Below are 114,877 nucleotides of genomic sequence, written 5' to 3'. Positions count from 1 at the left end.
TGAACGCCACGTCCGGCAGATGCTCGCTCCAGATATCCGCGAGCGGCATCAGATCGCGCGCATTGCTGCCGACGCCGTGCATCAGCACGACGAGGCCTTTGGCAGGCGCGTTGATCGACGCGCGCCGCCAGCCGTGTTCGAATTGCTCCCAGCCCATATGCGTTTCCTTTTTTGTATTGGTTGATCCGTGGTTCGTGTCGAGTGTGCCGCCTTACGCATTCTTCGCGAATGGCAATCGCATCGGCAGCCCCAGCCGCGAGCATACGCCGGGCGGCCTGTTCGCGCCGCCGGATCCACCGAGGCCGCCGAGGCCGTCGGAGGCCACACAGCCCCCCGCGCATGCCCGCGCGCGCATCCCACGGCGACGCCAAAATTCGAATACAGGTATGCTTTTGCGAGCATTCGACGGACCCGCCGTCCGGCGCCGCGCACCCGCCGGAGAATGGTCCACCAGGCCCATTCGTCCACATCATTCGCAGCACCCGATCCGGAGAGCCCATTGAGCCAGCCCACCGCCGCGCCCGCTTCCGCGCCGCCCGCTCCACCGCCGCCGCTCGAAGGCGGCAAACTGGTTCTCGCGACGGTCGCCGTCGCGCTCGCGACCTTCATGAACGTGCTCGACACGTCGATTGCGAACGTCGCGATTCCGACCATCTCGGGCAACCTCGGCGTGTCGGTCGATGAAGGCACGTGGGTCATCACCGTGTTCGCCGCGGCCAACGCCGTGTCGATTCCGCTGACCGGCTGGCTCACGCAGCGCATCGGCCAGGTGAAGCTGTTCGTCGGCGCGATCCTCGCGTTCGTGCTGGCCTCGTGGCTGTGCGGCATCGCGCCGACGCTGCCGATCCTGCTGATCGCGCGTGTTTTCCAGGGCGCGGTGGCCGGCCCGCTGATTCCGCTGTCGCAGGCGATTCTCCTCGGCTCGTATCCGAAGGAGAAATCGTCGACCGCGCTCGCGCTATGGGCGATGACCGCGACCGTCGGCCCGATCGCGGGTCCCGCGCTCGGCGGCTGGATCACGGATAGCTACAGCTGGTCGTGGATCTTCTACATCAACATTCCGGTCGGGCTGTTCGCGGCGGGCGTCACGTGGATGATCTATCGCACGCGCGAGTCGCCGACCCGCAAACCGCCGATCGACGTGGTCGGGCTCGGCCTGCTGATCACCTGGGTCGCATCGCTGCAGATCATGCTCGACAAGGGCAAGGACCTCGACTGGTTCTCGTCGCCGGTGATCGTGATCCTCGGCGTCACCGCGCTGATCAGCTTTGCATTCTTCCTCGTGTGGGAGCTGACCGAAGAGAATCCGATCGTCGATTTGCGGCTCTTCCAGCAGCGCAATTTTCTCGGCGGCACGATTGCGATTTCAGTCGCGTACGGCGTGTTCTTCGGCAACCTCGTGCTGTTGCCGCAATGGATGCAGGAGTATCTGAACTACCGTTCCGTCGATGCCGGTCTCGTGACCGCGCCGCTCGGCATCTTCGCGGTGATCCTCGCGCCTGTGATGGGCCGCGTGCTGCCGCGCTCGGACGCGCGCGTGATCTCGACGCTGGCGTTCGTCGGCTTCGCGATCGTGTTCTACATGCGCTCGAAGTACGTGATCGAGATCGACACGTGGCACCTGGTGCTGCCCACGCTGCTGCAAGGGATTCCGATGGCGTTGTTCTTCGTGCCGCTGACCTCGATCATCCTGTCCGGTCAGCCCCCGAACAAGATTCCGGCCGCCGCGGGCCTGTCGAATTTCGCGCGGGTGTTTTGTGGCGCGGTGGGCACGTCGATCGCGGGCTCGGCGTGGAATAACCGCACCGTGCTGCATCACGCGCGGCTTACCGAACAGGCCAGCATCAACAATCCGGCATTCATGCAGCAGATCGACTCGACCCAATCGCTGCTGCATCTGAATACGCAATCGGCGCACGCGCTGTTCGACTTCAGCGTGAACACGCAAGCGGCGATGATGGGTCTGAACGATATTTTCTTCATCTCGGCGGTCATCTTCATCCTGATCATTCCGTTGATCTGGATTACGCGGCCGGCCAAGGGCGGCGGCGGACCGGGTGCGGCGGGCGCGCATTGAGGGGAATGCAGAGGTCGCATCGCGTCAACGAAAATAGCGCGCGGGCGTGTCGCCGAACGCATCGCGAAACACCGCGATAAACGACGACACATCGTTGTAGCCCACTTCGAGCGCCACCTGCGTGACGCTCGCGCCGGCGCCGAGATGTTCGAGCGCGACCAGCAGGCGCAGTTGCTGACGCCATTGACCGAAGGTCTGCCCGGTTTCCTTCACGAAGAGACGCGCAGCCGTGCGCGCCGTGACGCCGGCGGCCGTGGCGAGATCTTCGAGCACCGCGGGCTGCGCGGGGTCGGCGCTGAGCGCGTCGGCGATGCGCTGGATGCGCGGGTCGCCCGGCCAGTTCAGACCCAGCGGCGCGGCGGGCAAACCCGGCAGGCGATCCAGCAGGACTTGCACGAGCCGGCTGGCGGGTTCGTCGAAGGGTTGGTCGTAGGGCAGAGCCGCCGCCGCGATCAGCAACGCCTGCACCAGCGCGTCGGGCACGAGCGCGCCGCTTTGCGCGGGCAAGGGCGCGGCGTCGGCGGCGGCATACAGCGAATAGCGTTGCACGGGACGCGGCGCGCTCAGCCTGTGCAGCACGTTCGGCACGATCCAGACCGCGTGGCCAGGCGGCACGACCCAGCGGCCGGTTTCGGTGCGCACAGTCAGCACGCCGTCGCTCACGTGAATCAGCCGCGCGTGAGGACAGGCTCGCCACGGTTCATCCAGCGTCTCATCGCGCTCGCCGACCACGAAGACCGCCTGGTCGACGTGGTTCGGATCGAAGGCTTCCATCATGGTGTCCGGGTTGCCGCGTTGCTTCCACGAAGGCAGCAAGATTAGCACGGCTCGCAGGCCTGCTATTCGCGGCGGCGTGACTGGGGAAGCGCGGATTCGAAGGGCCATGAACGATGAATCACGCGTTCGGCGTCGGACAGGTTGAGCGTGATTCGCAAGCGCCGCTATTTCTTCGTCACGACGATCTCGGTACTCACCTGCGCCACCTGGCCGGTCGTATCGGTCACCTTCAAACTGACCGGATAGACCCCCGCTTTGCTGAACACATGGGTCCGGGTCGCGTTACCTGTGCCGGCGCTTTCCGTTACGGTCGCGGCCTGTGCAAGGCTGCCGTCGCCCCACGACCACGTTGCCGAATGCGAGTCGCTGGCGTCGACATCGGTGAACGCGGCCTTGAAATCGACCGCCGCGCCGACCGTCGCGCGGACACTCGCCACGATAGGTCCGACCACGGGCGCGCTGGAGTTGCCGCCAATGAGCATCAGCCCGGCGTTGGACGTCGCGACCATTTCGCCACGGTCGGAGATGGCCAGCGCGCCGGTCAGGACCAGTCCGGCAGGCGCGCTTTGCATGCGGTTGTTCAGGTCGACCATGCCCGTGCCCTGAGTCCACACGAACGCGTGGCGCTCTCCGTTTGCGGTGTCGGCGGTGCCTACTATCTGCCCCGAGCCACTGATCGCATTGGCCGAAGAGGTCTTCCCGCCGAGCGTACCGAGATTGGTCAGGGCGCCGCCGGCCCAGAAGAACGCTCGCGCATTCCCGTTTGAGTCGGTGGACGATCCGACCACCTGGCCGGCCTGGTTGATGTCGTTCGCGATGGTCAGCTTGCCGCCCAGCGTGCCGATGTTCACCATACCGTTGGCAGCGGTCCAGAAAAACGCCGACACACGGCCATTCGCGACGGTTGCTCCGCCGATCACCTGGCCATGGTCGTTGATTCGCGTCGCGTAAGAAAACTGCGCGCCGGGGAGAAGACCCAGGTCGGTCATCGACGATCCTGTACGTACGAAGGCGTGCGGCCACCCGGCCGGGACCGTCGCGTAACCGACGATCTGACCGGCACTGTTGATGTCCGATGCGTATGACAGCGGTCCGCCGAAGCTGCCGAGGTCGGTCATGCCGCCGCCCTGGGTCCATGCGAAGCCGTGGTATTTGAGCAGCGTGAGGCTCGCGACACCGACCACCGTTCCCGAGGCGTTCACCGCATTCGCATACGCAATGCCGCCGCCGAGCGAACCGAGATCGACCATGCCTGAACCTGCCGTCCACGAGAACGCGTGCATGGCGCCATTGGCAATTCCGGCGTTGCCGACTACGCGTCCCGCGGAATTGATTGCCGCCGCAGCGGCGTACTTGCCACCCAGCGTGCCGATGTCCTGAATCGATGTGCCGTTATAGAAGAACGCGCGCGGATCGCCATTCAGATTCGCTGAGACGCCCGCCACCTGGCCCTGGGCATTGGTGCCCTGTGGTTGCACGGTTCCCGCGGAGAGACCCAGGCCGAGGTTCTTCAGCGCGTATTGCGAGGAACCGGTGAACGTGACGTCATCGACGAAGAAGCTCGCGCCGCCGTCATGGATATCGACTCGCGCGATGGCGTTGCCGGTGGAAGTGAAAGACAGCACCACGTTAGTGCCATTCGATGCCATGACCGATGAACCCAGCAGGGTATTCGCACTGTCATAGGCAAATAGTCCAACGTTCGTCGGACCGGTGATATAGGCGCTGACTTTCTTGACCTGTCCCAGTGAACTGCCGAGTTGGAAACTCATCAACCCGGTTCCCGCATACACGACGTTCTGCCCGGAATGGGCGGGTACGCCGGCGCTGGCGGCTGCAAACGCAGTCGCTCCCGAAACGGTCACGCCCTGCGCAGCGTATTGGCTCGTAACGAACACGCCGTCAGCTAAACCGTCGAAGTTCAACGTGACGCTCGGTTGCGCGATTCCGTCGGCCGACGCGGCACACGAAAGGACGAGCAACAACGCTCGAATAACCGTGGAGCAATAGAAGATGTTCGCCTTGTGCGCACGAGAAAGGATGTTCATGTCATGTCTCCTTGCTTTTGTTTTTGCTCGGCCCATCGACGCAAACCGGCGACTCGTGGTTGCCGGTCCGTGGCCTCGATCGGCTCGTGGACTAGCCCCACCGCCTTCCGACGTTCGCGTCAGTCGGCTTTGACAGCGGCGGCCGCCGCCGAAGCCGCCGACTCGGCGGCGGCTGGTGTCGTTGCCTGACTCCAGCCGGTGCCGAATGCGGAGCGCGAGCCCGCTGCCCGCGCAACCGCGGGTTCTGTTCGAGCATTCGTCACGGGCATCGGCACCCCGCTCCTGGCGGAAGTCATTGCAACGGACGATGAATCGTCCCCGCCGCAAGCCGCCAGCGCGGTGGCTAAAAAAATCACCAGGAGAGCACTGGCAGGAGTCCTTCCTGAAATCGATAAGCCGTCCATGAGCGCCCCCTGTCAAATGGCCGCGTTCGCTAAAGAATCCATACTCATTGAGGACCCGACAGAGGCGCGCTGTTAGCGGTTTCCAGAATCCATCTCTGCGAGAGACAAACGGCCTTTAACGCCGGAGGCAAGACGCGTTCGCGCGCGTCCGGAGATTCGCCGCGAAGATGCATCGAACTCACGTTGCCCGTCTCGCCCGTTTCGTTGAGGCAAGCGTACGTGAGTCCGCGATAGCCCGCATACCGCGAATTGTGTATGCGAGCCTCTTGGGAGATAGATGTTCTGGCTTGGCGATGCGCCCGCTTCAAACCATCAGCGCAAGCTTCACCAGCTCCGACTGTCGATGGCACTCCATCTTGCGCATCAACGATGAAACCTGCTTGCGCACGGTTTGTTCGGAAGAACGCCTGAGCGCCGCGATTTCCGTCACGCTATGTCCCGCTGCGAGTCCCGCGAGCACCCTGGCCTCCGCCGGCGTGATGGAAAAAACCGCTTGCAACTCGTCCGCGTCGGGGCTCGCAAACGCGCTGCGTCGACGCAGCCGCACAAAAAACACCGCATTCGGTACGAGACCGAAAAATTTCGTGGCGACGCCAATGTCCGCGATGGTCGTCCTGCCCCACCCTGCCGGTATCACGACCCGTCGCGATCGTCCATCTTCCGAGCATCCGCGTAGCGCACTCGCAAAACGCGCATTGATGGCCGGGTCTCGATGCGAGAGAACGCCTCGCCGGATTAGAAACCCGACGTCATCGCTAAAGAACGGTTGAGTGTGCGCCGATGTTCGAACGACCGTCGCGTCGACCATCACGAGACATATGGCTTCATCGAGAGCGGAGAAAGCAGTCTCGACAGCGAGGAGTCCGCCGAGTAATTGCTGATGACGCAGAGCCAGCAGCTCGCGAAGTTTTCGAAAGTATCGGTCGGCATCACCGTTGGTCAGGCGAGCGACCGCGTTCGGGTCGACGGAGGATCGCTGAAACCCGATGGCCGCACGCAGCAACGGGCTCGACTCGACGACCAGCACAAAGATTTGCGCCATCCTGTGCTTCCGCATAAAGTCCGCGTGAAACTCCGTGCGCTGCAATTGACGATTGCTATACATTTGCCCGGTATCCAGCCAGGTCCCGGCCGGTGCCGAGCGGGAGTCGCGTTCGAGGACGTCGTGGCTATAGAAGTAGCCGTTGTAATCGCGGGAACAGCTCTCGGTGAAGCCGACGGCGGTGAGGTTAAGCAAGCGGCGCTGATTGTCGAAGACGATGAGTGTTCCGCTATCCGCGCCGACCAGATCTCGCGCGGTACTTAAAACGTCGTCCCAGGGGGGAACCGGATCGAGGAGATGATGGGCGGCGTCGATTGCCCTGCCGAGAACGACTTTACGTTCAGCCATTTCCCCTCCTTAACGATCCCTGGAAATGAGATTTTCCGAATGCGTTAAAGCCACTTTCAATGGTTGCCCGACGAACGCGTGCCGCTAGCCCGCTCGTGCCGAATCCTACTCTGAACCACTGATTTTGCCGCAAGCCGAACGAGTCGAACGAGGGATGGACCTCATTCGCTCTTCATTGCAATTCCGACTTTGCGAAGTGTCGGAAGCAGGTTGGACAAATGCTCTGATTGCTAATAGGAATGACCGCTACGGCTAAGGCGTTTTGCTTCCATTCTCGAGCGACCGCACAGCCGGTTGCAGAGTCAACGGTCTCAACTCTTCCACCAATGTGCCGCTAGCATGGGACTTTCAACGAACGCAGGGCGACGCATGCTCCTACGCGTACGATCGAAGACCGAACATGCGATATTGCTCCAGTCAGGTCGACGGCTATTGACTGCCTGGCCGCTTACAGACGGGTGCCCCGACTTTCCGATGGATTGCAAATCGCGGCAATAATAAGTACAGGGAGATGCTATACGTGCACGCAATCGGCTGCGATTTTAGAAACTTGAGCCCCTTCTGCAATCCTTCGCGTAATTATCGTACGGCGAATTTTTTACCGGATTCGGGGCGCGTCTCGCGCGTCAATGATTGGTTTTGAATGTGAACACGCGACACGCTCTTGAACCGTCGAAACGGATCGTCTTGGCGGAATACACTTTTATTCGGGCGAACAGGCCGGACGATCATCCGCCCGGCCCGTCGCTCACCCCACGCGCCCCACCAACTCTGCCAGCACGGTCTGAAAAGACGTCGTGCCGATCACGCGCTCGTGCGCCCCGTCCTCGAAATCGATCCACCCCGAGTTGAAGCCGTCGATCATCTCGATACGCGGCGTGGGCCACGATGTTCCCTGCGCCTGGAACAACGCCTCCCACTGATCGCGCGGCACCGCGCGCGCGTCCACCCGACGCCCCAACGCGCCGCCGAACAGCGCGGCAATCTCATGCTGTGAGTAACGTTGCGGACCTTCGATCTCGATCACACGCCGCCCTTGCCACGATTGCGTGAGCGTCTCCGCAATCACGCGGCCGATGTCCGCCGTCGCAACCATCGGATACGCGCGCTCGAGCGGTTGCAGAAAGCTCGGCATCACGCCGGTTTCGCGAGCCGGCGCAATGTCCCACACCGAGTTCTCCATGAACCACGCAGGTCGCATGATCGCCGTCGGCATGGGAATCGGCAGAGCGGCAAGCGCTTCTTCGAGAATATGCACCTGGGTGATGAGGCCGAGCCCCGACTCGCGCTGCCCGCCGACCGACGACAGCGCCGTTACGCGCTCCGGCCGCGCCTTTGTCAACGCCTCCTTCAACACGGCGGCCGCCGCGTGCGCATTCGGATAGCCGGGTTGTGGCGCGAAATTCGGCGCGATCATCACGAACACGCCCGCCGTTCCACGAAACGCCGCGGTCAGCGCGTCGGCATCTTCGAACGATGCGATCGCGACCTCGGCGCCGCGCTGCGTCCACTGCGCCGCCTTGCTCTCGTCGCGCAACACCGCCCGCACAGGATGTCCCGCATCCAGTAACGCGCGTGCCGCCGCACCGCCCACTTGTCCTGTCACACCAGTAATTGCAAACATGATCTTCGCTCCTCGATGACGGCGACTGCCGCGTTGGAAGACATTCTCGGCGTTTGACAGAGATTTCTCGAGAGCATGTATGTCATTTGTTTAATGACAATCTAGCATCAAAGGTCATTCGACTGCGGAGGCTGGATCGCGCGCGTTTTAACTTAATTTCTCACCCCTTTCAAAGCTGATCCGCGGCCCCAAAACGAAAATACTAGAGTATTAGTATTATTAATATTAAAAGCGAATAGCGAGTTTATTGTCAGACGATACAGTTTGTTACGACGGAATACTCGTTCAAAACGTTTCATCCGCGTAACATCGCCGCTTCATTGCCTGAGCAGGGAACGAGCGTTCTCATCAAGGCGAGGCGCACGTATAGTGAGTCTTCTCTGGTTATACCGGGCGCATAGGCCGTTCCGCCTCACTTTCAAAGGTATCCAGTCGCTATCGGCTCCCTCGAAGCGACTTGGGCGAACGTTCACTCCGTTCAGGACTGTCAGAAAAAAACTCAGTCGTAGCTCAAATGAAATTTCAAACCTTACGTAGTTATTCAATCTATTTAGTAGTCCCAATTCTTGCGGCGTGTGGCGGTGGGGGTGATGGCAAAAGTGACCCAACAGCCGTCGCCGCCAACGCGGTCGATCCGGTCGCTGTAGTCGATGTCGCCAAGCATCCGCCGTCGGTAAGCGGCACCGCCATTCCACCTGCCACCTCGATCAATGATGAATGGGGTGCCGTCTGGTCGGTAAAGAACGGCGTGGTCTATCGGGCGGGTCGGACAGCAGGGTCTACGTCGGGCGTTAAGCTGCTGCTCTGGTATGCCGGCAAAGTCTATTCACAAAACAGCGATAACAACTGGTGGGTATGGCAAAACAGCAGTTGGGTGGTGTCTGCCGATCCGCGTCCTGCGGCCAGCACGCCGGCGACTACGCCGACCACCGCACCCACGACTACGACTACGCCTACGACTACACCCACGTCGGCAGCCGCAATCCCCACTACTGCGTCGGCTATCCCGTTCTTCGGCATCAACGAGCATTACAACTACGGCGGCATGTACGCGTCGGTCCCACTCGCTACTCAGGCCGCAACGCTGTCCGATCTTGGCCTGACGGGGAACCGGCAGGATATTCACAGCTACGATCAGATTGACGCTGTGGCCAACACAGTTATTCCAGGCATGGGCTCGAAGATCACGATCATGCCGATGATCGATGCCTATCCATGGGATGATCCGTCGCTCAACGGCCAGACGCCGACAGAGGAGAGCGCTTACGCATACGCCTACTCGATGGCGGCCTATGCTGCGACCAAGCTCAAAGGCGTACCGGTGGTGGAATTCGGCAACGAGTACGACCTCGACGGCGATCAACCGGTGGCCAACGACGGCGCCAATGTCTCCGACTACGACAACAACACGTGGCCAATCTGGCGCGGCGCGCTGCGCGGCTCGTACGACGGCTGGCGTTCGGTCGACACTGCAGGCGCGACGAAGATTATCGCCACCGCGTCATCGGGCTTCCTCCATCTGGGCTGGTACAAAGGCATGCTGACCGGCACCCAACCGGATGGCACGACCGGCCACCCGGTGGTGAAGACGGACATCATTCAGCTCCATTGGTACTCTGACGGTGGTGATCCTGAGAATACGTGGGGCGTGACGGGTACGAACTACAACGTTCTGAAGTCCTTGCACGATGCATACAACCTCCCGATCATGTTCACGGAGATTGGCGTCAACACCGACTTCACTACCGCTCAGGCACAGGAGTACATCGCCAAGACGATTCCTGAACTCGTCGCGGCCAAAGCGACGTACAACGTGATCGGCTTCAACTGGTACGAACTGTACGATGACCCAACCGGTGATTACGGCATTCTGACGAGCAACGCCGCGCAGAAGCCAATTTATTCCGCCATCAAACAGGCCGTTGCAGCGGCGCAATAAGCAGGGCCATGATCCGGTTGTGCGCAGAGGCACAACCGGATTGAACGATGGCAGTTCAAGCGGCCGCGGTTTCTCGAGTACTCGTTTGCCCGACGCGTTTCTGCGCCCCCCCGGTCTGCCTCGTCGGTCACGGTCACGACGATACTATTCGAATGCAGGTCCATTCCGCTCTATTCCATCACAGCCTCATTCCGGTTAAAGCAGTTGGCAAACTCGCTTTAACCCCGCCGTCTCCATGACGGCGGCAGGAGGTCCGCTAGATGATTTTTCAAACTAGGTAGGACCGGGGTGCGCCAACCTGAATCATTTCTAAAGCTTCACGCTCGTTTGAGCAATGAGGCGCGGACCAGCGGATTTCATAGAGCGTCGCGGTCTATCTGGCTCAACAAACCCGGCATCGAGCAGCAACCCATCCTGTCCGTCACAGCACACGAAAAGCTAGCGCAAAAGGGACGCGTTCATATAGAAACGACAGCCGACGTGGGATCGCTGTCGATCATTGGAGCGTGCATCGCTGGCGCTCAAGCTGTTGCCGATCATGGAGAAAGCGTTTCGCCGTCACAAGCCGCCAGTTGGAAAGAACTGGCGCATGGATGAGACCTACGGCATGTTGCTTTGCACGGAACCGGGAGCCACTAAAAGCGGTAATTTGCGTCGAATATTGACCTAGGTCGAACGCTATCCTGCCGAGGAAACACTTAGGATAACGGAGTGATCGACGTGGCTATATCGGGCTCCTGCTGTGCCCGCACCGATGACGAGCGCTAGCATCACGCGTACTAGCCGCTGACGAAAACGCCGGGCAGTCCGCGCATCGGCGGCACAGGATGGTCCTGTCGCATCTGTTCGATCGTGCCGTATTTCACCGCGACTCCCGCGCGAAGTAAGTCGCGAATTTTTAATAGATCGCGTTCCCTCTTTTTACCTCAGCCAGTTCCCGCTCCCCCATCCGAGCTCAGCTTCGATCTCCATCAACGGCTTTTGATGCCGACCCACACGCTCTGACTTGCCGGCCTTTGTAGCGCGCACCGGTCTGCCGCGGTCTTCATTGATATCGACAGTTGACGTGCAACCTCTGATACGCCAACGCCCGTGGTCATTGCAAGCTTCACTGCACTGCGCTGCACATCAAACTCCCTCGTTGACGCAGGCTTTGTCGTACCCGGACGGCGTGCCCATACGGTCTCGCAGATTTGCTTGTAGGCCGGCGGTCGCAAAAAAGTAGTTTGACAAACTATCTTAAGATATATATCTTAAGACACATCTTAAGACATTCACGGGAGTGCCCAGAATGCGACACCAGCACCGTTTTTCCCGTCCGCGCGGCGCGGACGATAGTTTCCACCTAGGTTCGGATCGCGCCGCGCTGCACGCGCTCTGGCATGCGTTCGCCCGGCTTCAGGCCGCTCGAAGGGAGCGCGGCGGCGTCGAGTTCGAACGCCGTCACGGTGAACGCGGCGACCGGCATGCATTTCGCGGCAATAAGCATGGCCGCGGCGAGCGCGGCGAGCACCGCGAATTCTCCGGCGAGCAGTCAGGCGGACGCGGCGAACCCAACGGTCACCCGCGCCACCACAATCACCACGGCCACCACCGCTTCTCAATACACGCGCTGTGGCACGCAATCGGCCGCCACCACGACCCGCGCGGCGGCGGCCCCGGCCGTGGCGGACGCTTCGGCGGCGGGCCTGGCGGCTTCGGCGGCGATGGCGACGGTTTTCCGCGCGGCCGCAAATTCAGCTCGGACGACCTGCAACTGCTGTTGCTGTCAATGATCGACGCCCAGCCGAGCCACGGCTACGAGCTGATCAAGGCGCTCGAAACGCGCTCGAACGGCTTCTACAGTCCGAGCCCCGGCATGGTCTATCCGGCGCTCACGTATCTGGAAGAACTCGGCTACGTGACCGTCCAACTCGAAGGCAACCGCAAGCGCTACGAACTGGCGGACGCGGGCCGCGACTATCTGGCCGCGAATCGCGATCGCGTCGAGTTGATGCTGGCGAGGCTCACGCATATCGCCCGCAAGATGGATTCGGTGCGGCGCGCCTTTGCTGGCGAAGAGCCGGCTGACATCAGCGAAGGCGGTTGGCTGCCCGAACTGAACGAAGCGCGCCGCACGCTGAAGAACGCGATGCTGCGCCGTGACAACGCACCGGCCGACGAACAGCGCCGCATCGCCGCGATCCTGATGCGCGCGGCGCGCGAGATCGAAGGCCAAAGCGAAGGCAACGCGAGCGGCACCGGCGCCGAACCCGCCGCCTGAATCGCCAGAACCGCTGAACTCACACCGCCCGCCTCACGCGCGCGCCGGCACATTGACACACACGCGGCGCATAGCGTGCGCCATGCGTCCCGGCGCGCCATCCGAACCCAACAGGAGCCACATCCTCATGCCGACTCACGACCATGACAATCGACCCGACCTCGCCGTGCAGCGCGTACGGCATCCGCTGAAGTTCCGTCTGCTGCAGGTCAAGCAGGTGCGCGCGCTGACCCCGCATCTGATTCGCGTGACCTTCACCGGCGACGATCTGCACGACTTCGTCTCCGCTTCGTTCGACGATCACATCAAGGTGTTTTTCCCCGAGCGCGGCGCGGACAAACCGACGCTGCCGGAAGCCGGTCCCGACGGTCCAGTGTTCCCCGCTGGCCAGCGTCCGACTGCGCGCGATTTCACGCCGCGTCGCTTCGATCGCGATGCGCGCGAACTCGACATCGAATTCGCGATGCACGAGGCCGGTCCCGCTGCGAGCTGGGCGGCGCAGGCCAAGGTCGGGCAGTATCTCGGCATCGGCGGCCCGCGCGGCTCGTTCGTCGTACCCACCGCTTTCGACTGGCATCTGCTGGTCGGCGACGAAACCGCGCTGCCCGCCATCGCGCGCCGCCTCGAAGAACTGCCGGCCGGCGCGCGCGTCGCGGCGGTGATCGAAGTGGCCGACGCGTCCGCGCAGATCGACTTCGCCACGCGAACCGAGCTGCATCTGGTCTGGTGTCATCGCAACGGCAACGGCGAGCGCGGCGCCGCGCTGTTGCAGGCGGTGCGCGACATCTATCTGCCGGAACAGGGCGAAGGCTACGTGTGGGCCGCCGGCGAATCCGCAACGATGCGCGCGGTGCGTCAGCATCTATGCTCCGAACGCGGCGTCGACAAGTCGCGCATCCGCGCGGCCAGCTACTGGAAACAGGGCGCGCAGGCAGTCCACGAATCGCTGGACGATTGAATAGCTCGCGCTCGCCGCGAAGCGGGCGGCATGCGCCGCGCGGACGCTCTGCCTCGAACAACAACAATAAGGAATCGACCGATGTACTCAATCAGTACCCGGCATGAGCGCCGCCTGCTCTGGCTGCTCGCGCTGACGCAATTCACCATCATCATGGACTTCATGGTGATGATGCCGCTCGGCCCGCAGATCATGCGCGCGTTCCATATCGCACCGGCCGCGTTCGCGACGGCCGTGTCCGCGTATTCGTGGTGTTCGGGGCTGTCGGGGCTGTTCGCGGCGACCTATATCGACCGCTTCGACCGGCGGCGTCTGCTGCTGTGCGTGTACGCGTTGTTCGCGCTGTCGAACCTCGGCTGCGCACTCGCGGACAGTTTTCCGTTGCTGCTCGTCGCGCGCGCGTTTGCCGGCATCACCGGCGGCGTGCTCGGCTCGGTGATCATGGCGATCGTCGGCGACGTGATTCCGGTTCAACGGCGCGGCGCCGCGACCGGCACGATCATGACCGCGTTCTCGCTTGCCGCAATCGCGGGCGTGCCGGCCGGCGTGATGCTCGGCGCGCGCTTCAACTGGGCCGCGCCGTTCTTTCTGCTGGTGGTGTTGTCGGTGCTGATCTGGCTGGCCGGCTCGCGACTGGTGCCGTCGCTTGCCGAGCATCTGGACCGGCGTCAGCCGACGCTCAGCGAAGTGCTGCCGGACCTGTGGCGGCTACTGAGCAACCCGCGCCATTTGAATGCGTTTGCGCTGACCTTCATGATGATGGTCGCGCACATGCTGGTGATCCCGTTCATTTCGCCCGTGCTGGTCGCCAATCACGGCGTCGCGCCGCAACAGTTGTCGTGGCTGTATATGGCCGGCGGCGCGGCGACGTTCTTCACGGCGCGGCTGGTCGGCAGACTGGCCGACCGGTTCGGCACGCAGCGCGTGTTCCGGATTGCGGCCGTGCTGTCTTTCCTGCCGGTGCTGTTCGTCACACATCTGCCGGACCTGCCGTTCTACGCGCTCGTGATGTTCTTTCCGTGCTTCATGGTGCTGATGTCCGGACGGATGGTGCCGATGCAGGCATTGCTGACCACCGTCCCCGAGCCTTCACGACGCGGCGCGTTTCTCAGCGCGAACAGCGCGTTGCAGGCGTTGGGCACGGGCAGCGGCGCGTGGCTCGGCGGCTTGATGCTCGGTACTTCGCCGAGCGGGCAGATCGTCGGATATGGGACCGTCGGCTGGGTGGCGGTCGCCATCGCATTGGCGAGCGTTATGTGGGCGTCGCGCGTGCGAGGCCTGCAACGCGATGCGCCGGCGGCGGAGATGCTGCGTGGTGAGGCGGTCGGCGAAAGCTGAAGTGCATTCGCTTTGGTGCAATTGGTGCAACGCGCGGCGCGCTCTGCCGGGGCGCCACGCGTTGACGGTTTTGCTGGCGGCGTGTTCAGGGTCAAGCGTCGAGGGTCAAGCGTTAAACCTTGAACGCCGCGTGAGCGCCTGGCATTACGCGTTGCCTATCAGTCGGTCTTCCCCGTCAACGCGCGTCGCGCGGTTTCGCCTTCGGCGTGCGAGGCCGCATAAAAAACTCGCGCGCGGCCGATGATGATCTTCAACATCGCGATCACCGGCACCGCGAGAAAAATACCCGCGACGCCGCCAAGCTGATCCCCCGCCAGCAATCCGACGATGACGAGAAACGGACTGACCTCCACCCCTTCGCTCATCAGGTACGGATTGAGCACATAGTCTTGAAACAGCCGGTACAGGCCGATAAAAATCACCAGCCACAGCAGATGCGGATAGCCGCTGAACACTGCGACCCCCAGGGTGATCGCAACCGCGCCGAGCGGCCCGGCGAACGGCACGAACTCCAGCAGGCCCGCGCTCACCGCGAGCAGGAACGCGTACGGCACACCGAGCAATGAGAATGCGATGCCATAACAGATCAGCGTGGCCAGCGATAAAAACAGCAACGCGCGCACGTACTTCGACAACAGCACGTTCAGATCGGTGACGATCTCCGCCCACAACGTGCGATGCCGCGCCGTCAGCAGTTCGAGAAACGCCTCGCGCATCTGAGGACCTTCCTTGATCAGCAGGAAGCTCAGAATCGGAATCAGCACGAGGTAGATCAGGTTGCTGGCCGCGTGCACGACGCCGAGCCCCACGCTGCGCGCCACCGGCACGGCCTTGTCGGAGCCGGTCTCGATCTGGCTGCGTACGAAATCCACGATACGCTCGCGCAAGGGTTCGAGAAAATGCGGCAACGGAAAACGGCTCGGCACATCGGACTTCAACAACGCGGGCAATTGCGCGAAGAGGTGTGTCGCCTGATCCTGCAACTGCACGCCGAAGATCGAACCGACCACCGCGATGACCGCGACCACCACCACGAACACGAGCGCAATCGACGCCACGCGTGGCATGCGACGCGGCCTGATGCGCTCGACGAGGTCGACCATCGGGTAGATGAGATAGCTGAAGAACACCGCGAACACGACCACCAGCACCGTCGTCGACGCGATATAGATGACAAAGAACAGCAGCGCGATCAAAAACGCGGTCCAGACTTTCCTGGCCGTGCACACATCGAATCCCAGCATGAACCTTCCTCGAATAGACGATGAGATCCGGCGCATCGAGCGCGCCGGGAACATCGGACAATATAAGGCACTTGCGGGCTGAGCACGCATGCCGTGCCCTTCGCTGCCGATCATCGCCGCGCGGTGACGCGACGCGATGGCACGCGCCGATTTACAGCAGCCTGCCCAGCAGAAAGCCGACGCCGGCCGCGATCAGCAATGCGCCCAGCGGATTGTTGCGCGTCACGTCGGCGATCTGCTCGACGCTTTCGCCGTATTTCGCTTGCGCCTTCCCGGATAGCTGGCGGACCTTGCCTTCGGCCTGCAAGTCGAGATCGCCCGTCAAGCCGCCAACGGCGTCCTGCACCTTGCCTGCTGCATCCTTGAGCGTTCCGTCGAGTTGGTTTTCGTTCATCGTGAGTGCCTTTGTCTTTGAGAGGAGAGTAACGGCGCGCCGGCTAAAGCGCACGGTGTCGCCTACGGTGAGTGGTGCGTGATGCGGTGGCTCGCGCGGAGCCGAACGCCAGGGATCGTTAGGCTTTCACGCGCTCGCGCGCCTCGTCGACTGCTTCCCCGAGCTTCATCTGCATCCGGCCGGCCAGTTTTTCGGCTGCGCCCGCGGCTTGCGTCGCGGGATTGCCGGTGACTTTGCCGATCGCTTCCCTCACCGAGCCCTTGAGCTGTTTCGCTTCACCTTCGACACGATTCTTGTCCATACGCTTTCCTGAACGGTTGAGTTTGCAGACAAATGAGGCTGGGCCTGTGGGGGACGTCACGCTGTTTTGGCACCGTGCTCACCGATATCGTGCGTGCGTGTGACCGCGTGGCGCATCGCGTGCATCGCGCATGGGGCGTGCTTTGGCACGGAACGACAGGCGTTATGCGCGCAACGCATGCTGCGCCGTTTCGCGGATCGCTTTGCTTCGCTTTACGCGATCCACTTAGGAACAGCTACTGTGATGCCTCAGCACGCTTCGTGCCCGAGCGTGGCCGGGAGGGAACGGGGTTAAAAACACCGCGGGATGCGGTTTATTGACGGTTTGCGGGACGCCGCGCCGTCGCGCGCGACGCGGGAAATGATGAAGGTTTATTTGAAGATTGGCGTGCCTGTCACGAGATTACAGGAAATGCGCCTGCAACCGGGCCCTCCGCTATCCGCACGCGCGCGAACGAATCGGACGCTTATCCTCGCGCGACGCCGGGCCCCCTCATCTCTACTCCGCCCCCAATCCCGCGAGAGGATGCGCGTCGCTCTTCCACGGCGACGCGAGAAAATGCCGGACCCGTTCGGGCCGCACTTCCGCGAGCGTCGCGGGCGCCCAGCGCGCGCGGCGATCCTTGTCGATCAACTGCGCCCGCACGCCTTCGCAGAAGTCGCCTTCCTCGATCACCCGTTTGACGATGCCCAGCTCCATCCGGAAGCATTCGGCGAGCGTTATCTGCCGGCCGCGCAGCAACGCTTCGCGTGTGACGCAGAGCATCGTCGGCGAGTGGCCGGTCATTGCGTCGTACGTGGACTGCAACCATTGCTTCACCTCACGCGGCGATTCGCGCTCCAGATCGTGGCGCAGCGTCGCGGTGATCCGCTCGACGCTCGAGCGCCGGTCGAAGTGCCGCAGGATCAATTGCGTGAACGGCCCCAACGCCGCATGCGGGACGATGTTGCACGGCGGCTCGAACACACCGCGTAACGCGGTCATCAAATCGACGTCATGTGACATGCGCTGCAAACGTTCTTCGAAACTCGCGAGCCAGTCGGCCGGCACGCACAGGTCCGCGAGTTGCAGACGCAGCGCATCGGCGCCGGACAACGTCGCGCCGGTCAACCCGACATACAGTTCGACCTCCGCCGGCATCACGCTCAGAAAACGCGTTGCGCCGACGTCCGGCAAAAAGCCGATACGCGTCTCCGGCATCGCGATCCTGCTGCGCTCGGTGACGATGCGCAGCCGCGCACCCTGACCGAGCCCCATGCCGCCGCCCATCGCGATACCGTCGAGCAACGCGACCACCGGTTTCGGAAACGTGTACAGCGCGTAATCGAGCCGGTATTCGTCGACGAAAAACGCGAGCCAACGTGGATCGCCATGCGTTGCCAGCCGATGCACTTCGCGCACGTCGCCGCCAGCGCAAAAACCTTTCGCGCCCGCGCCCTTCAACACGAGCGCGACGATGCCGCTGTCCTGGCGGCAATGTTCGACGAGCACCGCGAGTTCACGCACCATCGCGTGCGAAAGCGCATTGAGCGCGGCGGGCCGGTTCAGCGTGATGATCGCCACACGATTGACGACGCGAAACAGAATCTCGCGTTCCGCGTCCGTATCCGCATCGAGCGCGACGCCTTGCACGGCGCTCATTAGCGGCTCTCCATCTGTGCCGCAACCGCATGAGCGGCCTGTTCCACCGGCTGAGTTTGATCGGCCTGCCAGCGCGGCTTGCGCTTCTCGAGGAACGCGTTGACGCCTTCACGTTGATCGGCGCCGTCGAACAGATCGACAAAGCGCTCGCGTTCCAGCGCGAGCGCCGCCGAGCGCGGCACGCCGTCGCGCGCCTGGTGAATCAGCGTCTTGCTGAAGCCGACCGCCTGCGGGCTCAAACCGGCGACGCGCGCCGCCATCGTCAGCGCGGCGTCGAGCGCTGCGCCCTTCTCCACGACTTCTTCGACGAGCCCGATGCGCAATGCGGTCTCCGCATCGACGCGCTCGCCGGTCAGAATCATCCGCTTGGCCCAGCCTTCGCCGACCAGCCACGGCAGCGTCTGCGTGCCGCAACCGCAAGGCAACAGACCGACCGCCGTTTCGGGCAACGCCAGCAGCGCGTGCTGTTCGGCGATGCGGATATCGCACGCAAGCGCGCATTCGAGCCCGCCGCCCATCGCGTAACCGTTGATCGCCGCGATCACGACCGGCCGCGCATTCTGCAAGGTCTCGAACGCCGCGCCGAAGCGCGCCGCCGCCGTGCGCGCGACTTCGCGGTCGCCGTCCGCGAAGCTGTTCAGATCGGCGCCCGCGCTGAAGAACTTCGGCCCATCGCCGGTGATGACGATGGCGCGCACGCGCGCCTCGTCGTTCAACCGTTCCACGGTGCGCTGCAATTGCAGCAAGCCTTCAGGGGTGAACGCGTTCGCGGGCGGCCGCTTGAGCGTGAGCAGCGCGACGGCGCCGTCGAGTCGATAGTCGAGTTCGATCATCACGCGCCTCGTTTTGCCGCGTCGTCGGCATCGTGACGGTAAAGCTTGATGACCGCCGAAAAGTCGAGACGTCCGGCGCCTTTCGTGCTCATCGTTTGATAAAGCTGCTGCGCGAGCGCGCCGAGATAAACCGGTTGACGCGCGCTGCGCGCCGCGTCGGTGGCAAGACCCAGGTCCTTGAGCATCAGGTCGGTGCCGAAGCCGCCAGTGTAGCCGCGCGTCGACGGCGCGCTGTCGATCACGCCGGGCATCGGGTTATACGTGTCCGAACTCCAGCAACGCCCGGTCGAGGTGTTGATGATGCCGCCGAGCACCTTGGCGTCGATGCCGAGCGCCTCGCCGAGCGACATCGCTTCGGCCACGCCCGCCATCGTGATGCCAAGCACGAGGTTGTTGCAGATCTTCGCAACCTGGCCGGTGCCGGTGTCGCCGCAATGCACGATGTTCTTGCCCATCGCCAGTAACACGGGCTTTACCTGTTCGTACGCGCTCGCGCTGCCGCCGACCATGAAGGTCAGCGTGCCTGCCGCCGCGCCGCCGGTGCCGCCCGACACCGGCGCATCGACGAACGTGTTGCCGCGCTGCGCCGCGAGTTCGGCGAAGGCCTTCACGCTGGCCGGATCGATCGTGCTCGAATCGATGATCGGCACGCCCTTCGCGATGCCCGCGAACACGCCGTCGTCCGCGCTCAGCACGTGGCGCACATGCGCGGCGGCGGGCAACATCGTCAACACGCACTCCACGTCGGTCACGGCCGCTTTTGGCGAGCCGGCCGCCTTCGCGCCCGCATCGACGAGCGCCTGCACGGCCTGCGCGTTCAGGTCGAACACGTTGAGCGAGTGACCCGCTTTCAGCAGGTTGTGCGCCATCGGCGAGCCCATGTTGCCGAGTCCGATAAAGCCTATTTTCATGATGCCGTCTCCGTTTTTTCGCGCGCTGAGGGACGCCAATGAGCGTCGCTCAGCGCAGGCTGATGGTCGTGTTCACGCCGTCGTTGACCGTGTCGTCGTCGAACCAGCGCGCGGTGACGGTCTTGGTCTGCGTGTAGAACTGCACGACCTGTTTGCCGTACGGGCCGAGGTCGCCCAGCTTCGAGCCGCGCGAGCCGGTAAAGCTGAAGAACGGCACCGGCACCGGAATCGGAATGTTGATCCCCACCTGGCCGATATCGATCTCACTCTGGAATTTGCGCGCCGCCGCGCCGCTCTGCGTGAAGAGGCCGACGCCGTTGCCGAACGGATTGCGATTGACGAGCGCGATCGCGTCGTCGAGTGTGGCGACGTTCAGCACCTGAAGCACCGGGCCGAAAATTTCGGTGCGGTAGATTTCCATTTCCGTGCTGACGTCGGTGAAGATCGTCGGGCCGATGAAGTTGCCTTGCTCGTAGCCGGGCACCTTCACGTCGCGGCCGTCGAGCGCGAGCGTCGCGCCTTCCTTCACGCCCGCGTCGATCAAACCGAGTATGCGTTGCTTCGCCGCGCGCGACACCACCGGGCCGATGTCGGTGTTCGGCTCGCTGCCCGCATTGACCTTGAGCGTCTTCGCCTTCGCGACGAGGTCAGGCAGCCACTGCTGCGCGGCGCCCACCAGCACCACCACCGAGGTCGCCATGCAGCGCTGTCCGGCCGCGCCGAATCCCGCGCCGGCCAATGCGTTCAAGGTCTGCTCGCGGTTCGCGTCGGGCAGTACCACCGCGTGATTCTTCGCGCCCATCATTGATTGCACGCGCTTGCCGTGTTCACTGCCGAGGCGATACACGTGCGTGCCGACCGCCGTCGAACCGACGAATGAAATCGCCTTCACCAGGTCGTGCGTGCAGAGCGCGTCGACGATTTCCTTCCCGCCGTGCACGACGTTCAGCACGCCTTTCGGCACGCCGGCTTCGAGCGCGAGTTCGACGAGTTGCATCGTCGACAGCGGGTCCTGCTCCGACGGCTTGAGCACGAACGTATTGCCGCAGACGATCGCCATCGGGAACATCCACAGCGGGATCATCGCGGGGAAGTTGAACGGCGTAATGCCGGCGCACACGCCGAGCGGCTGGCGCAGCGTGTAGGTGTCCACGCCGCCCGCGACGTTCTCCGCGAATTCGCCCTGCTGCAACGTGCCGATCGAACACGCGTGCTCGACCACTTCGAGGCCGCGGAAGATGTCGCCTTCGGCATCGGGAATCGTCTTGCCCTGCTCGGCGCTCAGCGTCTTCGCGATACGCGGCATATGCTCGCGAATCAACGCCTGGTACTTCAGCATGATGCGCATGCGCGCGCCGATCGGCGTGTCCTTCCATGTCCTGAACGCGGCGTGCGCGCTGCGGATCGCTTCGTTGACTTCGTCGACGGTCGCGAACGGCACGCGCGCCAGCACTTCCTGTGTGGCCGGATTGACGATGTCGCGCCACTCGCCCGTCTTCGATTCGACGAATTCGCCGTTGATCAGCAGCTTGACGGTGGCGACGGCGGCATCGGCCTTGCGCCCGGCCTGATTCGAAGCAATTGCGCTCATGCTGGAACTCCTGTGCGTGGGCCGCGCGGCGGCCGGAGAATAAGGGTGATGACGGATACGGAGAAACGAAAACAATCAACGCAGCTCGGGAAAATCCTCTTCCCAGTACTCGTCGGGCAGACGCGCGGGTTCGGCGGCGCGTTCCATTTCACGACGGCGCAATTCGACGCGGCGGATCTTGCCGGAGATGGTCTTCGGCAGCTCGCTGAATTGCAGGCGGCGAATCCGCTTGTACGGTGCGAGTTTTTCGCGCGAAAACGCGAACACGGCGCGCGCGAGTTCGGGGCCGGCTTCGTAGCCGTGGCGTACGGTGACGAACGCCTTCGGCACCGACAGACGCACCGCATCGGCGCTCGGCACGACGGCCGCTTCGCCGATCGCCTCGTGCTCGATCAGCACGCTTTCGAGTTCGAACGGGCTCAGCCGATAGTCGGACGATTTGAAAACATCGTCGGCGCGGCCGACGTAGACGTAGTAGCCATCATCGCGGCGCAGCGCGACGTCGGAGGTGCGATAGAAGCCATTGCGCATGGCCTGCGCGGTGGCGTTCGCGTTGTTCGCGTAACCGGTCATCAAGCCGAGCGGACGTTCGTTCAACGGCAACGAGATTTCGCCTTCGGTCGCCGGACGATCGTCGGCGTCGAGCAGTTCGATCCGGTAGCCCGGCAGCGGCCGCCCCATCGAACCGGCGACCACCGGTTGTCCTGGCGGGTTGCCGATCTGGCAGGTGGTCTCGGTCTGGCCGAAGCCGTCGCGAATCGTGATGCCCCACGCGTGCTTCACGCGCTCGATGATCTCCGGATTCAACGGCTCGCCCGCGCCGACGATCTCGCGCAGCTTGACCGGATAATCCGCGAGGGGCTCCTGCACGAGCATGCGCCAGACGGTCGGCGGCGCGCACAGCGTCGTGACGTTGAAACGCACCAGCGCGTCCAGCGTGTCTTTCGGCACGAAGCGCGCGAAGTTGTACACGAACACGCAGGCCTGCGCGTTCCACGGCGCGAAGAAGCAACTCCACGCGTGCTTGGCCCAGCCGGGCGAGCTGATGTTCCAGTGGATGTCGTTCGGTTGCAGCCCGATCCAGTACATGGTCGATAGATGGCCGACAGGGTAGCTCGCATGCGTGTGCTCGACGAGCTTGGGCTTCGATGTGGTGCCCGAGGTGAAGTACAGCAGCAACGTGTCGGTGGCGAGCGTGACGCCGTCAGGTGTGAATTGCGGCGGCATGTCGTAGGCGGCGGCCAGGTCGATCCAGCCGTCGCGCGGCGCGCCGACCGAGAAACGCGTGAGCGGCACGTCGAGCGTATCGAACTTGGCCAGTTCCGCGCTATCGACCACGACGAACTTCGCGCCGCCGATCTGCACGCGGTCGCGCACGTCGTCGGCGGACAGCTGGGTGGTGGCGGGCAGCACGATCGCGCCGAGCTTCATCGCCGCGAGCATCACGTCCCACAGTTCGACGCGGTTGGGCAGCATCAGCAGCACGCGGTCGCCGCGGCCGACGCCCGCATCGCGCAGGAAGTTCGCCATGCGCGCCGAGCGCTCCGACATCTGCGCATATGACAGGCGCTGGCCGTCGCTGGCCGGGTCGTCGACGATCCATAGCGCGGGGTTGTGATTGTCGCGGGCGATCACGTCGAAGTAGTCGAGCGCCCAGTTGAACTCGCCTGGCTGCGGCCATGCGAATTCGCGGTAGGCGCGCTCGTAGTCGGTTCGGTGGCGCAGTAACAGATCGCGCGCGTCGAAGAAGGCTTTCGCTGCTGTCATCGTTGTCTCCTGTCGGATGGAAGGCGCTCTATGCGCTCTGCTCTTGTTCCGTTGATGCTTCGCCTTGCCCTGCTGCTTCCCTGACGCCCGTGTTCCTGCTCATGCTCCTCACGCGCTCGCCGGGCAAGCTATTTTGCGCTCAAACGCAGCCCAGAACTTCGCGTTCAAACATGCCGCGCGATCACCATCCGCTGCACCTCGCTCGTTCCCTCGTAAATCTGCGTGATGCGCGCGTCGCGGTAATGCCGCTCCACCGCATAGTCCTCCAGATAACCATAGCCGCCGTGAATCTGGATCGCGTTCGAACAGATCTGCTCGGCCAGTTCCGACGCGAACAGCTTCGCCTGCGATGCCTCCGACAAACACGGCCGGCCCGCCGAGCGCAGCCGCGCCGCGTGATGCACGAGCAGGCGCGCGGCGTTCAGGCGCGTGGCCATGTCGGCGAGCATGTTGCCGATGGTCTGATGGTCCTTTAGCGGCTTGCCGAACTGCACGCGTTCGCTCGCATAGCGGCGCGCGGCATCGAACGCGGCCCGCGCAATGCCCACCGCCTGCGCCGCGATGCCGATGCGCCCGCCTTCGAGATTCGACAGCGCAATGCGTAAGCCCTCGCCCGGTTCGCCGAGCAGATTGGCTTCGGGCACCGCGCAGTCGTCGAGCGAAATCGGGCAGGTGTCGGACGCGCGAATGCCGAGCTTGTGCTCCGGCTTGCCGACGTTGAAGCCCGGCGTACCCGTCGGCACGATGAACGCGGACAAGCCGCGCTTGCCGCGCTCGGGATCGGTCACCGCGAATACGATTGCAATGTCGGCGCGCGCGCCGTTGGTCACGAACTGCTTGCTGCCGTTGAGAATCCACTGGCCGTCACGCAGCACCGCGCGCGAGCGCAGGTTGTTCGCCTCGGAGCCGGCCTGCGGCTCGGTCAGACAGAACGCGCCGATCTTGCGGCCGGTCGCGAGGTCCTGCAGATAGCGGTCTTTTTGCGCGGCGCTGCCGAAGTTGAGAATCGGCCCGCAGCCGACCGAGTTGTGCACGCTCATCAACGTCGCGCACGCGGCGCAGCCGGCCGCGATCTCTTCGAGCGCGAGCGCGTAGGCCACATAGTCGGTGTACGAGCCGCCCCATTCCGGCGGCACGATCATGCCGAGAAAGCCGAGTTCGCCCATCTGCGCGACGACGTCGTCGGGCAGTTGCGCGTCGCGATCCCATTGCGCCGCGTGCGGCGCGAGACGCTCGGTCGCGAAGTCGCGCGCGGCGTCGCGGATCATCCGTTGTTCGTCGGTGTAGAAGCTGTCCATGAGCCCTGTCCTCTGTCGCTGCTGCGCTGTGCTGCGTTTTGCTCTGCCGGGCTGGGCGAGCCGTCGCGACGCCCGGTTGACGCAAAGTGTAGGCAAGCCGCCGCACGGCTTCGATGCTCAGCCCGATCATTCTGCGTGAGCGCATCGGCCATACTGCTACCATGCAAGTTGGCTTCACCCCGCTATTTCAGGGGTGAAGCCAACCACCACAAGGAAAATGTTGAGCGCTTTTGCCAGCCGGACCCCACGCCGATGAAAAACGACAAAGGCACGATTTCCGTCAGTCTCGTCGAGGAAACCCTCGCCCTTGCTCGCGCGCGCGGCCTCGATGCGCTGCCGCTCGCCGAAGCCGCCGGCATCGCCGCGCCAATGCTGGCCTCGCCGAAGAGCCGGGTGTCGTCGGCGCAATACGGCGCGCTGTGGGCCGGCATTGCGCGCGCGCTCGACGACGAGTTCTTCGGCCAGGATTCGCATCGCATGAAAAGCGGCAGCTTCATCGCAATGACGCAGACCGCGCTGACCGCCCGCAATGGCGCGCAGGCGCTCGCGCGCGCGGTCGGCTTCATGCGCCTCGTGCTCGACGACCTCGGCGCGCAGATCGACACCGACGCCGGGCGCGTACGGCTCAGATTCGTCGAGCGCGAAGGCGCGCCGGCGCCGGCCATGTTCGCCTACGCGACCTGGTTCATCCTCGTCTACGGGCTGGTGTGCTGGCTGGTCGGACGGCGCATTCCGTTGCTCGAAGCGCGCTTTCGCTGCGCCGCGCCGCCCGCCGCGCACGAGTACCGGCTGATGTTCTGCGATCACATGACGTTCGATCAGCCTGAGTCGTACGTGGATCTCGCGCCGGCCTTTCTCGATCTGCCGGTGATCCAGACCGCGCAATCGGTCAAGCCGTTCCTGCGCGATGCGCCGGGCAGCTTCATCGTCAAGTATCGCAATGCCGGCTCGCTCGCCGCGCGCGTGCGCAAGACGCTCCGCGCGCTGCCGATGGCCGGCTGGCCCGCCGCCGATCAGATGGCCGCGCGCCTGCACGTCGCCGAGGCCACGATGCGGCGGCGGCTGAAGCAGGAAGGCCATACGTATCAGTCGATCAAGGACGATTTGCGGCGCGATATCGCGATCGGCGAATTGCAGCGCGGCGCCCGCACGATCGCCGACATCGCGGCCGCCGTGGGCTTTGCGGAACCGAGCGCGTTTCATCGCGCGTTTCGCAAGTGGACCGGCATGCGGCCGGGCGACTATCGGCCGGGGCCGTCGCGGGCCGATTTCACGCGGCGCGCGGAATCGGACTAAGCTGTAAGCGGCAGGCCAGCCTTCTTCTGGGGTATCGGCCCGCGCTGGCCGATACCTGTCGACCCGGCGCGGCAGCCGTCAGCGATGAGCACGTATCCGCGTCTCCCGTTCCGGCAGTCTGGTCCGCGTCGGCCGCTTATCCGTGGCGGCATCGTGGGCCGGTTGATGCGCGGCATGACCGCGCTTGGCGTGCTGTTGGCGTTTGCATTCGCGTCGTGCGAATCGAGCGCGCCGCCGCTCTATGCCGCGCTGATCCGGAACAGCGTCGTGGTGATCCCGGTGAACGGCGCGATCGGGCCGGCCAGCGCGGACTTCATCGTGCGCAGCCTGCGCCGCGCCGCCGACGAGCACGCACAACTGGCGGTGCTGCAACTCGATACGCCCGGCGGGCTCGATACGTCGATGCGGCAGATCATCAAGGCAATACTCGGCTCGCCGGTGCCGGTCGCCACGTTCATCGCGCCGAGCGGCGCGCGGGCCGCGAGCGCCGGCACCTACATCGTGTACGCGAGCCATATCGCGGCGATGGCGCCGGGCACCAATCTCGGCGCGGCGACGCCGGTGCAGATGGGGATTGGCGGCGGCGAGCCGCCCGCAGGCGGCGGGACGCCGGGGTTGCCGGGCGGACCGGCGGGCGCGCGTGGTGTGCCGAGCTTGCCAGGTGCAGGTGCCGGCGCTGGCGAAGGCACTGGCGCATCAACCCCATCGACGCTCTCGCCCACCGCTTCTGCAAGCGAAGCCGCCGCCCTCCCGCTCGACACTCAATCGACTGAACTGCGCAAGCAGGTTCACGACGCCGCCGCCTACATCCGCGGCCTCGCGCAGATGCGCGGGCGCAACGCCGCGTGGGCCGAGCGCGCGGTCCGCGAAGCCGTGAGCCTGTCGGCCGAGGACGCGCTCGCGCAGCACGTCGTCGATCTGGTCGCGCGCGACGTGCCCGATCTGCTGCGCCAGCTGGACCGCCGCACGGTCACGACGAGCCGCGGCAACGTCACGCTCGACACCGCGCACGCGCCGCTCGTCACACTCGAAGCCGACTGGCGCAGCCATTTCCTGGCGGTCATCACCGATCCCAGCGTCGCGCTGGTGCTGCTGATGATCGGCATGTATGGCCTCTTCTTCGAATTCGCCAACCCGGGCTTCGTGCTGCCGGGCGTGGTCGGCGCGATCAGCCTGCTAATCGGTCTGTTCGCGATGCAGATGCTGCCCGTCAACTACGTCGGGCTCGGCCTGGTGTTTCTCGGCATCGCGTTCCTGATCGGCGAGGCGTTCCTGCCGACCTTCGGCTCGCTCGGCTTCGGCGGTGTGGTCGCGTTCGTGATCGGCGCGCTGATGCTGATGGACACCGACGTGCCCGGCTACGGCATCCCGCTGCCGGTGATCGCCGCCGTCGTCGTGTTCAGCGTGCTGTTCGTGCTCGGCGTGTCGCGGCTCGCGTTGCGCGCGCGGCGCCGGCCCGTGGTGACCGGCTCGGAAGGGTTGATCGGCAGCGTCGGCGTGGTGCTCGACGGCGGTCTGCAACTCGAGGACGCCACGCCAGGCGGCGCGCCGGCCGGCTGGGCGCGCGTGCAGGGCGAGCGCTGGCGGGTGTCCAGCGCGGCGCCGGTCGCGGCGGGCCAGACAGTGCGCGTCACCGCGCGACGCGGACTGACGCTGACCGTCGTGCCTGCTGCGCCTGTCGTCCCCGGCGCGCCCGCTGCGTCCAGTTCATCGGGCACGTCCGACACGGCTGGCGGGGCCATACAAGGAGAACGCTCATGATCGGTTTCACATTCGGCTTCAGCAGCATTCTGATTCTGCTGGTGGCCGCGTTGATTGCGTCGTCGGTGCGGATTTTTCGCGAGTACGAGCGGGGCGTCGTGTTCATGCTCGGGCGCTTCTGGAAGGTCAAGGGGCCAGGGCTCGTGCTGATCATCCCGGTCGTGCAGCAGGCCGTGCGCATGGACTTGCGCACCGTCGTGTTCGACGTGCCGCCGCAGGACGTCATCACGCGCGACAACGTGTCGGTGAAGGTCAACGCGGTGGTCTATTTCCGCGTGGTCGATCCGGAGAAAGCGGTGATCCAGGTGGCGCGTTACTTCGAAGCCACCAGCCAGCTTTCGCAGACGACACTGCGCGCGGTGCTCGGCAAGCACGAACTCGACGAGCTGCTGGCCGAGCGCGAGCAGCTGAACGCCGACATCCAGAAAGTGCTCGACGCGCAGACCGACGCGTGGGGCATCAAGGTGTCGATCGTCGAGATCAAGCATGTGGATATCAACGAAACGATGATCCGCGCGATTGCGCGCCAGGCCGAAGCCGAGCGCGAACGGCGCGCGAAGGTGATTCACGCGGAGGGCGAATTGCAGGCTTCGCAGCATCTGCTGGAAGCGGCGCAGACGCTGTCGAAGCAGCCGCAGGCGATGCAGTTGCGCTACCTGCAGACGCTCACGACGATCGCCGCCGACAAGAATTCGACGATCGTGTTTCCGTTGCCGATCGATCTGCTGAGCGCGGTGCTGGATCGCTTTGGCAAGCCGTCGGCGCCGTGAGGCGCGGTGAATTCGCATGGGTGCCTCGGCGGACCGGCGCGGCTTCAGCGCAGTGCAGTCCGGCTCCGACACGCTGCCAGCGTCCTTTAGTCCGCTGGACGAAACGATGCATTGCTTTCCATCGCCTTACTCGAAACGCCGCCGGAAACTAGAATGCCGGGCTTGTTGTTAACCGCTCCATGGGAGCTCATCATGAAGAACGTTTCTCGAATTGGACTCGGCGCGCTGTTGGCCGCCGTCAGCATCAGCAGCGCGTTCGCGCAGCCCCAGGCGCAGCCTAACGACCCGTCGGCGCCGAAAACGCGCGCGCAGGTCAAGGCCGATCTCGTCGAATGGCGCGCCGCCGGCTACGATCCGCTCGACTGGATCGACTATCCGGCCAATGCGCAGCGCGCGGGGCGCATCGTCGCGGCGCGACGGGCGCAGCAAGCGGGTGGGACGGTCACGCAGTAACGCGGGTGCGGTGCGGTTGCGGCCGGGGAGCGGGTCGGCCCGGGCTGCAATGGCGGCGAGCGGGGGGCGTGTTCGTGACTGCGGCTGCCATGGCCACGATGGCTGCGATGGCTGCGTGCGGCTGCAATAGTCTTGGGCAGTCGTTTTAGCCTTTGTGGCTATAGCTGTCCCCGAGGTCTCGGGCTGTGCGGTCTCGGGCCGTGCGGTCTCGGGCTGTGCGAGCACTTGATCCGTGACGTCGCCTCCTCCATAACCTATGCCCCCACGCGCCCCGCCCGCGCTCCTCCCCCACTCAAGGTATCATCTCGCCCCTTCGATACCCCGCAGCCGGACTCCAAACCATGTCAATCTGGGTTGATGCCGACGCCTGTCCGGTCGTGATCAAGGACATGCTGTTTCGCGCCGCGCGCCGCACCGGCATGCCGCTGACGACCTGATCCCCCTCGCACACCACCTGACATGCCGGTCCGCACTAGGCGGTTGGAACGGTTAAGATCCCCACGCAAGTTCCGTCACGCAAAGCCCGGCCTCGCTTGTTAGCGATCCGCCGCCATTGATTGGCTCGCTGCCGCCGGGCCCTTCCGGGCTTCGCCCAGTCCGGTTGGTTTGACGAGTTTTCCCACTCGTGAACATCTGAGACATCACGAGACCGAGAGCCGTAGGGCTACTCCTTCCATTCCGTCGGCCCCTGAAGCGCCACCGCCCTGATATGCCCTCTGCCAGATTTGACAGCCCGGCCCTCGATGGTTAGGGACTTCGCCATCGCTTGCGTGCCCGTCCGCCCGAGTAGGCCTCATATCCGGGTTCTGTTCGTCAGGTCATGGCTTTGGTCCTCGCTTCGTTCAGCCCCCTCGCGACGACGCCACGACGCCCTTGCGCTTCACTGATCCTTCGCCACCATCAAGATCGATAGGGGACTTTCATCCCCGAACTACCCCTTCCGCTGAACTTGCAACCCGATAATGAACAAGAAGCGCCTGATGCGTTTCCACTGTCTTTCGTACAAATCTCACTACACGTGTCAGGGTCGGTCAGCCGTTCCTGACTGCAATAAAATGACGCCCGCTAGAGCGGGCGTATGGAGAAAGCGACACAGTAAAAATGCGCCAATCAGGCAGTTACTGTCCTGACGGCCTATTGACCCGGGGGCGGCGTAAGCGTCATGTACTGCTTGATGTCAGGCTGACCCAGCGCGATCATATTTAACATCGTCGCTCCAAGCCCGTGCGCGAATTCATCGTCAATCTTGAAATCCTGTGTTTCCAACGGGATCGGTACTGCGAATTTTCCGGCCATGACTGGCTCTAGCATGGCGCGATCAATAGTCTGCAATGCAAACTCTTGGCGATCCTCCAAGTAGGTCAGAACAACACAATACGGCGGATGATTAGCCATCAATAACCTCTACATGATTGGTAATTCTGAAATGCCTTTTGCTTACATAAGGCAGCCAACCTCTCTCCCCCCCGGGCGAAAGCAACCGCGTTGCACATATCCAGATCGACCTGATAGTCTGAGAAGCATTGATCCTCATGATCTTCTCTTGCACTGCACTTCACCATTCCACCGCCCTCGTTCCCTGCTCCGAAGACAGAACTGTAAAGCATTGACCTCTTTGCGGAGTCCATCACATCCGGTACGAGGGTCGGATAAGGAATCTGCAATTGATCACTCAGCATCAGCTCCGTTGTCTCGCCCCACTGCGGAAGGATATTGGTCAGCTCACTACCGAATAGCTTCACCGCAAACTTGGCTTTCCACGCCATGTAGCACTCAACGCAGAGGCTTGGAACGAAGCGATCGGCGTCAGACTTGAGTCCTGTGAGGTTAGCGGACGGCGAAACCGGATCATTACCCAACTCCCAGTTGGTAAGCCATACGTCCAGTTCGGCATCGCTGATCGCTTGCCACCATGCGTCATTCGTTGACACCTGCCCAGTGCGCGTCGATACCGCGCCGTCCGGACCATACTTATAGTCGACCTGCAACTTGCGGGCGAGACCGCCATTGATAATTCCTGCCGGTTCATTATAGGTAAATCTTGATACGCGCCCGCGCGCATCATAAGCAATGCCGGCCTGACCACTATTACCTGCAATAGTTTGCGCACGACCTTCGTTGCTGCGATCCACTGTCCGCATCTGCCAACCCGACACGGCATCCCGGGTTGATGCAATGTCGCCCCGTGGGTCATATGTGTACGTCCAGTCTTCAAGCGTCTTGCCATCCTGCGTCACGGTGGCCGACAAAAGGCGGCCTGCTCCATCGTAGCGCGCGCCAACGGCCAACTGGCTGCCTGTCCCGACCGCCTGCATTCCTTGTTCGCCTGTCAGGTCAGTCGTTTGCCGCTCTGCATAACCCGTGACGTTACCGCTTGAGTCATAGACGAACGCGCGGACTTTTCCCGGTGTGGCGACCAGATGAGGACGCAGGGAACTGCCGTCCGCATATTCGATAGTCGTGACCGCTTTCGTTCCAGCGACCGTGGCAAATGCTTTGGTTGGCCGGTTGGCACTGTCCCAAGTGTACTGAGTGTTTCCGCCAGGCGTGGTCCTCTGCTCCAGATTGCCTGCGGCATCCCACGTGCGCGATACCGTGCCTGCCGGCGTCACAATCGAACGGGGGCGGAACGTGTCTGCGGCATCAAAGCTATACGTACTGGTGCCGGACATCCCACTGACTGTCGTCGCGCCGGAGTTGTAGCTCAGCGACGTATTGCGAGTGGTGTCAGGATGCGTGACCGTGGTTACGCGACCGCTGGCATCGTAACCCCACGTTGCAATCCGAGATCCAGATTCGTCCTTTACGCCTGTCAGTGCACTGGGGAAGCGCACATCCTCATACAGATATTGACGAACACTCGCGAACGGTTTGGTTACCGAAGCAAGATTCCCTTTCGCGTCGTACGCATAATGTACGGCATTCCCAGTAGGCGGTACCACGGAAATGATGCGACCGCTACTGTCGTAAGTCGGACTGAGCACCACCCTGTTCTGTGCTGTGCTTGCTGTGCTATCAACTGGCCGCTGGACAATCTCCGCTAACCGCTGCCCGTCGTAACGAACCTCGCGAAGCATACCAGTGCGTGTTCTCTCGGTATAGAACATACCCGTGGTGTCCGAATAGCCTTCCGTCGTACCACGTTGCTCATCTTTCAGATAGTAGAATCCATCACCGGCTTTTGTCAGGGTGAGACCATGATTTCCTGGCACCACCCACGCTCCGCCACTCAACTTAAACGTCACAGGTTGCCAAAAGCCTCTATAAGCGACGACATGCGGCACACTTGCATTGACGCCAGTCAAATCGATCCGTCGCTGCCAGTTATTGACCCAATTGCTTCCCATCAACGTCTGAGTGGTGTCGTACGGCTTCGAAAGATATACCCGCGTGAAGACGATTGGCGATGCCCCGCCGCTTTGGAAGTCGACTTCCGAAAGTGCGACAATCCCTTTTGCTGGCAACACAGGGTCCGCCACCGGGCAGGAGTCATCAGGCGCAGAGTCGTCAGGCTGTGTTGGGGGGGTGTTGCACCATTGATCTATCTGGGCAAGGTCATTAATGCAGGCGTAATTGGCGAGACCACCTGGCGTATTGCTGGTCACAGTAAGCTTGCAACTCGGCGTACCTGGCGTCGCGCCGGACTTTGCGTAAAGTGAAAAGCAGTCGGTCGCATTTGCTACGGTCACCGTCATGAGCAGCATCAATGCGGCCAGCAGGCGTGTTGCAATGCGCGACTTCGCATCGAGGGTCATTCCGTTTATTTGCATAGTTATCCCTATTGGTTTCACCTGGTTGTTCCCCAAGCACCCTATAGGACGGCCGCCACCCCATCAATCCGACAACTCTTAGAATTACGATTTCCCTGTGGTCCCATCAACGCCCTGACGCGACGCGAATGAAAAACGCGGTTACGCCTGTCAGAAATTTCCGAGACGTGAATATAAAAAAATGATTGGAAACTTGGATATGAGGACTGCAAAGTACTATTCCGATAAAAAATGCACTCCGCATCATCAAGTCACTTTCGCACTACCTCCTCGTTCTGCTCCGAAGCCAGGGATCTACGCCGCACGGAATTTCCATTGCACGCCGATTCAGACTAATGCGCAACGACACCAACCTGGGCGCCTGCTTCTGTTCGCGCCCCTCCTTTCATGCGTACCTGCTTACGCTGCGCAATATCAGTGGATTCTACGTTTGACACAGTGGCTGCCTTCTTCCGCACCGCATCCGCGAGAAGATCCGCAGCCTGACGGGAGGTAAGGCGGCTCGAGGCACGCCGTTCGCGTCAAGCAAGAATCTGGAACACTTCCGGGTCATGTTCGCCATCCTGCTGACACCCATCTTCGATATCAACCAGCACCTCCAGCAATGTCATCTGATGGTGCCACTCGTCCTGTGTTATGTCAGGATTTCCACATACTGAAGACGCCAGTGTGACGAGCTTTCAAGGTGCTTTACCCGCTGCTCACAGAGACCGGAAACGGCCACCGAGTTTTTAATACTGGATGGCATCGACAACGGGCGCGAAGCGGATTGAATATACGGTGCCGACGCCGCGAAACGCGGTGCATTCGCGCGACGTCCCACAAGAAACGGCGCGGGTTCAACGCGCGTTCAACGTAGTTCAACGCGCTTCGGCACGGTTCAATGCGCTGCCAGCGCCCTTTAGCCCGCTGGACGAAACGATGCATTGCTTTCCATCGCCTTACTCGAAACGCCGCCGGAAACTAGAATGCCGGGCTCGTGTTAACCGCTCCATGGGAGCTCATCATGAAGAACGTTTCTCGAATTGGACTCGGCGCGCTGTTGGCCGCCGTCAGCATCAGCAGCGCATTCGCGCAGCTCCAGGCGCAGCCTAACGACCCGTCGGCGCCGAAAACGCGTGCACAGGTCAAGGCCGATCTCGTCGAATGGCGCGCCGCCGGCTACGATCCGCTCGACTGGATCGACTATCCGGCCAATGCGCAGCGCGCGGGGCGCATCGTCGCGGCGCGACGGGCGCAGCAGGCGGGTGAGACGGTCACGCAGTAACGCGGGTGCTGTGCGGTTGCGGCGGGGAGCGGGTCGGCCCGGGCTGCAATGGCGGCGAGCGGGGGGGCGTGTTCGTGACCGCGGCTGCCATGGCCACGATGGCTGCGTGCGGCTGCAATAGTCTTGGGCGGTCGTTTTAGCCTTTGTGGCTATAGCTGTCCCCGAGGTCTCGGGCTGTGCGGTCGGGCTGTGCGGGGACTTGATCCGTGACGTCGCCTCCTCCATAACCGATGCCCCCATGCGCCCCGCCCGCACTCCTCCCCCACTCAAGGTATCATCTCGCCCCTTCGATACCCCGCAGCCGGACTCCAAATCATGTCAATCTGGGTTGATGCCGACGCCTGTCCGGTCGTGATCAAGGACATGCTGTTTCGCGCCGCGCGCCGCACCGGCATGCCGCTAACGCTGGTCGCCAACACGTTCCTGCGCATACCGCCGTCGCCGCTGATCCGCGCGATTCAGGTGCCCGCCGGTTTCGACGCCGCCGACGACCTGATCGCCGAGCGCGTCACGCAAGGCGACCTCGTGATCACCGCCGACATCCCGCTCGCCGCCGCCGTCCTCGCGAAGCACGCGCAGGCGCTCGACCCGCGCGGCAACTGGTACACACCCGGCACGATCGAAGAACGGCTGCGCATGCGCTCGATGCTCGACCAGTTGCGCAGCAGCGGCGTCGACACCGGCGGGCCGGCCGCCTTCAGCGCGCGCGACAGCAAGAGCTTCGCGGGCGAACTCGACCGCTGGCTCGCCCGGCAACCGCCGCGCTCTGATGCGTCGACGCCACACTCGGACGGCGAACCGCCCGCCTGACAGGCCTTTACCCCCCGATTCGACCACGCGCGCCGCGTGCGGCCGCCATTCGTGATTACAATTCCGCCCGTAGCCCCGGCGCCGCGCAGGCCCGCATGTGAATCCACAGCCGGCCGGCCCGCTACGCCTGCCGCCTCCACCACAAAAAACGCTTTCTGAACGACGAGAGACCCGCCTCATGGACTCGATAAAACGCTACTTCGGCTTCGACGCCGCCGGCACCAACCTACGCACCGAAGTGCTCGCGGGCGTCACTACCTTCCTGACGATGGCCTACATCATCTTCGTCAACCCGGCGATTCTCGGCGACGCCGGCATGCCGAAGGACGCGGTGTTCGTCGCGACCTGCCTCGTGGCCGCGCTGGCCTCGCTGATCATGGGCCTGTACGCGAACTACCCGATCGCGCTCGCGCCCGGCATGGGCCTGAACGCGTACTTCGCGTACACCGTCGTCAAGGGCATGGGCTTCACGTGGCAGGCCGCGCTCGGCGCGGTGTTCATCTCCGGCTGCCTGTTCCTAATTGTCACGCTGTTCCGCGTGCGCGAGGTGATCGTCAAAGGCATCCCGCATTCGATACGTATCGCAATCACCGGCGGTATCGGCCTGTTCCTCGCGATCATTTCGCTGAAGGAAGCGGGCGTCGTGGTCGGCAGTCCGGCCACCCTCGTGACGCTCGGCAACCTGCACGAGCCGCACGTGATCCTCGCGATAATCGGCTTCTTCGCGATCGTCACGCTCGATTATCTGCGCGTGCGCGGCGCGATCCTGATCGGCATCGTCGGCGTGACGGTGCTGAGCTTTTTCTTCGGCGGCAACCAGTTCCACGGCATCGTGTCCGCGCCGCCGTCGATCTCGCCGACGCTGTTCCAGCTCGACATCCGCGGCGCGCTCTCGACCGGCGTGCTGAACGTGATCCTCGTGTTCTTCCTCGTCGAACTATTCGATGCGACCGGCACGCTGATGGGCGTGGCCAATCGCGCGGGGCTGCTGGTCGAAGGCAAGATGCACCGCCTGAACCGCGCGCTGCTCGCCGACAGCACCGCGATTCTAGCCGGCTCGATGCTCGGCACGTCGTCGACCACCGCGTACATCGAAAGCGCGTCGGGCGTGCAGGCAGGCGGGCGCACCGGCGTCACCGCGATCACCGTGGCCGTGCTGTTCCTCGCGGCGCTCTTTTTCGCGCCGCTCGCGGCCGTGGTGCCCGCCTACGCGACCGCGCCCGCGCTGCTGTACGTGTCGTGCCTGATGCTGCGCGAAATGCTCGACCTGCCGTGGGACGACGCCACCGAAGTCGTGCCGGCCGCGCTGACCGCGCTGCTGATGCCGTTCACCTACTCTATCGCCAACGGCGTCGCGTTCGGCTTCATCTCGTATGCGGGGCTGAAGCTGCTGACCGGCCAGGCGCGCCAGGTGAAGCTGGTGGTGTGGGTCATCGCGGCGATTTTCCTGTTCCGCTATTTCTATCTCGGCAGCGAATAAACGCGGGCGCGGCCCACCTGGGCCTGGATCAACGATGCGCGATTGATCTGGCCCGGCGTAGGCGGCCACCGTTTATCATCCGGGGATTCGAAAAAGATCGACCCGGTCGCAGGAGTCCCCGCATGTCCTATCGCAATCCCACCGACCGTTACACGTCGCCCGCGATTTTCTTCCACTGGGCGATTTTTCTGCTGGTCGCGCTCGCGTATCTGGCCATCGAAATACGCGGGCCGAAAGGCACCGACAGCCGCGCGTTCTGGACCGGCGTGCATTTCTGGGCCGGCACGCTGGTGCTGGCGCTCGCGATGCTGCGCCTCGTCTGGCGCCTCTGGGCCGGCGCGCCGGAGGAGATCGGCGGCAACCGGGCCGCCGCGTTCCTCGCGCGCGCGGCGCATCTCGCGCTCTACGTGTTTATCTTCGCGCAGCCGCTGCTCGGCATGTTGATGGTCAACGCCGGCGGCCGGCCGGTGAACCTCGCGTGGGTCAATGTCAGCTTCACGCTGGTCGGCGCCGATTCGATCGCGCGGCCCTTCCTCAAGGACGCGCACGAGTGGCTCGGCAATGTGTTCTATTGGGTGATCGGCCTGCACGCGCTGGCAGCGATCGCGCATCACGTGGTGTTCAAGGATAGGACGCTGCGGCGGATGATCTGATTGCCGCGCTGTGCTCGCCGCGCATTGAAGGCGCGAGCATGAACGACGGCGATGCAAAGGCCGCGGCCAGTTTGAACGGATCACACCGCGCCCGGGTTTTGGGGACCCGGTCTTCGCGCGGTTTTTCTGCTCGTTTGAGCTTATCGGCGTTGGAGCGACCGACGATTGTCAGGCTCCGCCAACATCGCGAACACCGCCGCCGCTCAATTGCGCCAGTTGGCCTCGTAGAAACGCACGTAGCCGCTCCTGAGCACCAGGCACTGCGCCCCCGTCTCCGACAGCAGACGGCGCGTCGCGGCTTCGATCCGGGCCCGATGCGCGTCGAACGCACCGACCATGTCCTCCAGACGCGGCGAGGCGGCGCCGAAGTGGTCTTCGAGCGCCTCCGCGGTGATCATGCATTCCACCCTCTGCCCGTCGACCATCGCCGGGAACGCCAAGGTAAGTTCGCGACCTGAATATTCAGGAGTTTCGTTGGGGAATAGGATCTGCATGGGTTCACCTGGAAGGTTGGTGCCGCGCATGGTGTCGCCGGGTAATGCGCGCGCCGGTTGCATCTGGAACGCGTCGGCAGCTCCCTCCTCCTTGTCCAATGCCGACGACGCGGGCTCTCACCTCGCTGCGGCGGCGCCGCACTTCGCGCCGCGCGGAGGTGAATTGATTCACTTTAGACGAGTTCGGGCGCGGCGCAAGTTTTCCTTGCCGATTGCCTGATTCTGGTGCGCCGCGCGCTTTCATGCCGCGTTGGGGCGCACACGCCTGCGTATTTTCGCTGCCGCGCAGCGTGCGATTCGTCCTGTAAGATCGGAATTCGGCCACACGCGCGGATGCTGCGCTGCGGTATCGAACGACGGGCAACGCACCCGTCGCGCGTCCGATCACCGGAGACATGCCTTGACCCATCGTCCTGCTCATCGTCCAGCCCCTCGTTCTGACGCGCCGTCGCGCATCGGCCGGCCCGATGTCATCGCGCAAGCTCACGCGCGCTCGCTCGAGATCGGCCTGCGCGCGTCGGAAACGCCGGACTTTCAGCCGCTGCGCCGGCCCGCGCTGCGCGAACTGGTCGGCCGCAATCGATCGCTTTACACGCACGCGCTCCCGGTGATGGAAACGCTGCACGCGCAGATCGTCGACACGCAAAGCATGGTGCTGCTCACCGACAATCACGGCGTGATCCTGCACAGTCTCGGCGACAGCGACTTCGTCGAAAAGGCCAATCGCGTCGCGCTGTGTCCGGGCGTGTCGTGGGCCGAAGCGGATCGCGGCACTAACGCGATCGGCACCGCGCTGGTCGACGGGCAGCCGACCGTCGTGCACGCCGACGAGCACTTCCTGCACGCAAACCGGATTCTCACCTGCTCGTGCGCACCGATCGCGGACCCGTTCGGGCGTACCATCGGCGCACTCGACGTGAGCGGCGACACGCGCGGTTTTCATAAGCACACCCTGGCACTCGTCAGGATGTCGGCGCAGATGATCGAAAATCATCTGTTCTCCAATCAATTCGCCGACGCGATTCGCGTGCACTTTCACGCGCGCGCGGAATTCATCGGCACGCTGTTCGAAGGGCTCGCGGCGTTCGCGGCGGACGGCACGTTTCTGTCGGCGAATCGCAGCGCACTGTTTCAGTTCGGGCAGCCGCTCGCCGAGCTGCAACGGCAACCGTTCGACGCGCTGTTCGGCATCCCCTTCGCGGGGCTGTTGCAGCAGATCGCGCGCACGCCCGGCGAAAGCATTCTGTTGACGCTGCCCAGCGGCGTGCGGGTGGTCGCGCGCGGCGAATATGCGGCGCCGCGCTACATGGCTCACGGCGTCGCGTCGGACGACTTCAACTTCAACGGCACCGCGCGTGCGCCGCTGTCAGGCGGAGCGCGTCACGCGCCGCGCGCTGTCGATCCCGCACCGCTCGCCACACTCGAAACGCTCGACACAGGCGACGCGCAGGTCGCCGCGATTCTGCGACGCGTCGCCAAACTGCGTGGCCGCGATATTCCGATTCTCGTGCTCGGCAAAACCGGCACCGGCAAGGAGTGGCTCGCGCGCGCGATCCATCACGATTCGCCTCGGCGGGCCGCGCCGTTCGTCGCGCTGAATTGCGCGTCGCTGCCCGAGACGCTGATCGAGGCGGAGCTGTTCGGCTACGAGGACGGCGCGTTCACCGGCGCGAAGAAGCGCGGTAGCGTCGGCAAGATCGTGCAGGCCGACGGCGGCACGTTGTTCCTCGACGAGATCGGCGATATGCCGCTCGCGCAGCAGGTGCGTCTGATGCGCGTGCTGCAGGAGCGCACCGTCGTGCCGCTCGGGGGAACACGGCCGATTCCGGTCGATCTGCGCATCGTCTGCGCGACCCACCGCAACCTGCGCGCGATGATCGACGAAGGCACCTTCCGCGAAGACCTGTATTACCGGATCAACGGACTCGTCGTGACCTTGCCGCCGCTGCGTGAGCGCACCGATCTGGCCGCGCTCGTCGCCCGCATGCTGGCGTTGCAGCCGGACAGCGAGCACTTGCCGCGGCGCGTGTCCGCTGCGGTGCTGGAGCGCTTTGCGCAGTGCCGCTGGCCCGGCAATCTGCGGCAACTGGCCAACGTGCTGCGCACCGCGAGCATCATGGCCGAAGGCGCGGAGCAGATCGAGCTGGACGATTTGCCGGAGGACTTTTTGCAGGATTGCGCCGACGTGACGGACGTGGGGAATGCGCGCTGGGCCGCGGCGGGGCCGGGTAATGATGCGGACGTGAGTGGCGCCGTGGCTTCGGTGCAGCAGGGAGGCGCCCATACCGTAGCGCCCGCGCGGATGGAGGATTGGCAGGCCAAATTGATCGCGCAGACGCTCGCGCGGCTCGACGGTAATGTGTCAGCGGCGGCGCGCGAGTTGGGGCTGGCGCGCAATACGGTGTACCGCTATTTGCGGCGTGGGAGCACGGCGCATTGAAGGGGGTGGTGGGCCACAATCACTCAACCGCGCATCCGCCCAACCATCACGCCCGAACGCGAAGCGATCAATCCCGCCGCGCGCATCCCGTGTAAAGTGTCGCGCACGCAGCCATCCACGTCACACGATGTCCGATCCGACCCGCCCGCCTCTCGTTCGCATCGAGCCGCTCGGCCAGAGCTTCGAAGCGCCCGATTCGCTGACTCTCCTCGAAGCCGCCGCCTTTGCGAATCTGCGTCTGCCGCGTTCGTGCCGCAACGGCACATGCCGCACGTGCCTGTGCAAAATGACAGCGGGGCGAGTGCGCTACACGATCGAATGGCCGGGCCTGAGCCGCGAAGAAAAAGTGGAGGGCTATATCCTGCCGTGCGTGGCGATCGCGGAAACCGACCTCGTGATCGAAGCGCCGGACGCGATCGAATTGCCAGCGTCGCGGTGAACCGTCGTGCAGACGGCATCACAAATTACGGCACGCGCGGATTGCCGTTCATCTGAAGCGGCGCGCGTGTTGATCGCAAGCGAGTCTTAACGCCCGTTGCCCATTGCGCGGGCGATTTTCTTGTCGGTGTTGTACTGGCTCAATGCGTACACCGACCAGATCGCAGCCGGAATCCAGCCGATCAGCGTGATCTGCAAAATCAGGCAAATGATGCCCGCAAACGGACGGCCGATCGTGAAGAACTGAAACCACGGCAGAAGGATGGCAAGCAATAAACGCATTCAGATTTCCCGTTGATAACGCATGGCTGCGCGCGTTCGCGCAAGCCGCAATGAGTGGATGTGAAATGGGCTGAACGCCCGCGACTGTCAGATCGGTGCGAAGCGCTGCACCTTCATGCCGTCGTGCTCGATCAGTTCGAAAAACACCGATGCGGGACGCGTCCAGATCGTACCATTGGCCGCCTTGTAGACGATCATCGTGACCGTCGGATCGGACTCCAGCGTCGCCTCGCAAATCAGTTCGTATATACCGCCTTTGTAGTGCCGGTAACGCACCATTGCCCTCCTCCTCGTGTTTGAACGCGCAGTGCTGAAGGCGTCAGCCGCCCTCTTTCATCTGCTTCAGAATCTTGTAGACCGTCGCGCGGCCCATCGTCAGCACCGCGGCCACGTAGTTCGCCGAACTACGGCCGCGAAACGCGCCCTGCGCATGCAGCGCCTCGACGATTTCCCGTTTGTGTTCGCGCGTAAGCGCATTGATGCCGATCTGCCGCTCGCGCAGCCACGTGTGCAGGTACGTGTTGATGCGGTCCTGCCAGTCGTCGCGGAACAGGTCCTCCGCGGGCGCGTCCGACAGATTGCCGCCCCTGATGAACAGATCGAGCGTCGAGCGCACGTCCTCGAACACCGCGATATTGAAGTTGACGCACAGCATGCCGGCGGGCTTGCCGTCGTCGTCGAACAGGATGTTGCTCACGCAGCGCATGCGCCGGCCGTCCCAGTTGAGCTTTTCGTACGGTCCGATGGTCTGCCCGCGCGCCGCGTAATGGACCTCGTCGAGCACCGACGGGCCGCCGACTTCGAGCTTCGACAGATTGTTCACGAGGTACGCGATGGTCTGATCGCGCAGGTCGTGAATCACCACTTCGGCACATGGATAGAGGAGCGCCGCGATGCCGTCGGCGATCGGAGCGTAACGCTTCAGCAGCAGGTCTTTCACGGGAGACACGTTTGTGTTGCGCATGGGAAATCGCAGTGTTCGGAGGAGGCGGCGCGGGTTGCGCGGGGGCCGCCGCGAGTCGCCATTGTAGCCACCCCGCTCCGCGGCCGCGACCACGGTGACCCCACAGTGACCGCAGTGACCGCAGCCACCTGCCGTCGGCCATCGGCCACGCGGATCAAACCCGCCACGCCCGCTTTCCCTACCCCAAGACGATTTTTGTCCGCGTGGCGCCGCGATTTTTTTCGTGCGATAAAACCACCATCCCCCTCACGGAGACACAGATGGCCACGCTCGAAGCGTTTCGCGCGGTACTCGATGACAAAGGCACGCCGGAAATCATCCGCAATCACATCATCGACTCGCTGCAATACGCGCTGCGCAATCACGGACAGATCTTTACGTCAAAGGAAGTCGAATGGCTGGCCGGCTGGGACGACGCGCGCATTCCGCTGGCGGCGTCGCGCGAATTGCAGAAGCGCGTCGCCGAAACGTCCCGCTAAAGCGTCGTTCGGTCCACTAATTCGCCGCTTCCCTGGCACGCCGCGCTATGTACCCGGCGCGTCGCTCATGCGCGCTGCGCCGCGCGCGGCCTGCCGAATTGCGCCCAAAGCCCCGTCAGGCGGGCGATTTGCCGCTGCGCGGAAGTTTTTGCTATCCAATTAGCCCCATTTAGTGCATCATGTTGGAATAGCTGTATCCGGATTAGTAGCACCAGGCAACAGCAGGCAGTCTCAAACCGGCATCTCCGCACCACCCCCGACTGTTCGACCGCCGCCCGTCGGCGATCCCGTCACTCCGGCAATGCGCCGCATGCATTCGCCGTCGCGAGTTGTACAGCTGAGCGGTTCAGCTTTACGCGCCCGATGTCTGCGCGACTTCAGCGTGTTTCTTCTCCATCGAATCCGCGATTTTGCGCGGCCGCGCTCAAGCCCTCGCCATCGGGCCTGTGCCAACTTTTTCCATGGCGGTGCGCCCCTGGGTGCAGCACCGCCGGTCTGTCTTGCCGCGCGTAACACGCGTGACACGTCGACCACGTAATACAGGACACATGCTTCATGAATTCAGTTGTCAAGACGTACAAGGGTTACGAAATTCACCCGCTCGTCTATCCGCGCCGCCCGGCGGACGGTCAGACGAGCCGCAATCCCGACGCGGGCTACGACGCCTCGGTGCGCATCTGCCGCGTGGGCGCGAACGCGGCGGCCGACGGCCGGGTGTTCCGTCTGCAGTACCTGTTTCCGTTTGACGGCACGGGCAAGGCGCGCATCGCGTGCATGGCTCACGCCGAGCAACTGATCGACGGCCGTGTAGATGGCCAGTCTGTTGCCGATCTTTGATCTTTGAGCGGTACTATCAGCACATAGGCTGATGCCGCAAACGCAGCGGGCCTGAAAAACCGCTGTCAACGTATTCAATGCCGTGCCGCCCGGCTTCGCCGGCGGCCGGCAACCCGTTATCCCATCGACCAGGAGTTATGCATGGCGAAAGAAGAACTGCTTGAACTTGACGGTATCGTCGACGAAGTACTTCCGGACAGCCGTTACCGCGTGACGCTCGACAACGGCGTCGTGGTTGGCGCTTACGCGTCCGGACGCATGCGCAAGAACCACATCCGTATTCTCGCGGGCGACCGCGTGACGCTGGAACTGTCGGTCTACGATCTGACCAAAGGCCGGATCAATTTCCGTCACAAGGACGAGCGCGCCAGCGGTGGCGGCGGCGCCCGCAATACGCAATTCCGTCGCCGTTAAGGCTGACTGACGGCACGCTGCTGACCGCGCTGCGCACGGTCGTCGCGTGATCGGCTGCGATTGATTGAGTTGTACGCGAAGCCTTTCGCGCGCCTTCTCCGGCTCGACTCGCCGATTGATTGATTGACTCGAGCCTGAGCGGCGCGCTGCGGCATCGCAGGAATTTTGTACGTTTTTTCGTGCCCTCTCCGTACGTTTGTGCGGGGGTGCGCCCGTCGGGGTGGCTCGCTCGCGAGTCGTTCACATTGCACAAACCGCTGCGCTACGCAGGCGGTCAAATGCCCCGCGGATTCGTCGCAAGCGGCTATGTGTCCCGCTTAGTCACCGGATGCTGCGCCTCGTTGCGCGCCATCCCGTTTCTTTTCTACCGCCCGAAGACCGCTCCGAGATCCTCTCCGGCGGCGCTTTTGCGCACCTGCCCGACCACCCGCTCCTCCAGTTCCGACAGATGCTCTCGCATGGCTGCCAGCGCCGCCGGCAGATCGCCTGCATCGAGCGCGTCGATGATGTGCGCGTGCTCGTCGGCGGAACAGGCCGACCCCTTCGACGGATCGAATAGCGCCTTGTACAACTCGGTCTTTGCGACCAGTTGCCCGACGAGGCCGAGCAACTCGGTGCCACCCGCCAGCTCCGTCAACAGCACGTGAAACTGGCCGGCGAGGCGCACGGATTCCTCGATGGCGCCACTGCGCAGTGCCTTCTCCTCGCTGCGCACATGCGCGCGCAAGCGGCGCTTGTGCGCGGCGCTCAATGCCCCGCATAGCGCCGCGACGATCCCCGCCTCGACGATCTGCCGCGCGCGATACACCTGGCGAATGTCCTCCTCCGACGGCGACGGCACAAACGCACCGCGATTCGCCGCGAGCACCAGCTTGCCTTCGAAGCCGAGTCGCGCCAGCACCTTACGCAGCGCGCCGCGCGTGCAACCGAACGCGGCCGCGAGGTCGCGCTCGACCAGCTGCGCGCCCGGCCGCAGCCGCCCTTGCAGCAATGCCGTCGTAATCGACGCGTAAATGCGCTCTTCGACGCTGGGCGAATCGTCGGCGGTTGCGGCGGCGGCGTCGTTCGTGAGCGCGGGCGTGTTCGTGGCGGTGTCGGCCGATGAGGACCGGCGGGAACGTGTAGCCATGGATTCAGTAACCGGGGAACGGAGCAATCTCGACCGGCATTCTAGCCGTGGCCAGCGGCGGACGTCGGCGGAAAAACAATTGCGCGGCGAGGTGAGTCGACGCGACGCGGCCAGACGGCATGCAGGAACGTCATGCACGATCTCCGCCTATGACGTGTGCTATACCGGGCATCACGAAAATGGTTAACCATATCATGTTAGTATGGTTGACCAAAACGGTATCGAAGCGTTCGCTCCTGCTCCGCGAACTACGCATGGCGACGCTCATCGAGCCCAATCACCAGCCCATGCCGTCCCGTGAGGGCCGCGCCGCCGCTCCTGACGCGCGTCGTTCAAGCGCGGCGTTTTATCCCCCGCCTCCAGGTCCAACGTGAATTCTCACTCCAGCGCCAGCCCCGCCCATCGTTCCGCCGACCGCGCCTGCGCGGCTACACCGCTAACGCCGCACGACATCGCCTGGCTCGGCGCGATCGTCGTGATCGGCATCAACCTGCGCCCGTTGCTCACGTCGATCAGCCCGTTGATGACGACCATCCGCGACGCCACCGGCCTCAGCTTCTACGGCGCATCGTTGCTGACCAGCCTGCCGGTCGTCGCGATGGGGCTCGGCGCATTCGGCGCGGGCGCGCTGACGCGCGGCGTCGGCGAAACACGCGGCGTCGCGCTCGGCTTGCTGGCGATCGCCTTGGCTTGCGCAGCAAGGTGGCTCGCATCGAGCGGCGCCGCCCTGCTCGCGACGGCGATACTCGCCGGCGCGGGCGTCGCCGCGATCCAGGCGCTACTGCCCGCCGTCATGAAGCAGCGCTTTCACGCGCGCGTGCCGTTGGCAATGGGCGTGTTCTCCGCATCGATCATGGGCGGCGGCGGACTGGGCGCGAGTCTGAGCCCGTGGGTGAGCCGCGCGACGCAGTCGTGGCACGCGGCTCTCGCTGTGTGGGCAGTGCCGGCCTGCATTGCGCTGGTCGGCTGGTGGGTCATGAATCGCCGCGCTTCGCACGGCCCATTGCGCACTGAATCCCACACCACCGCGCAGCAGGCCGCACCCGCGTCATCGCCCATGCGCGCAGCGCCGCTCAAGCTCTGGACCAACCGCCGCGCCTGGACGCTCGGCCTGTACTTCGGCATCGTCAACGGTGGCTACACGAGCCTCGTCGCATGGTTGCCGGCTTTCTACCAGCAACGCGGCGTGAGCGTCGCGGCAAGCGGTTCGCTGCTCGCGGGAATGACGGTCTTCCAGGCCGCCGCGGCCTTGCTGCTGCCGCTCGCCGCCGCCTCGTTTCACGATCGCCGCCCGTGGCTGATGCTGGGTCTGTCGGCGCAATGGTTCGGACTACTGGGTTTGATCGTGTGGCCCGACAGCGCGCCGCTGCTCTGGATCGGCGTGGCGGGCGCCGGTCTCGGCGGGACTTTTTCGCTGTCGCTCGTGACCGCGATGGATCACGCCGCCGATCATCGCGTCGCCGGCCGGCTGGTCGCGTTCACTCAAGGCGTCGGCTTTATCGTCGCGGCGATCGCGCCGGTCGTAGCCGGTCTCGTGCACGGCTGGAGTGGTGGCTTCGGCGCCGCGTGGATCATGCTGGCCGTGTGCGTCGCTGCGATGATGGCGGTGACGCTGCTGTTTTCGCCGCGCAGCTACGGGCACTGGCGCTGACGCGACGAGCGGCGGGCGTGCGCCGCTTCGGTGCACCGACAGCGCGTGCCCCGCGCGGGTGCAGCGGCGCGCGCCGGTCCCGGCCGGCTGCGCCGCCAAGTCCATGATTGCGTTACCGTCACAACGCCGACGCGGCACACCGCAACGCGTGGCATGGATGGTGCTTGACAGGGTTCAGCCGTCGATAACCCCTACCCCATGCTGCGTGTTCTTCTCGTCACCGATACCGACAAACCCATCGGCGATCTGCGCGATGCCCTCGCCCGCCTCGGCTGCCAGATGCTGGCCGGCACGGCCACGCCGCAAGCGCTGCATCGCGCGGTGCAGAACGAACGGCCCGACGTCATCATCATCGACACCGAATCGCCGTCGCGCGACACGCTCGAACAGCTCGCGGTGATGAATGCGACCGCGCCTCGCCCGGTGCTGATGTTCAGCCACGACGCCAACCAGCAGTTGATTCGCGACGCAGTCAGCGCGGGCGTCACGGCCTACCTCGTCGAAGGCCTCGCGACCGAACGGCTCGCGCCGATTCTCGAAGTCGCGCTCGCGCGCTTCGCGCAGGAATCGCAGTTGCGCGAACGCCTCGCGCAAGTCGAGAACGAACTCGCCGAACGCAAGCTGATCGATCGCGCCAAGCGCCTGCTGATGGATCAGCAGAAGATCAGCGAACCCGCTGCCTACGCCTGCCTGCGCAAACGCGCCATGAACCAGGGCGTCAAACTCGCCGAAGTCGCGCGCGCGGTGGTCGCGTCGGCCGACTCGCACAAATGAAGCGCCGCTCATGAATACTCCCGCTCCCATCGCCGCGTCGTCCGCTTCGTCTCCGCTGGCGCGGCTCGAAAAGACGCATCTGCGGCTCGGCTTCGTCGCGCTGTCCGACGCCGCGCCGCTCGTCGCCGCGAAGCTGCTCGAATTCGGCCACGCGCACGGCCTGACGCTCGAGCTATGCCGTCAACCGTCATGGGCCGCCGTGCGCGACAAGCTGCTGTCGGGCGATCTCGACGCGGCGCACGCGCTCTACGGGCTCGTCTACGGCGTGCAACTCGGCGTCGGCGCGCCGCGCACGGAAATGGCGGTGCTGATGGTGCTCAACCGCAATGGCCAGGCCATCACGCTGTCGAACCGTCTCGCCGACGCGCTCGCCGAACACCGCACTTTGCGCAAAGCATTGGCGACGCTCGGCCGCAAGCCGGTGTTTGCGCAGACCTTCCCGACCGGCACGCATGCAATGTGGCTGTATTACTGGCTCGCGTCGCAAGGCGTCGATCCGTTGCGCGACATCGAGAGCGTCGCGATTCCGCCGCCGCAAATGGTCGCCGCGCTCGCCGACGACAAGCTCGACGGCCTGTGTGTCGGCGAACCGTGGAATGCGCTGGCCGAAGCGCAACGCGTCGGCAGGACGGTGGCGTACACGGGCGACGTATGGCCCGATCATCCCGAGAAGGTACTCGCATGTCGGCGCGATTTCGTCGACGCGCATCCGAACACGAGCCGCGCGCTCGTGCAGACGATGCTCGAAGCATGCCGCTGGCTGGACGGCGCGGGGCATCGCGAGGAGATCGCGCGCTGGCTCGCGCGGCCTGATTACATCGGCATCGATGAAACGCTGATTGCGGCGCGCCTCGGCGCAAACACAGATACCAACAGCGGCACCGTCACGCCGACAAGCCCGCCGCTGCGCTTCTTCGACGACGGCGCGGTCAACTACCCGCATCCCTTCGAAGGCGAGTGGTTCCTCACGCAGTTCGAGCGCTGGGGGATGATCGACGCGCGCGCGGACTACGCGCAGATCGCGGCGCGCATCAACCAGACGCAGCTGTATCGCGAAGCGGCCACGCGCATGAACGTGGCCGTGCCTGGCGAAAACTTGACGCGAGTGTTGATCGACGGCGAGGTGTGGGGCCGCGGCGCGGCATCGGCGGGCTACGCGCGGCGCTTTTCGATCCGGCGCTAAGGACGCAAAAGAAAAAGCGCGCCGGCGGCCTTCGCCGGACGCGCATCGTCACGCATCAATTCGTTCGATGCCTCATCGCCGCGCTAACCGCAAGAGCGGCCTCTTTGCGAAGGCCGACAACTCAGAAATTGAAGTTGTCGATATTGCTCGCGTCGAACGTGGTCGGCGGTCCAAGAATGATTTCGCCTTGCTTGCCGATCGTGCGCTTGCCGAGCTTGCCGGCGTCGAACGACTCGCCTTCCTTGCCGCTGATCTTGCCCGAGGACAGCGCCGCCGCCGCGTAAGCCGCGAGGTAGCCGAGCTGGTTCGGGTCCCACAACTGGAACGCGGTCACGGTGCCGTTCTTCACGAACGCGCGCATCTGATTCGGCGTGCCGAGCCCGGTGACCGCCACCTTGCCCTTGCTCGACGACGTCGAGATATAACGCGCGGCCGCTGCGATACCGACCGTGGTCGGCGCGACGATCGCCTTCAGATTCGGATACGCCTGCAACAGGCCCTGCGTTTCGACGAACGACTTCTGATCGTCGTCGTTACCGTAGGCGATCTTCACGAGCTTGATTTTCGAGTACTCCGGCTTCTTCAACTCCTCCTGCATCCATTTGATCCACGTGTTCTGATTGGTCGCGTTCGGCGTGGCCGACAGCACCGCGAACTCGCCCTCGCCGCCCATCAGCTTCGCCACCAGTTGCACCTGGCCACGGCCGATGCCTTCCGCGTTCGCCTGGTTCACGAACAGTTGACGACCCTCGGGCGCCGTATCCGAGTCAAAAGTCACGACCTTGATGCCTTGCCCCATCGCTTTCTTCAGATACGGCACAACGGCGTTCGCGTCGTTGGCGGCTATCACGATCGCGTCCTGGCGCTGCGTGATCAGCGTGTTGATGTACTGCACCTGCGACGACGCGCCCGCATCCGACGGCCCCACCACCTTGCCCACGCCGTTGAACTCCTTGATCGCGGCCATGCCGCCGTCGTCGGCGATCACTTCGTACGGGTTGTTGATCTGCTTCGGCACAAACGCGATTTTCAGGCCGCTTTTCAGGTCCGCCGCGGACGCCGCGCAACTGAGCGCGAGCAGCGTGGCGCAGAGCGCGGCCGTGCCGGAATGACGTAGAAGAGGTTTGAACATGAAGTGTCTCCTGCCTTGTTGTTGGACGTGGTGGTGTCCGGGTTATCGGTTGTTGGACTTTCTCTTTGCAGACCGCTTAGGACAACGTTATGAAGATGAAGGAGCCGCCGACTTCGCGATGAAGCGCCGGTCGCGCGCGGCACGCCAGCGGGCGACCAGGTTCGGGATCAGCACCGACGCCAGCAGCAGCACGCCAGTGACGACGGTCAGCGTTTCGCTGGACACGTCGTCGAGCGTCAACGCATTTTTCAGCACGCCGATGATCAGCAGCGACAGCAGCACGCCGATCATCGAACCGCGTCCGCCGAAGATGCTCACGCCGCCGAACAGCACCGCCGCGATCACCGACAGCTCGAAGCCTTCGCCGTTGTCGCCGCGTGCGCTGGTAAAGCGCAGCGTGTAGACGACACCCGCCAGCGCGCTCACCACGCCGGACAGTACGAACAGACGCAACCGGATCTTCGCGACTTCGATGCCGGAGAACGCGGCGGCGGTCGGATTCGCGCCGATCGCATAGAGGCTGCGGCCGAACGCGGTGGATTGCAGCAGCACGGTGAACAGCACCGCGCCGACGATCACGATCACGAATGGCAGCGGAATGAAGCTCGCGCCCAACGTGTCCATGCCGAACGCCGTGTAGGCCGGCGGGAAATCGGCCACCGCCTGGTCGCCGAGCAGCACGTACGCAAGACCGCGAAACAGCGCGAGCGTACCGATGGTCACCGCGAGCGAAGGGAGATTGAGCTTGACGATCACGAGCCCGTTCAGCAGGCCGGCCAATGCGCCGGCTATCAGCACGAGTCCGATCACGACCGGCATCGGCAAGCCCATGTGCCACAGCACGCCCATCAACGCGCTCGACGCGCCCAACACCGACGCGACCGACAGATCGATTTCGGCGGCCACGATGATGAGCGTCATCGGCAGCGCCATCAACGCGATCTCAGTCAGGTCGGCCAGGACGTTGCTCAGATTCGCACCCGTGAGAAACACCGGCGACAGCCAGCGTCCCAGACCGAGCGACAGTATCAGCACAACCACCAGCAACACTTCCCATTGCAACGGCGTTTCGCGTTTGCGCGTGAGCAGCGCGGAATCGGGTTTAGCCATGATCGCGTTTCCTCATCATGCGTTTGGCGACGGAGCGGGCCAGCAACGTATCGGCGGTGATCGCGGCGACGATCAACGCGCCTTCGATCGCCTGCTCCCAGAACGGCGACACGTGCAGCACGACCAGCGCGATGCTGATCACACCGAGCACGAGCGCGCCAAGCGTCGCGCCGAGTATCGTGCCGACGCCCCCCGTGATCGCGACGCTGCCGACCACCGCCGCCGCGACCACCTGCAATTCGATGCCCTTCGCGGTGCTCGCGTCGACGGTGCCGAAACGGGCCAGCCACAACGCGCCCGCGAAACCGGCAATCGCACCGGACAACAGAAAGCCCGACATCACGCGGCGCTCGACATTCACGCCAGCGAGACGCGCGGCTTCCGGATTCGAGCCGATCGCGTAGTGCTCGCGGCCGCCGCGAAACTGCTTCAGGTACACGGCGAGGCCGACCAGCACGACGAGCGCGATCAGCGCGAGGTTCGGGATACCGAGCAGCGTGCCCGTGGCGAGATGCGAATACGCGTCGGGCAGACTCGTCGCGTTGATCTGGCCGCCGTGCACCCATGCGTAATCCGCGCCGCGAAAGATGTACAGCGTGGAGAGCGTCGCGACCAGCGAGGGCACGCGACCTACTGCCACCAGCAGCGCGTTGATGCCGCCCGCGACGAGCCCGATCGCGAGCCCCGCCGCCAGCGCGACCAGCACCGGCATATGGGGAAACGCGACGTACAGACTGCCGACCGCGTACGCGCTGATGCCGACCGTCGAGCCGACCGACAGATCGATATGCCGCATCAGAATCACCACCGTCATGCCGGCCGTCAGCAAGCTGATGATCGACACGTTCAGCAGCACGTCGCGCAGATTCTGCAGATTCAGGAACTGCGGCCTGGCGAGCCCCGTGCCCGCGATCAGCAGGATCAGCACGACGAACAGCGTGGTCTCGCGGCTCTTCGCGAGAGTCGCGACGAAGCCGCCGGGCGAGCTGGCAGTGCGTTTCGGTAGCGGCGGCTGCACCGGCGCGGGATGAGTCGACGAATGGCGCATCATGCGGCGGCTCCCAACGGTGGAAGCGATTGTCCGAGCGCGGCGCCCATGATGCGCTCCTCGTCGGCATCGGCGCGCGCTATATCCGCGCTGATACGCCCTTCGTGCATCACCAGCACGCGATCGGCCATGCCGAGCACTTCGGGCAGCTCGCTCGAAATCATCAGTACGGCCATGCCGTCGCGCACCAGTTCGGCGAGCGCGCTATACACCTCGGCTTTCGCGCCGACGTCGATGCCGCGCGTAGGTTCGTCGATGATCAGCACCTTCGGGCCGGTGGCGAGCCACTTGCCGAGCACGACCTTCTGCTGGTTGCCGCCCGAGAGCGTGCCGACCGGCGCGTTGGGATCGCCCGCTTTCAGACGCAAACGCGTGCCCCACCGGTTGGCGAGGTCCGTCTCGCTGCGCGTCGAGATCAGACCGTGTTTGACGAGTCTTCCGAGCACCGTCATCGACGCATTGCGCGCGATGCTCAGTTCCAGCGCGAGCCCCTGCTGGCGACGGTCCTCCGGCACCAGCGCGAGACCGGCGCGCACTGCCGCGGCGGGCCGGCCCGTAGTGAGACGTTCACCGCCAATCCAGACTTCACCGGCGTCGAGCGGGTCGATGCCGAAGATCGCTCGCGCGACTTCGCTGCGGCCCGCGCCGACGAGGCCGGCCAGCGCGACGATCTCGCCCGCGCGCACGTCAAACGAAATGTCCTTGAACACACCGATGCGCGTGAGGCCCCTCACCGACAGGCGAGTCTCGCCGGGCATGCAGTCGGCCTTCGGATAGAACGTCTCCAGATCGCGGCCGACCATCTTCGCGACGATCGACTCGGTGGTGAGATCGGCGGTCAGTCCGTCGAACACTTTCGCGCCGTCGCGCATGATCGTCACGCGTTGTGTCAGCGCGAATACTTCGTCGAGCCGGTGTGTGATGAACAGGATCGCGACGTCGCGCTCGCGCAGCTTGCGCACGATTGCGAAGAGCCGCTCCACCTCGGGCAGCGACAGCGCGGCGGTGGGCTCGTCCATGATCAGCACGTTGGCGTTCAGCGACAACGCCTTGGCAATCTCGATCACCTGCTGATCGGCAATCGACAAACCGCGCACCAGTTGATCCGCGCGCAGATCGACGCCGAGCGACGCGAGCAGGCCGTCCACTTCGCGACGCATCGCGTCGTATTGAATGCGGCCAATCCGGTCGACCGGCTGCCGTCCCATGAAGATGTTTTCCGCAATCGACAGATCGAAGAACAGCGTCGGTTCCTGATAGATCACCGCGAGTCCCGCGTCGCGCGCTTCGGCGGGCGTCGCGAAGCGGCGCGCTGCGCCGTCCACCAGCAGTTCGCCGGCGTCCGGCTGATGCACGCCCGCGAGAATCTTCACGACCGTCGACTTGCCCGCGCCGTTCTCGCCGAGCAGCGCATGTACTTCGCCAGGCCACAGCGCGAGGTCGCCGTCGGAGAGTGCTCGCACGCGGCCGAATGATTTACTCGCATGCCGTAGTTCGAGCCTCGGCACAGCGGATGTGGGTTGCTGCACTGCCTGTCTCCTTCTTTCTTTATTCGCGTTCGGGGTGCGTGCGGGTGGCGTCCGTGAGGCGTCTGATGCGACGTCAGATGCGGTAGCACCGCTCGGCATTCCGGCGAAACAGCGCTTCCTTTTCCGCGACGCTCGCGCCGTCGACAATCGCCGCATACGCATGCCACAAGTCCGCATACGAGCCGAACAGCCGGTCGACCGGAAAGTTCGACGCGAACATCGCGCGCTCCACGCCGAACGTGTCGATCGTTTCGAGCACGTAAGGCCGCAGGCTTTCGACGGTCCAGCGATGATCGAACATCGCGAGTCCGCTGATCTTTACGACGATATTGCGGCACCCCGCAAGCAAACGCATGCCGTCGCGCCATGCGCGATACCCGGCGACGCTGCTGCGGTCCACGAACATGCCCGCATGGTTGACGATGAAAAGCGTGTCTGCGTGAGCGCGCGCGAGCGCAGCGGCCTCTTCCATCTGCGACGGGTACAGTTGCAGATCGAACGACAGGTCATGGCGGCGCAGCAGCGTGACGTGTTCACGCCATTGCGGTTCGCGCATGAAATGACGGCCGACGTAATCGAACAGTTTGTTCTCATGCACATTCAGGATCTGCCGGATGCCACGCGTATTGGCGAACGACGCGTGCGCTTCGAGCAAGGCGGGCGCATTCGGCGCGGACAGATCGACCGCGGCGACGATCGCATTCGGCATGCCGCGCGAGTCCGCGCGATCCGCAATGGATTGCAGCCAGCGCGTTTCTTCGACGGGATCGGCGGGATCGTGATTCGCTTCGACGTGCACCAGCTTCAGTACATCGATATCGCCCGCTTCGCCCAGCAGATCATCGAGCAGGTAGTCGTGCTTCAGATCGCGCGCGTCGCCGACGAACGACACGCCGGGGTTTTCCAGCCACGGATAGCGATGCGTCTTCAGATCCCACAGATGGATATGCGAATCGACAACCTGCATGCAGCACTCTCCGTCCAGTGAAGGCCACTCAGAATTCAGGCAACGTGGTAACGCGGTGAACTGTCAGCTCAGCGAATTCAAATGAAAGACCGGTTCGAGCGACTGCTGAAGCGGCGTGTGATCCGGCGCGGTCTGCATGATGTCGGCCATGTAGTCCCACCATTTGCGCATCACGTCGAGTTGCGGGAGGGCGTCCATCGTGTGACTGGAGGTCCGCGTCAGCATGGCGAAAAGATGGTTCGACTCCGGGTCGAAGAAAATCCGGTAGTCGCGCACCCCGGCGTTGTGCAACGCGTCAACCAGCTCGGGCCAGATCTGCGAGTGACGTCGTTCGTACTCCTCGCGCATGCCGGGGTTGAGCACCATGCGGAAAGCGATTGTTTCCATTGCGGCCTGTCTCCCGTCGTATCGGGGCGCTTTCCGGAGAAGCGTCTGATGCGACTATAATTCCTGCGTCGATAGCAACTCAATCCGTAGTTGGGATTGGGCGATCCACAAACCGAATCGCACCCCGGACCATGAGCCAATATTCAGCTGCCGTCGCACTCGTCAACCGGCTCAAGTTCAAACACCTCGCATTGCTCGTCGCGCTCGACGACGCGCGCAATCTCCATCAGGCCGCCGAGGCCGTCAACGTTGCGCAGCCGAGCGCGAGCCGCATGCTCGGCGACATCGAAGAAGCGTTCGGCTTCCTGCTGTTCGAACGCAACGCGCGCGGCATGACACCCACGCCGCTTGGCGTCGTCACGCTCGCTTACGCGAGGCGCGCGCTGGCCGAACTGACCCGCTTCGCCGAAGACCTCGACGTCAAACGCCGGGGCGGCCACGGGCAATTGACCGTCGGCGCGATCATGGGCGCCGCACCCGATCTGCTGGCGATGTCGGTGGCCGCGCTGAAGACCGAAAGCCCGTTGCTCAATGTGCGCATTCTCGGCGAAACCAGCGACCAGGTCGTCCAGTTGCTGCATCGCCGCGAAGTGGATCTCGCGCTGGGCCGCCTGACCAGTCCGCTGCAACACAACGACTTCAGTTTCGAGCCGCTCGCGCGCGAAACGCTGCTGCTGGTCGTGCGTTCGGTGCATCCGCTCGCGCAACGCACACGCATCACGCTGCCCGAACTGGTGGACTGGCCGTGGGTCGCGCAACCCGTGACCAGTCCGGCGCGTGTGCTGTTCGAGGAAGAACTCGCGCGCGCGGGACTCGCCACGCCGGTCAACCTGACCGAATGCGCGTCGATCTTCGCGACGCTGCAACTGCTGGAGAATTACGATGCGGTTGCGATGCTGCCCGAGTCGGTCGTACGCGATCATTTGCGCGGCAAGCTGCTGGTCGCGTTGCCGCTCGAAATCGGCAAGAGTCTCGCGGGCTTCGGCATTCTCACCCGCAAGGAAGAAGCGCTCGCCGAACCGGCGTTGCGTTTCATCGACCTGTTGCGCGGTTTCTCGCGCAAGCTCGCCCACGACGGCGACGACCTCGCCACGTTGTCCGCGCCGGACACGCCGGACACGCCGATCGCGCCAGTGTCGGTACCGGTGAATTGAAAGCGGCATCGCGCGCTATTGCAAGTTGACGAACAGACCGCCGTCGACCAGCAACGCGGCCCCCGTCACATACCCCGCGCGCTCCGACGCGAGGAACACCACGCAATCGGCGACGTCTTCCGGGCGGCCCAGACGGCCGAGCGGAATGCGCTTTTCGAAGTAGGCTTTCTTCGCTTCGTCGGCGAGGTCTTCCGCATTCAGATCGGTTGCGATGGTGCCCGGCATCACCGAATTGCAGCGAATGCCGTACGGCCCCAACGCCACCGCGCACGACTGCATCAGCGAATGCACGCCCGCTTTGGTCGGCGTGTAATGCGTCTGCATGCCACCTCCCACTAACGCGCTGATCGAACTCGTCGCGACGATCGCGCCGCCGGTGCCCTGCTGCTTCATCTGTTGCGCGGCGGCTTGCGTGACGTAGAACGCGCCGTTCAGATTGACCGCCACTGTGGATTCCAGCACTTGCGCCGGCATGTCGAGAAACGCGTGGAACGGACAGATGCCGGCATTGCTCGCGAGCACGTCGACCTTGCCGAACGCTTCGACGGTGTGACGCACGAGTTCCTGACCCGTCTCGCGCGCGGCGACGTCGCCCTCCACCGCAATCACACGCCGCCCCAGCGCTTCGATTTCTTCGACCACTTCCGCGACGGCGGAGCGGCGTCCATAGGATGCGTCGTTATCGCCCCAGTAATTGATCGCCACGTCCGCGCCTTCGGTGGCACACGCGACCGCGATCGCGCGGCCGATGCCACGCGAACCGCCGGTGACGATCACGACCTTGTCCTTGAGCAGCACGTCATTCTCCTGTGTTGGGGTCATCGATACCGCGCGCATCGACGTGAAGCCCGCGCGCGTTCAACGCGGATAAGGCCGCACCAAAGCACATTCGGGATTCAATCTCACGCCGAAGCCCGGCGTGTCCGGCACCTTCATCCGGCCATTCACCGGCACCGGTTCGTCGAGCAGAAGCGGCGTGAACATCGGCACGACTTCGTCGGCCTTCGGCGCCATCATCAGGAACTCGGCGAACGGCGAGTTGTGCCGCGTGACGACAAAGTGATAGCTGTACACCGACGACCCATGCGGCACCACCATCACGTTGTGCGCATCGGCCAGCGCGGAAATCTTGATGAGTTCGGTGATGCCGCCGCACCAGCCGACGTCCGGCTGGATCAGATCGCAACACTCCATTTCCAGCAGCATGCGGAAGCCCCAGCGCGTCGCCTCGTGTTCGCCGGTGGACACCATCATGCCGCGTGGCACGTTGCGGCGCAGTTCGGCGTAACCCCAGTAGTCGTCGGGCGGCAGACACTCTTCGATCCATTTCAGCCCGTATTCGTGCGCCCCTTGTGCGAGCCGCGTCGCGTAGCGCACGTCGAGGCTCATCCAGCAGTCGTACATCAGCCAGAAGTCGTCGCCGACGCGGCTGCGCATGTCCGCGAGCTTTTCCAGGTTCTGCTTCAGACCCGCTTCGCCTTCGGCGGGACCATGCTGCAAAGGCAGCTTGCCGCCGATGAAGCCCATCTCCTTCGCGAGATCGGGCCGCGCGCCGGTCGCGTAAAACACCAGCTCGTCGCGCACAGGGCCGCCCAATAGCTGGTACACCGGTTCCTTGCGCACTTTCGCGAGCAGGTCCCACAGCGCGAGGTCGACCCCCGAGATCGTATTCAGCACCACGCCTTTACGACCGTAGTACAGCGTCGAGAAGTACATCTGATCCCACATCTTCTCGATGTCGGTGACGAGCTGTCCTTCGAGAAAACGCGCGAGATGTTTCTCGACGATGAACGCGCCGATCTCGCCGCCGGTCGTCACCGCGAAGCCGACCGTGCCGTCGCTCGCCTCGATTTCCACCACCAGCGTGCCGAGCACGTTGATACCGAACGACTGGCGGCTCTGGCGATACTCGGGATAACGCGCCATCGGGGTCGCGATGTGATCGTCGATCCAGTGTCCGCCGGGCTGATCGTGATAATCCGCACCGCCGCCGCGAACGATGAAGGCACGCACGTGCCGGATAGTAGGCATGGCCATGAAAGGGGCTCCGTTAGGGATGCGTCGAACGTGCAGTCGACAGTGCGCCTGGCAGGCGCGATGCAGTAGGTTTGGGAAAGCTGCGTTGCGGCGCGCGCGGCGGTGAGCGGCGGCGCGGTGCAATCTCCTGCCGGCCGGGCCGCCGGGCGAGCGCATCGCCCGACGCGGCCCGCAAAAGCGCGCGGCGCGTTGCGTTGCCGTCGCTCACCTCGCGTGAAACAGACGCGTACGGGTCCATGTCGTCTCCTTCGCGGAACTCGCGCGAGGCGGCTCCGCGTGTCGGTCTCGTCGTGTCTGCGGCTGCGGTGTTGGCGCTCAGGGGGCGCTCAGATGGCGCTCGTTCGGCGCTTCGTTGCCGCCACCCGCGCTCAGTAAGTGGCGCGTCCGCCGGACAGGTCGAACACCGAGCCGGTGCTGAACGCGCAATCTTCCGAGGACAGCCACAAGATCAGGGACGCCGCTTCTTCCGGCAGCAGGAAGCGGTTCATCGGAATCTTCGAGAGCATGTAGTCGATGTGCTGTTGCGACATCGAATCGAAGATTTCGGTTTTCGCCGCGGCCGGCGTGACCGCGTTGACGAGAATGTTTTTTGTCGCCAGCTCTTTGCCGAGCGACTTGGTCAGACCGATCAGCCCCGCCTTCGATGCGCTGTAGTGCGAGGCATTCGGGTTGCCTTCCTTGCCCGCCACTGACGCGATATTGACGATCCGCCCGTAGCCCTGCTTGAGCATTTGCGGCACCACCGCGCGGCAGGTCAGATAAGGGCCGATCAGATTCACGTCGATCACGCGGCGCCAGACGTCAGGCTCCAGTTCCCACGTCGTGCCGTTACCGCCGGTGATGCCCGCGCAATTGATCAGCACGTCGATCGCGCCGTGCTCGGCGACCGTTTGTGTGACCGCCTGGGCAACCGCGGCTTCCTGGGTCAGTTCGACCGTGATCGCGGTGACTTTACCCAGCTCGCTCAATTCGCGCTGGCTGCGCGCGAGGCGCTCGCTGTCGATGTCCCACAACGCGACCGACGCGCCCGAGTTCAATGCGCGCTGCGCCACCGCGTAGCCGATACCGCGCGCGCCGCCGGTAATGGCGACGACGCGCCCCTCCAGATCGATTCTGTTCATCGCTGTGCTCCTGTGGGCCGCCTGGGCAGGCGTGCCTGTATGTTGTTGTGCGCTGCTGTCTGTGCTGACGTGCAGCCAATATACGGGCGGGGCGATGCGCTAACAATTCGAGTATTGGAGGGGGTGATAACAAAAGTGGATCGGCGTGGCGGGAAGGACCGGATGTGAACTTCGCCGCCCGCAAATCAATGCTGCCCGGCGTTCAACAGCATCCAGATCTGACGCGTCGACGGTCCCGCAAGTATTCGCGCAAATACAGCGCGGCATCGTACGCACGTGTAGTGCTCTTCGACTTGTGCATCCACTACCGCGCCGGCACCGCTAAGCGTGAGGTCTTGGTGTGGAGGCGTAGCGGCCGATTCCCCGTAGAGATTGGCGCAGGGTGTGCAAGGTTGAATCCACAGGTCCATTTCTGTCTTGCCAATGATTGAACATTGTTCGGGCAAAGAGCCGCCGCCCCTACCCGAACACGTCCGTAACGATCGAACGACGTTTCCGGTCCCAACAACATCCGGAGTGCTCGATGCCGAATACCGAGCCTATTCGTCCGCCGAGATAAAGAGCATCGAAACATACAGCACCGTCGAAACAATGATAATGCCGACGCCGACCAGTACCTTCGTCCTGTTGAAGTAAAGGCCGCCATTGATCACCACGCCGATTCCGGCGACCGCCGACAAGGTACCGACCGCGGCGAGCCCGACATGCACCTTGCTACGAATCAGTTTTCTGCGTGCCGCTGCGTCGGTGGGCTCCACTGGTTTCTGTTCCATTGCATGCTCCTTCGCACGCGACGCGATCCCTGCGTCGACGATCGTTGCCGGGCGGCGTCAAACTTCGGACGCAGCGCAATTCGAACTGGAATCGCGCTGCCGCGTGACGCCGTACGCGATGATGCGCTTCACCCCCGCGGGGCTGCCGTCATTTGAGCTCGGCGCCATTGCGCGACACGGAGGCCGCGACGGCGGCGACAAACACGGCCCGCACAGAATCCCCCACTTTGAGGTTCTTCAACGAAACGTCAGGCGCGACGTCGAGCGTTTCTGTGCGCGTCGGGCCGCGCAGCGTGACCGTGTGACGTTTGCGGTCGATCCTCTGCACGGTCGCCACGACCTCGACACGACGCGCCGACGTCACGACGCCGTTTGCCGCGGGCTGCGCGAGTTGCGTATCGACGCGCTGACGGATGCCGCTCGTTGCGAGCTTGTCGACGCCGATAACCACGGCCTTCTGGTATGCAATGTTCACGATGTCGCCAATGTGCAGCTTCTTCACATCGGCCAGTTGGGGATTCACATCGATGACCTCGACGTTGCCGCTCGGACCGCGCAACGAGACGCTGTTCGAAGCCGGATCGATTGCGACGACACGCGCCTGAACCTGCACCAGCGCCGCCGCCCCGACCGCTTGCGGCCCCGACGCCGGTTGCTGAGCGACGGCCGGGTAAGCCGTGGCGAGCAGCAGCGCCAGCACCGCCGGAATAGCCTTTACGCGATTCAAACTCGACCTTGAGGTATTGCAAGCCATGGAATGCTCCTTTTGATTGCGTTGTTGGTACAAGTCAATCCCACCAGCCGCCTCATCGGTCGCCTAGGTATATTAGGCGACCGCTACGCGCGTGCCCATGTCGTCGGCAGGACGCGCAGCATGATCGTACACGCGCGTCCGCCGCGCCGCCATGATCCGCGGCCGCTTCGATGTGGCAGCGCGGCATTGCGCCTCTGGCATGAATCGGAAAGACGAGGAAGGTGTTCGCGTACCGGGGCGTGGCGCACCGGCTTCGCAGTAAGGTGGAATGGCTTGCTGGACAGAGGATCTGTCAGACGACACACGCCGGGTGAACGCCGGTCACATGCGAAGGGAACGCACGGTACAACGCAACTAAATATGCGGCATGGCTAAATTAAAGCCTTGTTCTTATTCGCCGACAGACTCCGCCCATCCCGCGCAATCATCGCAAAACGTTTCGGGGGGGCTAAACGGGGTGAACAGAACCCGCTAAACTTTTCATTCACTCGCCTGTGCAGGCTTCTTTTCGACACAGGCATCCACATCGACGCGGTCAGCGCGATTGCCCGCGGCCTTGCTCGCCAACTCCAGATACGCCGCGGCGAGGCGTCGAAGTTCGTCCTCGGACGCGTCCTCGATACCGATCAACTGATTGTTCGCCGCGCGATGCGAAGCGAGCAACTCGTTCAGCTTCATATGGACGGCGACGCTGTCTTTATTCTGACTTTGCTGGATCAGGAAGACCATCAGAAACGTGATGATGGTCGTGCCGGTATTGATGACGAGTTGCCAGCCATCGGAGAAGTGAAACAGCGGTCCGGAGATCGCCCAGACGAGCACCGTAATCGCCGCGATGCCGAACGCGACCGGTGAGCCCACCAGCCGCATCACCGAACTCGCGAAAGCGTCGAACGCACGCGTGACCGGGTGGCCCGCGGCGGGTTCAGCACCGGATGCATCCGCGGCGGTGCCCAGGTTGTCTGCCTGTGAACTGCGAGCGGTGTCGAACATGACTGCCTCCATGGATATGAATCCAGGCGGCGCGTCGTGCCATCCGATAACGCCTGGATAGCACTTCGATAGCACGTCCCATGCCTACGCCGCCGTACGCGGCGAGTTGCGCAGCGGCCCGCTTTCGCCGACCGTTAGTCCATGCAAGCCGGGCACGCGATCGCTTTGGCCGCCACGCGCCGCTCGATGCTGCTGAAACTCGCCAGCGCGGCGAGCCCCAGCAACGCGAGGCCAGCGCCGAACAGGAAGTCGGCCGAGATGCCGACATGGTCGACCACCACGCCGCCCGTCAGCGAACCCAATGCGATCGCCACCTGAATGATGCTCACGAACAGCGCTGAACCGGCTTCGGGTGAGTCCGGCGTCGCGCGCTGCACCCAGATGCTGAAGCACAGCGGCAACGCGCCGAACGACACGCCCCACGCGAGCACGAACGCCATCACGCCAAGCGACGAATGCTGCAAGAGCGGCAGCGAGACCAGCGCGAACATCAACAGCGAGATCATCGCGCCGACCGAGGTCTTGAGGCTGCGCGTGACCGTCGACGAAACGGCGAAGTTCGAGAAGAAGCCGATGATGCCGAAGCCGAGCAGCAGCCACGTGATGGTCGACATCGACAGATTCGCGTTGTGCAGCAGGAACGGCGTGACATACGTGTACGACGAGAAATGCGCGCCGAACACGAGCGCCACCATCAGCATGCTGCGACGCGGATGCGGCCGGCGCAGCACGTCGATCAGATCGCGCAGACGCAATGCGGTCGACGACGGCAGCGACGGCACGAAGAAGAACTGCGCGACGAGCGCAATCGCGACCAGCACGCCGGTGGCCATGAACGACGCGCGCCACGACGCGAAGCTCGCGATGAACGTGCCGAGCGGCACGCCGATCACCGTTGCGCAGGTGACGCCGGTCAGGATCGTCGCCATCGCGCGCGGCGCATCCTTCGGCCGCACGAGACGCCCGGAGGCCGCTGTGGCCAGCGTCCAGAAGCCACCCAGCGACGCGCCTAGCAGCGCGCGTCCGAGCAGCATGAACAGAAAGTCCGGTGCAAAAGCGGAAATCAGATTCGACGCCAGCAGCAACGCGGTCAGCAACAGAAAGACGCGCCGGCGATCCATGCGGCCCGCCACCAGCATCAAGCCCGGCGCGGACAGGGCGGCGATCACGCCGGGCACCGTCACCATCAGTCCGGCCGTGCCGGGCGACACGTCCAGATCCGCGGCGACGCGCGGCAGCACGCCGACGGGCAGAAACTCCGTCGTCACAAATGCAAAAGCCCCGACGGCCACGGCGCCGACCGCGAGCCACGAGCGCACGGACGACGAAACGCCGTCATCCGACACGGCGCCGTTCGCCGGCAGATTGTCTTCAATCAACATAGTATTGTTTGCGAATTATTCAACAACGGGTGGGATTGGAGCGGCCGCACCGCACTAATCGCCTCACGCACGGGAATCACAATTGAAAAAGCAGGCCGTGGCAGGCCTGCTCGTGATTGGCGTCCGGAAAAAATAGTGGGTGAAACCCGAATGGCAGACACCTTAACATCGTCTTTAATCGCTCGCTGACCACTCCGGAAAATTGCACTTGGGCGTGGGGGTATTCAATTCACGAGCGAAAGCACGAATATCCGGGCGAGCAACTTTTGGCGCGACGCTTTTTTATCGTGCAATCGCGCACTCGTGCAGGGTGCGTCTCGGCAGGCGATGGGGAAAGACGACGAGCAGCGGAATACAGCGCGCGTGACTCACAGGCACAGCGCTTGCTGAAGCCCAGCAGCGTTCAACGCAACTCCTCCGCTCATCAGAAAAAGGACATCGCCCATGCTGACCACTCGCCCCTGCACCGCCACCTGCGTACTCGACGGGATGCCCGTCACGTTGACGTTCTATCCGGACAACGGCGTACTGCGCATTGCCGATCCGTCGGGTTCATGCGTGAGGGAAATGCGCTGGCACTCGTCATGGCGCGCGTTGCTGGATGAATTTCGCTATTACAACGAGCGCGGCGAAGTGCACGCACAAGGTGTCGACGAGATGATGACTCGCATCGACGGCCATAGCGGCCAGTCGCTGCACGGCATGGCGGCGGCGTGACGAGTGAAGAGAGAATCGAAGAGATAAGCGACGTAACGAGCAACGCAACAAGCGAGCGAGCCGGGACGCGGCGCTGTCCTCCAGGCGCCGCGCGCCCCCACTCGCAGACCGGTCATTGACCGAAATAGATCCGGCACTGAGATCCAGCGCCGCACGACTGCCCATGCCGGCCGCCTGCCTCCGACTGCCCCGCCGGTACGCCGCCGTACGACACGTTACGCGTCCCCTGCCCGCCGGTGTCCGGGTCTTGCCAGGTTCCACCGAGCGACATGTCGGTGGTGGCCTGTGCCGATTCATTCGCGTTCTGTTGCATCTGCGCGCTACCCGAGATACCACCCGCGGGCTGGCCCTCCAGCCCCAGCGCGCTGACCGCTCTCGGCACGAGAAGCAGAACGGCGCATGCGGCTACCATCAATAAACGAAATTTCATGTCCAGACTCCTCGAATCCGGCGCAGCAGTTCTCGTCCTCCTAAAGAATTGATCCGCAAAAAAGTCAGCGCGCCCAATCGGGCCGAGGAACGGGTCGATGCCGATACGCAACTGCTGCGACGGGTCACCGAACTAAACGAGTAAATAATTGCCACACTTGCAACCGATGTCGGGCGCGCTCTCGCGGATAGCCGGAATCAGTCGCCACAAGCTGGCAGCGCGAATGTGTGTTCCGCTGTTTTGTTATAGCTCGCCCGCCTGGGAATTCAAATCGGCACTAGGGTGGTGCCGGTCGAGCCCGATACCGTTCGATAAACCGCATTCATCGATAAAATCAGCCGCCGTGGCGCGTGCTTTGGCCGCTCAGTGCGTTATGATGTTGCCATAACGTAAAAAAGCGGCGCGCACGAAGCACCGGCGAGAGACGGGGCGTGGACGTGAAATCAGCCATTCGCAATCAGTGCATTGTCACCACAGTTCTTTCCATTGCGGCCGCGAGGCTTGTCGAGCCTTGTCCGCGAAGCGGCGAGCGCTGCATATTCACTGGTCGGCGCGGTCGGTTTTATCGGTCGCCGGGTTGGGCATAAGCTGTATTGCGATTTATGGAGCAACGTTTTTTAACGCAGCTCGTGGAATTCCTTCGATCGATTACCCCACCGCGGGCCGGCCCCCTTTAAATGGGATCGACGCATCGCGACTTTCCCTTGCAATCTGTAATTGACAGAACGCTGCACGTTTTAGAAGGACGAATATCTTATGGACGAAAGGAAGCGAGATAGCATGATTGCGTATCTCCGCCATCGCATGGAAGAGTTTGGCATCAAACCAGAAGACCTTGCCGCCGTGCTCGCGTCCGAGCCGCTCGCGCAAAAGGCCGAACGCTACCGCAGTGCGACTGGAGACAGCTGGGACGGTCAGGGTGAAATGCCCCAATGGCTGAAACAGGCAATCAGCGCAGGTCAATCAATCGACCACTTTGAATTGACGGCCAAACCGGCCTCGGCCCCGCAGCCGAAAAAACATGTGGACTGGAAAAACGATCCGTTCGCAGGAAGTCCGCTTGCGCGCTCCAACAATCGTTAAGCCGCAAGGCTGTTGAGCCGCCAACACACCTAGATCTATCTCCGCATCCTCCCGTGGGACATCGCAGGTTCGACACGCATGCTCGCCGACACGCGCGCGAAGCACCGCTGCGTGCGCCTTGCCAATATGCATCCAGACGCTCGTCTCCGCCGTATATCCGGTGAGAGCAGCGCATTGCGCGTTGCCTCCCGGGAACCGGTCATGCAGCGCATGAGCGGCACACGTCCAGCTCGCAGCGACTCTGACGCCTGACGAGCTCGCAAGGAGAAAGGTCATGCGCCTGTCGAAACATCAAATCATGCTGGGTTGGGTTGTCGCGCTGTCGGCGGCAAGCGGCGCGGCGTTCGCGCAAGGCGGCGGCAACGGCCAGGGCGGCAGCGGCGGCGGCAACGCGCACAGTGCGGCGACAGCGGGCATGACGCATTGGGGCGACCCCGTGCCGAGCCCGCTCGACGCGATGCCGGGCAAACCGATGAAAAAAATGGATTCAATGGAAGGCGGCATGCCGCCGGCACCGTCCGGCGATTCGATGAATGCCGTCAAGAGTGGGCAATGAGCGGTGCGTTTTCTGGCTAGTACGTCGGGTCGACGAGAACGCGCGGCGCACGGCGTTCACGCGTCGCAGGTCGTCGTGTGTTCCGGTGACGGAATCGTCGCGGCGTTCAACGCCTCGTCCCCCGCTCCGTCCGAGCCGGCGCTCGCATCCGGTTCCGGCGTCGCGGCAAATCGCGGCGACTCGATAAACGCACTGACCTGCCTCACGATCTGCCAGAACATCTTGTCGAACAGCCGCACGCGCTCGTCGTCCGGCACACCGTCGGCGAGCGGATCGGCCAGGGTCCAGCCGAGCAGCGCGGGCGCACCCGGAAACGCGGGCGCATGGTGTTCGTCGACGGATTGGTCGAGCGCGACCACCAGATCCATGCGCGGCGCCCATTCGCCGGTGAATTCCAGCCAGCTTTTCGGACTGAGGACGTCGCGCCCCGAGATGCCCGGGCGCAATTGCGCGAGCGCGAGCGGATGAACTCGCGCAGCGGGTTCCGGCCCGGCGCTGAATGCGTCGAACCGGTGTCCGGCCAGTTCGCGCAACAAGGCTTCAGCAATGATGCTGCGTGCTGAATTATCGCGGCAGAGAAACAGCACTTTATATTTTCTGGTCACGCTCACCCCGTACCCGTATTTTTTTGCCTTCTGGGCACCATTGTGCCGACCCAGTCTTGCGCCCCCGTGACACTACGATGTCTTAAATACTTGCGCCACGGGAATTTCTACCAGGGGTCCGAACTCACGGGCACTGAACGCTGCGGCGCGTTCGGCGTGAAGGGTACCAGCGGGCGGCGTTGGCTTACATTAGGCTGTCGCTCGCGTGGTCTGCCTGGACGGGCTGCATGGGCTGCCTGGATGATGCATGGCCGTCGCCGCGCTGTCGCGCATGCGCTGGCTACCCGCTTCAGCCGGCGCCCTCACTGACGCGCGGCTGCGGCACGAGCCGCCCGGCGGAGTCGGTGCCGGTCGCCGGCGTGACAGCGGGATCGGGCGACACCGCCGCCGGCGGCGAACTGATCGCCTTGACTCCATTAGCAATGCCTGGCGCCGCGACATAGGGGATGAACGCCGCAATTGCCACTACCGCGATAAAAGTTAAGAACATGGCCGTCGTGCCTCTCGGGGTGGACTGTGTGGAGTCGAGCGAAGCGGGGATTTCGCGGGAAAGGATCAGCGTGCGGTCGTGACGTCATGCAGCGCGCGGCGCTTCAACCGCCGTTCGAACGACGCACGTCACGAACCTGTCATTGATTCTAGGAGCGCAGATTCGAACGCTAAAGACCGCGGCCTATATCAATTCGGTCTACCTCTATGGCCTGGCGGCCAGCGGCGTGAAGCGTGAATGCTGAGTCGCGAATCCCGGGGAGTGAGTCCTGAGTCGCGCTTCGAGATTCGTCACGCGGCAACGGATTCCGCGACCTTGCGTTGCGGCTGGCCGGGCCGATCGTCGCGCGAGCCGGCGCGGCTCAGAAACGCAAACGACGCCAACGCCGATAGCAGCGTAATCACGATCAGCACGTGCAGCAGCCGCGTGAACGCCTGTGTGTAGCTGAGCGCCAGCTCGTGCCGGCTGATCTGCGGCAAGCTCGCGGCGGCCTGCGCGAGATCGCCGGTTGTCAACCGCTGCGCCGCTTCGGCGATCTGCGCCGCCAGCGCCGGCCCGTTCTGCGGAAGCTGCGCGACGGCTTGCGCGAGGCTCGTCTGCGCGAGCCCGGCGAGCATCGCGGTGACGATGGCGAGCGCGATGCCCTCGCCCGCCACGCGCGTCGTGCTGAAAATGCCCGAGGCCATGCCGGCCCGCTCCTTCGGCACGACGCTCACCGACAGCCCGTCCATCAAACCCCAGGGCATGCCCGCGCCGACGCCGATCACGAGCATCGGCCCGATCACCGACGCGCGCGACGCGCTCATGTCGACCCGGCTCAGCCAGTAAAGTCCCAGCGCCGCGATCAGAAAGCCGATGCCCGACAACACGCCCGCCGACGCCCAGCGCGTCAGCGAAGCGACCAGCATCGGCACGACGAGCATCGGCGCCGACAGCGCGATCATCAGCAGACCGGCATCCATCTCACCGAGACCTTCCGCGCCGACGAAGCGCAACGGCAGCATCACGATGAGCACGATGTAGCAGTAGCAGGTGCCGATCGGCAGCATCTGCACGCCGACGAAACGCGGGTAGCGGAACAGGCTCAGCGTCAGCATGGGATGCGCGACGCGCGTTTCGACCATCACGAACACCATCAGCAGAAGCGCGGACGCGGCGAGCATGCCGGCCACCGTCGGACTCGCCCAGCCGTCCTGCGGCGCCTGGATCACCGCGAACGTGAACAGCGCGAGCATGCCGGTGAAGCTGAGTGTGCCCGGCCAGTCGAGGCCGCTCGCGTCCGGATCACGTGTCTCGCGCATGCGCGGCACGCCGAAGCCGAACGCGAGCGCGCCGATGGCGGCGATCGCGAAGAAGATCGCGCGCCAGCCGGATTGCGCGATCAGCGCACCGGCCATTAGCGGACCGAACGCGAGGCCGATGCCGAAGCTCGTGCCGAGCATGCTGAACGCTCGGGTGCGCGCGTGGCCGTCGAATTCCTGCGCGAGTGCGGCCGTGCCGCTCGCCAGCGACGCGGCCGCGGCGACGCCCTGCAGTGCGCGCAATCCATCAAGCCAGCCGACCGACGGCGCGCAACCCAGCGCCAGCGATGTCGCGATGAAACCGCCGAGGCCCCATATAAAAAGCCGCTTGCGGCCGAACTGATCGGCGAGCGCGCCGGCCGCCATCAACAGGCTGCCGAAGCTCAGCATGAACGCGTTGGTGATCCAGGTCAGCGCGCTCGCACTGCCGCCCAGGTCGCGGCCGATCGCGGGCGTCGCGACCGCGCCGCCCGAGAAAGCGAGCGGCAGTACCAGCGCGGCCAGACAGACGGCCGCGAGGATCAACGGCTTGCTGCGTTGCGTATCGTGTGGGATTGCTGTTTTCATCGATTCGCCCTTGCGTGTGGGTCCGGCCATCGTCGGGTGGCCGCGCAGCGAAACGCGGCGTGCCGGACTCGCGATGTGAAGTACTCAAGGGCGCCATTCTGTTGGCCGAGACGCCGCGGATAAAGAGCGTGCGTGTCGTGACTGAGCGGCATGAAACGCGGCAATCGCCGACTATCCCCCCTACTCCCGCCGCTCATCGGAGCACGGGCGGCAACGAGGTAGCGGCCAATGTGGACGAAACGCACGCCGATTAGTCTCATGCGGGCGACGCACTATTTCCCGCAGACGAATTTATTCCGCCGGGTCCCGCGTTCATACTTCAGGTTGATTTTTGCCGCGCCGCGCATCGCCGCCCGACGCGCGCGCACCCTCGTCACAGGACCCACGGATGCTGAACCGCAACGCCATCTGCTCTGGCGCCTACCTCGAAAGTTTCGATTCATTGCCCAGCGAGCTGCTGTGGACCCAGGCGCAAATCGACGCGTCGCTCGCGCAGACTTTGCGGCAGCGTCCGCACGACGGCAACGTCTGAGTCTTCGCGTATGGCTCGCTGCTGTGGAATCCGATCTCCGAGTTCGACAGCCGCCGCATCGCGACGCTGCATGGCTGGCATCGCAGCTTCTGCATCCGGATGATCGCCGGGCGCGGCACGCCGGAACAGCCCGGGCGCATGCTCTCGCTCGAAGCGGGCGGCAGCACGCAAGGCGTCGCGTTGCGCCTCGACGGTGCGACGCTCGAAGAGGAGCTGCGGATTCTGTGGATCCGCGAGATGGTGACGGGCGCCTATCGGCCGACGTGGGCCGCCGTCACGCTCGACGACGGCACGCAGATCGCCGCGATCGCTTTCGTTGCGGAGCTCGATGGTCCGCAATACGAAAGCGATGCGCGCGCGTCGGCGATCGCGCCTTCGATGGCCGTGGCATCGGGCCTGTTCGGCACGAACGCCGAGTACGTGTTCAAGCTTCACCGCGCGTTGGCGGATTGCGGCCTGAACGATCCGTATATCGACGAGCTCGCGGACAAGCTGATGCGTCTCGGCAGCCGGCCCGCGTGAGTCGTCAGAAGCGCAAGCCGTTCAGAAACTGGAACCATAGACCGCTCAGGCTACCGGCCGGATGCGCGTCGGTCGCGGGTTCTTCGCGCTCTGAGCGCGTGGCGTGGTTGGCCTGGTTAGCGTGATCGGGGTGACCGTTACGCTGGCCGCGCGCCTTCTGAGCGGTGGCCTCTTTGTTCGAGCCAGCGCCAGCGTCGGCGTAGGCCGGCGACTCCGCAGCCGCTTCAGCTTTAGCTTCACCAGCGTCAGCGCCAGTCGCATCCGCCTTCGCGGCCTCACGGCGCGATGCCTGCAACGCCGCCACGCTGTCCGCGATCTGCGCGGCTCGCCGTGGTTCGCATTGGCGCCCGAGCAGCACGCCGAATAACACATCGCGATTGTGGCCGTCATCGGCGAAGCGGATCGCCACCGACACCATCTCCGCGTACGCGGCTTCGTCGGCTGCGCGCGCCGCCGCCTCGCGCCTGGCCTGCGCCTGCTGCTGACGCGCGCGCTGCGCTTCCCAACCGCGCATCTGCTCCGCGTACACCGCGTCGTACACCTTGCGCTGCCCGGCATCGGACAGGATCGCGTAGGCGTCCTTGATCTCCTGGAACGCGGCGCGCGCCACTTCTTCGGCGCCGCTGTTGCGGTCCGGGTGCCATTTCATCGCGGCCTTGCGATACGCGCGCTTGATTTCGTCGTCGGTGGCGTGCGCATGCACACCGAGCGTGTCATAAAGGGTTGTCATTGCTTGCTCGACCTCGCCGGGAATCATCGCGGACCATCGTAGCATGCGGAAAACGGCGCAATCGTGAAGCGGCCCGCGCGGGCGCGCAGCACGACGCGAAAAATCTCGACACGAAAAAAATGCCTCGCCACTGGTGTGGCGAGGCCGAGTCCCATGTCAAGGAGTGTCATGGAGGAGACGATTCGATCATAGCCGTGCGTCGCCGCGGACCCAAACAATGGTTCGCCATATGCTTATCTGACGGGGCTTCACGTGCAATGCAACGCGAACGCGACCCGCGCCGGTTATATCGTTAGAACAAAAAGTCGCTTAGCCTCGCGGGCCGCGGTCATTAAGATGACACTTCAAAGTCCGGTTCGCCCCGGCCCGTCTGCGCGCAGCCCCGCGCCAGCGCGCTGTGAGCCGCTACCGAAGGAGCATTTCGTTGACCCGATTCGATCATCATCGCCGGCCGCTCGTCATCGGCATCGGCGGCACGACACGCGCCGCATCGTCGACCGAACGCGCGCTCGGCTTCGCGCTGCGCGGCGCCGAAGCCGCGGGCGCGAACACCCGCCTGTTCGGCGGCACGTTCCTGCATAGCCTGCCCCACTACGCACCCGAACAACCGAACCGCACGCCCGAGCAGCTCGAACTGATCGAAGCCGTGCGCCACGCGGACGCGCTGATCATCGCGACGCCCGGCTATCACGGCGGCGTGTCCGGTCTCGTGAAGAACGCGCTCGACACGCTCGAAGAGTTGCGCGCCGACGAGCGCCCGTATCTCGATGGCCGCGCGGTCGGCTGCATCGTCACCGCGTATGGCTGGCAGGCCGCAGGTTCTGTGCTGACATCGCTGCGCTCGATCGTCCACGCGTTGCGCGGCTGGCCCACGCCGTTCGGCGCGGGCATCAACACGCTGGAGACGCGCTTCGATTCCGTCGACACCTGCTCCGATGCGAAGGTCGTCGACCAGCTCGCCACCGTCGGCCAGCAGGCCGCGCAATTCGCGCTCGCGTTCAATGCGCATCGCGCTTCGGCTTCGGCCTCGTTGCCGTCCGGCAACTCGCACAACGAAGCACCGCCCGCGCGCCTGCTGCACGCGGTCTGACGCTACCCTGATTCGCCTTGCGCACGATGCCGTGGCGCCGCTCTCGCGGCCCACGGCATCGGCGCTTGCGCGAACCGTGCGGCACATAACAGACGCTCGCGCTACCACGCTGATAGTGTGATCGAACACAGCGATATGATCCGATCCGGGCTCCTGAAGACCGTTCCCGAACCCCGCTGATTTACTAACGACGAAAGATTGGTTCACCCGCTGCGCAGCGCGCCCTACGCTTGACCCTGCTCGCCGATCGAACGAACCCGTGGCGAGACGAGTTGCGTCCTACGCACTGGCTACCTTGCAACGCACGCGGGCACACCGACAAGTCGATATCATGAATTCACACATTCGCTACAAGGGTTACGAGGTCGCTCCGGCCGCGCAGCTTCTGCCCAATGGGCTGTTCGCCGCCAACCTGACCATCGAGAAAACCTCCGCCAGCAACGGCAAAGCGTATTCGTTCGACGCGCTCGATTACTTCTTCGACGAAGAACATGCGCTTGCCTATGCGTTCCGCTGGGGACGTATGTGGATCGACAATCATCAGTGAAGATTTGCGCGGCGAGCGCCGCGGTCCGCACGATCGTGGCCGTAGCGATGAACGCGCCGCGATGCGGGCGGCACCGCACATCGGATCGGTAGCCCGTTCACACGCACTCATGCGCCGACGCGTTGCATCGCCCGGCATCGGCTATCAAACGGTTGTGCCAGAATAGGCGGCACCACGAATTCGCCTGCTACGCGCCTGCCATGCCCGATACGCCAACCGCTGTCGACGAATACCGCTGCTCACGCCTGACAGCGGCGCGCGACGCTCGCGCGAGTGAAGCTCGCTGCAAACGTGCGCGGCGCGGCTTTACCCGCGCAGTCGCTTGCCCGACCTCCCTCTCCCCAATGAATTCACCGTGATCGCGAGCCCGGCATTGCCGGCGCGTCGCGCGCCGCTTCGTTTCACCCTCGCTTCACGCCCGCATCGCACTCGCGCCCGCAACGCGCCCAACGCCAAGGAGACGCGGCCATGACATGGACCGTCGATGAACAACTCGCGCTGACCGCCACGCAAGCGGTCGCCGCCATCCAGTCCGGCCGCCTCAAGGCCACCGCCTACATCGCCACGTTGCTCGCGCGCGCGGGCGCGTTGTCGAGCCTGAATGCGCTCACCACGCTCGACCTCGACGGCGCGCTCGCCGCCGCGCAGCGCATCGACGCGTTGCCGGCCACGGCGAAAGCGCAATTGCCGCTCGCCGGCTTGCCGATCGTCGTCAAGGACAACATCAATACGGCGGGCCTGCAGACGTCGGCAGGCACGCCCGCGCTCGCAGGCTTCGTGCCGAAGCACAACGCGCCATCGCTGCAAAGGCTGATCGACGCCGGCGCGATCGTGCTCGGCAAGGCCAACATGCACGAGCTGGCGTTCGGCATCACGAGCACGAACCTCGCGCCCCACGCCGGACCGGTGCGCAATCCGTACGATCCTTCGCTGATTCCCGGCGGCTCGTCGGGCGGCACCGCCGTGGCGATCGCCGCGCGCATCGCGCCCGCGGGTCTGGGTACCGACACTGGCGGCTCGACCCGCATTCCCGCTGCGTTGACGGGCACGGCGGGCTTTCGTCCGTCGGTCGGCAACGGCGGCGCCGAGCGGCGCTATCACGATTCCGAAGCGGTCGTGCCGATCAGCCATACGCGCGACACCGTCGGACCGATGGCGCGCACCGTCGCCGACCTTGCGCTGCTCGACGGCGTGATCACCGGCGACGGCACGCTGCCCGCGCTCGCGCTAAACGGCTTGCGCATCGGCCTGCCCGCGCCGCTGTGGGAAGGACTCGAGCGCCAGGTGGAAGACGTGGCGCGCGCCGCGTTGAGCCAGCTCGAAGCGGCGGGCGTCGTGTTCGTGCCGGTCGCGATGAGCGAACTGGAGCAGTTGAACGCAATGGTCGGCGGTCCGGTTGCGGTTCACGAAGCGCTCGACGACGTGCGCGCCTGGCTCGTCGCCAACGAGGCGCCGGTCAGGACCGTCGCCGACCTCGCCGCGCGCATCGCGAGCCCGGACGTACGCGCGATCTACGACAGCGTGCTCGCGGATGCGCTCGGCGCCCACTACGCGGCGGCGCTGAATAACTGGCGGCCGCGCTTGCAGCAGCACATGGCGGCGACGTTCGCCGGCGAGCGTCTCGACGCGTTGCTGTTTCCGACCACGCGTCTGGCCGCGGTGCCGATCGACGATCTGAGCGGTTCGTCGACGGTGTCCATCGACGGCGGGCCATCGATCGACACGATGGAGGCGTTTCTGCGCAACACCGATCCGGCCAGCACGTCGGGCATACCCGGGCTGTCGCTGCCTGGCGGGATGAGCGCGAGCGGTTTGCCGGTCGGGCTGGAACTGGACGGGCCGCTCGGCGACGACCGGCGCCTGCTCGCGATCGGCGTCGCGTTCGAGCAGGTGCTCGGAGCGTTGCCGGCGCCCGTGCTTTGACGCGGGTTGTGACGCCAGCTTTGATGCCGGGCGCTCTCCCGTTCCCGCCCTTCGATACCGATAGCCGCTCCTTAAAAAACGTCAACCCAAGTGCCGATGACAACATCAACACCGACACCCGTACCCATACCCTCACCCGCCCACCCGCAACGAACTCGCGTGCGCCGCGCCACCAGACTCGCCGTCGCCTTCACGATCGCCTGCACCGTCAGCGCGTGCGCGCGTCTCGCCACGGTCGATTCGAACGCACTGTGGAAGATCGTCGACATTCGCTGCGTGCCGTCGCAGCAGGCCACCGGCACGCCGGGCCAATGCACGACCGTCAATCTCGGCAAACGTTACGTTATCCTGAAGGATATCGTCGGCCGCTCGCAGCATCTGCTGATTCCGACCGACCGCATCACCGGCATCGAAAGCCCGCTGATCCTTGCGCCACACGCGCAGGACTACTGGGTCGACGCGTGGGACGCACGGCGCTATGTCGAAGGCTCGGTCAAGCGCACGTTGCCTGACGATCAGCTCGGCCTCGAAATCAACTCGCAATATCGCCGCTCACAGAACCAGTTGCATATCCATATCGATTGCATGCGCCGCGAGGTCAGCCTCGCATTGGCGCGTCATGCGAACGACACGCCCGGCGAATGGCGCTGGGAGACGATCGACGGCAGGCGCTACCGGATCATGCGCGTGACGTCACTCGACGAAGCCAGCAATCCTTTCCGCATCGTCGCGCGCGACAATGAAGACGCCGAAGCCATGGCGGCGCAGACCATCCTCGTCACGGGCGCGGGGCCGTCCGCCGACACCGACGGCTGGCTGATCCTGAACAGCGGCATTGACGTCGATAACGGCAGCGGCTCGGCCGAAGGTCTGATGGATCACGCGTGCCGCGTCGCCGACGCCCCCTGAACGCCTGAGAACGCGCCACCGCAACGGCTCGCCGCCTATGCACGATTGAGCAGATAGATTGCTCGATAAATTGGTTCTGGCGGCGCGTCAGGGTCCGTAGGATCGGTCTGTCCTGCCTGATGACCGATCCCGCCCATGGCGATTTACCTCGACGACGCGCAACGCAATTCCCTCGCCCGACTGGCAAAAAGCTGGACATGGCGCACGCAATGGCCGACATGGGCGCTAATCGTTGCGATCTACGGTGGATGGTTCGGCGTGGCCACGCATGCGCGCGACCTCGGCGTGCCGCTGAGCGCCGCGCTGCTGGCGGTATTCAGCGCGTGGTACATGTCGTTGCAGCACGAGTTGCTGCACGGTCATCCGACCCGCTCGCCGTTCGTCAACGCAATGCTGGGCTTCGCGCCGCTCGCGGTGTGGTTTCCCTATCGCATCTATCGCGACTCGCATCTTCAGCATCACGACGATCCCCATCTGACGCATCCGGATCGCGATCCCGAGAGCTACTTCGTCAGCGCACGCGTGTGGCAACGTGCGGGGTCGGCGATTCGCGCGCTGCTCGCTTTCCGTAATACGTTTATCGGCCGGCTGCTGGTCGGGCCGGCGTTCGCGATCGCCGCGACCGGCGCAGAAGCGCTCGCGAGGATCAGACGCGGCGACTGGCGCGACGTGCCCACGTGGCTCGCGCACTTCGCGGCGCTCGCCGCGCTGACCGCGTGGTTGCAGCAGGCCTGCGGGATACCGGCGTGGGTGTTCATCGTCGGCGTGGGGTATGGCGCGCTGTCACTCGGTTCGATCCGCTCGTTTCACGAGCATCGCGCGGCGCACGAGCATGCGCATCGGACGGTCATCAATGAAGCGGGATGGGGCTGGCGGTTGCTGTTTCTGAACAACAACTATCATCTGGTGCATCATGACTTGCCGCATGTGCCGTGGTTTGCGCTTCGTGGGGTTTATCAGGCGTCCCGCCAGCAATACCTGCAGCGCTCCGGAGCATTTCTGGTAAACGGTTACAGCGAATGGTTGAAACGTTACGCGCTTGCTCCTGTTGCTCACCCGGTTCATCGGGATCTATCCGGTGCGAGCTGGAGTCTTCCGGCTGCTACCGGCAGTCTTGCGGATAAGCTGCGCGCAAATTTCATGGTGGTGGTCCATCGAGAAGAACTCCATGAAACTCACTCATCCGCTCCTCCTGAACGCCAAACCGCAAGACAAGCCCTATAAGCTCCGTGATTGCGACTCGATGTACCTATAGGTCTTGGTAGCGGGTTCGAAGGCACGGAAATTTGACTACCGGCTTGATAGCACGGTAATAGAGCGCTTTAGTTTTCTTCATCGCTTCATGTTACGCGACCGCCCCACCAACGTGACAACACCCTTTCGACATCGGCGACCGGCTGGCGAAAGTCGCAGTCTTCTGCACCGCCTATCCAATTGCGTCTTTAATGCACGTCAATGAAGGCGGTGACGTCAGCCAGAACCGGTGAGACCGTATTCTGCGCCGCAGAAAACGACCTGATCATCGTATCGTGGCCATAACCCGGATATTTTTTCAGTTCGACGGCGCTGCGATGCGCGCGCAGCGCGTCTGCGAAACGATCGCTGTTAAGCGGATCGACATCAGTATCCGCCGTGCCGACGGCGAGCAATATCGGCGGCTCGTTTCCCGTGACGCACGAGATGGGCAGCGCCCGCTGGCGCAGGGATGCCGGAAAGATCTCGTCCATGTGAGGGTCGCTCGTCGGAATAGTGGCGTATGGACCCGCGAGTCCGATCATCCCGGCGAGCGAGGTATTCGATATGCCCTGCGCGGCCAGATAGCGCGGATCGGTCGCGAGCATCGCCGCCATATGCGCGCCGGAGGAATGTCCCATCAAGAAGATGCGTCCGCTGTCGCCGCCGAATTCGCGCACATGATCGCGCGTCCAGCGCACGACGGCAGCGGGGTCGTCGAGAAAGCCAGGGAAGACGGTCTCCGGAAAGATGCGGTAGTCCGCTGCGATCGTCACGATGCCTCGCGTGGCAAGCGCTTGCGCGACTCCTCGCGACTCCGAGCGATGACCACTTTGCCAGCCTCCGCCGTAGAAATACACGACGACGGGGTGGTTCATGCCGGTGCGGGACTCGGGCGCATATACATCTAGCCGCTGACGCGGCCCCTTGCCATAGGCGATGCCATCGGGGCGCGCTCGAAACGCGATGACGCCGGCTGCACATGCGACCAGTGACAGTGAAATGAACCTTCGTCTTGCTATTGCACGCACGTTGCTATCGACCTGCGATTGTTATTGAAAACGACGGCTGTCACGTGATGGATCGACGGGTTGTGCCGCGATAAGGGCGACGAGCCGAAAGAACATTCGCGGCAAAATGTATTAGCCGAGACTTGACCTGCCGGACCTCGACGGACGTTTCCCGTTTCGCGTTGATGGTCAGCATCGCCGCCTGATTTTTCTCGAAGTAGCGCGCGATACGAGTACTTCCACTGCCAGTGCACCTTGACGTAGCTCTCATCCATCCTCCAGCTTCTATCCGCTGGACATCGGTGCATGCGAAAGCCTTTTCGAACAACGGTAAGAATTTGATCACTCAGTGATGCATGCTCGAATGGTCAACATCAAAATGCCGCTCGGCCGTCTTCCTCGTATCACGCTTCACTTTGGAAAATGTCGGTTTGGATTCTACTCGCGGGCCTTCTGCGCGGAACAACCGAGCTGCGTCGTCTCAGTTTCCTGTTGACGCTGCTCCACTTGATCGCCGTTCGAATGTTAGCGCCATTCCATGCGGTGGCCCTATATCTCCGCTATAGATTAACAATCGTTGACAGTGCCGTCGCCCACTTGTTGATAATTTTTGTCGATTGAGTATCGCGATTACAAAATGGATTCAACTTACGATTCTGTTCCCGGAGATAGAACTGGATCAGAACCTGAATAAAGCCGACGTTCGAATGTCGACAGCCGAAAGAGTAAGCAACGAACTTCTACGGCTCATCTCTTACTGCGATACGGCCGACTTGAGTAGTTTGCCGCACCGAAGGTGCGTACATGAGACCGTAGAGTACTTCAACGAGTGATCTTCCCCACGCCAGGGTTCGTAGGATAGGTGCTGGCTCGTTATCCAAAATAACGTGAGTGGCATGAAAAGCACTGCGGCATGTCGCGGCAATAGATACCGTGAGTGTCGGTATGGAGCATTCCCGGACTGCCTGGAGACAACGGCTCGTGCAGCCATTGTGCGCTGCTGCACGAGCCAATGTGGTGAGCGGTTTCCGCAACGCTCCGTCGCAGCGACCGCGCAAGGTCTGCAAAACGGCCGCACATGACGCGAAGATTTTGTGAGCAAGTAGGACCTGGTGTGGAAGCAAGCGACATATCAACGGTTCAACGGGTGGCGAGCCGAACGAACACGCCCGGAGATCGTATAGCTCAGCAAAACGGCAGCCAACTATGGCGCAACAAATTGTCGCCACCATCCCTACCTCCTTGGTTTAGCAAGCCTAAAGACAGCAACCGCGATTTTGAACGCAGGAGATGTTATGCCAATCGTCCCGTCGAAAACAGGCGCTTTGAAAACACTACAGGCCGGTCGCGGAGTGGCTGCTTTGCTGGTTGTCCTGTTTCATTTGAACGGAGCCGTGTTCGGCAGGCCCAAATATCTTCCGCAAAAATTCTGGCAAGGATTCTCGTTTGGCCACGCCGGCGTCGCTTATTTTTTTGTTCTGAGTGGCTTCATCATCTTTTACATCCACGCAAGTGATGTCGGTGTGCCGCACCGGTTGACAGACTTTGTCCGGAAGAGGTTTATACGAATTTACCCCGTCTACTGGATCGTGCTAGCGCTAACCTTGCCCGTCTATCTGCTTGCGCCTTCGCTCGGGACAGGGAACGAATTACATTGGCCCAATCTTCTGACGGACATCGGCTTACTACCGACAAAGTACATGCCATCGTTGATTGTCGCATGGACGTTAAAGCATGAAGTTCTGTTTTATATAGTTTTCGCCTTGATGGTGTTGAGCCGCCCATTGGGTATGCTGGTCGCGGCCATTGGTCTTATGGGGAGTCTGTGCTTCCTGAGCGGTATAGTTCCTTACACGCTGGAGAACGGGGCATCCGAAGCGCCTTTCCTGTCGATGGTATTTAGCCCGCTTCATGTTCTTTTTCTGATCGGCGGCCTAAGCGCCTGGGTCGTACAGAAATATACTGTGTCGCTACCTGCTTTTTGGGCGGCCGCTGGCAGCATTCTGTTTGTCGGCATCGGGATGTACGAATGTTACCCGATGGGTGGGCATGAAACGCCGGTGCTGAATACTCTCTACGGTGTCGCCAGTGCATTCGCGATTGTCGGGTTCATCGAATTGGAGCGATCCCGCCGCCTTGTTGTGCCAAATATCCTGTGCCTGGTTGGCGATGCATCGTATGCCATCTATCTGGTTCATTTTCCCTTGCTATCGTTGGGAGCAAAGATCCTGTTTGCGGCCCATGTCCCCTCTATTGCTCCGAAAAGCCTGATTTTTTCCGGGTTATTCTGCGTTGCCGTTTGCGCCGGCATCATCTTCCATTTGGCTGTGGAGAAGCCTTTGCTGAGAAAAGTTAAGGTAATCAAGTCTTCAGGATGGGGATTTTTCCCGCCAAGGGTCGCGGCGTGGTTCAGAGCGTGGCGTTAAGTGGTCAAGCCTGAATAATCCCGCGCGCGTTGTGTAAGGTTCGAAGGTGAAATGGAGTTTCTGATGTAATGGGCGACTCCCGCGACTCGAGTGAGATGTGTATGCGGTGCAACGAGCGTCGCTCCGTACCCCGACACAGCGGTTCGCGGTTTTCTCATCACAAATGAATGGCCGACGACATATCGCCAGGTCGAGAACACCGGCCTCCGGCCAGAGGGAGCCCATCGAGCGCCCGTTGCGGCGCGTCGGCCTGATTGCTAGAGTCGGCGGCGGGGAATACGTTCACATCCGGGAGGAAAGTGAACCGTTTGAAACTGCCGCTCAACGCTGAGTGCTATTTCGTCGGTACCCGTTGTGCGATCCGGCGCGCAGCTCTTAGCGCTCGCGCCCCGCCGCACAGGTCGACACGACGGCCACGAACATAGTGCCAACCTGGAATCACCTCTTCATATTGCCCCGCGCTGGCGGGCGTACCATCCGTCGGTGGCTAATCCGCTTATGTCGCAGTTTTTATCCACGGACGCATCTATCGCTTCTTCATGAACCGGAAAACAATCAACAGCACAACGATTGGAACGAGGGGTCTGCTGGTGAACAGGAGTGGGACACGTAAAATTTCGAGCAGGCAGACGTACAGCGCGGCATGGGCGCAATACCAGAAGCCGCTGCCGGATCGCCAGCCCGCATAACTCCGGTTGAAGACCCAGCCGATAATCACCGCGATGAAGAGCGCGAACCAGCCCCACTCATAAAAGTGGACGAAGATGCCAGACGGGTTGTTGAACTCTGGATCTGCATAGTTGTTCAGAAATGAATCAAAGTCGGCGCTAGAATCCAGCAACGGCGCGATGAATTCCCCTATCACCGGAAAGCGAATCAGCCAGTTGAATGTGTACATCGGGTGGCCGCTGCCCCACCCGAGAACGCTCACAATTCCCGCACCGTTGTTCAACGCGGTGGAATAGTAAAGTGAGATCCGTTCGAGGGCAAAATCAAAGAGGTTGTCGTAGATGTTGATATAGTAGGACGCCCAGGAGCGGTGGTACTCGTTTATGATGAAAAAGCCGAACATCGGGCCAATCGCAGCGAAAGGGCCGAGCGCGATGATCTTCGAGCGCCGCAGCCCGCCCCTCACCCTCAGATACATCAGTACCGTGGTCAGTGCCATTTCGATCACCGCGAGGCGCTCGGCAAAAACAAAGCTTCGCAGGAGAGTCAGCAGGCCAAGCACGATCATGTACAGCTTGTATCGGTTGAAGCCTGATTGCCGCTCTCTGAACACGTAGAAATACAGCGGCACATAGGCCACCGCCGCTTGGGTCAGCGTGCTCAGACCGGCAATTCGCCCCTTCATGTCAACCAGGTCATAGACGCTGGTGTTGCCGCTAAAGAAAGACAAGATCATCGCGGGATGCATGAGAACCTGACTCATCATGACCAGGTAACCAAGCAGCGCCAGTACGAACACGAAATCCAAAGCGCGTACTTCAATCTCGATCGGGACGGGCTCTACAACCGGTGTAGGCGATCGGCCTAGTGACGACACCACCATCACGATCACCAGAAACAGGCCTCCGGCAAACGCATAGAAGTTTGTGTAATAAACATGTTCGATGGCCTTCGGTTTGCCGAGCAGTTGAATCGACAGCAGCACGTATAGCGGCAGAATGAAGAACAGCAATAGCCGCGTAGGGTCCTCCCACCAATAGCCGTTAAACGCCGACTGCGCATATGTGCGTTCCGGGCGAGCGTACTTGCTCTGCATCCTCAACGTGTCATGAGGTTTATCCATGCGACCTCTCCTTACTGCGTCGGAGCGGACGTGCTTCATCTATACGCTCCCGTTGCTGTCTACACGCCCAGGCAAGCGCGGTGCGTCCCGTGTCACTCACTCGGGCTGACGCGGTCTGGATCCGACGGTTGATCCGGAATGACGGTCTATGGCTCCTCGATGGAGCCGGCGCGTTCCAGACTCGTGCGCTCAGCGTGCCTACCTGGTGGTCGGGGCCGAGTGTGATCGAATCTTCATTGATTTCTTCCGCGCCGAAACCGGGCAGCCGATCTGCCGGGGCGCAATCTGAATGACACCCGGTAGAAGGACAGACCAACCGGCGTGCTTCACCTGCCGGGTTACACAGGTCGGTTGTCTTTATCTGATACGAGGGAACGAGCAACGACGCAGCGATCACATTGCCCCGAGGTGTCGCGTTTTCACCTTCCCCGGTAACGGGCATCAGGGCGAACATGGCGCCGATGCGGATGCCCAGCACCCGCTGGAAGGAAACGCCTGGACGCTGCCTTAGCAATTCGACTGCGCGATGAACACCGATGATGGTCTTTGCGAACCGATCCAGATCCTTATTGCCGCCTGGTAAATCTCCGCTGCGCAAGTAGTTAACGCGTCGAATCCATATGCCTTTGACGGCAAGATGTTCAGCGAGTGCCTGCATTACCCCGTGGACCCGGCTTGTCTCATGTTCGAACGATTCGCAGAAGACAGCACCGTGGGCGGCATAATTATTGTGCGGCCATCCCACGCATTCATCGAACTTTAAAGGCTTCACCAATTACTTCCAAAATCGAATGGTCTTGTACAAGCCCCGGATGATGCCCGCCATGGCGCGAAGCAGCAGGTGCCGAACCAGCGCGGGGATGTACTTTGTAGTTCAGATGCGGCCACGCTTATACCTCTGCGTAGATAGAAGAAAATTGCTCTATAAGGAGGTTCTCGCACGTACAAGTCAGTCCCGCCAATCATCAAAAATCGGGGCATCTCATCATGCACGGATTTAACAGTGTGAGAATCGCAAAATACCATGAATTAATTAGTATTATTTCAAATGAAATAGACATTTGACGTTATTTGATATTTTCGGGAGAAAAGTTCAAGTAATTTAAAGTTTCCACAATGACTACCGACGGAAAATCTCATCAAAATTACGTCAATTTTTTATACGTCGATTTCGGCGCCGCGTGGCGAACACCGTGAAGGGGCGAGGTATTGTCACGTTGACGTTCGCCAGAGCGAACCAGCGGCGAGTGAGCCACCGCTCGACCTGAGGTTGTGCCGCAATAAGGCAGACGACCCGAGAAATTCAGCAATGGTTAGGATTACTTACACCATTAGCGAATCGAACGGGGCGGCAACGGTTAGCGCGACTCCGCCGCCCCTCGTTGCATCGGGCGAAGTTCAAGGCGCGCCTCGCAGCAACATCGCCGCGAGCAACCATCGCCAGCCCTGCGCGTGGACCACCGTACCGTATCGATTGCCGCGACTCCCTCCTGTGTCCCTCCGTCCCGATCATCCTCCGCCAATGCGAAATCGCAGCAGCGAGCGCAGCCAGCATAATTCAACAGGTAACGAACGAATACCGGCCAGAAGCATGCAGCCGCTTACAAAAGCTTGCGCCGCTGTAGCCGATTTCCGCCACACGGGTCCGCCCGAATGCCCGAATCCCGAATGCCGCCAATTCATCACGAATGCCGGTTTTCCCACATACCCGAAACTTACGGCTTGTCATGCTATGGACTCGGGCGTCGCAAGGAGATCGCCATGTCGGTTTATGTCGATGAAGGGTTCAGGCCCTGTGTGACGGAGTGCGCGACGGTCGCGTTCCGGGTGTGCTGCGACGATCGTGCGCAGATTTTCGAGGTCAGCGCCGACGCGCTCGTCACGTTCTGTGGCGCAGCGAGCAAGCGCAAACAGGACCTGCTGGTCGCGTTCGAAGACGCGCAACTGGAGATCCTGTCTGTCGCCGCGCAGAGGTGGACCTTCCGGCCGACCGAGCCCGTGCGGCTCGGCCTCGACGAATTCAGAATGGTCAGACATTAGCTGTGCCAGAATCGCGTTATGACCTGGATCGCCGCCCTGCCGATGTATAACGTCACCCCCGCGCTCGACCTCGAATGGCGCGAGTGGCTTGACGACGTGCTGCGCCGGGTCAAGCCGTCGTGCCGCATCGTCGAACCGGACGAAGAACTGCATGGTTTCTGGCGGCGCCCCAACCTGCTGCTCTCGCAGACGTGCGGCTATCCGCTGATGCACGGCCTGCGCGAGCAGGTTCAACTGATCGCGACGCCGCGCTTCGACGCGCCCGGCTGCGACGGCGCGCATTATTCAAGCGTGCTGGTGACGCAGGCGGACTCGCCGTTCGATACGCTCGCGGCCTGCCGTGGCGCACGCGCCGCCTACAATCAGGACGACTCGAATAGCGGCATGAACGTGTTTCGTCACGCGGTTGCGCCGCTCGCGCGCGCCGGCATGTTCTTCAGCAGGGTGCTGCGCACGGGCTCGCATCTCGGCTCGTTGCGAGCGGTGGCAGAGGGGCGCGCGGATGTCGCCGCGCTCGATTGCGTGAGCTTCGCGTTCATCAACGACGTGATGCCGGAACTCGCACGGCGGGTTCGCGCGATCGGGATGACGGCGGCGTCGCCGGGTTTGCCGCTGATCGCGTCCGGCACGGTGCCGCCCGCCACCGTCGCGGCGCTGCGCGAGGCGCTGAACGAAAGCCTCGAAGTCCGGCCCGAGCGTGCAAAACGCCTGCGTTTGCAGGGCTTTTCCGTGCTGCCGCTCACGGACTACGAACGCATCGAGCAACTCGAAAACGAAGCGCGCGCCGCCGGCTATGCGCGCCTCGCCTGAGCCTCGCCGCGCTACTGCTGCACGTCCAGCACCAGCAGTTGCGCGCCGTCGGCCACCTGATCGCCGACTGCATACAGCACTTCCGATACCGTGCCGGCCGCCGGTGCACCGATGGTGTGCTCCATCTTCATCGCTTCCATCACGATGAGCGGCGCGCCCTTCTCGACCACCGCGCCCGGCTCCACCAGCACCGCGATCACCTTGCCCGGCATCGGCGCGGTCAGGCGGCCCTCACCGCCTTCGGCGTCGGCTGCATGCGCGAGCAGGTTTTGCCATTCGAACGCGAGTGCCTCGCCGAGACAGAACACGTGGAACGTGTCGCCGTCGACGAACACGCGGCCAGTGATGCGCGCATCGCCGAGCGTCGCGCGGAACTCGTGCTCGCCGGCGCCGCTCGACCACGAGAAGGGTTCGCGCACACCATCGTGTTCGAACGTCTGGGTGTTGCCGTCGCGCGCGAATGAAACCGTGAACGCGTGTTCGTTCTCGCCGTTGTCGATCTCGCGCCAGCCGAGCGTCTGCGCATAGCCGCTGTTCAATCGCCAGTGCGACAGCGCATCCCACGGCGACGCACCGTGCGCGGTGCCGCCTTCGCGCGTGAGCAGCGCGGCACACGCGAGCGCGAGCGCTTCCTTGAAGGGCTTCGTGCGCGGCGCGAACAGCGCATCGTGATGACGCTCGATCAAACCCGTGTCGAGGTCGCCGGTCGCGAACGGCTCACTCGCAACGATGCGTTGCAGGAACTCCACGTTGGTATGCGGCCCGACCACCTCGCACGCGTGCAACGCACGGCTTAGACGCGCGAGCGCCTCTTCGCGCGTCGCGCCGTGGACGATCAGCTTGGCGATCATCGGATCGTAGAACGGCGTGATGGTGTCGCCTTCGCGCACGCCGCTGTCGATGCGCACCGGCGCTTTGCGGTTCGATTCGCCCGAGCTGGTTGCACCTGAGCCGGCCGCATCGATTGCGAACTCCACGCCCTCCGGCATGCGCAAATGCTTGAGCGTGCCCGTCGACGGCAGAAAGCCGCGTGCCGGATGCTCCGCATAGATGCGCGCTTCGATCGCGTGACCGTCGAGCTTCAGCTGCTGCTGCGTGAGCGGCAGTGGTTCGTCGGCGGCGACGCGCAGTTGCCATTCGACCAGGTCCTGCCCCGTCACCATCTCCGTGACCGGGTGCTCGACCTGCAAGCGCGTATTCATTTCCATGAAATAGAAATCGCCGCTCCCGGTCATGATGAACTCGACCGTCCCTGCGCCGACGTAATTCACCGCGCGCGCGGCGGCGACCGCCGCCTCGCCCATTTCGCGTTTGATCTCCGCGCTCAATCCGGGAGCCGGCGCCTCTTCCAGTACCTTCTGATGACGCCGCTGCACCGAGCAATCGCGATCGAACAGATAGACCGCGCCGCCGTGACGATCCGCGAACACCTGCACTTCCACGTGACGCGGCCGCGTCAGATACTTTTCGATCAGCACGCGGTCGTTGCCGAAGCTGCTCGCCGCTTCGCGCTTGCACGAAACCAGCGCCGCCGCGAAATCCTCGCTGCGCTCGACCACGCGCATGCCCTTGCCGCCGCCGCCCGCGCTGGCCTTGAGCAGAACCGGATAGCCCATCGCGTCCGCCTCGCGTTGCAGCAACTGCGGGTCCTGATCGTCTCCGTGATAACCCGGCACGAGCGGCACGGCGGCCGCGTGCATCAGCGCTTTCGCGGCGGCTTTCGAACCCATCGCGGCGATCGCCGCGACCGGCGGTCCGATAAAAACGATGCCGGCCGCCTCGCACGCATGCGCGAAAGCTTCGTTCTCCGATAGAAAACCGTAGCCCGGATGCACCGCCTGCGCGCCGGTGGCGCGCGCGGCTTCGATGATGCGCTCGACGCGCAGATAACTTTGCGCCGCCGTCGAGCCGCCGATGTGCACCGCCTCGTCGCACGCGGCCACGTGTTTCGCGTCGGCGTCCGCGTCGGAATAGACGGCCACGCTCGCGATGCCGAGCCGCTTGCAGGTCGCGGCGACGCGGCAGGCAATCTCGCCCCGGTTGGCGATCAGGATCTTGTTGAACATGAGTGTCTCGATGTTGTGGGCCGTTCGTTCGTGGCAGTTGTTCTGGTCGACGCGCTGCTCGCGCGCTGCAAATGTGCGTAGCTTGCGCGTCAGTTGCGCCAGGCCGGCGTGCGTTTTTCGAGGAACGACGCGACGCCTTCGCGCCCTTCCGCGCCGGCGCGCGTGCGCGCGATGCGCGCCGCCGTGTCTTCGATCAGCGCGTCATTCAGTTCGTGGCCGGCGATGTCCTGCACGAGCTGCTTGCACGCGCGCACCGCTTGCGGGCCGTTCGCGCAGAGCGTCTGCGCAAGCTGCGCGACGGTGGCGTCGAGTTGTTCTGCGTCGACCGCTTCGCTGACGAAGCCGAGGCGCAACGCCGTCGCGCAATCGAACGCTTCGGCGCTGACGAAATAGCGGCGCGACGCCTGCTCGCCCAACGCGCGGATCACATAGGGCGCGATGGTCGCCGGGATCAGGCCGAGCCGCGCTTCGGACAGGCAGAAGCGCGCGCCTTGCACGGCGACCACGATATCGCACGCGGCGATCAGGCCCATGCCACCCGCGTACGCGTCGCCGTTCACGCGTGCAATCACCGGCTTGTTGCAGCGATACACCGAAGACAGCATGTTCGCGAGCAGCATCGCGTCGGCGCGGTTCTCCTCGTCGGAGTAGCCGGCCATCTTCTTCATCCAGTTCAGATCGGCACCTGCGCAGAACGCCTTGCCGTTCGCGGCAAGCACCACCGCGCGCACGTCGTCGCGCGTGTTCAGCGCCGTGAACGCCGAGGTGACTTCGGCGATCATCGTTTCGTTGAATGCGTTGCGTACGTCCGGCCGGTTCAGCGTGACGGTCGCGACCTGTCCGGCTATTTGCAGAGTCAGTGTTTCGTATTGCATCGTCGCAGCTCCTGCGCTTCGTCGCGCATCGTCACATTCTGAACACGCCGAAACGCGTGTCTTCGATCGGCGCGTTCATGCTGGCCGATAAGCCGAGTCCGAGCACGTCGCGCGTTTGCGCCGGGTCGATCACGCCGTCGTCCCACAGACGCGCGCTCGCGTAATACGGGTGGCCCTGATGTTCGTACTGGTCGCGAATCGGCTGCTTGAACGCCTCTTCTTCTTCCGCACTCCACGCGCCGTCCTTACCTTCGATACCGTCGCGCTTGACCGTGGCCAGCACCGACGCCGCCTGTTCGCCGCCCATCACCGAGATGCGCGCGTTCGGCCACATCCACAGGAAACGCGGCGAATACGCGCGGCCGCACATGCCGTAGTTGCCCGCGCCGAACGAGCCGCCGATGATCACCGTGAACTTCGGCACCTTCGCGGTTGCAACTGCCGTCACCATCTTCGCGCCGTTGCGCGCGATGCCTTCGTTTTCGTATTTACGGCCTACCATGAAGCCGGTGATGTTCTGCAGGAACACCAGCGGAATCTTGCGCTGGCAGCACAGCTCGATAAAGTGCGCGCCCTTCAACGCCGACTCCGAAAACAGAATGCCGTTATTCGCGATGATCCCGACCGGATGTCCCCAGATATGCGCGAAGCCACACACGAGCGTGGTGCCGTAGCGCGCCTTGAACTCGTCGAACGCGGAGTCGTCGACGACGCGCGCGATCACCTCGCGAATATCGAACGGCTTGCGTGTGTCGACGGGAATCACGCCATACATGCTCTTCACGTCGTAGCGCGGCGGCTTCGGTTCCTGCAACGCGAGCGCCGCCTGCTTCGTGCGATTCAGATTGCCGACGATACTGCGCGCAATCCCCAACGCGTGCGCGTCGTTCTGCGCGAGATGATCGACCACGCCCGACAGACGCGTATGCACGTCGCCGCCGCCGAGGTCTTCCGCGCTCACCACTTCGCCGGTCGCGGCTTTCACGAGCGGCGGGCCGCCGAGGAAAATGGTCCCCTGATTCTTCACGATGATCGACTCGTCGCTCATCGCCGGCACATACGCGCCGCCCGCCGTGCACGAACCCATCACGACGGCGATCTGCGGAATGCCCGCCGCCGACAGATTCGCCTGGTTGTAGAAGATGCGGCCGAAGTGATCGCGATCGGGGAACACGTCGTCCTGATTCGGCAGATTCGCGCCGCCCGAGTCGACCAGATACACGCAGGGCAAATGATTTTCCGCCGCGATTTCCTGAGCCCGCACATGCTTCTTCACGGTGACCGGATAGTAGGTGCCGCCCTTGACCGTCGCGTCGTTGCAGACGATCACGCACTCCTGCCCCGCGATCCGGCCGATGCCGGTGATCACGCCCGCGCCCGGCGCATCGTTGTGATACATGTTGAACGCGGCGAGTTGCGAGAACTCGAGAAACGGCGTGCCCGGATCGAGCAGTTTCTCGATGCGATCGCGCGGCAACAGTTTGCCGCGCCCCGTGTGTTTGTCGCGTGCCGCCTGGCCGCCGCCCAGCGCGAGCCTGTCGACCTTCGCGCGCAGATCGGCAACCAGCGCTTCGAGCGCCGCCGCGTTGGCGCGAAAGTCTTCCGAGCGCGGATTCAGCTTTGATTCGATGATCGGCATGAAGTCGCTTCCCATGCAAAGTAATTGGTTCGCCGCTTTTTATAGAGGCCGGTTCTCAACGCGCGATGTACAGCGCAACACATCGCCGCACGTCAAAGCGTTTCGGCAAACAGCTCGCGCCCAATCAGCATCCGACGGATCTCACTCGTGCCCGCGCCGATCTCATAGAGCTTCGCGTCGCGCCACAAACGCCCGACCGGATACTCGTTGATATAACCGTTGCCGCCGAGAATCTGGATCGCTTCGCCGGCCATCCATGTGGCCTTCTCCGCGGTGTAGAGAATCACGCCGGCGCAGTCCTTGCGCAGGTGACGCACGTGCTCGTTGCCGAGCGTGTCGAGTTGACGGCCCACCGCGTACAGATACGCGCGGCACGCCTGCAACGTGGTGTACAGATCGGCCACCTTGCCCTGAATCAGCTGGAATTCGCCGATCGACTGGCCGAACTGCTTGCGGTCGTGGATATACGGCACGACCGCGTCCATCACCGCGACCATGATGCCGGTCGGGCCGCCCGCGAGCACTGCGCGCTCGTAGTCGAGGCCGCTCATCAGCACCTTCACGCCGCCGTTCAACTCACCGAGAATATTTTCTTCCGGCACTTCGACGTTCTCGAACACCAGTTCGCCGGTATGCGAGCCACGCATGCCGAGCTTGTCGAGCTTCTGCGCGACCGAAAAGCCTTTCATGCCCTTCTCGACGATAAACGCGGTAATGCCACGCGAATTCGCTTCAGGATCGGTCTTCGCATAGACCACGAGGGTGTCGCAATCCGGGCCGTTGGTGATCCACATCTTGGTGCCGTTGAGCACGTAGCGGTCGCCCTTCTTCTCCGCGCGCAACTTCATGCTGACCACATCCGAGCCCGCGTTCGGCTCGCTCATCGCGAGTGCACCGACGTGTTCGCCGGAGACGAGCTTCGGCAGGTATTTCTGCTTCTGCTCTGTCGTGCCGTTGCGGTGAATCTGGTTCACGCACAGATTCGAATGCGCGCCGTACGACAGACCGACCGACGCCGACGCGCGCGAGATCTCTTCCATCGCAATCATGTGCGCGGTGTAGCCCATGTTCGCGCCGCCGTATTCCTCCGACACCGTCATGCCGAGCACGCCGAGATCGCCGAACTTGCGCCACAGGTCCATCGGGAATTGATCCGTGCGATCGATTTCCGCGGCGCGCGGGGCGATTTCCTTGGCGGCGAATCCCGCGATGCTGTCGCGCAGCATTTCGATTTCTTCGCCGAGCGGGAACTGCAAACCGGGCAGGTTGGGCATTGCTTGTCTCCAGAGTTCGTTGGCGGCCGGCCTTGCCGCATGGGGCGCCGGCAGGTCCGGGGCGGTTCGGTGCCGGATGGCGGAGGTCCGGGGCCTGCGGGCCGCCACCGCCGTTCTGCACGTGACTCGCTAGTTTCAACGCGCATTTCACGCCAGATTGACGTAAGCGTCAATAGGTATTTTTGAGTGTTACTCAGAAAATCTCCGGACCCGCTCCATGCGGGCCCTTCCGTGATAGGATCGCCGTCATCGGGCGCACTGCGCTCTCTCATCCGGCTCGCCTTGAGCCGCAAATCTGAACTAGACTCATATGACGGTTGCCAACAAGGCCGAGCTACCTGTGTCGCGTCGCCAGCCGGCCGGACGGAAGTCGCAGCAACGCGTGAAGGAGATTCTGCAGGCGGGGCGCGACGTGTTCTCCGAGAAAGGCTACGAGCGCGCGACGACCGCGGAGATCGCGCAGCGCCTCGGTATTTCGGAGGCGACCGTGTTCAGCTATTTCCGCGGCAAGCGCGAGCTGTGCGCACGCGTGATCGGCGACTGGTACGACGAGATTATCGAAGCGATCGAATCCGGCCTGCCGCGCGACGGCAACGTGCGCCAGCAGTTCGCGTTCATCGTGCGCACGCATTTGCGGCTGATGCTGGTGAACGGCACCGATCTTTGCGCGCTGGTGCTGTCGGAGGGACGCGCGCGTCATCACGAGTTGAGCGAGGCGCTGACCGAACTGCAGCGCCGCTACACCGCGCCGTTGATGCGCGTGCTGGCCCAAGGTCAGCAGAGCGGGCAGATTCGCGCCGACATGCCGCTGCGTCTATTGCGTTCGATGGTGTTCGGGCCGATGGAACACGTGCTGTGGGACGCCACGCTGACGAACCGGCAGATCGATATCGACGCGACCGCGGATCGTCTGATCGACGTGTTGTGGACCGCACTCACGCCGCCGGATCTCGCGGTGAGCGCATTGCAGCAGTTCAGGGTCGAGGTGGCGGAAGCGAACCGGCGCTTCGAAGAGGCGGCACGACGTGCGCCGACTGCGCCAGGCGACGCATAGTGCTGGCACTTACGATTCTTCGCGTCTGTGCGCCGGGCAAAAAGAGCTTAATCTACTGCTTCCCCCCGGCCGTCGCCAGAAGGAGAATCCAGGTGGCTGAAGCAAAGAGTGCAACGAGTGCCAAGGGCACAAAGACCGCAAAGCCCGCGGGGTCCGCGAAATCCGGCAAGGCCACCAAGGCCGCGAATATCAGAGTCGGCATCGGCGGGTGGACCTACGCGCCGTGGCGCGGCACCTTCTACCCCGAAGACCTCACGCAGGCCCGCGAACTCGAATACGCGAGCCGGAACCTCACGTCGATAGAAATCAACGGCACCTTTTACGGTTCGCAGAAACCGTCGAGTTACGAGAAGTGGTATCAGGAGACACCGGACGATTTCGTCTTCTCGCTGAAGGCGCCTCGCTACGCGACCAACAGAAAAGTGCTTGCGGAAGCGGGCGAAACGATCGAGCGCTTCTTTGCGAGCGGTGTGCTGCTGCTCAAACAGAAGCTCGGCGCGATCAACTGGCAATTCGCGCCGACCAAGAAGTTCGACCACGAAGATTTCGAAGCCTTTCTGAAACTGCTGCCTGAGAGCATCGAAGGCCAGAAGCTCAGGCACGCGGTCGAAGTCCGCAACGACACGTTCAAGTCGCCGGAATTCGTCGCGCTCGCGAGAAAGTACAAAGTCGCGATCGTGCTCGCCGGCGACAGCGAGTATCCGCAAATCGCCGACCTCACCGCGCCTTTCGTATACGCCCGCATCATGGGCACGACGGACAAGCAGGCCAAAGGCTATTCGGCGAAAGCACTCGACACGTGGGCCGAACGCGCGCGTCAGCTCGCCGCCGGCAGCACGCCGGACGATCTGGAAACCTGCGCCGAGCCGCCCGCCAAAGCCGCCGCGCACGACGTCTACCTGTACGTTATCAGCGGCTTCAAGGAGCGCAATCCGGCCGCCGCGATGGCGTTGATCGGGAAACTCTGATCTGCCGCAGTCCCGGCTGCGGCAGGCGGGTGTCATAATCGCGCCAGCGGATCCACGCGAACCGACACAAACAACATAACCCCAGCGCGGCGTCCACCCGAAATCGCCGGCACGCGCGCATTTCAGGTGGCCATGCCGCCTCATCATCAGGCCCGGGAGAATATTTTGAGCGCCCTCGACAATCCTTTGCACGATCAGGAAGTCGGCTCGGCCGACGCCACCCAGGACACCACGCGCATCGACGACGTGCGCATCGGCGCGGTACGTCCGTTGATTTCCCCTGCACTGCTGCAGGACGAACTGCCGGTGCCGCCCGCCGTGCAGACGCTCGTCGAAAAAACACGCGCGGAAATCGCCGACATTCTGCATGGCCGCGACGACCGGCTCGTGTTGATCGTCGGCCCGTGTTCGATTCACGATCACGACCAGGCGATCGAATACGCGCGCAAGCTCAAGGCCGCCGCCGACGCCTACAAAAACGATCTGCTGATCGTGATGCGCGTGTACTTCGAGAAGCCGCGCACCACGGTCGGGTGGAAAGGCTATATCAACGATCCGCGTCTGGACGGCAGTTTCCGCATCAACGAAGGCCTGCGTCTCGCGCGGCAATTGCTGCTCGACATCAACGGCCTGGGTCTGGCCACGGCCACCGAATTTCTCGACTTGCTGAGTCCGCAATACATCGCCGATCTGATCGCGTGGGGCGCCATCGGCGCGCGCACGACGGAGAGCCAGAGTCATCGGCAACTCGCGTCGGGGCTCAGTTGCCCGATCGGTTTCAAAAACGGCACCGACGGCGGCGTGCAGGTCGCAGCGGACGCGATCGTCGCGGCGCGCGCGAGCCACGCGTTCATGGGCATGACGAAAATGGGCATGGCCGCAATCTTCGAAACGCGCGGCAACGACGACGCGCATGTGATTCTGCGCGGCGGCAAGACGGGGCCGAACTACGACAGCGCGTCGGTGGAAGCCACCTGCGCATCGCTGCGTTCAGCGGGTCTGCGCGAGCAGGTCATGATCGATTGCTCGCATGCGAACTCGGGCAAATCGCATTTGCGTCAACTGGAGGTGGTGCAGGATCTGGCGCGGCAACTGACGCAGCGCGAGCGCCGCATTATCGGCGTCATGCTGGAGAGTCACCTGGAAGAAGGCCGTCAGGATCTGAAGGCCGGAGTGCCGTTGCGTTACGGTGTGTCGATTACGGATGCCTGCGTGAGCTGGGCGCAAACCGAGCCGGTGCTGGACACGCTCGCCGACGCTACCCGCAAGCGTCGCGCGGCGGGTTAAACGCCAGGCGCGCCATGAGTCGCTAATCGTGGCGACTCAGCATGACTGACTCAGCATGGCAACGCAGGCACACGCGCCGCACCAGCCGCCGTTCGGTGCAGCTTGAGGGGGTTGGGCAGCGCGTGATTCTTCACGCCCGATACATGGCTCGCCGCACGCGTCACAGCACGCTGCTCGGCGCACGCGGATGCTCCGGCGTGAAGCGCGTTGCATTACGACGCGTTGACAGCTTCCTTGAATGCCTTGCCGGCGGTGAATTTCACCGTCTTGGCAGCGGCGATCTGGATCTCGGCACCCGTCGACGGATTGCGGCCGACGCGTGCTGCGCGCGCGCCAGTCGAGAAAGAACCGAAACCGACCAGTTGCACCGTATCGCCGCTCACCACGGCTTTGGTCACCGCTTCGACGATTGCGTCGATGGTTTGGCCGGTGGCCGCTTTGCTTTCGCCCGTCGCTGCGGCGACTGCATCAATCAGTTCCTGTTTGTTCATAGCACTTCCCGTATGGTAATCATGGAACCGGCGCCACATCTGTCGCGCCGGGACCGACACACTAACGCATAGGCGCGCATTCGCGCAAACCTTCGTGTAAGGCTTGTATCACCCGCCCAGAGCCAATTTGACGATTTTTCGTTGCAAAGTGCCATAAGAATCGCGCGCTTACGGGCTTCTTGCGCGTTCGTCGCGTTTGCGACGCATCACAATCCGTTGCAATTTCAGTGCTTTAACCGCGCGTAACGGGCCATCAGCAAGCATTTTTACTATGTTATGGTGGATCGCAGAGATTCGGGATGGCACGTGCGACGCTCGCGCGATTTAAGAATCCGGGAGGAAATAAAAAATGAAATTTCGCCATATAGCAACAGGCGTGCTGCTCGCCGCGCTCTCATGCACGGCCTTCGCTGCCGACGACAAAGGCTGCGCTACGCTGGTCGGCGCCACCGCTTCCACTTCGTCTCAAGGCTTTCAGATGCGCGACGGTGAACCCGTCGATCTGGTCAGCGGCGCGAAAACGGTCCATGGCAAGCTGCTGATCTTCGGCGACGGCGGCATGTTCCGCGCGTACTGGCAGCCCGCCAACAGCCCCGAAAAATACGTGCTGGCCAACGCGGGCGAGAACACGGTCCGCCTCGTCTCCACTCCGCCTCAAGGCACGCCGGCCACAAATGGCGAACCCGGTATAACGGCTCCTCCTCAACGCGTGTTGTCGTGCCCGATGCTTTGAATCGGTAAAAACACGCATAAGGCCGGCTATGTTCGCGGCATAAATGACTCGATCCCACTCGCGGCAGGTCGGACTTACCGCTTGCGCGGCGCGCTATTTATTTCCCGTTGAAAGGCTCTCAAGGTCCCACCCGCAGTGCCGATATACAAAGCTGCGAGCGCGGCGCAAACGTTAAAGGGAAGGGGAATGGTTCGGCTAGCCAGATTGAAGGAAGCGCTGTGGGTCGCGGAAGGCGACCCCGAGCTCGCGTGCTCGCAGCTTCGGGCGTTCAGCCGCCAGATACCCCTTCTCTATTTCATTCTGCTGGTCAACACGACGGCCGTCGCGGTCACGCATTGGCGCAGCGCGCCCGCGCGTGGTTGTCCATCTATGTGCCCGCCGCGCTTTGCGCGCTGTGCGTCGTGCGCTGCATCCGCTGGTGGCGGGTGCGGCATCGTGTGCTCAGCCACGACAGGTCCGTGCGCGAACTGTGCCAGCTGACGTGGCTCGCCGGCCTGTTCGGCGCCGCGTTCAGCGCGTGGTCGCTGCTGCTGTTTCCGTACGGCACCGCCTTCGAGCAGGCTCAGGTCGCGTTCTACATGGCGACCACGCTGGTCGGCTGCGTGTTCTGCCTGATGCACCTGCGTACGGCCGCGCTGCTGCTGCTTTCCATCGTCATCCTAAGCTTTTCGACTTTCCTCGTTTTCACCGGCTACCCGGTGTTTATCGCGATGGCGATCGACATGACGCTGGTGGGCGTCGCGCTCGCCGTGATCATCCAGCTCTACTACCAGACCTTCGCCGACGTGGTGCACGCGCAGCGCGAGTTGCAGGCAAGCCAGCAGAAAACCCAACGCCTGAGCGACGAAAACTTCCGGCTCGCGAGCATCGACAGTCTTACCGATCTGCCGAACCGCCGCAGTTTCTTCGCGTCGTTGCGCGCCATGTCGGAACAGTCGCTCGTCACCGGCAGCGGCTTCAATGTGGGATTGATCGATCTCGACGGCTTCAAGCAGGTCAACGACGTCTATGGCCACGCGAGCGGCGACCTCGTGCTTCAGGAAGTCGGCTTGCGTCTGCTTGCGCAAGCTGAGCCGGGCCTGTTCTTCGCGCGTCTGGGCGGCGACGAATTCGGCGTACTCGTGCAGCACAAGCTATCCGACGACGCGCTCGTCGAATTGGGCCAGCGCATTTGCGATGCGCTGAGTGCGCCATATCGCGTGGCGGGCAATATTGCCGAGCTGTCGGGCACGATCGGCTGGGCCGCGTTTCCCGAAGCCGGCACGACGGTCGCGCAGGTGTTCGAACGCGCAGACGCCGCGTTGTATTTCGGCAAGGAAAGCCGCCGCGGCAAGCCGGTGATCTTCTCGACCGAACACGAAACGCGTATCCGGCGTTCGAGCCTCGTGACCCAGGAACTGCGTCACGCCGACCTCGAAGCGGAACTGTTCCTCGAGTTCCAGCCGATCTACGATCTGCTGGCCCAGCGCCCCATCGGTCTGGAAGCGCTCGGGCGCTGGCATAACGCGCGGCTCGGCGTGGTCAGGCCGGAAGAGTTCATCCGCATCGCGGAGCGCACCGAACTGATTTTGCACATCACCGAGGTGTTGTTGCACAAAGCGCTCGACGAAGTGTCGCGCTGGCCGTGCGATCTGTTTCTGTCGTTCAATCTGTCCGCGATCGACATCTCGACATCGGCGCGCGCGCGCCGCCTGATCGATATCGTGTCGGCGAGCGGCGTGCCGCCGCATCGCGTGTCGTTCGAGATTACGGAAACCGCCGTGACGCGCGATTTCGAACAGGCCCGCAGCGCGCTGACGATGATCAAGCAGGCCGGCTGCCGCGTATCGCTCGACGACTTCGGCACCGGCTATTCGAGTCTGAGCTACGTGCATCGTCTGCCGTTCGACACGATCAAGATCGACCGCAGCTTCGTGACCGACGTGGATTCGAACAGCGCATCGAAAAAGATCGTCAAATCGGTCCTCGACCTGTGCAAGAACCTCGGTCTCGAATGCGTGGTGGAAGGACTCGAAACGACAGCGCAGGCCGAGGTCGTGAAGGCGCTCGGCGCTCGCGCGGTGCAGGGCTATCTGTTCAGCCAGCCGATGCGCGCATGCGCCGTTGCCGCTTATCTGCAAGCGGCAACGGGAGAGGTCGATGAGGTGGGGGCGCAGCGGTAGTCACACGACCTCACGCAACATCGCCCTGCAACCCTGCGCTCAACGCGGCGTGCCCGGGTATTCCAGCTTCGGATACCAATCGCTGCCACGGCCGCCCGGCGTCATGTCGAGGATCGTCCACAGCGGCATCGGATCGGGTGCGCCGCGCGGATCCTGACCGGGGTCCGCTGTCGCCGGTCCCATCTCCTCGGCCCAGAAGTGCCGCACTATGCCATCCGAACGCGTGAACACATTGAGCGCGGGATTGTCGTCGCCACTCGGATCTTCGGCCGCGTAATCGCGATTGAACGTGTTGCCGCCCGACGAGTACAACCGCAGATGCCGCCAGCCCCGTTCCTTCTTGAACGCGACCAGCTTCTCGATCGGCGCGCGACCGATCACCGCGAACGCGACGCGTTGCAGGATATCGGGCATCTCGCCGTCGTAAGCGCTCAGCAGCGATGTGCACATTGGACAAGGCCGCGCGCGCTGCGGGCCGAACATCCAGTTGTAGGTGACGAGCGTGTCGTGATCGCCGAACATCTGCGCAAGTGTCACCGGGCCCGCTTCGCCTTCGAAACGATAATCCTCCGGCACGACGCCGCCGGGCGGCAGCGCGCGGCGCTGCACCGCGACCCGTTCGATATGGCGGCGCAATTCGATCTCCTCGGCTAGCAGCTCGTTGCGCGCGCGGCGATAGGCGGCGCTCTCGCCGGGAAAGCGCGGCGGCTGTTCGGCCAGTTGCCGGGCCGGCTTGAGCGTTTGCGAGGATGCGTGTACATCAGTCATTAGCCTCTCCTTGTGCGAAAAGGGATGAAGGGCGCGTTGTCGTGCTCTATCGTCCTCCATATGATCACGACGAATGGCGCGACGGGAAATCGACAACCGGACGACAGCCGAGCCGAAAAAATTTCCCGGATGCCGTAGACGGCTTCGCCGAAATCACCACGTCACGCCGGTTGTAAACGCTATGGCTACCGCAACCCCCAGCCGCCCGGCAAGGTATGCTTGCGCCAAACAGCACAGGCGCGCCGGGGCCACCGTCACGGCCCGCCGCGCATCGTCCCTGGGGATGCACAACATGCCGCTTCGTCTGCCACCTCTGCCCGCGCTTCGCTTCTTCGAAGCGGCCGGCAGGCATCAGAGTTTCAAGCTCGCCGCCGCGGAACTGAACGTCACGCCGAGCGCCGTCAGCCACGGCATCGTCGGCCTCGAACAGGCGCTCGGCGTCGAACTGTTCGTGCGCGAACCGCGCGGCATTTCGCTGACGGCGACGGGCGCGGATTATCTGTCGTACGTCTCCGAAGCGTTTTCGCTGATCGCGATCGGCACGCAGCGTCTGCCGAATCATCGCGCGGATCGTCCGATCGCGCTGAGCTGCGCGCCGACCTTCGCGTCGCGCTGGCTGCTACCGCGCCTCGCAAGTTTTCGCGCGCGCTGGCCGAAGGTGAACGTGAGCGTCGACACCTCGCATCGCCAGGTCGGCTTTCCGGTCGACGGCTTCGATTTCGCGATTCGCCTGAGCCGCTCGCCGGTGGCGGGCACCGCGTGGACGCGTCTGTTCGGCGAACGCTTCGTGCCGGTATGCAGCCCCGCGTATCTGCACTGCTTGCGCGACGAACACGGCAACCTCGAAGTCAACCGCGCGACGCTGATTCACGTGAATGCCGCAAGCGAAGACTGGCAGGCATGGCTCGACGCGAGCGGCGCCGACGGTTTTGACCTCAGTGGCGGCTTACGCGTCGACACGATCCAGCTCGCATTCGAAGCGGCCGCGATGGGTCTCGGCATCGCGCTCGGCAGACGGCCGTTGGTCGACGGCGAGCTGGCTAGCGGCACGCTCGTCGAGGCGTGCTCCCCTACCATCGACTCGGCGGGCGCGTACTGGCTCGTGAGCGCGGAAAGTACGGAAAGCGCGCAGCGTCGGCCGGAACTGCTCGACTTCAAACGCTGGCTCGTCAGCGAGGCCGGACAGTTCGACCCGCTCGCCGAGGTCAATGCCGACGACCCGCGCGCGACCCACGCTTCGGCCTGAACCTCACGCGACTCCGCACAGGTGAGCCGCGCTCACCTGTCGGCGAAATCTTTTCTTTTGCCGCGTCTGACGCTCGCTGCGACCATAGTGTCGAAGGAGATCAGAACCATGTCGACCGCCAACAGCAAACGCTTCGTCCCCGCCTTCAACACAACGACGCTCGTGATACTCGCCGGCGCGCTGATTCTGAGCGCCGCGATGGGCATCCGCCAAACCTTCGGCCTCTTCATCGGCCCATTCTCGTTCGACCGTGGCTTGCCGGTCACGCAGATCGCGTTCGCGATCGCGCTGCACAACCTGGTGTGGGGCTTCGCGCAACCGTTCGCGGGCGCCGCCGCGGACCGTTACGGCTCGGCGCCGGTGGTCGCCTTCGGCGCGACGACGTTCGCCGCCGGACTCGGAATCGCGGCGGTCGCGCCGAACAGCGCGCTGTTGATCGTCGGCATGGGACTGCTGGTCGGCATTGGCGTGAGTTGCACGACGTTCGGCGTCGTGTTGCCCGCGATCGGCCGCATCGTCACGCCCGAAAAACGCAGCATGGCGATGGGGCTGGTGAGCGCCGGCGGCTCGGCGGGCCAGGTGCTGATGATTCCGCTCGTGCAAGGCATCCGCCTCAATTCCGGCGTCGCCACGTCGCTGTTCGTGCTGGCGTTCGTGATGCTGCTGATCGCACCGCTCGGCATCGTGCTCGACCGGCGCGCGCGCGGCGGCTCGTCGCTACCGGACGCGCCCGCTGCGCCGCTTCGCGAGGTGCTGACGCTGGCGACGCGGCATCGTGGCTACCGGCTGCTGACGCTGGGCTTCTTCACGTGCGGATTCCAGCTGGCGTTCATCGCGACGCATCTGCCCGAGTACCTGTCGCTCTGCCATATGCCGGTCGGACTCGGCGCCACAGCGCTCGCGCTGATCGGCCTCTTCAACATGGCGGGCAGTTGGGCGTGCGGCTGGCTAGGCGGCCGGTTCCGGCAGCATTACGTGCTCGGCTGGCTCTACCTGATTCGCAGCGTGACGATCGGCGCGTTCTTCGTGTTGCCGAAAAGCGCCGCATCCGTGGTGATTTTCGCGGCCGTGATGGGCCTGACATGGCTCGGCACCGTCCCGCTCACGAGCGGACTGGTCGCGAAGGTGTTCGGCACGCGCCACCTCGGCAGCCTGTTCGGCATCTGCTTTCTGAGCCATCAGATCGGCTCGTTTCTCGGTGCGTGGCTGGGAGGGCTGGTGTTCGATCTGACCGGCTCGTATGCGCTGCTATGGGAAGCGACCGTTGTCGCGGGACTCATCGCCGCGATGCTGCACTTTCCGATCGACGACAAGACGGTGAACATGCCTGCACTCTTGCCGCAACCCACACGGGCATGAGTGCTCAGGAGCGTGCGATGACACGCTCATGAGCACTTGCTGAACTATCGAGGTTCGCTTCGGAACCCGAAGCAAATCTCCGAGGCTATTTTTTCGGCGTATCCGCCGCGGCTTTCGGCACCCGTCCCATCAGATAGAACTCGTCGTTCGGGCGCATCGAAATCACGTTGGCCATCCGGTTCGACAGGCCGAAAAACGCGGTGATCGCAGCGATATCCCAGATGTCTTCATCGCTGAAGCCGTGCTCGCGCAGCGTTTTAAAATCGGCCTCGTCCACCGTGCCGGAGGCGCGGCACACCTTCAGCGCGAAGTCGAGCATCGCCTTCTGCCGCGCAGTGATATCCGCCTTGCGATGATTGACGGCCACCTGGTCGGCGAGCAGGGGCGCCTTTTCGTAAATGCGCAGAATCGCACCGTGCGCGACCACGCAATACAGGCACTCGTTCACCGCGCTCGTGGCGACCACGATCATCTCGCGCTCGCCCTTGGAGAGTCCACCGTCCTTCAACATCAACGCATCGTGATAGGCGAAGAATGCGCGGAATTCGTCCGGGCGATGCGCGAGCGTCAGGAACACGTTAGGCACGAAGCCCGCCTTTTCCTGCACTTCGAGGATGCGGGCGCGGATGTCGTCGGGCCATGCGCCCGGCTCCGGCACAGGGTAGCGGCTGATCGGCTGAGGATTTGCCATGCTATGTCTCCGTTATATCTGGTTGTGCACGACGACGATTGTAGCAACCGGGCTAACGGGCCGCCCCTCGTTCGTCACGCTCGACAAGGTCCGATATCGACGCTCATATCGTCTAGACTTCCAGTCTCAGGGAGCGTGAGCCGAACCGCGAGCAACGGCGGCGACCATCGCAGGAGCGACTATGTCAAACGTTTTGCACGACGCGCGGGCGCTCGTCGTCAAGGTGCGGCCCGACCGCGAAATGGCAACAACCCAGCGGCTGCCCTACTTCGTCGGCATCTCCGCGGGCACCGCGGGCTCGACGGGTTTGTCGATGTACATGGTCGTGGTGCCGCCCGGCGGCCATGCCGAACCGCACTTTCACGCCGACTACGAAACCGCGATCTACCAGCTCGAAGGCCGGATCGAGACACGCTACGGGCCGGGCTTGCGCGAGTCCGTGATTACTGAAGCCGGAGACTTTCTGTTCATTGCGCCCGGCGTGCCGCATCAGCCGTTCAATCTCGACGACACCACCGCCGCGCGTGCCATCGTCGCGCGCAACCATGCGGACGAGCACGAACGGGTCGTGCCGTACGATCCGGCAACCGACGCGTGATCCGACGCGACACCCTGACCGATCCGCGCTGAAAGACCGACCAGCCACGCTGCGCGGGCCGGTTCGCGTCGGCCCGTCGCCACATGTTCCCGCGAGAATCCTCACAGCGTTCAGCCGTCCTCGCAGCGCCCTTTCGCCACCTGTGCTTAAATCCGCTGTTCGCGCGAATGCGCGCGCGACGATTTCATCTCCCTTCATTGGATTCTCAGGAGCGCGGTTGTGTGGCATTTTCCGGTTGCTATCCCACCCTCGCTGGGTGTGTGGGCCGTTTTCGCGAGCGTGCTTATCACGCAGCTCGGCGCGCCGATTCCCGCCGCGCCGATGCTGATCTTCGGCGGCACGATGGCCGCCATGGGACAAACCTCGTACGCCAACGTGCTGTTCGCGGCGGTCGGCGCCACGCTGATCGCCGACTCGCTATGGTTCTTCACCGGACGTGCGTACGGCCGGCGCCTGCTCAACTCTCTGGTGCGCTTCTCGCTGTCGCTGGACACCACGGTGCGCGTCGCGCGCAACACCTATGAACGCTACGGTGCGCCGATTCTCACCGTCGCCAAATTTCTACCCGGGCTCGGCCTGATCTCCGCGCCGCTGCTCGGCACGACCGCGATCAGCGTCGGCGTGTTTCTGTGGTGGGATCTGGTCGGCGCGACGTTGTGGGCCAGCGTGTGGGTGATCGGCGGTGCCGCGTTGCACGATCAGATCGTGCAAGGGGTGCTGCTCGTGCGGCAAAACGGCGGCACGATCTTCGATGCGTTCGCCGCGATCTTCGTGGCCGCGCTGCTGTATCGCTGGGTGCGTCGTTTGCAGTTCCGACGCTGGCTCGCTCACACGCGTATCACGCCGGAACAGCTCGACGTGTTGATGAAGTCCAACGAGCCGCCGTTGATTCTCGACGCGCGTCCACCCAGCGTGCGCGAAAAGGAGTCATACCGGATCGCCGGCGCGCGCCCGCTGGATCTCGATTCGCCCGACCCGATCCATCCCGCCTTGCTGAAGCGGCCGATCGTCGTGTACTGCGTGTGCCCCAACGAGGCGACCGCCAAGCGCATCGTCGCGCAGTTGCATCGCAAGAATATCCGTCACATCCGCGCGCTGAAGGGTGGACTCGACGCGTGGGAGAAGCGCGGCTACCCGGTCGAGGCCCTGCCGCCCGACTTCAATACGGCGATGGCCCACATGATCGAAGATCACGGTCACGCGAGCGGCGAGCGCGAATACACGGTACGGGCGCAGGTGGCGGAGTAAGGGTCGAGGCGCGGCGCGTTCGCGCGAAGTCGTCAGAACGTGGGCGGCGAGTTGGCCGACACGATCTCGCAACGATGCTCCGCGCTGGGATTGCGAAACCGGTGCGGCAGACGGCTTTCGAAGTAATAGCTGTCGCCTGGGTCGAGCAGCCATGTCGTGCCGTCGACCGTCAGTTCGATCTGACCGCTGACCACGACGCCGCCTTCGTATCCCCCGTGTACCGGCGTCTGCGATCCGGTGTCCGACAACGGCTGATAGACCCCGCGCAGAATCTCCATGCTGCGACCTTTCACACCCGTTCCGGCGAGATAGAACTGGATCGACTCGTTGCCGAGATTCGGCATGTCCGCGCGGCGCGACACTACTGAACGTTCCGCGTCGACCTCCAGCGTGAAAAACTCGGCGAGACTCATCGGAATACATTCGAGCAGTTTCTTCAGCGAGCCGACCGACGGGCTCACGCGGTTCTGCTCGATCAGCGAGATCGTGCCGTTGGTGACCCCCGCGCGTTTCGCGAGCTCTCGCTGCGACAGACCATGCTTTTTGCGGATGTACTGCAAACGGGTGGCGACTTCAATGGACATCGCGAGGATCTCCGGGATTGAACAAGATCGGCACGCAGGGACTCCGTTAGCGCGCGCCCGTTGAGTGTTGAATATTCTATTCACTTTGACGGTTGCGCCGCTGGGGAAAACCCGAGCCGAATCGTGAATCATCAACGCCGCAACGAACGTTCCCAATGCGGCGATTGCAGCCAGTTCACCGGGAAAGCCCGATCATGCTTTTTCCAAAAAGGGTTTGACGGCTTTATTGGGTCGTATATGCTAGGTGTCAGGCGGTCGTCACGCGAGTGTCAGCGAGCATCGCAAAGTGACTTGCAGCGCGGCGAGTTGTCATTCGCAGCGCTTCGCGACGATCATGCCGGCGGCCTGTTTCTTTAAACGCCCCGTGCGAATTTGGAGCAGGCCGTTCAATACTTTCAACGTTGCCAGTCGAGTGTAATCGTGAGAGTCCGAGGCCCTTTGGTGAGATGGAATCGCTGTCAGGCGGGTTGTACGCTCGCTGACGGCGCCGTCGCCGACGGCAGCAAGGGCAGCCTTACGTTCAGCCGCTTCCTGTCCGTCTTCCCGATCCTGTCGCGTCGCTCAGTGCGACGTCACAACTCCGTTTGCGCACGCGCGTTCATTGCGGTGCGAACAGACGAAGTCGCCTCGCTGCTGCCGTAGCGCCTCCCTCCTTTTCGCCGTTCGATTGATCCACCTGGTCTTCGCGCGCGTGTGCGTGTGGGGTGCTGGTTGCCGCCTATACGTTTCGCTTCGTGTGAACCGCGTGGGCGATGCTGCGCCCAAGCGGCTCGATTCGATTGGCTCATATTCTTTACGACGCGCGGCTTAGCACACGGTCGCCGCATTCGATTGCGCCGCGCCATGCTCAATGCTTCTCACATTGCATCCTTCGTTATGCGAAACAAACCGCTGGTCGGCATTAGTGCCGACCGAACGATGACCGGAGCTCATCCATCGCACGTGGTCGGCGAGAAATACATTGCGGCGATCGTCGACGGCTCGCAGGCGTTCGCCATGCTTCTGCCGGCGCTCGGCGAGCGTCAGTCCATCGACGACGTGCTCGCGACAGTCGACGGCCTGCTGTTCACCGGCAGCTATTCGAACGTCGAACCGCAGCGCTACGGCGGCCATCCGAGCGCGCCTGGCACGCTGCACGACCCCGCACGCGATGCGACAACGCTGCCGCTGATGCGCGCGGCGCTCGCCGCCGGCGTGCCCGTGCTGGCCATCTGCCGGGGCTTCCAGGAATTAAACGTGGCGTGCGGCGGGAGTCTGCATCAAAGCGTGCACGCGGTGACAGGCCTGAACGACCATCGCGAGAACAGACACGACGACCTCGACACGCAATACGCGGCGTCGCATTCGATCGCGCTGACGCAAGGCGGCCTCTTGCAGCGCCTCGCGAGCGGCGCAAAGGAAGCGCGGGTGAACTCGCTGCACGGCCAGGGCATCGAGCGGCTGGGCGCGGGCCTCGCGATCGAGGCCATTGCGCCGGACGGCCTGATCGAAGCGGTGAGCGCGAACCACTCGCGCGCATTCGCTTTGGGGGTGCAGTGGCACCCCGAATGGAAGCACGCGGACGACGCGCTATCCACCGCGATCTTCCGTGCGTTCGGCGATGCCTGCCGCGACCGAATGCGCATCAGGGCCGGCCTCGGCGCAGCGTTCGCATCAGGCGCCGCCATGCATGTCCGAGCCGGTCACACGCACTAGACAGAGAGAACAATCATGTACGACATCGACGAATTTCTGAAGAAGCACCGCGTCACCGAAATCGAGGCGATCATTCCGGACATGGCGGGCGTCGCGCGCGGCAAGATCATTCCGCGCAGCAAGTTCGAATCCGGCGAGTCCATGCGCTTGCCGCAGGCGGTGATGATCCAGACCGTCACCGGCGACTACCCGGACGACGGCTCGCTCACCGGCGTCACCGACCCTGACATGGTGTGCGTACCCGACGCGAGCACCATCCGGATGATTCCGTGGGCCGTCGATCCGACCGCCCAGGTGATTCACGACTGCGTTCACTTCGACGGCACGCCGGTCGCGATCTCGCCGCGCCGGGTATTGCGCCGCGTGCTCGAACTGTATAAGGCCAGAGGCTGGAAGCCGGTCATCGCGCCCGAACTGGAGTTCTACCTGGTCGACATGAACAAGGACCCCGACCTGCCGCTGCAACCGCCAATCGGCCGCACGGGTCGCCCTGAAACCGGGCGTCAGTCGTATTCTATCGAAGCGGTCAACGAATTCGATCCGCTCTTCGAAGACATCTACGAGTACTGCGAGGTGCAGGAACTGGAAGTCGACACGCTAATTCACGAAGTCGGCGCCGCGCAGATGGAAATCAACTTCATGCACGGCGATCCGTTGAAGCTCGCCGACAGCGTGTTCCTGTTCAAACGCACGGTGCGCGAAGCGGCGCTGCGCCACAAGATGTACGCAACCTTCATGGCCAAGCCGATGGAAAGCGAACCGGGTTCGGCCATGCACATGCATCAGAGCCTGATCGACGAAGAAACCGGCCAGAACATTTTCACCGGCGCGGACGGCAAGCCGACCACGCAATTCACCAGCTATATTGCCGGCTTGCAGAAATACACGCCCGCGTTGATGCCGATCTTCGCGCCGTACATCAATTCGTATCGCCGTCTGTCGCGCTTTATGGCCGCGCCGATCAACGTCGCGTGGGGCTACGACAACCGCACGGTCGGCTTCCGCATTCCACATTCGGGACCGGCCGCGCGCCGCATCGAGAACCGTATTCCGGGCGTGGACTGCAATCCGTACCTGGCGATTGCCGCAACGCTCGCCGCGGGCTATCTCGGCATGACGCAACGACTGGACGCCACCGAGCCGCTGCTCAGCGACGGCTACGCACTGCCCTATCAATTGCCGCGCAATCTCGAAGAAGGCCTGACGCTAATGGGCGCATGCGAGCCGATTGCGGAAGTTCTGGGCGAGAAGTTCGTCAAGGCCTACCTGGCTTTGAAAGAGACCGAATACGAGGCGTTCTTCCGCGTGATCAGTTCGTGGGAGCGCCGGCATTTGCTGCTGCACGTCTGAGCCTTAAATAAACAAAAGGCCTTGTTTGACGACGTCATTCGCAAATGCAAACGCAAGAAACCGGAGGCAGTATGAGCTACAGAACCGAAGAAGTCGCCTACGTGCAACCCGCTCAAGCGGCGCAGTCCGCCGCGAGCGTACCGGCCGCATCCAGCGCGTCGCGCAGCACTGCCGAATACCGTGCACTCGACGCCGCCCATCACATTCATCCGTTTTCGGATATGGGTTCGCTCAATCGCAGCGGCAGCCGCGTGATCGTCAAAGCGCAAGGCGTGTATCTGTGGGACTCGGACGGCAACAGGATCATCGACGGCATGGCCGGTCTCTGGTGCGTAAACGTCGGTTATGGCCGCAAGGAACTCGCCGACGCCGCGTACCGGCAAATGCAGGAACTGCCCTACTACAACACTTTCTTCAAGACCACGCATCCGCCGGTGATCGAACTGTCGGCATTGCTCGCGCAACTGACGCCTGAACCGTTCAATCACTTCTTCTACTGCAACAGCGGTTCGGAGGGCAACGACACCGTGCTGCGCATCGTCCATCAATACTGGGCGACGCAACGGCAGCACGCGAAGAAGTTCGTCATCTCGCGCAAGAACGGCTATCACGGTTCGACGATCGCGGGCGGCACGCTGGGCGGCATGGACTATATGCATGAACAGATGCCCTCGAAAGTCGAGAATATCGTGCATATCGATCAACCGTATTTCTTCGGCGAAGCGCAAGGCAATCTGACGCCCGAAGAATTCGCGCTGGCTCGCGCGCGGCAACTGGAAGCGAAGATCCTCGAACTTGGCGCGGACAACGTGGCCGCGTTTATCGGTGAGCCTTTCCAGGGGGCGGGCGGCGTGATCTTTCCGGCTTCGACCTATTGGCCGGAGATTCAACGCATCTGCCGCAAGTACGACATTCTGCTGGTCGCCGACGAAGTGATCGGCGGCTTTGGTCGTACCGGCGAATGGTTCGCGCATCAGCACTTCGGCTTCGAGCCGGACCTGATCACGCTCGCCAAGGGGCTGACGAGCGGCTATGTACCGATGGGCGCGGTCGGCTTGCACGATCGTGTCGCCAAAGCGATCATCGAGAACGGCGACTTCAATCACGGCCTCACCTATTCCGGGCATCCGGTGGCGGCAGCGGTCGCACTCGCCAATCTGACGCTGCTGCGCGACGAGAAGATCGTCGAGCGCGTCAAGACCGACACCGGTCCGTACTTCCAGAAGAAGCTGCGCGACACGTTCGCCGGCCATCCGATCGTCGGCGAGATTGCGGGCGCGGGGCTGGTGGCCGGTCTGCAACTGGCGCGCGATCCGGCGACGCGCACACGCTTCGCCAATGGCGGCGAGGTCGGCACGATCTGCCGCGACTTCTGCTTCAACGGCAATCTGATCATGCGCGCGAGCGGCGACCGGATGCTCCTCTCGCCGCCGCTCGTGATCAGCAAGCTGGAAATCGACGAGCTCGTGTCGAAAGCCAAGACCGCGATCGATGCCACCGCGCGCCAGCTCGGCATCGCGTGACGCACGGTCTGTTGCGTGCTTCGAGGTGGCCGGCGAGATTGATCACCGCGAGTTTCCGGCGGCGCTACACTACGCGGCCCCGCCCTCGCGCGTGCTCATGCTCAAGCTCGCGATCGACGCGTTCCGGATCGACTCCCGGATGAAGGACCTGCCTTGATGAACACCCAGACTCTCCGCGCCAATGGTCGCGCAAGCGCTGGCCGGCGACACGGCGGCTTTCGATCTGTTCGCGCGGTTAACGCATGCGCGCTTTCCTGGCGGCCCGGCGTTGCGCGGGCCGGTGCTCGAACTCGGGATGCTGTATCACCGGGTGATGGAGTTGTTCTAGACGCCGCTCACGCGTTTGCATCGCGCGGCGCAGCGGTCGTCGCGCCTCTTCCGTTCGAACGTCTCTCACGTTTTTAACGCTTGTTGTCCCTTCACGGCCGGCGCAATCGCAACCGGGCCGCACGCACCTCCCCGTTTCCTTCTGCCCTTCACCCTGTTCCTGGCGTTTACCCGACAAACTTAATTTACTGACTATTTATCGATAATTTATCGTGTTAGATTCCGTCGCCTGGCAGCCTCATCAACCGACGAACCGGCGAACCGGTACACGGATGCGAGGCGGCCACCGACCAGACAGAGACCAGACGAACAAGGAGACCCAGATGTGGGTGCTAATCGGCGTGCCGATCGTGGTACTCGGCTTCGCATTGCGCTTCAATGCGCTACTCGTCGTGACGATTGCGGGAGTCGCCACCGGTGTGGCCGGCGGCCTGCATCCGGTGGAGATCGTCAGCGCGTTCGGCAAGGCGTTCGCGGATAACCGCTACATGGGTCTGATCTGGCTCACGCTGCCGGTGATCGCACTGCTCGAACGCAACGGCCTGAAAGAACAGGCGCGCCATCTGATTTCGCGCCTGCACGCCGCCACCACCGGACGCGTGCTGATGCTGTATTTCGTGATCCGTCAGATCACGGCCGCGCTCGGACTCACGTCGCTCGGCGGTCACGCGCAGATGGTGCGTCCGCTGATCGCGCCGATGGCCGAAGCTGCCGCCGCGAATCGCTATGGCGAATTGCCCGACGCGGTGCGTCAACAGATTCGCGCGAACGCTTCGGCGGTCGACAACATCGCGGTGTTCTTCGGCGAAGACATCTTCATCGCGATTCAATCGATCCTGCTGATCAAGGGCTTTCTCGAACAGAACGGCATTGTGGTCGAACCGCTGCAGGTGTCGGTGTGGGCGATTCCCACCGCGATTGCCGCGCTCGTGATTCACATGGTTCGGCTGATGCTGCTCGACCGTAATCTGTCGCACAAGATGAACACATTGGGCCGGGGCGCCGCGCGATGATCAAACTCGAATCTCCCTATGTGCTGGCCGGTTTGATGTTTGCCGCTTTCGCGCTGTTCAACCTGCAAGACCGTTCGAATCCGCGCCGCGTCGTCAATTTTCTGTTCTGGGGCATCTACGCGATCACCTTCATGTTCGGCGGAGAACTGCCGCACTTCGTGATGGGCTGCCTCGCAATCGCGCTCGCATTGATCGCCGGTTCCGGCAAGCTCGGCAAAGGCCGCAACGACAGCAATAGCGAAGCGGCCGCGGCACGCCGTGAAGCCAACGCGCAGTGCTTCGGCAACCGGCTCTTCATTCCCGCGCTGCTGATTCCCGTCATTACGCTGCTCGGCACGCTGACGCTGAAGTACGCACCGTTCGTCGAAACGAAGAACGTCACGCTGATTTCGCTGGTGCTGGGCACGCTGGTCGCGTTCGGCACCGCGCTGTTCATGCTGCGCGACTCGCCGGTGCACGCGCTCAAGGACGCGCGGCAGACGATGGACACCGTCGGCTGGGCCGCGATTCTGCCGCAGATGCTGGCCGCGCTCGGCGCGCTGTTCGCAATCGCCGGCGTGGGACACGTGGTGTCGGATCTCGTCAAAACGTGGATTCCGGTCGACTCCGCGTTCGCCGTGGTCGCCGCTTATACGTTCGGGATGGCGCTCTTCACGATGATCATGGGCAACGCGTTCGCCGCGTTCCCGGTGATGACGGCGGGCATCGGTCTGCCGTTGATCGTGCATCAGTTCAACGGCAACCCCGCGATTCTGGGCGCAATAGGCATGCTGTGCGGTTTCTGCGGCACCTTGATGACGCCGATGGCCGCGAACTTCAATATCGTGCCGGCCGCGCTGCTGGAGCTGAAAGATCAGAACGGCGTGATCAAGGCGCAATGGCCGACCGCTTTACTATTGTTGATCGTCAACACCATACTGTTGTACCTGCTCGTATTCCGCTTCTGAGGAGCCGCCGATGACCGTCCAACTCACTCGCGAACTCGCGTCGAAATTCGCCAATCTTGCGCTCGCTCACCTCACGCGCGAGTATCCGAACAAGCTCACGCATGCGCTTGCCGGGCCGCAGGACGTGCAAGGTCCGCGCGCGTTGCACCCCATCTTCTACGGCAGCTACGACTGGCATTCGTGCGTGCATGGCTACTGGCTGATCCTGCATCTGCTGGAGCGCTTCCCCGATCTTCCCGAGGCCGCGCGCATCGTTGCAGTGGTCGACGAGCATTTCACGGCCGCCAACGTGGCCGGCGAACTCGCGTATCTCGACCTGCCGCACAATCGCGGTTTCGAACGGCCGTATGGTTGGGCCTGGCTGCTGGCGCTCAGCGCGCAACTGAATTCGCTGAAGCTCGCAGATGCGGTGCGCTGGTCGAAAACTTTTGCACCGCTCACCGAAGCCTTCGTTGAACGCTTCGAGGAATTCCTGCCGAAAGCGACTTACCCGCTGCGGGTCGGCACGCATTTCAACATGGCGTTCGCGCTGGCGCTCACGCTGGATTTCGCGCGGCAAACTTCACGCGATTCGCTCGAAGCGCTGCTCGTCAACACGGCCGAGCGCTGGTTTCTGAACGACGTCGCGTGTCAGGCATGGGAGCCGGCCGGCGACGAGTTCCTGTCGCCTTCGCTGATGGAAGCAGAGTTGATGCGGCGCGTGTTGCCGTCCGCGCAATTCGTCGACTGGTTCGGGCGCTTCCTGCCGGATCTCGGCGCGAAAAAGCCGGCCACGCTGTTCGAACCGGTCACCGTGACCGACCGGTCCGACGGCAAGATCGCGCATCTGGACGGCCTGAATCTGAGTCGCGCGTGGTGCCAGCGTTCGCTCGCGCGTTCGCTGCCTGCCGGCGACATTCGCCGGACAATGCTGATCGATAGCGCCGAGCGTCATCTGCAAAGCGCGCTGCCGCATGTGGCCGGCGACTATATGGGTGAGCATTGGCTGGGTACGTTCGCGACGCTGGCGCTGGAGGCTTGATTGATTTGAGGCCTTATTTAAGGGCCTTTTTCGCACGCCTTTTTCGCATAGTCCGAGAACCATGAAACAACGGCACCGCAACGCAAACCGGTTTGTACTACTTCAACCGGTTCACGCCACGGCGCCGCTGTTTGATCGGCGGCTCGATCAGGAGCCGCTCGTCGCTCAATCGCAAACGGGCCGGTGAATCAGCCGGCCCATTGCATCACTGCTGCGTCAGCTTCTTCGGCTTTGGCGGCGACTGCACCTTGTTGTACTGGAACTGCGGGGTCGCTTTCAACGCGGCCTTGGTCGCGCCGGCCAGATAGAAATTACCCTCGTGAATATCGAGCGCGGCGATCGGCACCGCAACGTCATGCGACGCCACGCCGAGAAAGCCGCCAGCGGAAACGATCGCGGCGGACAGCGAACCGTCGGGCGCGACCACCAGATCGCGGACCGTACCGATCTTTTCGTTCTGGTCGTTGTAGACGGCCTTGCCGAGAATGCTCTTCTTCACGCTCCAGCCATTCAGCAGCGCCGTGGACTGCTCGACCGTCACACTCAGCGGTTGCGTGCCGGCGACTTGCGCCTGAGCACTCAGGCTGGTTGCAGCTACCGCGACTACGACAACAAGTTTGCCCAACGTCATCTCGTTCACTCCGTTCTTTTGTGGACTTGACCGGCGCGGATTGCGCCGAAGGAATCGCTGCAGCACGATCATACAGACTGCGCCGCGTCGCTGCAGTCAGAGTGGGCTGCGCCCGAATGCCAGCGCCTGATCTCAACGCCTGAAGGTTGCACGCCTCATGCATCGGCCCCGCTGTCGGCACGCATGGCGGTAAAATCGCGCGAGGCGATGATGCCCGTTTAAAGGTGGAAGTTTGACTGAGCTCGAACAGGGTTTCATTTTGACCCGACATTGGCGGGACACGCCCGCCGGCACGGAAATCGATTTCTGGCTGGCTACAGACAGCGGGCCCCGTCATATCCGCCTGCGCCCTCAGCCGTCCGTCGCGTTCATCCCCGTCGAACATCGCGAGCGCGCCGAAACGATCCTGCGTCGCGACATGCCGCTCGATCTTCGTGCGCTCGAGTTGCGCGACTTCCACCATCGTCCCGTGATGGGACTTTATTGCCCGCAGCACCGGCAATTGACAGGCTTCGAAAAGCGCCTGAAGCAAGGCGGCGTCGATGTCTACGAAGCCGACATCTTCCCGCCCGAGCGCTACATGATGGAGCGCTTCATTACCGCGCCGGTGTGGTTCGGCGGCGAGCCGCAGCGCAGCGGGCCGCTCTTGAACGGCGAATTGAAGCCGGCCACCGGTTATCGTCCACCGTTGAAGCTGGTCTCGCTCGACATCGAAACCAGCGCGCACGCCGAGCTCTACTCGATCGCGCTCGAAGGCTGCGGACAACGCCAGGTGTACATGCTCGGACCGCCGAACGGCGACGCGACCGCGCTCGACTTCGCGCTCGAATACTGCGAAACGCGCGCACAGTTGCTCGAAAAACTGAACCTGTGGATGGAGCGGCACGACCCCGATGCGATCATCGGCTGGAATCTCGTGCAGTTCGATCTGCGCGTGTTGCAGCAGCATGCCGAACAATATCGCGTACCGTTGCGGCTCGGCCGTGGCGGCGCAGTCATGGAGTGGCGTGAACATGGACTCACGCGCAATCACTTCTTTGCCGGCGCGGCGGGACGGTTGATCATCGACGGGATCGAGGCGCTGCGCTCCGCAACGTGGAGCTTTCCGTCGTTCAGTCTCGAACACGTCTCGCGCTCGGTGTTGGGCGAAGGCAAGGCCATCGACAATCCCTATCAGCGCATGGACGAAATCCAGCGCCGCTTCGACGAGGACAAGCCCGCGCTCGCGCAATACAACCTGAAGGATTGCGAGCTGGTCACGCGCATCTTCGCGAAAACCGAACTGCTGCCGTTTCTGCTGGAACGTGCATCCGTGACCGGCCTGCCCGCGGATCGCAGCGGCGGCTCGGTGGCGGCGTTCACGCATCTGTACATGCCGCGCATGCACCGGCAAGGCTATGTCGCGCCCAATCTCGGCGACGTCGCGGGCGCCGCGAGCCCCGGCGGCTTCGTGATGGACTCGCGCCCCGGCCTCTACGATTCGGTGCTCGTGCTCGACTACAAGAGCCTATATCCGTCGATCATTCGCACCTTTCTGATCGACCCGCTCGGTCTCGTCGAAGGCATGCTCGATCCCACCGACGAGCACTCGGTGCCGGGCTTTCTCGGCGCACGCTTTTCGCGCACGCGCCATTGCCTGCCGTCGATCGTCGCGCAAGTATGGCAAAGCCGCGAGGCCGCCAAACGCGAGCGCAACGCACCCCTTTCGCAAGCGCTGAAGATCATCATGAACGCGTTCTACGGCGTGCTCGGTTCCACCGGCTGCCGCTTCTTCGACCCGCGTCTCGCGTCGTCGATCACGATGCGCGGCCACGAAATCATGCACGCCACGCGCGAACTGATTCAGGCCGAAGGCTACGAGGTCATCTACGGCGACACCGATTCGACCTTCGTCTGGCTGAAGCACGCGCACAGCGAGGAAGAAGCCGGCCGCATCGGCCGCGCGCTGGTCGAGCATATCAACGCGTGGTGGCGGCAGAATCTGCACGCGCGATTCGAACTCGACAGCGCGCTGGAATTGCAATTCGAGCGGCACTATCGGCGCTTTTTCATGCCGACGATTCGCGGTGCCGAGGAAGGCAGCAAGAAACGCTACGCCGGGCTCACCATCCTGCCGGACGGCCGCGACGAGATCGTCTATAAAGGACTCGAAACGGTGCGCACGGATTGGACGCCGCTTGCGCAGCAGTTTCAGCAGGAGCTATACGGGCGCATTTTCCGGCAACAACCGTATCAGGATTACGTGCGCGACTATGTACGCGACATGCTCGAAGGCAGGCTCGACGATCGACTCGTGTATCGCAAGCGCCTGCGCCGGGCGCTCGGCGAATACGAGCGCAACGTGCCGCCGCATGTGCGCGCGGCGCGCGTCGCGGATGAGTTCAATCGCAGCCAGGGACGCCCGCTGCAATACCAGAACGGCGGCTGGATCAGCTACGTGATGACGGTCGCCGGACCCGAACCGCTGGAGACGCTGCGCTCGGCGATCGATTACGAGCACTATCTGACGCGGCAATTGCAGCCCGTCGCCGACGCCATTCTGCCGTTGCTGCGCGATGACTTCACGACGCTGATGTCGGGGCAAAGACAGTTGTTCTGACGCGGTGCTAGCATCGGCCCTGATGCGGGAGGAACAGTCACGCGTAACGGCCTCACGAAGGAGTCGACAGTTGGCAACAGTAAACGGGCAACAGGATTACGCGCAAAACACAGTGAACCGAGTGTTTGCAAACGATGCACTCAGCCTCGGACTCACGCTGCCGCTCTTGCGCGCCGGCACCATCGTCGCCGATTTCGACGAGCAGCTGGCGCTCGCGCGACTCGCCGACGAACGCGGCTTCCGCGCGCTGTGGGTACGCGACGTGCCGCTGAACAGCGCGGACTATCCGGACCCGGTCGGCCATCTCGACCCGTGGGTGTTGCTCGGTCCACTCGCGACACACACGCAACGTATCGCGCTCGCGAGCGGTGCGATCGTGCTGACGCTGCGCCATCCGCTGCATATCGCCAAGGCGGCGCTGTCCGTGAACATGCTGAGTCATGGCCGTTTCATTCTGGGGCTGGGATCGGGCGACCGTCCGCCGGAATACGCCGCCTTCGGCCGCGAATCCGATGAGCGGCGCGAACTGTACCGCAGCCATTGGGACACGTTGGCGGCGGCGCTCGGCAAGCCGTCGCGCGTGATTCCCGAGCGCGCGCCGGAAGGTGCGCCGACTTTCCAGCTCCTGCCCGACAGCGCGGACAGCGTGCCGTTGCTTGCCGTGGGTTCGGGCGGCCAGAGCGTCGACTGGATCGCGCGGCACTCGCTTGGGTGGATGACCTATCATCGCGAGCCCGATGCGCAGCGCGCGCGTTACAGCATGTGGCGCGCCGCCGTCGAACGCGCGGCACCCACCGCGTTCCGCGCATTCGGCGTGGCGATGCGACTCGACCTCAGCGGCGATCCGCATGAACCGGCACAGCCCGTGACACTCGGCTATCGAGC

At 63.4% G+C, this 114,877-nt stretch carries 102 protein-coding genes and 6 pseudogenes (2 of these 108 only partly in view); 56 read left to right on the top strand and 52 right to left on the bottom strand.

The window, feature by feature from the left end:
- Positions 1–157, bottom strand: partial view of an alpha/beta hydrolase gene (locus BGI01S_RS10795; RefSeq protein WP_042325133.1) — the start only. 503 nt of this gene lie to the left of the window's left edge; the window shows 157 of its 660 coding nt (coding positions 1–157); the start codon lies at positions 155–157; its stop codon lies off the left edge, out of view.
- 285 nt (positions 158–442) lie between these two features.
- Between BGI01S_RS10795 and BGI01S_RS10790 the strand changes: the two genes are divergently transcribed.
- Positions 443–2,077, top strand: a complete 1,635-nt coding sequence (locus BGI01S_RS10790) for a DHA2 family efflux MFS transporter permease subunit (RefSeq protein ID WP_408638624.1) — start codon at positions 443–445, stop codon at positions 2,075–2,077.
- Positions 2,078–2,101: 24 nt separating this feature from the next.
- Here the strand turns inward: BGI01S_RS10790 and BGI01S_RS10785 are convergent, their stop codons facing one another.
- The 4 genes from BGI01S_RS10785 to BGI01S_RS10770 form a co-directional block, all read right to left on the bottom strand.
- Complete coding sequence (locus tag BGI01S_RS10785) at positions 2,102–2,854, bottom strand: AraC family transcriptional regulator (protein ID WP_042325128.1); 753 nt, start codon at positions 2,852–2,854, stop codon at positions 2,102–2,104.
- A 164-nt stretch (positions 2,855–3,018) separates the two neighbouring features.
- Entirely contained in the window at positions 3,019–4,938 is a 1,920-nt protein-coding gene (locus BGI01S_RS28965) for a PKD domain-containing protein (protein WP_084585333.1), read from the bottom strand.
- Positions 4,939–5,610: 672 nt separating this feature from the next.
- Positions 5,611–6,696 carry a helix-turn-helix transcriptional regulator gene (locus BGI01S_RS10775; RefSeq protein WP_042325126.1) on the bottom strand — a complete coding sequence of 362 codons (1,086 nt, stop codon included), beginning with the start codon at positions 6,694–6,696 and terminating at the stop codon, positions 5,611–5,613.
- Between the two features lie 748 nt (positions 6,697–7,444).
- Positions 7,445–8,320: an NmrA family NAD(P)-binding protein gene (locus tag BGI01S_RS10770; protein WP_042325124.1), complete on the bottom strand. Its 876-nt coding sequence runs from the start codon at positions 8,318–8,320 to the stop codon at positions 7,445–7,447.
- Positions 8,321–8,834: 514 nt separating this feature from the next.
- On the opposite strand from BGI01S_RS10770, the gene BGI01S_RS10765 reads away from it, so the two are divergent.
- Positions 8,835–10,259 carry a glycosyl hydrolase gene (locus tag BGI01S_RS10765; RefSeq protein WP_157004153.1) on the top strand — a complete coding sequence of 475 codons (1,425 nt, stop codon included), beginning with the start codon at positions 8,835–8,837 and terminating at the stop codon, positions 10,257–10,259.
- 473 nt (positions 10,260–10,732) lie between these two features.
- Positions 10,733–10,863, top strand: a pseudogene (locus BGI01S_RS30760) (IS6 family transposase); the annotation flags it as partial.
- A gap of 178 nt (positions 10,864–11,041) precedes the next feature.
- Here BGI01S_RS30760 and BGI01S_RS31045 read toward each other — a convergent pair.
- Positions 11,042–11,452 (bottom strand): annotated as a pseudogene (locus tag BGI01S_RS31045) (transposase); the annotation flags it as partial.
- A gap of 98 nt (positions 11,453–11,550) precedes the next feature.
- Between BGI01S_RS31045 and BGI01S_RS10760 the strand changes: the two are divergent.
- The 3 genes from BGI01S_RS10760 (at position 11,551) to BGI01S_RS10750 (ending at position 14,818) form a co-directional block, all read left to right on the top strand.
- Positions 11,551–12,522: a PadR family transcriptional regulator gene (locus tag BGI01S_RS10760; protein WP_042325121.1), complete on the top strand. Its 972-nt coding sequence runs from the start codon at positions 11,551–11,553 to the stop codon at positions 12,520–12,522.
- Positions 12,523–12,649: 127 nt separating this feature from the next.
- The gene (locus BGI01S_RS10755) at positions 12,650–13,480 is read left to right on the top strand and encodes a siderophore-interacting protein (RefSeq protein ID WP_042325119.1); all 831 of its coding nucleotides are present in this window, start codon (positions 12,650–12,652) and stop codon (positions 13,478–13,480) included.
- 81 nt (positions 13,481–13,561) lie between these two features.
- Positions 13,562–14,818, top strand: a complete 1,257-nt coding sequence (locus BGI01S_RS10750; protein ID WP_042325116.1) for an MFS transporter — start codon at positions 13,562–13,564, stop codon at positions 14,816–14,818.
- 158 nt (positions 14,819–14,976) lie between these two features.
- Here the strand turns inward: BGI01S_RS10750 and BGI01S_RS10745 are convergent, their stop codons facing one another.
- From BGI01S_RS10745 to BGI01S_RS10705, 9 genes are all read right to left on the bottom strand, one after another.
- Complete coding sequence (locus BGI01S_RS10745) at positions 14,977–16,062, bottom strand: AI-2E family transporter (RefSeq protein WP_042325115.1); 1,086 nt, start codon at positions 16,060–16,062, stop codon at positions 14,977–14,979.
- A 151-nt stretch (positions 16,063–16,213) separates the two neighbouring features.
- A complete protein-coding gene (locus BGI01S_RS10740; RefSeq protein WP_042325112.1) occupies positions 16,214–16,456 on the bottom strand; it encodes a CsbD family protein in 243 nt (80 codons plus the stop codon).
- Between the two features lie 118 nt (positions 16,457–16,574).
- On the bottom strand, positions 16,575–16,757 hold the full coding sequence (locus BGI01S_RS10735) for a CsbD family protein (RefSeq protein WP_042325109.1): 183 nt from the start codon (positions 16,755–16,757) through the stop codon (positions 16,575–16,577).
- 498 nt (positions 16,758–17,255) lie between these two features.
- Complete coding sequence (locus BGI01S_RS10730; protein ID WP_042325108.1) at positions 17,256–18,398, bottom strand: enoyl-CoA hydratase/isomerase family protein; 1,143 nt, start codon at positions 18,396–18,398, stop codon at positions 17,256–17,258.
- Positions 18,398–19,231 (bottom strand): enoyl-CoA hydratase, encoded by an 834-nt coding sequence (locus BGI01S_RS10725; RefSeq protein WP_042325106.1) that lies wholly within the window; start codon positions 19,229–19,231, stop codon positions 18,398–18,400. Before BGI01S_RS10725 ends, BGI01S_RS10730 begins: the two co-directional genes overlap by 1 nt.
- Positions 19,231–20,142: a 3-hydroxyisobutyrate dehydrogenase gene (mmsB, locus tag BGI01S_RS10720; RefSeq protein WP_042325103.1), complete on the bottom strand. Its 912-nt coding sequence runs from the start codon at positions 20,140–20,142 to the stop codon at positions 19,231–19,233. Before mmsB ends, BGI01S_RS10725 begins: the two co-directional genes overlap by 1 nt.
- A gap of 49 nt (positions 20,143–20,191) precedes the next feature.
- Entirely contained in the window at positions 20,192–21,733 is a 1,542-nt protein-coding gene (locus BGI01S_RS10715) for a CoA-acylating methylmalonate-semialdehyde dehydrogenase (RefSeq protein WP_042325101.1), read from the bottom strand.
- A gap of 75 nt (positions 21,734–21,808) precedes the next feature.
- Complete coding sequence (locus BGI01S_RS10710; protein WP_042325099.1) at positions 21,809–23,500, bottom strand: AMP-binding protein; 1,692 nt, start codon at positions 23,498–23,500, stop codon at positions 21,809–21,811.
- A gap of 164 nt (positions 23,501–23,664) precedes the next feature.
- Complete coding sequence (locus BGI01S_RS10705) at positions 23,665–24,798, bottom strand: acyl-CoA dehydrogenase family protein (protein ID WP_042325097.1); 1,134 nt, start codon at positions 24,796–24,798, stop codon at positions 23,665–23,667.
- 252 nt (positions 24,799–25,050) lie between these two features.
- On the opposite strand from BGI01S_RS10705, the gene BGI01S_RS10700 reads away from it, so the two are divergent.
- The 5 genes and pseudogenes from BGI01S_RS10700 to BGI01S_RS29520 all read left to right on the top strand — a co-directional run.
- Positions 25,051–26,094, top strand: a complete 1,044-nt coding sequence (locus BGI01S_RS10700; RefSeq protein WP_042325095.1) for an AraC family transcriptional regulator — start codon at positions 25,051–25,053, stop codon at positions 26,092–26,094.
- 84 nt (positions 26,095–26,178) lie between these two features.
- Positions 26,179–27,855 carry an NfeD family protein gene (locus BGI01S_RS10695; protein ID WP_084585332.1) on the top strand — a complete coding sequence of 559 codons (1,677 nt, stop codon included), beginning with the start codon at positions 26,179–26,181 and terminating at the stop codon, positions 27,853–27,855.
- Positions 27,852–28,625 (top strand): slipin family protein, encoded by a 774-nt coding sequence (locus BGI01S_RS10690; protein WP_042325093.1) that lies wholly within the window; start codon positions 27,852–27,854, stop codon positions 28,623–28,625. Before BGI01S_RS10695 ends, BGI01S_RS10690 begins: the two co-directional genes overlap by 4 nt.
- A 192-nt stretch (positions 28,626–28,817) precedes the next feature.
- Entirely contained in the window at positions 28,818–29,078 is a 261-nt protein-coding gene (locus tag BGI01S_RS10685) for a DUF4148 domain-containing protein (RefSeq protein ID WP_042325091.1), read from the top strand.
- A gap of 341 nt (positions 29,079–29,419) precedes the next feature.
- Positions 29,420–29,509 (top strand): annotated as a pseudogene (locus BGI01S_RS29520) (YaiI/YqxD family protein); the annotation flags it as partial.
- A 703-nt stretch (positions 29,510–30,212) separates the two neighbouring features.
- Here BGI01S_RS29520 and BGI01S_RS10680 read toward each other — a convergent pair.
- Entirely contained in the window at positions 30,213–30,473 is a 261-nt protein-coding gene (locus tag BGI01S_RS10680; protein WP_042325090.1) for a hypothetical protein, read from the bottom strand.
- Positions 30,473–32,833, bottom strand: coding sequence for a DUF6531 domain-containing protein (locus BGI01S_RS29515; RefSeq protein WP_232624408.1), 2,361 nt, complete (start codon positions 32,831–32,833; stop codon positions 30,473–30,475). The genes BGI01S_RS10680 and BGI01S_RS29515 overlap by 1 nt, the downstream gene beginning before the upstream one ends.
- 1,021 nt (positions 32,834–33,854) lie before the next feature.
- On the opposite strand from BGI01S_RS29515, the gene BGI01S_RS10670 reads away from it, so the two are divergent.
- From BGI01S_RS10670 to BGI01S_RS10655, 4 genes are all read left to right on the top strand, one after another.
- Positions 33,855–34,115, top strand: coding sequence for a DUF4148 domain-containing protein (locus BGI01S_RS10670; RefSeq protein WP_042325086.1), 261 nt, complete (start codon positions 33,855–33,857; stop codon positions 34,113–34,115).
- A 315-nt stretch (positions 34,116–34,430) separates the two neighbouring features.
- Positions 34,431–34,925: a YaiI/YqxD family protein gene (locus tag BGI01S_RS10665; RefSeq protein ID WP_042325085.1), complete on the top strand. Its 495-nt coding sequence runs from the start codon at positions 34,431–34,433 to the stop codon at positions 34,923–34,925.
- Between the two features lie 178 nt (positions 34,926–35,103).
- Entirely contained in the window at positions 35,104–36,405 is a 1,302-nt protein-coding gene (locus BGI01S_RS10660) for an NCS2 family permease (protein ID WP_042325083.1), read from the top strand.
- Between the two features lie 122 nt (positions 36,406–36,527).
- Complete coding sequence (locus tag BGI01S_RS10655; protein ID WP_042325081.1) at positions 36,528–37,058, top strand: cytochrome b; 531 nt, start codon at positions 36,528–36,530, stop codon at positions 37,056–37,058.
- 203 nt (positions 37,059–37,261) lie between these two features.
- Here BGI01S_RS10655 and BGI01S_RS10650 read toward each other — a convergent pair whose 3' ends face one another.
- On the bottom strand, positions 37,262–37,552 hold the full coding sequence (locus tag BGI01S_RS10650) for a DUF1488 family protein (RefSeq protein WP_042325924.1): 291 nt from the start codon (positions 37,550–37,552) through the stop codon (positions 37,262–37,264).
- A 400-nt stretch (positions 37,553–37,952) separates the two neighbouring features.
- On the opposite strand from BGI01S_RS10650, the gene BGI01S_RS10645 reads away from it, so the two are divergent.
- Both BGI01S_RS10645 and BGI01S_RS10640 read left to right on the top strand, forming a co-directional pair.
- Positions 37,953–39,992 carry a sigma-54-dependent Fis family transcriptional regulator gene (locus BGI01S_RS10645; RefSeq protein WP_042325079.1) on the top strand — a complete coding sequence of 680 codons (2,040 nt, stop codon included), beginning with the start codon at positions 37,953–37,955 and terminating at the stop codon, positions 39,990–39,992.
- A gap of 127 nt (positions 39,993–40,119) precedes the next feature.
- The gene (locus tag BGI01S_RS10640) at positions 40,120–40,431 is read left to right on the top strand and encodes a 2Fe-2S iron-sulfur cluster-binding protein (RefSeq protein WP_042325077.1); all 312 of its coding nucleotides are present in this window, start codon (positions 40,120–40,122) and stop codon (positions 40,429–40,431) included.
- Between the two features lie 86 nt (positions 40,432–40,517).
- Here BGI01S_RS10640 and BGI01S_RS10635 read toward each other — a convergent pair whose 3' ends face one another.
- The 3 genes from BGI01S_RS10635 to BGI01S_RS10625 all read right to left on the bottom strand — a co-directional run bounded on the left by BGI01S_RS10635 (position 40,518) and on the right by BGI01S_RS10625 (position 41,676).
- Positions 40,518–40,712 (bottom strand): YqaE/Pmp3 family membrane protein, encoded by a 195-nt coding sequence (locus BGI01S_RS10635; RefSeq protein WP_042325076.1) that lies wholly within the window; start codon positions 40,710–40,712, stop codon positions 40,518–40,520.
- Between the two features lie 87 nt (positions 40,713–40,799).
- On the bottom strand, positions 40,800–40,991 hold the full coding sequence (locus BGI01S_RS10630; RefSeq protein WP_042325075.1) for a DUF1653 domain-containing protein: 192 nt from the start codon (positions 40,989–40,991) through the stop codon (positions 40,800–40,802).
- Between the two features lie 40 nt (positions 40,992–41,031).
- Entirely contained in the window at positions 41,032–41,676 is a 645-nt protein-coding gene (locus BGI01S_RS10625) for a helix-turn-helix transcriptional regulator (protein ID WP_042325073.1), read from the bottom strand.
- Positions 41,677–41,936: 260 nt separating this feature from the next.
- On the opposite strand from BGI01S_RS10625, the gene BGI01S_RS10620 reads away from it, so the two are divergent.
- The 3 genes from BGI01S_RS10620 to infA all read left to right on the top strand — a co-directional run bounded on the left by BGI01S_RS10620 (position 41,937) and on the right by infA (position 43,406).
- Positions 41,937–42,155, top strand: a complete 219-nt coding sequence (locus BGI01S_RS10620; RefSeq protein ID WP_042325070.1) for a hypothetical protein — start codon at positions 41,937–41,939, stop codon at positions 42,153–42,155.
- A gap of 555 nt (positions 42,156–42,710) precedes the next feature.
- Positions 42,711–42,992 carry a hypothetical protein gene (locus BGI01S_RS10615; protein WP_042325068.1) on the top strand — a complete coding sequence of 94 codons (282 nt, stop codon included), beginning with the start codon at positions 42,711–42,713 and terminating at the stop codon, positions 42,990–42,992.
- A gap of 141 nt (positions 42,993–43,133) precedes the next feature.
- Positions 43,134–43,406 carry a translation initiation factor IF-1 gene (infA, locus tag BGI01S_RS10610; RefSeq protein WP_042325066.1) on the top strand — a complete coding sequence of 91 codons (273 nt, stop codon included), beginning with the start codon at positions 43,134–43,136 and terminating at the stop codon, positions 43,404–43,406.
- A gap of 364 nt (positions 43,407–43,770) precedes the next feature.
- Here the strand turns inward: infA and BGI01S_RS10605 are convergent, their stop codons facing one another.
- Positions 43,771–44,535 carry a GntR family transcriptional regulator gene (locus BGI01S_RS10605; protein WP_232624409.1) on the bottom strand — a complete coding sequence of 255 codons (765 nt, stop codon included), beginning with the start codon at positions 44,533–44,535 and terminating at the stop codon, positions 43,771–43,773.
- 370 nt (positions 44,536–44,905) lie between these two features.
- Here BGI01S_RS10605 and BGI01S_RS10600 point away from each other — a divergent pair, with 370 nt between their 5' ends.
- The 3 genes from BGI01S_RS10600 to BGI01S_RS10590 all read left to right on the top strand — a co-directional run bounded on the left by BGI01S_RS10600 (position 44,906) and on the right by BGI01S_RS10590 (position 48,143).
- Positions 44,906–46,186 carry a cyanate transporter gene (locus tag BGI01S_RS10600; RefSeq protein ID WP_042325063.1) on the top strand — a complete coding sequence of 427 codons (1,281 nt, stop codon included), beginning with the start codon at positions 44,906–44,908 and terminating at the stop codon, positions 46,184–46,186.
- A 198-nt stretch (positions 46,187–46,384) separates the two neighbouring features.
- Positions 46,385–46,960 carry an ANTAR domain-containing response regulator gene (locus BGI01S_RS10595; RefSeq protein ID WP_042325062.1) on the top strand — a complete coding sequence of 192 codons (576 nt, stop codon included), beginning with the start codon at positions 46,385–46,387 and terminating at the stop codon, positions 46,958–46,960.
- Positions 46,961–46,970: 10 nt separating this feature from the next.
- Positions 46,971–48,143, top strand: coding sequence for a CmpA/NrtA family ABC transporter substrate-binding protein (locus BGI01S_RS10590; RefSeq protein ID WP_042325060.1), 1,173 nt, complete (start codon positions 46,971–46,973; stop codon positions 48,141–48,143).
- 121 nt (positions 48,144–48,264) lie between these two features.
- On the opposite strand, the gene rhaS is transcribed toward BGI01S_RS10590, so the two are convergent.
- The 6 genes from rhaS to rhaM all read right to left on the bottom strand — a co-directional run bounded on the left by rhaS (position 48,265) and on the right by rhaM (position 54,316).
- Positions 48,265–49,275 (bottom strand): rhamnose ABC transporter substrate-binding protein, encoded by a 1,011-nt coding sequence (gene rhaS, locus BGI01S_RS10585; protein ID WP_042325058.1) that lies wholly within the window; start codon positions 49,273–49,275, stop codon positions 48,265–48,267.
- An 87-nt stretch (positions 49,276–49,362) separates the two neighbouring features.
- Positions 49,363–50,385, bottom strand: a complete 1,023-nt coding sequence (locus BGI01S_RS10580; protein WP_042325056.1) for an ABC transporter permease — start codon at positions 50,383–50,385, stop codon at positions 49,363–49,365.
- Entirely contained in the window at positions 50,378–51,436 is a 1,059-nt protein-coding gene (locus BGI01S_RS10575; protein ID WP_042325054.1) for an ABC transporter permease, read from the bottom strand. Before BGI01S_RS10575 ends, BGI01S_RS10580 begins: the two co-directional genes overlap by 8 nt.
- Positions 51,433–52,962, bottom strand: a complete 1,530-nt coding sequence (locus tag BGI01S_RS10570) for a sugar ABC transporter ATP-binding protein (RefSeq protein ID WP_042325052.1) — start codon at positions 52,960–52,962, stop codon at positions 51,433–51,435. The genes BGI01S_RS10575 and BGI01S_RS10570 overlap by 4 nt, the downstream gene beginning before the upstream one ends.
- Before the next feature lie 73 nt (positions 52,963–53,035).
- Complete coding sequence (locus BGI01S_RS10565; protein ID WP_042325050.1) at positions 53,036–53,929, bottom strand: amidohydrolase family protein; 894 nt, start codon at positions 53,927–53,929, stop codon at positions 53,036–53,038.
- Between the two features lie 63 nt (positions 53,930–53,992).
- Positions 53,993–54,316 carry an L-rhamnose mutarotase gene (rhaM, locus tag BGI01S_RS10560; protein WP_042325048.1) on the bottom strand — a complete coding sequence of 108 codons (324 nt, stop codon included), beginning with the start codon at positions 54,314–54,316 and terminating at the stop codon, positions 53,993–53,995.
- A gap of 131 nt (positions 54,317–54,447) precedes the next feature.
- On the opposite strand from rhaM, the gene BGI01S_RS10555 reads away from it, so the two are divergent.
- Positions 54,448–55,470 (top strand): LysR family transcriptional regulator, encoded by a 1,023-nt coding sequence (locus BGI01S_RS10555; protein ID WP_042325046.1) that lies wholly within the window; start codon positions 54,448–54,450, stop codon positions 55,468–55,470.
- Between the two features lie 15 nt (positions 55,471–55,485).
- Here BGI01S_RS10555 and BGI01S_RS10550 read toward each other — a convergent pair whose 3' ends face one another.
- The 7 genes from BGI01S_RS10550 to BGI01S_RS10515 form a co-directional block, all read right to left on the bottom strand.
- Entirely contained in the window at positions 55,486–56,268 is a 783-nt protein-coding gene (locus BGI01S_RS10550; RefSeq protein WP_042325044.1) for an SDR family NAD(P)-dependent oxidoreductase, read from the bottom strand.
- 60 nt (positions 56,269–56,328) lie between these two features.
- The gene (gene rhmD, locus BGI01S_RS10545) at positions 56,329–57,507 is read right to left on the bottom strand and encodes an L-rhamnonate dehydratase (RefSeq protein WP_042325042.1); all 1,179 of its coding nucleotides are present in this window, start codon (positions 57,505–57,507) and stop codon (positions 56,329–56,331) included.
- 368 nt (positions 57,508–57,875) lie between these two features.
- Positions 57,876–58,628, bottom strand: coding sequence for an SDR family NAD(P)-dependent oxidoreductase (locus BGI01S_RS10535; RefSeq protein ID WP_042325039.1), 753 nt, complete (start codon positions 58,626–58,628; stop codon positions 57,876–57,878).
- Positions 58,629–59,167: 539 nt separating this feature from the next.
- The gene (locus BGI01S_RS10530; protein WP_042325037.1) at positions 59,168–59,401 is read right to left on the bottom strand and encodes a DUF2964 family protein; all 234 of its coding nucleotides are present in this window, start codon (positions 59,399–59,401) and stop codon (positions 59,168–59,170) included.
- Positions 59,402–59,549: 148 nt separating this feature from the next.
- A complete protein-coding gene (locus BGI01S_RS10525; RefSeq protein WP_042325035.1) occupies positions 59,550–60,155 on the bottom strand; it encodes a hypothetical protein in 606 nt (201 codons plus the stop codon).
- A gap of 480 nt (positions 60,156–60,635) precedes the next feature.
- Entirely contained in the window at positions 60,636–61,148 is a 513-nt protein-coding gene (locus BGI01S_RS10520; RefSeq protein WP_084585329.1) for a low affinity iron permease family protein, read from the bottom strand.
- A 134-nt stretch (positions 61,149–61,282) separates the two neighbouring features.
- The gene (locus BGI01S_RS10515; protein WP_042325033.1) at positions 61,283–62,530 is read right to left on the bottom strand and encodes an MFS transporter; all 1,248 of its coding nucleotides are present in this window, start codon (positions 62,528–62,530) and stop codon (positions 61,283–61,285) included.
- Positions 62,531–62,974: 444 nt separating this feature from the next.
- Between BGI01S_RS10515 and BGI01S_RS10510 the strand changes: the two genes are divergently transcribed.
- Complete coding sequence (locus tag BGI01S_RS10510; RefSeq protein WP_042325030.1) at positions 62,975–63,247, top strand: hypothetical protein; 273 nt, start codon at positions 62,975–62,977, stop codon at positions 63,245–63,247.
- Positions 63,248–63,359: 112 nt separating this feature from the next.
- Here BGI01S_RS10510 and BGI01S_RS10505 read toward each other — a convergent pair whose 3' ends face one another.
- Positions 63,360–63,677: a hypothetical protein gene (locus tag BGI01S_RS10505; RefSeq protein WP_042325028.1), complete on the bottom strand. Its 318-nt coding sequence runs from the start codon at positions 63,675–63,677 to the stop codon at positions 63,360–63,362.
- Between the two features lie 756 nt (positions 63,678–64,433).
- On the opposite strand from BGI01S_RS10505, the gene BGI01S_RS10500 reads away from it, so the two are divergent.
- Positions 64,434–64,760 (top strand): H-NS family nucleoid-associated regulatory protein, encoded by a 327-nt coding sequence (locus BGI01S_RS10500; protein WP_084585328.1) that lies wholly within the window; start codon positions 64,434–64,436, stop codon positions 64,758–64,760.
- Positions 64,761–65,034: 274 nt separating this feature from the next.
- Positions 65,035–65,316 carry a hypothetical protein gene (locus BGI01S_RS10495; RefSeq protein WP_042325024.1) on the top strand — a complete coding sequence of 94 codons (282 nt, stop codon included), beginning with the start codon at positions 65,035–65,037 and terminating at the stop codon, positions 65,314–65,316.
- A gap of 56 nt (positions 65,317–65,372) precedes the next feature.
- On the opposite strand, the gene BGI01S_RS10490 is transcribed toward BGI01S_RS10495, so the two are convergent.
- From BGI01S_RS10490 to BGI01S_RS10480, 3 genes are all read right to left on the bottom strand, one after another.
- The gene (locus tag BGI01S_RS10490) at positions 65,373–65,921 is read right to left on the bottom strand and encodes an arsenate-mycothiol transferase ArsC (RefSeq protein ID WP_042325917.1); all 549 of its coding nucleotides are present in this window, start codon (positions 65,919–65,921) and stop codon (positions 65,373–65,375) included.
- Positions 65,922–66,210: 289 nt separating this feature from the next.
- The gene (locus tag BGI01S_RS10485; RefSeq protein ID WP_042325021.1) at positions 66,211–66,411 is read right to left on the bottom strand and encodes a hypothetical protein; all 201 of its coding nucleotides are present in this window, start codon (positions 66,409–66,411) and stop codon (positions 66,211–66,213) included.
- Between the two features lie 290 nt (positions 66,412–66,701).
- Positions 66,702–68,279 (bottom strand): MFS transporter, encoded by a 1,578-nt coding sequence (locus BGI01S_RS10480; protein ID WP_042325916.1) that lies wholly within the window; start codon positions 68,277–68,279, stop codon positions 66,702–66,704.
- A gap of 388 nt (positions 68,280–68,667) precedes the next feature.
- Between BGI01S_RS10480 and BGI01S_RS31040 the strand changes: the two genes are divergently transcribed.
- Both BGI01S_RS31040 and BGI01S_RS10475 read left to right on the top strand, forming a co-directional pair.
- Positions 68,668–68,811: a hypothetical protein gene (locus BGI01S_RS31040; RefSeq protein ID WP_232624410.1), complete on the top strand. Its 144-nt coding sequence runs from the start codon at positions 68,668–68,670 to the stop codon at positions 68,809–68,811.
- 18 nt (positions 68,812–68,829) lie between these two features.
- Positions 68,830–69,333, top strand: a complete 504-nt coding sequence (locus tag BGI01S_RS10475) for a gamma-glutamylcyclotransferase (protein WP_409372079.1) — start codon at positions 68,830–68,832, stop codon at positions 69,331–69,333.
- A 4-nt stretch (positions 69,334–69,337) separates the two neighbouring features.
- Here the strand turns inward: BGI01S_RS10475 and BGI01S_RS10470 are convergent, their stop codons facing one another.
- Positions 69,338–70,063 carry a J domain-containing protein gene (locus BGI01S_RS10470; RefSeq protein WP_042325914.1) on the bottom strand — a complete coding sequence of 242 codons (726 nt, stop codon included), beginning with the start codon at positions 70,061–70,063 and terminating at the stop codon, positions 69,338–69,340.
- Positions 70,064–70,487: 424 nt separating this feature from the next.
- Between BGI01S_RS10470 and BGI01S_RS10465 the strand changes: the two genes are divergently transcribed.
- The 5 genes from BGI01S_RS10465 (at position 70,488) to BGI01S_RS10445 (ending at position 75,756) form a co-directional block, all read left to right on the top strand.
- Positions 70,488–71,153: an NADPH-dependent FMN reductase gene (locus tag BGI01S_RS10465; protein WP_042325019.1), complete on the top strand. Its 666-nt coding sequence runs from the start codon at positions 70,488–70,490 to the stop codon at positions 71,151–71,153.
- A 331-nt stretch (positions 71,154–71,484) separates the two neighbouring features.
- On the top strand, positions 71,485–71,700 hold the full coding sequence (locus tag BGI01S_RS10460; protein ID WP_042325018.1) for a hypothetical protein: 216 nt from the start codon (positions 71,485–71,487) through the stop codon (positions 71,698–71,700).
- Between the two features lie 468 nt (positions 71,701–72,168).
- Positions 72,169–73,623, top strand: a complete 1,455-nt coding sequence (gene iaaH / locus BGI01S_RS10455; protein ID WP_042325016.1) for an indoleacetamide hydrolase — start codon at positions 72,169–72,171, stop codon at positions 73,621–73,623.
- A 96-nt stretch (positions 73,624–73,719) separates the two neighbouring features.
- A complete protein-coding gene (locus BGI01S_RS10450) occupies positions 73,720–74,532 on the top strand; it encodes a CDP-diacylglycerol diphosphatase (RefSeq protein ID WP_084585327.1) in 813 nt (270 codons plus the stop codon).
- A gap of 135 nt (positions 74,533–74,667) precedes the next feature.
- A complete protein-coding gene (locus BGI01S_RS10445) occupies positions 74,668–75,756 on the top strand; it encodes a fatty acid desaturase (RefSeq protein WP_042325012.1) in 1,089 nt (362 codons plus the stop codon).
- A gap of 218 nt (positions 75,757–75,974) precedes the next feature.
- Here BGI01S_RS10445 and BGI01S_RS10440 read toward each other — a convergent pair whose 3' ends face one another.
- Together BGI01S_RS10440 and BGI01S_RS30755 are read right to left on the bottom strand one after the other, a co-directional pair.
- Positions 75,975–76,796 carry an alpha/beta hydrolase gene (locus tag BGI01S_RS10440; RefSeq protein WP_255219734.1) on the bottom strand — a complete coding sequence of 274 codons (822 nt, stop codon included), beginning with the start codon at positions 76,794–76,796 and terminating at the stop codon, positions 75,975–75,977.
- 167 nt (positions 76,797–76,963) lie between these two features.
- Positions 76,964–77,166, bottom strand: a pseudogene (locus BGI01S_RS30755) (IS6 family transposase); the annotation flags it as partial.
- 904 nt (positions 77,167–78,070) lie between these two features.
- Between BGI01S_RS30755 and BGI01S_RS10430 the strand changes: the two are divergent.
- On the top strand, positions 78,071–79,201 hold the full coding sequence (locus BGI01S_RS10430) for an acyltransferase family protein (protein ID WP_052400447.1): 1,131 nt from the start codon (positions 78,071–78,073) through the stop codon (positions 79,199–79,201).
- 526 nt (positions 79,202–79,727) lie between these two features.
- Here the strand turns inward: BGI01S_RS10430 and BGI01S_RS10425 are convergent.
- Positions 79,728–80,993: an oligosaccharide repeat unit polymerase gene (locus tag BGI01S_RS10425; RefSeq protein ID WP_052400446.1), complete on the bottom strand. Its 1,266-nt coding sequence runs from the start codon at positions 80,991–80,993 to the stop codon at positions 79,728–79,730.
- 1,761 nt (positions 80,994–82,754) lie between these two features.
- On the opposite strand from BGI01S_RS10425, the gene BGI01S_RS10420 reads away from it, so the two are divergent.
- Together BGI01S_RS10420 and BGI01S_RS10415 are read left to right on the top strand one after the other, a co-directional pair.
- Complete coding sequence (locus BGI01S_RS10420) at positions 82,755–83,033, top strand: DUF1488 family protein (protein ID WP_042325008.1); 279 nt, start codon at positions 82,755–82,757, stop codon at positions 83,031–83,033.
- Positions 83,034–83,051: 18 nt separating this feature from the next.
- Positions 83,052–83,843, top strand: a complete 792-nt coding sequence (locus BGI01S_RS10415) for a phosphate/phosphite/phosphonate ABC transporter substrate-binding protein (protein WP_042325006.1) — start codon at positions 83,052–83,054, stop codon at positions 83,841–83,843.
- 11 nt (positions 83,844–83,854) lie between these two features.
- On the opposite strand, the gene BGI01S_RS10410 is transcribed toward BGI01S_RS10415, so the two are convergent.
- The 4 genes from BGI01S_RS10410 to BGI01S_RS10395 form a co-directional block, all read right to left on the bottom strand.
- On the bottom strand, positions 83,855–85,909 hold the full coding sequence (locus BGI01S_RS10410; protein ID WP_042325004.1) for an acetyl/propionyl/methylcrotonyl-CoA carboxylase subunit alpha: 2,055 nt from the start codon (positions 85,907–85,909) through the stop codon (positions 83,855–83,857).
- Between the two features lie 89 nt (positions 85,910–85,998).
- The gene (locus BGI01S_RS10405) at positions 85,999–86,784 is read right to left on the bottom strand and encodes an enoyl-CoA hydratase/isomerase family protein (protein ID WP_042325002.1); all 786 of its coding nucleotides are present in this window, start codon (positions 86,782–86,784) and stop codon (positions 85,999–86,001) included.
- 31 nt (positions 86,785–86,815) lie between these two features.
- Positions 86,816–88,423, bottom strand: a complete 1,608-nt coding sequence (locus BGI01S_RS10400; RefSeq protein ID WP_042325000.1) for a carboxyl transferase domain-containing protein — start codon at positions 88,421–88,423, stop codon at positions 86,816–86,818.
- Between the two features lie 92 nt (positions 88,424–88,515).
- The gene (locus tag BGI01S_RS10395; protein ID WP_042324998.1) at positions 88,516–89,697 is read right to left on the bottom strand and encodes an isovaleryl-CoA dehydrogenase; all 1,182 of its coding nucleotides are present in this window, start codon (positions 89,695–89,697) and stop codon (positions 88,516–88,518) included.
- A 310-nt stretch (positions 89,698–90,007) separates the two neighbouring features.
- Here BGI01S_RS10395 and BGI01S_RS10390 point away from each other — a divergent pair, with 310 nt between their 5' ends.
- The 3 genes from BGI01S_RS10390 (at position 90,008) to BGI01S_RS10380 (ending at position 93,006) form a co-directional block, all read left to right on the top strand.
- The gene (locus tag BGI01S_RS10390; RefSeq protein WP_042324995.1) at positions 90,008–90,751 is read left to right on the top strand and encodes a TetR/AcrR family transcriptional regulator; all 744 of its coding nucleotides are present in this window, start codon (positions 90,008–90,010) and stop codon (positions 90,749–90,751) included.
- A 188-nt stretch (positions 90,752–90,939) separates the two neighbouring features.
- On the top strand, positions 90,940–91,719 hold the full coding sequence (locus BGI01S_RS10385) for a DUF72 domain-containing protein (RefSeq protein WP_157004162.1): 780 nt from the start codon (positions 90,940–90,942) through the stop codon (positions 91,717–91,719).
- Between the two features lie 165 nt (positions 91,720–91,884).
- Positions 91,885–93,006, top strand: a complete 1,122-nt coding sequence (locus tag BGI01S_RS10380; protein ID WP_157004152.1) for a 3-deoxy-7-phosphoheptulonate synthase — start codon at positions 91,885–91,887, stop codon at positions 93,004–93,006.
- A 212-nt stretch (positions 93,007–93,218) separates the two neighbouring features.
- On the opposite strand, the gene BGI01S_RS10375 is transcribed toward BGI01S_RS10380, so the two are convergent.
- A complete protein-coding gene (locus BGI01S_RS10375; protein ID WP_042324988.1) occupies positions 93,219–93,497 on the bottom strand; it encodes an HU family DNA-binding protein in 279 nt (92 codons plus the stop codon).
- Between the two features lie 349 nt (positions 93,498–93,846).
- Here BGI01S_RS10375 and BGI01S_RS10370 point away from each other — a divergent pair, with 349 nt between their 5' ends.
- Together BGI01S_RS10370 and BGI01S_RS10365 are read left to right on the top strand one after the other, a co-directional pair.
- The gene (locus BGI01S_RS10370) at positions 93,847–94,230 is read left to right on the top strand and encodes a hypothetical protein (protein WP_042324986.1); all 384 of its coding nucleotides are present in this window, start codon (positions 93,847–93,849) and stop codon (positions 94,228–94,230) included.
- A gap of 186 nt (positions 94,231–94,416) precedes the next feature.
- A pseudogene (locus BGI01S_RS10365) lies at positions 94,417–96,392 on the top strand (putative bifunctional diguanylate cyclase/phosphodiesterase).
- Positions 96,393–96,431: 39 nt separating this feature from the next.
- On the opposite strand, the gene BGI01S_RS10360 reads toward BGI01S_RS10365, so the two are convergent.
- Positions 96,432–97,160, bottom strand: a complete 729-nt coding sequence (locus tag BGI01S_RS10360) for a DUF899 family protein (protein WP_042324984.1) — start codon at positions 97,158–97,160, stop codon at positions 96,432–96,434.
- Between the two features lie 292 nt (positions 97,161–97,452).
- On the opposite strand from BGI01S_RS10360, the gene BGI01S_RS10355 reads away from it, so the two are divergent.
- Both BGI01S_RS10355 and BGI01S_RS10350 read left to right on the top strand, forming a co-directional pair.
- A complete protein-coding gene (locus BGI01S_RS10355; RefSeq protein WP_042325905.1) occupies positions 97,453–98,406 on the top strand; it encodes a LysR substrate-binding domain-containing protein in 954 nt (317 codons plus the stop codon).
- 108 nt (positions 98,407–98,514) lie between these two features.
- Positions 98,515–99,765: an MFS transporter gene (locus BGI01S_RS10350; protein ID WP_042324983.1), complete on the top strand. Its 1,251-nt coding sequence runs from the start codon at positions 98,515–98,517 to the stop codon at positions 99,763–99,765.
- 85 nt (positions 99,766–99,850) lie between these two features.
- On the opposite strand, the gene BGI01S_RS10345 is transcribed toward BGI01S_RS10350, so the two are convergent.
- Entirely contained in the window at positions 99,851–100,456 is a 606-nt protein-coding gene (locus BGI01S_RS10345; RefSeq protein WP_042324981.1) for a peroxidase-related enzyme, read from the bottom strand.
- Positions 100,457–100,637: 181 nt separating this feature from the next.
- Between BGI01S_RS10345 and BGI01S_RS10340 the strand changes: the two genes are divergently transcribed.
- Together BGI01S_RS10340 and BGI01S_RS10335 are read left to right on the top strand one after the other, a co-directional pair.
- On the top strand, positions 100,638–101,054 hold the full coding sequence (locus BGI01S_RS10340; RefSeq protein ID WP_042324979.1) for a cupin domain-containing protein: 417 nt from the start codon (positions 100,638–100,640) through the stop codon (positions 101,052–101,054).
- Positions 101,055–101,273: 219 nt separating this feature from the next.
- A complete protein-coding gene (locus tag BGI01S_RS10335; protein WP_042324977.1) occupies positions 101,274–102,302 on the top strand; it encodes a VTT domain-containing protein in 1,029 nt (342 codons plus the stop codon).
- Positions 102,303–102,334: 32 nt separating this feature from the next.
- Here BGI01S_RS10335 and BGI01S_RS10330 read toward each other — a convergent pair whose 3' ends face one another.
- Entirely contained in the window at positions 102,335–102,886 is a 552-nt protein-coding gene (locus BGI01S_RS10330; RefSeq protein ID WP_042324975.1) for a cupin domain-containing protein, read from the bottom strand.
- A 438-nt stretch (positions 102,887–103,324) separates the two neighbouring features.
- Between BGI01S_RS10330 and BGI01S_RS31035 the strand changes: the two genes are divergently transcribed.
- From BGI01S_RS31035 to BGI01S_RS10300, 8 genes and pseudogenes are all read left to right on the top strand, one after another.
- Entirely contained in the window at positions 103,325–103,528 is a 204-nt protein-coding gene (locus BGI01S_RS31035; protein ID WP_084585326.1) for a hypothetical protein, read from the top strand.
- A 234-nt stretch (positions 103,529–103,762) separates the two neighbouring features.
- Positions 103,763–104,581, top strand: a complete 819-nt coding sequence (locus BGI01S_RS10325) for a gamma-glutamyl-gamma-aminobutyrate hydrolase family protein (protein WP_042324973.1) — start codon at positions 103,763–103,765, stop codon at positions 104,579–104,581.
- Between the two features lie 15 nt (positions 104,582–104,596).
- Positions 104,597–105,931 carry a glutamine synthetase family protein gene (locus BGI01S_RS10320; protein ID WP_042324971.1) on the top strand — a complete coding sequence of 445 codons (1,335 nt, stop codon included), beginning with the start codon at positions 104,597–104,599 and terminating at the stop codon, positions 105,929–105,931.
- A 71-nt stretch (positions 105,932–106,002) separates the two neighbouring features.
- The gene (locus tag BGI01S_RS10315) at positions 106,003–107,454 is read left to right on the top strand and encodes an aspartate aminotransferase family protein (RefSeq protein WP_042324969.1); all 1,452 of its coding nucleotides are present in this window, start codon (positions 106,003–106,005) and stop codon (positions 107,452–107,454) included.
- Between the two features lie 181 nt (positions 107,455–107,635).
- A pseudogene (locus BGI01S_RS30145) lies at positions 107,636–107,782 on the top strand (FAD-dependent oxidoreductase); the annotation flags it as partial.
- 322 nt (positions 107,783–108,104) lie between these two features.
- Positions 108,105–108,794 carry a DUF969 domain-containing protein gene (locus tag BGI01S_RS10310; RefSeq protein ID WP_042324967.1) on the top strand — a complete coding sequence of 230 codons (690 nt, stop codon included), beginning with the start codon at positions 108,105–108,107 and terminating at the stop codon, positions 108,792–108,794.
- Positions 108,791–109,741, top strand: a complete 951-nt coding sequence (locus BGI01S_RS10305; RefSeq protein WP_042324965.1) for a DUF979 domain-containing protein — start codon at positions 108,791–108,793, stop codon at positions 109,739–109,741. Before BGI01S_RS10310 ends, BGI01S_RS10305 begins: the two co-directional genes overlap by 4 nt.
- Before the next feature lie 10 nt (positions 109,742–109,751).
- Positions 109,752–110,762 carry a DUF2891 domain-containing protein gene (locus BGI01S_RS10300; RefSeq protein ID WP_042324963.1) on the top strand — a complete coding sequence of 337 codons (1,011 nt, stop codon included), beginning with the start codon at positions 109,752–109,754 and terminating at the stop codon, positions 110,760–110,762.
- Between the two features lie 205 nt (positions 110,763–110,967).
- On the opposite strand, the gene BGI01S_RS10295 is transcribed toward BGI01S_RS10300, so the two are convergent.
- Entirely contained in the window at positions 110,968–111,393 is a 426-nt protein-coding gene (locus tag BGI01S_RS10295) for a PRC-barrel domain-containing protein (RefSeq protein WP_042324961.1), read from the bottom strand.
- A gap of 232 nt (positions 111,394–111,625) precedes the next feature.
- On the opposite strand from BGI01S_RS10295, the gene BGI01S_RS10290 reads away from it, so the two are divergent.
- The gene (locus BGI01S_RS10290) at positions 111,626–113,992 is read left to right on the top strand and encodes a DNA polymerase II (protein ID WP_042324960.1); all 2,367 of its coding nucleotides are present in this window, start codon (positions 111,626–111,628) and stop codon (positions 113,990–113,992) included.
- 70 nt (positions 113,993–114,062) lie between these two features.
- Positions 114,063–114,877, top strand: partial view of an LLM class oxidoreductase gene (locus BGI01S_RS10285; protein WP_042324958.1) — the 5' portion only. It continues 151 nt past the right edge of the window; only the first 815 of its 966 coding nucleotides appear in the window; it begins with the start codon at positions 114,063–114,065; its stop codon lies beyond the right edge, outside the window.

The sequence above is a fragment of the Paraburkholderia ginsengisoli NBRC 100965 genome (assembly GCF_000739735.1).
Lineage (GTDB): Bacteria > Pseudomonadota > Gammaproteobacteria > Burkholderiales > Burkholderiaceae > Paraburkholderia > Paraburkholderia ginsengisoli.
The sequence above is the reverse complement of the archived record's forward strand: the minus strand, read 5'-3'. Positions and strand labels throughout refer to the sequence as shown.

Bases quoted from the DNA above. Each gene is read 5' to 3' on its own strand.
- BGI01S_RS10790 (WP_408638624.1), top strand. From the start codon at position 443: ATGGTCCACCAGGCCCATTCGTCCACATCATTCGCAGCACCCGATCCG.
- BGI01S_RS10785 (WP_042325128.1), bottom strand. From the start codon at position 2,854: ATGATGGAAGCCTTCGATCCGAACCACGTCGACCAGGCGGTCTTCGTG.
- BGI01S_RS28965 (WP_084585333.1), bottom strand. From the start codon at position 4,938: ATGGGCCGAGCAAAAACAAAAGCAAGGAGACATGACATGAACATCCTT.
- BGI01S_RS10775 (WP_042325126.1), bottom strand. From the start codon at position 6,696: ATGGCTGAACGTAAAGTCGTTCTCGGCAGGGCAATCGACGCCGCCCAT.
- BGI01S_RS10770 (WP_042325124.1), bottom strand. From the start codon at position 8,320: ATGTTTGCAATTACTGGTGTGACAGGACAAGTGGGCGGTGCGGCGGCA.
- BGI01S_RS10765 (WP_157004153.1), top strand. From the start codon at position 8,835: ATGAAATTTCAAACCTTACGTAGTTATTCAATCTATTTAGTAGTCCCA.
- BGI01S_RS10760 (WP_042325121.1), top strand. From the start codon at position 11,551: ATGCGACACCAGCACCGTTTTTCCCGTCCGCGCGGCGCGGACGATAGT.
- BGI01S_RS10755 (WP_042325119.1), top strand. From the start codon at position 12,650: ATGCCGACTCACGACCATGACAATCGACCCGACCTCGCCGTGCAGCGC.
- BGI01S_RS10750 (WP_042325116.1), top strand. From the start codon at position 13,562: ATGTACTCAATCAGTACCCGGCATGAGCGCCGCCTGCTCTGGCTGCTC.
- BGI01S_RS10745 (WP_042325115.1), bottom strand. From the start codon at position 16,062: ATGCTGGGATTCGATGTGTGCACGGCCAGGAAAGTCTGGACCGCGTTT.
- BGI01S_RS10740 (WP_042325112.1), bottom strand. From the start codon at position 16,456: ATGAACGAAAACCAACTCGACGGAACGCTCAAGGATGCAGCAGGCAAG.
- BGI01S_RS10735 (WP_042325109.1), bottom strand. From the start codon at position 16,757: ATGGACAAGAATCGTGTCGAAGGTGAAGCGAAACAGCTCAAGGGCTCG.
- BGI01S_RS10730 (WP_042325108.1), bottom strand. From the start codon at position 18,398: ATGAGCGCCGTGCAAGGCGTCGCGCTCGATGCGGATACGGACGCGGAA.
- BGI01S_RS10725 (WP_042325106.1), bottom strand. From the start codon at position 19,231: ATGATCGAACTCGACTATCGACTCGACGGCGCCGTCGCGCTGCTCACG.
- mmsB (WP_042325103.1), bottom strand. From the start codon at position 20,142: ATGAAAATAGGCTTTATCGGACTCGGCAACATGGGCTCGCCGATGGCG.
- BGI01S_RS10715 (WP_042325101.1), bottom strand. From the start codon at position 21,733: ATGAGCGCAATTGCTTCGAATCAGGCCGGGCGCAAGGCCGATGCCGCC.
- BGI01S_RS10710 (WP_042325099.1), bottom strand. From the start codon at position 23,500: ATGACAGCAGCGAAAGCCTTCTTCGACGCGCGCGATCTGTTACTGCGC.
- BGI01S_RS10705 (WP_042325097.1), bottom strand. From the start codon at position 24,798: ATGGACAGCTTCTACACCGACGAACAACGGATGATCCGCGACGCCGCG.
- BGI01S_RS10700 (WP_042325095.1), top strand. From the start codon at position 25,051: ATGAAAAACGACAAAGGCACGATTTCCGTCAGTCTCGTCGAGGAAACC.
- BGI01S_RS10695 (WP_084585332.1), top strand. From the start codon at position 26,179: ATGAGCACGTATCCGCGTCTCCCGTTCCGGCAGTCTGGTCCGCGTCGG.
- BGI01S_RS10690 (WP_042325093.1), top strand. From the start codon at position 27,852: ATGATCGGTTTCACATTCGGCTTCAGCAGCATTCTGATTCTGCTGGTG.
- BGI01S_RS10685 (WP_042325091.1), top strand. From the start codon at position 28,818: ATGAAGAACGTTTCTCGAATTGGACTCGGCGCGCTGTTGGCCGCCGTC.
- BGI01S_RS10680 (WP_042325090.1), bottom strand. From the start codon at position 30,473: ATGGCTAATCATCCGCCGTATTGTGTTGTTCTGACCTACTTGGAGGAT.
- BGI01S_RS29515 (WP_232624408.1), bottom strand. From the start codon at position 32,833: ATGACCCTCGATGCGAAGTCGCGCATTGCAACACGCCTGCTGGCCGCA.
- BGI01S_RS10670 (WP_042325086.1), top strand. From the start codon at position 33,855: ATGAAGAACGTTTCTCGAATTGGACTCGGCGCGCTGTTGGCCGCCGTC.
- BGI01S_RS10665 (WP_042325085.1), top strand. From the start codon at position 34,431: ATGTCAATCTGGGTTGATGCCGACGCCTGTCCGGTCGTGATCAAGGAC.
- BGI01S_RS10660 (WP_042325083.1), top strand. From the start codon at position 35,104: ATGGACTCGATAAAACGCTACTTCGGCTTCGACGCCGCCGGCACCAAC.
- BGI01S_RS10655 (WP_042325081.1), top strand. From the start codon at position 36,528: ATGTCCTATCGCAATCCCACCGACCGTTACACGTCGCCCGCGATTTTC.
- BGI01S_RS10650 (WP_042325924.1), bottom strand. From the start codon at position 37,552: ATGCAGATCCTATTCCCCAACGAAACTCCTGAATATTCAGGTCGCGAA.
- BGI01S_RS10640 (WP_042325077.1), top strand. From the start codon at position 40,120: ATGTCCGATCCGACCCGCCCGCCTCTCGTTCGCATCGAGCCGCTCGGC.
- BGI01S_RS10635 (WP_042325076.1), bottom strand. From the start codon at position 40,712: ATGCGTTTATTGCTTGCCATCCTTCTGCCGTGGTTTCAGTTCTTCACG.
- BGI01S_RS10630 (WP_042325075.1), bottom strand. From the start codon at position 40,991: ATGGTGCGTTACCGGCACTACAAAGGCGGTATATACGAACTGATTTGC.
- BGI01S_RS10625 (WP_042325073.1), bottom strand. From the start codon at position 41,676: ATGCGCAACACAAACGTGTCTCCCGTGAAAGACCTGCTGCTGAAGCGT.
- BGI01S_RS10620 (WP_042325070.1), top strand. From the start codon at position 41,937: ATGGCCACGCTCGAAGCGTTTCGCGCGGTACTCGATGACAAAGGCACG.
- BGI01S_RS10615 (WP_042325068.1), top strand. From the start codon at position 42,711: ATGAATTCAGTTGTCAAGACGTACAAGGGTTACGAAATTCACCCGCTC.
- infA (WP_042325066.1), top strand. From the start codon at position 43,134: ATGGCGAAAGAAGAACTGCTTGAACTTGACGGTATCGTCGACGAAGTA.
- BGI01S_RS10605 (WP_232624409.1), bottom strand. From the start codon at position 44,535: ATGGCTACACGTTCCCGCCGGTCCTCATCGGCCGACACCGCCACGAAC.
- BGI01S_RS10595 (WP_042325062.1), top strand. From the start codon at position 46,385: ATGCTGCGTGTTCTTCTCGTCACCGATACCGACAAACCCATCGGCGAT.
- BGI01S_RS10590 (WP_042325060.1), top strand. From the start codon at position 46,971: ATGAATACTCCCGCTCCCATCGCCGCGTCGTCCGCTTCGTCTCCGCTG.
- rhaS (WP_042325058.1), bottom strand. From the start codon at position 49,275: ATGTTCAAACCTCTTCTACGTCATTCCGGCACGGCCGCGCTCTGCGCC.
- BGI01S_RS10580 (WP_042325056.1), bottom strand. From the start codon at position 50,385: ATGGCTAAACCCGATTCCGCGCTGCTCACGCGCAAACGCGAAACGCCG.
- BGI01S_RS10575 (WP_042325054.1), bottom strand. From the start codon at position 51,436: ATGATGCGCCATTCGTCGACTCATCCCGCGCCGGTGCAGCCGCCGCTA.
- BGI01S_RS10565 (WP_042325050.1), bottom strand. From the start codon at position 53,929: ATGCAGGTTGTCGATTCGCATATCCATCTGTGGGATCTGAAGACGCAT.
- rhaM (WP_042325048.1), bottom strand. From the start codon at position 54,316: ATGGAAACAATCGCTTTCCGCATGGTGCTCAACCCCGGCATGCGCGAG.
- BGI01S_RS10555 (WP_042325046.1), top strand. From the start codon at position 54,448: ATGAGCCAATATTCAGCTGCCGTCGCACTCGTCAACCGGCTCAAGTTC.
- rhmD (WP_042325042.1), bottom strand. From the start codon at position 57,507: ATGGCCATGCCTACTATCCGGCACGTGCGTGCCTTCATCGTTCGCGGC.
- BGI01S_RS10535 (WP_042325039.1), bottom strand. From the start codon at position 58,628: ATGAACAGAATCGATCTGGAGGGGCGCGTCGTCGCCATTACCGGCGGC.
- BGI01S_RS10530 (WP_042325037.1), bottom strand. From the start codon at position 59,401: ATGGAACAGAAACCAGTGGAGCCCACCGACGCAGCGGCACGCAGAAAA.
- BGI01S_RS10525 (WP_042325035.1), bottom strand. From the start codon at position 60,155: ATGGCTTGCAATACCTCAAGGTCGAGTTTGAATCGCGTAAAGGCTATT.
- BGI01S_RS10520 (WP_084585329.1), bottom strand. From the start codon at position 61,148: ATGTTCGACACCGCTCGCAGTTCACAGGCAGACAACCTGGGCACCGCC.
- BGI01S_RS10515 (WP_042325033.1), bottom strand. From the start codon at position 62,530: ATGTTGATTGAAGACAATCTGCCGGCGAACGGCGCCGTGTCGGATGAC.
- BGI01S_RS10510 (WP_042325030.1), top strand. From the start codon at position 62,975: ATGCTGACCACTCGCCCCTGCACCGCCACCTGCGTACTCGACGGGATG.
- BGI01S_RS10505 (WP_042325028.1), bottom strand. From the start codon at position 63,677: ATGAAATTTCGTTTATTGATGGTAGCCGCATGCGCCGTTCTGCTTCTC.
- BGI01S_RS10500 (WP_084585328.1), top strand. From the start codon at position 64,434: ATGGACGAAAGGAAGCGAGATAGCATGATTGCGTATCTCCGCCATCGC.
- BGI01S_RS10495 (WP_042325024.1), top strand. From the start codon at position 65,035: ATGCGCCTGTCGAAACATCAAATCATGCTGGGTTGGGTTGTCGCGCTG.
- BGI01S_RS10485 (WP_042325021.1), bottom strand. From the start codon at position 66,411: ATGTTCTTAACTTTTATCGCGGTAGTGGCAATTGCGGCGTTCATCCCC.
- BGI01S_RS10480 (WP_042325916.1), bottom strand. From the start codon at position 68,279: ATGAAAACAGCAATCCCACACGATACGCAACGCAGCAAGCCGTTGATC.
- BGI01S_RS31040 (WP_232624410.1), top strand. From the start codon at position 68,668: ATGCTGAACCGCAACGCCATCTGCTCTGGCGCCTACCTCGAAAGTTTC.
- BGI01S_RS10470 (WP_042325914.1), bottom strand. From the start codon at position 70,063: ATGACAACCCTTTATGACACGCTCGGTGTGCATGCGCACGCCACCGAC.
- BGI01S_RS10460 (WP_042325018.1), top strand. From the start codon at position 71,485: ATGAATTCACACATTCGCTACAAGGGTTACGAGGTCGCTCCGGCCGCG.
- iaaH (WP_042325016.1), top strand. From the start codon at position 72,169: ATGACATGGACCGTCGATGAACAACTCGCGCTGACCGCCACGCAAGCG.
- BGI01S_RS10450 (WP_084585327.1), top strand. From the start codon at position 73,720: ATGACAACATCAACACCGACACCCGTACCCATACCCTCACCCGCCCAC.
- BGI01S_RS10445 (WP_042325012.1), top strand. From the start codon at position 74,668: ATGGCGATTTACCTCGACGACGCGCAACGCAATTCCCTCGCCCGACTG.
- BGI01S_RS10430 (WP_052400447.1), top strand. From the start codon at position 78,071: ATGCCAATCGTCCCGTCGAAAACAGGCGCTTTGAAAACACTACAGGCC.
- BGI01S_RS10425 (WP_052400446.1), bottom strand. From the start codon at position 80,993: ATGGATAAACCTCATGACACGTTGAGGATGCAGAGCAAGTACGCTCGC.
- BGI01S_RS10420 (WP_042325008.1), top strand. From the start codon at position 82,755: ATGTCGGTTTATGTCGATGAAGGGTTCAGGCCCTGTGTGACGGAGTGC.
- BGI01S_RS10415 (WP_042325006.1), top strand. From the start codon at position 83,052: ATGACCTGGATCGCCGCCCTGCCGATGTATAACGTCACCCCCGCGCTC.
- BGI01S_RS10410 (WP_042325004.1), bottom strand. From the start codon at position 85,909: ATGTTCAACAAGATCCTGATCGCCAACCGGGGCGAGATTGCCTGCCGC.
- BGI01S_RS10405 (WP_042325002.1), bottom strand. From the start codon at position 86,784: ATGCAATACGAAACACTGACTCTGCAAATAGCCGGACAGGTCGCGACC.
- BGI01S_RS10400 (WP_042325000.1), bottom strand. From the start codon at position 88,423: ATGCCGATCATCGAATCAAAGCTGAATCCGCGCTCGGAAGACTTTCGC.
- BGI01S_RS10395 (WP_042324998.1), bottom strand. From the start codon at position 89,697: ATGCCCAACCTGCCCGGTTTGCAGTTCCCGCTCGGCGAAGAAATCGAA.
- BGI01S_RS10390 (WP_042324995.1), top strand. From the start codon at position 90,008: ATGACGGTTGCCAACAAGGCCGAGCTACCTGTGTCGCGTCGCCAGCCG.
- BGI01S_RS10375 (WP_042324988.1), bottom strand. From the start codon at position 93,497: ATGAACAAACAGGAACTGATTGATGCAGTCGCCGCAGCGACGGGCGAA.
- BGI01S_RS10370 (WP_042324986.1), top strand. From the start codon at position 93,847: ATGAAATTTCGCCATATAGCAACAGGCGTGCTGCTCGCCGCGCTCTCA.
- BGI01S_RS10360 (WP_042324984.1), bottom strand. From the start codon at position 97,160: ATGACTGATGTACACGCATCCTCGCAAACGCTCAAGCCGGCCCGGCAA.
- BGI01S_RS10355 (WP_042325905.1), top strand. From the start codon at position 97,453: ATGCCGCTTCGTCTGCCACCTCTGCCCGCGCTTCGCTTCTTCGAAGCG.
- BGI01S_RS10350 (WP_042324983.1), top strand. From the start codon at position 98,515: ATGTCGACCGCCAACAGCAAACGCTTCGTCCCCGCCTTCAACACAACG.
- BGI01S_RS10345 (WP_042324981.1), bottom strand. From the start codon at position 100,456: ATGGCAAATCCTCAGCCGATCAGCCGCTACCCTGTGCCGGAGCCGGGC.
- BGI01S_RS10340 (WP_042324979.1), top strand. From the start codon at position 100,638: ATGTCAAACGTTTTGCACGACGCGCGGGCGCTCGTCGTCAAGGTGCGG.
- BGI01S_RS10330 (WP_042324975.1), bottom strand. From the start codon at position 102,886: ATGTCCATTGAAGTCGCCACCCGTTTGCAGTACATCCGCAAAAAGCAT.
- BGI01S_RS10325 (WP_042324973.1), top strand. From the start codon at position 103,763: ATGCGAAACAAACCGCTGGTCGGCATTAGTGCCGACCGAACGATGACC.
- BGI01S_RS10320 (WP_042324971.1), top strand. From the start codon at position 104,597: ATGTACGACATCGACGAATTTCTGAAGAAGCACCGCGTCACCGAAATC.
- BGI01S_RS10315 (WP_042324969.1), top strand. From the start codon at position 106,003: ATGAGCTACAGAACCGAAGAAGTCGCCTACGTGCAACCCGCTCAAGCG.
- BGI01S_RS10310 (WP_042324967.1), top strand. From the start codon at position 108,105: ATGTGGGTGCTAATCGGCGTGCCGATCGTGGTACTCGGCTTCGCATTG.
- BGI01S_RS10305 (WP_042324965.1), top strand. From the start codon at position 108,791: ATGATCAAACTCGAATCTCCCTATGTGCTGGCCGGTTTGATGTTTGCC.
- BGI01S_RS10300 (WP_042324963.1), top strand. From the start codon at position 109,752: ATGACCGTCCAACTCACTCGCGAACTCGCGTCGAAATTCGCCAATCTT.
- BGI01S_RS10295 (WP_042324961.1), bottom strand. From the start codon at position 111,393: ATGACGTTGGGCAAACTTGTTGTCGTAGTCGCGGTAGCTGCAACCAGC.